The organism is Halorubrum coriense DSM 10284 (genome assembly GCF_000337035.1).
In the GTDB taxonomy this organism is placed as follows: Archaea; Halobacteriota; Halobacteria; order Halobacteriales; family Haloferacaceae; genus Halorubrum; species Halorubrum coriense.
In genome coordinates, this window is the sequence record NZ_AOJL01000060.1 from 291,977 (window position 1) to 402,563 (window position 110,587).

Genomic DNA, 110,587 nt, shown 5'->3' on the forward strand with positions numbered 1-110,587 from the left:
TCGCCTGTGTCGCTCATGTGCGTCCCGACGAGGGGCGCGCACTTAATCGATCACCGGCCCGACCCGGTTACTTAACCGATCACCGGGCGAACCCGAGGGCATGCGTGGAATCAAGATCGGGACCGCGTTCGGGATTCCGATCAGGCTCAACTGGACGTTCCTGATCGTCTTACCGCTCTTCGCGTATCTCATCGGGTCGCAGGTCGGGATGATCGCGGAGGTGATGAACGAGGTCGCCGGGCTCGGGATCGACGCCGGCGCGGTCGCCGCCGGCAACACGCCGTGGCTGCTCGGGCTGTCGGCCGCCGTCGGGCTGTTCGTCGGCGTGTTGCTCCACGAGTTCGGCCACTCGCTCGTCGCCATGCGCTACGGCTACGAGATCGAATCGATCACGCTGTGGCTGCTCGGCGGCCTCGCCAGCTTCGCCGAGTTCCCCGAGGACTGGAAACACGAGTTCTGGATCGCGATCGCGGGCCCGCTCGTCAGCGTCGCGGTCGGGGTCGCCTGCTACGGGGTCGTCCTCGTCGCCGCGGGCGGCTCCAACGCCGTCCTCTTCGTCTTCGGCTACCTCGCGCTCTTGAACGTCGTCCTCGCCGTCTTCAACATGCTCCCCGCGTTCCCGATGGACGGCGGGCGGGTCCTGCGGGCGCTCCTCGCGCGGAACCAGCCGCACGCGCAGGCGACCCAGCGGGCCGCCTCCGTGGGGAAGGTGTTCGCGTTCCTGATGGGCATCATCGGCCTGTTCAGCTTCCAGCTGCTGCTCATCGTGCTCGCCTTCTTCATCTACATCGCCGCCTCGGGCGAGGCCCAGCAGACGACCCTGAAGGCCACCTTCGAGGGCGTCACCGTCACCGACGTGATGACGCCCCGCGAGCAGCTCCACACGGTGACGGAGGACACCTCCGTCGCCGACCTGATGAGCCGGATGTTCGAGGAGCGCCACACGGGGTATCCAGTCCTCGACGGCGACGAGCTCGTCGGGATGGTCACCCTCGAAGACGCCAGGTCGGTCCGCGAGGTGGAGCGCGACGCCTACCGCGTCGACGAGGTGATGGCGACCGATCTCGTCGCCGTCGACCCGAGCGCCGACGCCCTGACCGCGCTTCAGACGATGCAGGAACACGGCGTCGGCCGGCTCCCCGTGGTCGGGGGGGAGGGCGAGCTCGTCGGCCTCATCTCCCGGTCTGACCTGATGACCGCGTTCAACATCATCCAGACGGGCGGGACGCCGGGAGTCATCAGCGGCCGGCGACAGCAGGCGGGCGACGAGCCCGGGATCTTCTGACCGCTCGCCCGTCCGGCGGCGATCCGCGGCTCCCTCGGCGTGGGGTATATACGGGGCAACGACCTACCTCGGTACGTGACAACCCGGACCATCCGCGCCCGCGACCGGCCGGTGTTCGGCGTCGACGTCCACAGCGGGGACGTCCGCGGCGACAGCCCCTCTTACGCGCTCGTCATTCTGGATCCCGTCGACGAGGACGACCCCGACGCTCCCGACGTCGACGGCCCGATGGCCCGGATCACCCGCGACGTCGTCTCCTTCCGGAAGCTCTGCCGGCTGATCGACGACCGCGAGCCCCTCTACGTCGCCACCGACAACGCCTACGAGCTGGCGGCGGACAAGGGCGAACTCGTCAACTTCCTCCGGTCGCTGCCCGACGGCACCCGGCTCGTCCAGGTGACCGGCGCGGAGCGCCCGGAGCCGCTCTCGCGGGTCGCCTCCCGGCACGGCATCCCCTACGGCAAGAAGCCGATGAAGGAGGCGGAGGCGTCGGCGCGGCTCGCCGCCGCGAACGTCGGCCACGAGGTGACCGCGTTCACCGACGAGACGACGGTGAAGGTGTCCCGCGGGCGTTCGACGGGGAAGGGCGGATGGAGTCAGGACCGGTACACGCGGCGGATCCACGGCAACGTCCGCAAGCGGACGCGGCAGGTCCAGTCGAAGCTGAACGAGGCGAACCTGTCGTTCGAGCGCGACGTGACCGAGAAGTACGGCGGCTACGCGAACGCGACGTTCGCCGTCGAGGCCCGCCCCGAGGACATCCCGGTCTCGAACTCGCGGGCCGGCGACGTGCGCGTCGAGGTCGAGCGCGAGCGCCGCGACGGGATCGAGTACGAGCCGCTGGTGAAGCGGCGCGACCGCGTGATCGTCGGGATCGACCCCGGGACGACCACCGCGGCCGCCGTCGTCGGCCTCGACGGCACCGTCCACGCGCTGTACTCCTCGCGGACGGGCGACACCGCCGAGGTGACCGAGTGGATCGTCGAGCAGGGGCGGCCGATCATCGTCGCCGCAGACGTCGAGCCGATGCCGGAGACGGTCGAGAAGTTCCGGCGCTCGTTCGACGCCGCCGGCTGGCGGCCCACGACCGACCTCCCGGTCGACGAGAAGCTCCACCGCACCCGCGAGGCGAGCTACGCGAACGACCACGAGCGCGACGCGCTCGCGGCCGCGCTGTACGCCTACGACGACCACGAGGACCAGTTCGAGCGGATCGCGGCGAAGACCCCGCCGCGGCTCGACCGCGGGGCGGTGATCGCCGGCGTCGTCGCGGGCGGCTCGTCGGTCGAGGCCGTCATCGACGACCTGAGCGAGGACGACGGCGGGGACGGAGGGGACGACGAGGAGGAGGATCCGGATCCCACCGAGCCCGATCGCACCGAGGAGGAGGAGACGATCCGGCGGCTCCGCGAGCGCGTCGACCGCCTGGAGTCGCACGCCGAGTCGCTCGAGGACGACCTCGACGAGCGCGACGGGCGGATCGCGGAGCTGGAAGGGGAGCTGGAGGAGGCGAAACGCGAGGAGCGCATCGAGGCGCGCACGCGGCGAGCGGTCTCCCGGCTCGAACGCGAGACGGACCGCTTGGAGCGCGAGCGCGACGAGGCCCGAGAGCGCGTCGCAGACCTCGAACGGAAGGTGGAGACGCTGAAGGAGCTGTGGCGGCTCGATCACTCGAACTTCGGCGACGTGGCCGAGGGGCGGGGGCTCGTGAGCGTGAAGGTCGTCGAGCAGTTCACGCTCGACGCGCTCGACGCCGCGGACGACGCGTACGGGCTCGTCGCCGGCGACGTGGTCTACCTCCGGGACGCGTCCGGGGCGGGCCGCCGGACCGCGGAGCGGCTCGCGGAGGCGGAGCCGCGGGCCGTGATCCGCGGCGAGGGGAACCTCTCGGGCGTCGCCGACGAGGTGCTGTTCGAGCGCGCGATTCCGGTGGTGCCCGCCGACGCCGTGCCGGTCCGCGAGGTGGACGAACTGGCGGTCGCGAGCGAGGAGGCCCTCGCCGACGCCGTCGAAGACTGGGAGGAGCGCGCCGAAGAGCGCCGGCGCGACGAGAAGGCCGAGCGGATCGACCGGATCATCTCCGAACACCGGGCAGGGCGGACGCTGCCCGAGACGGAGGAGTGACTCCGCCCGGCGGCGGCCGGAGGCCGAGCGAACGCGGCCGACGGCCGCGCTGGCGGCGATCCGCGTGAGTCGTCGGCACGCATCCAGAAGTCATATGTCCGGGAACGCACACTCGAAGGTATGGACGCTCACGAGCTGATCACCCGGAACGCGGCCGAGGTGGTCACCGAGTCGGAGATCGAGGCGCTGGCCGACGACCCCGAAGGGAAGCGGGCGTACGTCGGCTACGAGCCCTCGGGCGTGCTCCACATCGGTCACATGCTCACCGCGAACAAGCTCATCGACCTCCAGGAGGCGGGATTCGAGGTGACGGTCCTGCTGGCCGACGTCCACGCCTACCTCAACGACAAGGGGTCGTTCGAGGATATCCGCCACACCGCCGAGCGGATGCGCGACCAGTTCATCGCCTACGGGCTCGACGAGTCGAACACGCAGTTCGTGCTCGGCTCGGACTTCCAGCTCGACGACGACTACACCCTCGACCTCCACGCCCTTGAGCTCGAAACGACGCTCGCGCGCGCCGAGCGGGCGATGGCCGAGATCAGCTCCGGCGACTCGGTGAAGGTGTCGCAGGCCGTCTACCCCCTGATGCAGGCGCTCGACATCCCGTACCTCGGCGTCGACCTCGCGGTCGGCGGGATGGAACAGCGGAAGGTCCACATGCTCGCTCGCGACGTGTTACCGAGCATCGACCGCGAGCCGCCGACGAGCCTCCACACGCCGCTGATCGCCGACCTCGGGACCGGGCGCGGCAAGATGTCCTCCAGCGAGGGCGTCACCATCTCGATGGAGGACTCCCGGGAGGACATCGAGTCGAAGGTGAACGACGCCTACTGCCCGCCGACGGCCGACCCCGAGCCGACCGACGACGGCGCGGAGCGCGAGAACCCCGTCCTCCAGGTGTTCGAGTACCACGTGTTCCCCCGGTTCGACTCGGTCACCGTCGAGCGGCCGGAGGAGTACGGCGGCGACCTGGAGTACGACGCCTACGCCGACCTCGAAGCCGATCTGGAGTCCGGCGAGCTCCACCCCGCGGACGCGAAGGGCGCGCTCGCGGAGTACCTCGACCGCCTCATCGCGCCGGGTCGCCAGCAGCTCGCGGAGTAGGCCGAGCGGGCCGGGGAGCCGGAGTTAGCCGTCGCTCTCTCCCGTGAGATCCGTCTTTTCGCTCACCGTGTGACCGCCGACTTCGCAGGTCCCGTCCAGACAGCCCAGCCCGGCCGCCGTCTCGAAGACGGGGAGCCCGCAGTCGCACTCGTCGACGACGACCCCGGCGGGGAACGAGAAGGTGGTCTCGCAGTCGGGGTAGTCCTCGCAGCCGAGGTAGACGCGGCCGGGCGCGGAGCGGACGCGGAGGTCGTCCCCGCAGTCGGGGCACTCCCAGACGCCGTCGAACCGGTCGCTGACGGCCGCCTCCATCGGGTCGCACGCGGGGTCGAGACAGAGGTGGAACGGTTCGCCGCGCTCGACGCGGATCTTCGGGAGCCCGCAGTCGTCGCAGGTCGCGTCCGTGACGCTCGCGCCCGCCGGGAGCCCCCGGCGCGTCTCGCAGTCGAGGCAGACCACGTCGCCGCGCGACCGCACGAGCGGCCCGCCGTCGTCGGGGCAGGTCCCGACCGGCACGCCCGCCTCGGTGACGGGGAGGGCCCGGCTCGCCGTCGCCTCCTCGGCGACGACGCGGAGCCGCCGGGAGCCGTCGCGGGCGGTGATCGTGAACCCGTCGCCGTCGCCCTCGACGACGACGCTCTCGGGCCGGGTGAGCCACGCGACGGGCTGGTAGCCGTCGGCGTCGTGGACGAGCGTCGTGTCGTCGGGTTTGATCAGGACGACGACCCGCCCGCGGTACGTGCGGGTCCGGTCGCCGCGGTCGGTCACCTGGCAGTCGCCTGCGAGCACGCGGAGTCGTTCCGGCATACGGGGGGTTGCCCCGTTCTCCGTGTTAAGCGGTCGGCGGGGAGCCGCTCCGCGCGGCCGGGCGCTGGCGCTCTGTACGCCGGGTATTGTGTGGGTAACTTAGCAAGATCGCTCTGGGAGGGGAGGTATGAGAGAGGGCTCTGGTTCGGACCCGTCGGTGACGGCCGACGAGGCGTCCCCGGTCCGGGTTGGCGTGTTGAGTTTCCACAACAGCAAAGAGACCAAAGCGATCCTCAACGCCGTTCGGGCGTTGGGACACGAGCCGGTCTGGCTCCGCGAGGAGAACACCAGGTCGTGGATCGAAGACGAGAGCCTCCGGTTCGACCCCGACGTGGAGGTCGTCGTGAACCGGCTGCTGATGACGAAGTCTGCCGAGCCGTTGGACGACCTCGGGATCGCGACGGCCTACGCCGCGTCCCGCGCGGTGTTGAACCCGCCTGAGGTCGCCGTCCAATCGCTTCACAAGTACGGGGCCGCGGCGAGGCTCGCGACGGCGGGGATTCCGGTTCCGGACGCGTACATCGCGTTCAGCCGGCGGACGATCAACGAAGGGAACCGTCTCACGAGCGAGACGGCGGTTCACAAGTCCGCCGTCGGAACGAACGGGGATCGGATGGCGGTCGTCGGCGCAGACGACATCGTCGCTCCGCATATCGCCCGGCGTCGGGCGTTTTTACAGGAGTTCATCGACGCCGGCGTCGAGCGGCCGTTCGACGTCCGCGCGTACGTCGTCGGCGACCGCGTCGTCGGCGCCATGAAGCGGTACGCGCCGTCGGACGAGTGGCGAACGAACGTCGCCGTCGGCGGCGAGGTCGAAGGTTTCACCGCCGGCTTGCCCGAGGAGGCGGCGCGACTCTCACGGGAGGCGGCCGACGTGCTCGACCTCGACTACGCCGGCGTCGACCTGTTGTGTCGCGACGGCACCTGGTACGTGCTCGAGGTGAACGTGACGGCGGGATTCAAGGGGCTCTTCGAGGCGACGGGGGTCAGTCCGGCACCGCACATCGCCGCGCTCGCTATCGAGCGGGGCGGCGGCGTCGACCGCGATCGCGTCGCGTCCCTCGCGTCGGTGCTGGACGATTCGGTCCCCGACTGTAAGCCCCCGCTCGATCCGGATCCGGAGGAATCGACGACGGTCGGCTACACCGAGGCCGTGGCGGTGAGCGCGGGCCAGCGGGCGGTCGAGGTGGTCGCCAAGTCGGACACCGGCGCCGGGCGGACGAGCATCGACTTCGACGTCGCCGCCGAGATCGGCGCCGGGCCGATACTCAGGACGGTCCGCGTGAAGACAGGATCGCGCCGGAAGCGACAGCGGCGCCCGCTCGTCGAGATCGACGTGAAGATCGGGAACCGCTGGCAGACCGTGACCGCGAGCGTCGAGGATCGGAGTCACATGAACTATCCCGTGCTGCTCGGGCGGGACGTTCTCGACGGGTACCACGTGGACGTCGCGAAGCGGGAACGCGAGGAGTGACCTACTCGATCCGGACCGTCCGCGTGGCCGTGACGGGCAACAGCGGGAGGTCCGGGAAGGCGACCTCGACGGTGAACTCCAGTTCGTCGGCGTCGGGCGTGCCGAACACGCCGACCGGGAGCGTCGTCTCCCCGTCGAGGTACGTGGTCGTCGTGGTCATCTCCACGTTGTTGACGGTGACGCGGATGCCGGCGCGAGCGCTTCCCGAGGCCGCGGCGACGGCGACCTCGCACATCTCGTTCTCGCCGACCGCGATGCCGTCCGGAAACTCGCCCCAGTCGACGTCGATCCGGGGGCAGTCGCGCGCGGCGTCGACGACGCGCTCCGCGACGGAGCCGCTCATGCCGGCGTTTTCGAGCTCTGTCGCGCCGGCGTCGACGACGTCGGCGGGGGAGGTGAGCCCGACGTCCGCGAGGCGCTCCGCGCGGCCGGAGCCGACCCCCTCGATCGCCGTGAGCGCGACGGCCTCGCGGGAGACGCCGTGTTCGACGCGCGCCTCCACGCGGCAGGCGAGGTTGGCCGCGCGTGGGCCGGCGAACCGGTCGAGGAACTCCGCGAGCGCGGCGAGCAGCCGGAGCGCGTTCTGCCGGATCACCCACGCGTCGGAGCGGAGGTCAGAGGGGATCGAGTCGGCCATCCCGGCGAGGAGGATGGCGAACACCTTGCGGTGGCCGTCTTCGAGGTCGGTGTCGCGGCCGTCGAGGATGCGGTCGATCGCGTCGGACTCGGCCGAGCGCGCCGAGACGGAGTCGAACTCGCCCGCCGACGCGACGGTCTCCAACACCGAGTCGACGGTGAGCGTCTCCCGGTCCGCGAGCCGCCGGAACCGCCGCGCGGTGTCGAGCCGGAGGTAGTACTTCGAGGCGAGTCGCCCGAGCGCGGTGGGCTCGATCGCGAGGTCGTCGTCGGCCGCGACGAAGCCGTCGTCGACGAGCGATTCGAGGGTGTCGCGGACGCGGTCGCGGAGCGTCGGGAAGTCGTACGCGTCGGGCTCCGACTGCGCCCGGACGTAGTAGAAGGTCGTTTCGAGCCACGCCATCACGTCCTCCAGCCCGCGGATCGTCCCCATCGCGATCTCCGCGTTGAGGTGCGATTCGAGGTCGGCGGCGAGCCGCGACTCGATCTCTTTGCCCTCGCGCAGCAGTTTCCGGTACTTGTCCGCGTCGGCGCGGTCGCAGACCACCCAGCCGTACCCCACGTCGTCGTACTCCGGGCGGCCGGCGCGGCCGAGCATCTGGAGCACGTCGAGCGGCGAGATGTCGGTCTCCCCCTCCAGCGGGTCGTGGTACTTCGTGTCGCGGATGACGACGCAGCGGGCGGGGAGGTTCACTCCCCACGCGAGCGTCGACGTCGAGAAGAGGAGCTTGATCTTCCCCTGCTTGAACCACTCCTCGACGCGGTCGCGGTCGTCCTTCCCGAGGCCGGCGTGGTGGAAGCCGACGCCGTCGGTGACCGACTGCCGGAGCGTGTCGTTGGTGAGTTCCTTGGCCTCGTTGTGGAAGTCGTAGTCGCCCCGCGAGTCGATCGGGATGTCGCGTTCGGTGATCTCGTCGCGCGCCTTCTTCGCCGCCTGGACCGTGTCCTGCCGCGAGGAGACGAACACGAGCGCCTGACCGTCCTCGCGGACGTGCGGCTCGGCGAGGTCGAGCGCGCGGTAGAGCCGGCGGTACTTGTCGGCGAACGCGTTCGAGCCGTGCGAGTACGTCTTCACGCCGGTCTCGAGGTCGACGGGGCGGTACTCGTCGCCGAAGGCGTACGTCGTCTCCGCGGGCGCGTCGAGCCACTCCGCGACGTCGGCGATGTTCGGCATCGTCGCCGAGAGCGCGACGACGCGGGGGTCTTGGAGCCGGCGGAGCCGCGAGACGGTGACCTCGAGCACCGCGCCGCGCTTCTCGGAGTCGAGCAGGTGGACCTCGTCGATGACGACGCAGTCCACGTCGGTGATGAAGGAGTAGCGCGCGGAGTCGTGCTTCCGCGTCGCGCTGTCGGCCTTCTCCGGCGTCGTCACCAGCACGTCCGCACGCTCGGCGCGGCGGGGGTTCAGGTCGCGCTCGCCGGAGACGACGTAGACGGAGTAGCCGAGCTCCTCGAACCGCTCCCACTCGCTCTCCTTCTCGTTCGTGAGCGCGCGCAGCGGCGCGACGAAGAGGGCGGTCCCGCCCGCGGCGAGCGTCCGACAGATGGCGAGTTCGGCGAGCGCGGTCTTCCCGGAGGCGGTCGGCGCGGACGCGACGACGTTGTGATCGGTCTCCAAGATGCCCGGCAGCGCCTCCCGCTGCATCCGGTTGAACTCGTCGAACCCGAAGGCCTCCGCGAACTCCGGCACCGCGTCCGCGACCTTCACGGCACACCACACCCGTGCGCGAGTCGTCGGGAACCGCGGCTGTGTCGCATCGGATCGAGAGGGGGGCTTCGAGGGCAAAGGCGTTTCTCATGCGGGCGGGACGCGTCGGGCGGGCGGCGGCCCGCGCGCGGCGGAACGGGCGTTCCGGACCCACACCGTTTAGTCGGCCGCGGTCGACCGCAGGGGTATGATCCCGTCGTCGCCGCTCGTTATCGGTGCGGGCGTCGCGGTCGCGCTGCTCGCGCTGTTCGCGCTCGCTCGCCGACTCCGCGGCCCGTCCGCCGAGGCCCGCGAGTCGAAGCGCGCTCACGACGCCGCCCGAGAGCGCGAACCGCCGGTCGAGATCGGCGAGACCTACGAGTTCGGCGTCACCGAACTCACCGACCACCACTCCGGCGACGAGGTCGCCGTCGGCAAGGTCGAGGGGTTCGTCGTCTTCACCGAAGACGTTCCCGGCGGCCTCGAACCGGGCGACGTGATCCGCGCGAAGGTCCTCTCGTTCAACGAGGGGCGCACCTCAGCCGACGCGACCTTCGTCGGACGCGCGTAGGCGACGGTCCGATCCGACTCCCGACCCGCCCGCCGCGACCACGTCCGCCCCGAACCGGAGGTTCATACGTGATGCCGACGAAGAGGTGTCGCAATGGCTCAGGCCGGCACCCAGGACCTCACGGAGCGGTTCATTCAGTTCTATCGCAACTACTACCGTGAGGACATCGGGCAGCTCGCGCAGCGGTACCCCAACGAGCAGCGCTCGCTGTACGTCTCCTACGACGACCTCTTTCAGTTCGACCGCGACCTCGCCGAGGACTTCCTGAACAAGCCCGAACAGATGCGCGAATACGCCGAGGAGGCGCTGCGGCTCTACGACCTCCCCGCCGACGTCAGCCTCGGCCGCGCGCACGTCCGTATCGAGGACCTCCCCGAGAGCGTCGACATCCGCGGTATCCGCGTCCACGACGACCACATCGGGAAGCTCGTCTCGATTCAGGGGATCGTTCGCAAGGCGACCGACGTGCGCCCGAAGGTGACCGAGGCCGCCTTCGAGTGCCAGCGCTGCGGCACGATGACGTACATCCCGCAGAGCGACGGCGGCTTCCAGGAGCCCCACGAGTGTCAGGGCTGCGAGCGGCAGGGCCCCTTCCGCGTCAACTTCGACCAGTCCGAGTTCGTCGACTCCCAGAAGCTCCGCATCCAGGAATCGCCCGAGGGGCTCCGCGGCGGCGAGACGCCCCAGTCGCTCGACGTCGACATCGTCGACGACATCACCGGCAAGGTGAGCCCCGGCGACCACGTGACCTGCGTCGGGATCCTCCACATCGAGCAGGTCGAGCAGGGCAACGAGAAGTCCGCCATCTTCGACCTGTACATGGACGGCGTCTCCATCTCCATCGAGGACGAGGAGTTCGAGGACATGGACATCACGGAGGCGGACAAGCGCGACATCATCGAGCTCTCCGAGCGCGACGACATCTACGAGGCGATGGTGGGCTCCATCGCCCCGGCCATCTACGGCTACGAGGAGGAGAAGCTCGCGATGATCCTCCAGCTGTTCTCCGGCGTCACCAAACACCTCCCCGACGGCTCGCGGATCCGGGGAGACCTCCACATGCTCCTGATCGGCGACCCCGGAACGGGTAAATCTCAGATGATTTCGTACGTAGAAAACATCGCCCCTCGCTCCGTGTACACGTCCGGGAAGGGGTCGTCCGCGGCGGGGCTCACGGCCGCCGCCGTCCGCGACGACTTCGGTGACGGCCAGCAGTGGTCGCTCGAAGCAGGCGCGCTCGTGCTCGCCGACAAGGGAATTGCCGCGGTCGACGAGCTGGACAAGATGGACTGTGTCACGGGTGACACGCTGGTCTCGCTGGCGGACGGCCGCGTCGAGCGCATCGACGAACTGGCGCGGGAGGCAGCGGAAGACGGCGATATCGAGGAGCTCTCGAACGGTCGCCGCGTCCGCGACGTCGACCTCGACGTCTGGACGATGGACGGGGACGGGCGGCTGGTCGAACGGCCGGTCTCGGCGGTCCACGAGTACGACGCGCCCTCGGAGCTCACCCGGGTCACGATGGAGACCGGCGAATCCCTGACGGCGACGGCCGATCACCCGTTCTTCGTCCTCGACGACGGGGAGCGCGTCGAGCGTGAGGCGGCCGCGCTCGACGACGACGACTGGGTGTACGTCCCCCGAGAGATTCCGACCAAGGCCGCCGACGGCGCCGGGGCGGCGGCAACGGCAGGCGGCGACGGAAGCATCGAACCGCTCGGCGACGGATCCGTCGACGGCGACGGGACCGATGCCGCGATGGCGAGCGTTCTCGGGTACCTCTCCGGCGACGGGAACGTTTACTACGACCGCGACGAGGGCGTCTACGGCGTCCGGTTCACCAACACGGACGACGACCTCTTAAACGACTTCGAGAGAGCGGCACGGGCAGCGTTCGACGCGGAGCCGGTCCGTCCGCCGAGCGAGAAGCGCGACGACGGCGCCGAGACGGTTCGAGTCACCGGAAAGGAACACGCCGACGCCGTCCTCGACGCGGGAATGAACCTCGGCCGGTACGACGAGAAGTGCTTCCCGACGGACGTTTCGACCGGAAGCCGCGCAGCGAAGGCCGCGTTCGTCCGGGCACTGGCCGACAGCGAGGGCCACGTCGACGAATCCGCGGACAACGTTCGAATAGCGTCTGCGAGCCGGGACCTGCTCCGCGGCACGCGAAACCTCCTCTTACAGTTCGGTGTGTCGAGTCAGCTCCAGCACCGCGAGCGCGACAGAGGTCGCGATGTGTACTACCTCACGGTGACGGACGCCGACTCGCTCGCGGCGTTCCAACGCTACGTCGGGTTCACCGCCACGCGAAAAGCCGAGGCCCTCAACCGCGTCGTCGACGCCGCCGACGGCGACCGCACGATCCTCGACGTGGTCCCGGAGATCGGCGACGTACTTGCCGAATCTCGCGAGTCGCTCCGGCTTCACCAGAGCGAGTGCGGGATCAACGCGGTCACGTACCACGACTTCGAGAGCGAGGACGCGAACGTCTCGCTCCACCGCGCCCGGCAGGTACTCACGGCGTTCGAGGGGCGGCGGAGCCGTGCGGCCGAAGACGTGGACGCGCTCGAGGGAGTGCCGACGTGGGAAGCGCTATCAGAGCTGCGGCACCAATACCACGTCTCGCAGTCCAAACTCGCGGATGGAACCGCGTTGTCCCAACAGCAGATCTCCCGCGAGTGGGGCGAAGACGACGAAGTCCGTCGGACGGTGACCGAGCGACTCCGAGAGATCCTCACCGAGGTCGCGGAGACCGACCTCGGAGACCTCCGCGAATTCGTCCGCGGCGACGTGAAGTGGCGGCGGGTGGAGGCAGTCGAAACCGTTCCGCCGGAGTCGACAGAACACCGCGGCGAGGTACTCCGACAGCGTCTCGCAGACGTCATCGAGGGGCCGATAGAAACGGTCGAAGAGCGGGCCCACGAGTTGCTCGACCGCGGTCCGATCGGCGAAACGCCGGCAGAGCTGTCGGCAGCGCTCGACGCCTACGGTATCAGTCAGTCCGGCGTGGCGTCCCGGCTCGATGTGACGCAGGCGACCGTGTCGCGGTGGCTGTCCGGCGCCGTCGAAACGGACCGGCTCGGAGATCTGCGCGAGGCCGCCGCGGAGGAGGCGCGGGCGGTCGAGTCGGAGCTACGGTCGATACTGGCGCAGATCGAGGACGGGGAGCGACCGAGGGTGTACGACCTGACGGTCGAGGAGACGCACAACTTCGTCGCGAACGGGCTCGTCGTCCACAACTCCTCGGACCGCTCCGCGATGCACGAGGGGCTCGAACAGCAGAAGATCTCCGTCTCGAAGGCGGGGATCAACGCGACGCTGAAGGCGCGGTGTTCGCTGCTCGGGGCCGCGAACCCGAAGTACGGCCGGTTCGACCAGTACGAGCCGATCGGCGAGCAGATCGACCTAGAGCCGGCGCTCATCTCGCGGTTCGACCTCATATTCACCGTGACGGACAGCCCGGACGCGGAGCACGACTCCCGGCTGGCGAAACACATCATCAAGACGAACTACGCCGGCGAGCTCAACACGCAGCGGGAGGAGCTGGCCAGTTCGGAGTTCACCGCAGAGCAGGTGGCGGAGGTGACCGAGGAGGTCGCGCCGGAGATCGACGCGGAGCTGCTGCGCAAGTACATCGCCCACGCGAAGCGGTCCTGCTTCCCGACGATGACCGAGGAGGCGAAGGAGGTGATAGAGGAGTTCTACGTCGACCTGCGCTCGAAGGGGGCCGACGAGGACGCGCCCGTGCCGGTCACCGCCCGGAAGCTGGAGGCGATGGTGCGGCTCTCCGAGGCCAGCGCGCGGGTGCGGCTCTCGGACACCGTCGAGCGCGAGGACGCGGACCGCGCGACGAACATCGTCGAGTCCTGTCTCAAGGACATCGGCGTCGACCCGGAGACGGGGCAGTTCGACGCCGACGTGGTCGAGACGGGCACGTCGAAGAGCCAGCGCGACCGCATCAAGAACATCAAGGGGCTCATCGCCGACATCGAGGAGGAGTACCAGGAGGGCGCGCCCGTCGAGGAGGTGCTCGACCGCGCGGGCGAGATCGGGATGGACCCCGGGAAGGCGGAGGGGGAGATCGAGAAGCTCCGGACGAAGGGCGAAGTGTACGAGCCCAAGCAGGGACACCTCCGGACGACGTAGATGGACCGCATCTCCGCGATACGGAACGTCGAGGACGCGCTCCGCGAGTTCGAGGACGGCGAGGCCGACCTCGCGGCCACCGAGCGGCGCGTCGCGGCCGTGCTGCGGACGTACGCGACCGAGTTCGACGGCGACGGCGACGTGTTCCGCGCGGTCGGCGACGACCCCGTCGACGGAACCGTGGTCGTCGCGCCGTCGGAACCGGCCGCACGCGAGCGCGTCCTCGCGGCGAGCGGGGTCGACGACCACTCGGACGACGAGAACGGGCCCGCGTTCGACGTCGAGCGGTTCTGACCCGCCGACTCCGGCGTCTGGAAACCGCCTCTCGGGCCGCCGTCGCTGACGCCGACTGAAACGTTCCGGTCCGGAACGGATATATTTCGAAATCGACCACCGGCGGGCGTGTTGTTGGTCGTGACGTATTCGGCGGCCGCTCGAACCGGCCTCCGGAACCTGTGTCGTCGCCACGAGTCGGTCGTCGCCCGGCGGTTCGGGCGGGCGGCGCTGCTCGACGAGACGGAGTACGCCGCGTTCCTCGCGCTGCGGCTGCGGGAGTCGCACGGCGGGGACGTTCAGCTAGAGCGCACCGAGCCGTTCAACGAGTTCGTCGCCCTCGACTCGGCGGTCCGCGAGGCCGCGGCGGCATACGCGGACCGGGACGCGAAATCGACGCCGTACGCGGCGTTCGCGGCGGGGACGGAGCACCCGGACCCGGACGCCATGCGGGGGAGCGAACTGTGACCGAAGCGGCCTCGACCCCGTCGAGCGCCGACGGGGACGCCGAGGGAGACGCGTCGACCGACGTGGAGGAGACCCCGGGCCCCAATGCGGTACTCGGCCGGATCCCGACCGAGGCGGGCCTCCGGCGGCAGCTCGCGGCGGCCGCGCGCTCGCGGGGGCGAACGGCGTCCGTCGCGGGAGAGATCGCGGAGATCGAGGCGGAAATCGCCGCGATCGACGTCGAGGCGGTCGACCTGACGGCGGCGCGGCGACGGGTCGCCGAGGCGACCGGCGAGACCGAGCGCCTGAAAGAGCGGGTCGCTGCGCTCCGCGGCGACGCCCGGGCGCGCCGCGCGGTCGACGCGGATCCGGACGAGACGCTCGACGAACTGGAGGCGGCGGCCGCGGAGCTGTCGGCCGCGCAGACGGAGGCGATCGCCGCCGAGCAGGCGCTCGAACGCGCGCGGGCGGAGGCGGCTCGGGCCCGCGACGAGCGCCGCCGGCGGCTCCGGCTTCGCGACCGACTCCGGAACCGGCGACGGACGGCTCGCCGGGAACTCGCTGGGGCCGCGTACCCCGAGTTTCGGCGCGCCCTCGCGGCCGTGCCGGGCGGGCGTCCGAGCGCGGCGGGAGCGGACCCGGCGGCGTACGGCGGTGACCCGGTCGCGGCGTCGCTCGCGGCGGTCAGGATCGCCGCGCTCGACGGCGGCGTCGAACTGCGCGGCGACGCGGCCCGAGCGGTCGAGGCGTCGGAACGGAGCGCGCGCTCGCTGCTTCGGACGGCGGACGTCCGAGTCGAAGGCGCGTGCGACGAGGTCGACGCCGCCGACCCAAGCGACCGCGGCCTCGACGAGGGTCGGGACGAGCCCGGGGCCCGCCCCGACGGTTAAATACGATTCCGCGGGACCCGGCGTATGGAACTCGACTGGTCCGTCGACCGCGAAGGCGGCGCGTCGCTCGTCGGAGTCCGGGTGCGCAACGACGGGGCGGTCCCGCGGCGCGTTCGGATCGAGAGCCGGCTCGACGGCCCGCTGCTGCCGCCGCGGCGCGGCGGCGTCCCCGAGGCGGGATGGGACGCGACGGGCGTGACGAGGGTGATCGATCCCGGCGAACGCGCGGCGTTCGGGTTCGCCGCGCTCGCGGAGCCGACCGATCCCCCGGTCGAAATAGCGAGCGTCGAGCCGGTGTCGTCGGGCGGGGGCGACGCTCACGAGACGGCGGAAGGTGAGGTCGGCCTCGCGCGAGCGGCGGTCCGAGACCTCGGCTCCCACCGACCACCGCGCGCCACGGTGGACGGGGAGAGAGAGATCGACCCCGACGCGGCTGAGAACGGCGGCGCGGGGGCGTCCGGCTCGGATAGAGACGTGGCGGATCGTGCGCAGGACGGGACGGACGGCGAGGCGGAACGAGGCGAGTCGGCGGCCGGGTCGCCGGCGAAGAGTGCGGCCGACGACGGCGTCGACGCGTGGTTCGCGGCCGTCGAGTCGCGGATCGAGCGGGCGGAGCGGCTGACCGACGCCGACCTCGCGGCGGCGACGGCGGTCGTCGAGGAGCGCGGCGGTCTCGACGGGGTCGGGGAACTGGACGAGCGCGTCGCGGCCGACGCCGAGCGGCTGCGGGCGGTCCGCGACCGCGCCGCGGCGCTGGCCGAGCGCGCCGAGGAGAGCGAGGTCCCGGCCGAGGCGCTGGAGGCGCTGTCGTGATACTCGCGGTGGCCGGGGGGAAGGGCGGGGTCGGGAAGACGACGCTCGCGTACAACGTCGCCGCCGAACTCGACGCGGTCGTCGTCGACGCGGACCTCGGGATGGCGGACCTACCGGACGGCCGCGGGCCCGACCTCCACGACGTCCTCGCCGGTGCGGCGGACCCGACGGAGACGGTCCGTCCCGGTCCGGTCGACATCGTCCCGTGCGGGCGGACGCTGGCCGGCGCTCGGGCGGCCGACCTGACGCGGTTGGCGGAGGCGGTCGCCGCGGTCGAGCGCGAGTTCGGGACCGTCGTCCTCGACTGTCCCGCGGGGCGCCGCGCCGACGCCGGTGTCCCGCTAGCTGTCGCGGACGCCTGCCTCCTCGTCGTCTCGCCGCGGGCGTTCGCGCTGGCCGACGCGATCCGCACCAGGGAGCTCGCCCGCGAGCTCGACGCCGGCACGACCGGCTGCGCGGTCAACCGCGTGACCGACCCGCCGCCGGTCGAACCGATCGGCGACGCGCTCGGCGCGCCGGTCGAAGTGGTGCCGGCCGACCCCCGCGTCGGCCGGTCGGTGGCGGCGGAGCGACCGGTCGTGACCGCCGCGCCCGACAGCGAGGCCGCGGCCGCGGTCCGGGCGCTCACGCGGCGCGTCCCGGAGTGAGAGGCCGCGTCTCGACCGGGTCTTTTTACCCCGACCGTCCCGTCGGCGAGAGCGATGATCGGACTCGCGTTCGTCCTCGGCGTCGCCGTCATCGCCGCGCTCGCGGTCGCCGTCGGACCGCTATACGCGGCCGACCGCTTCCGCGACCTCCGGGAGCCGACGGCGGCGGAGCGCGCACAGATCGAGGCGCTCGCGGACCCCGGCGGGCTCGACGTCGACAGGGTCGCGCTCGAATCCGTCGACGAGGCAAGTGACGGGAGTACGAGCGGGAGCGGCGAGTCGGGGGGCACCGGTCCCGCGGACGTCTCGGTCCGCGGACCGCCCGGGCGGCGGGTGCTGTTCCTCACGGAGGACGTGTTGACCGACCTCGACGAGGACGTCGCGGTCGGGCTGCTCGCGGCGGAGGCGGGGCGGGTGGCGACGTACTACGACGAGTTCCGCGCCGTCGCGGTCGGGGCCGTGCTGGCGATGCTGGCGGCGGTCGTCGCGACGCTCGTCCCCTTCGAGTCCGGCTTCGCCGCGCTCGTCGCCGTGGGGCTCGTCTCCTTCTGGGCCGGTCGGCGGGTCCAATACGCGGCGGACGACCGCGCCGCGGACGCGGTCGGTGCCGACCGCGTCGCCGACGCGTTCGAGCGCGTCGCGGAGCGTCGCGGGGTCGAACCGGAGACCGGCGACTGGTCGACGTGGTTCGAGGTTCAGCCGCCGCTCGGGGACCGGATCGGGCGGCTCCGCGAGCGGGCCGCAGACGAGCGGTAGAGAAGGGGGGGATCGTCGGGTCGACGCCTCAGTCCCGGGACCGGCGAGCGACGGCGGAGTCGGAGCCCACGCGGACGTCGTAGTCCGCGACGGTGATCGAGACGTCCACGTCGGCGTCCGGGCGGCCGGCGACGAGCGCGTTCAGCGCGTCGGGGTCGACGTGATCGTACAGGACGACGCCCTTTTCGGGTAAGTCCGCGGGGTCGACGTCGGCGAGGTCGGCGATGGCCTCAACGACGGCGAGGCTGGGACTGGGACCGCCGTCGCCGTGGCGGACGCGAGCCGTCTCGACCGTCGACGGAAAGCCGACCGGTTCGGCCGGTACAGTACTCATACTGCGTTCCACGACGAAATATTATATAAAGGAGTCGTCCAGTTTATCAGAATTGATTTCTCGGCGGCGCTCCGGTCCCGGAACCGTTACCAACCAGCCGCACGCGTGTAGAGACAACTCGAATGCGACTCCCGGAACGACAGCTCGCGGTCCTCGAGGCCGCGAGCGCGACGGACGAACGGACGGTGGCGGAGATAGCCGCGGCGGCGGACCTGAAGCCGGAGACGGCCGCCGGTGCGGCCTTCGACCTCGCCGACGAGGGGCTCGTGGAGGTCGGGTCGGTGGCCGACGAGACCCTCGCGCTCACCGACGAGGGGCGGCGCTACGTCGACGAGGGGCTCCCCGAGACGCGGCTCTACCGCGCCGGCCGCGACGCGGGGGCCGACGCCGAACCGGTCTCGATGGGCGCGGTCATCGGCGAGGCCGAGTTGGACGGCCCGGAGGTCGACATCGCGCTCGCGAACTTCGCGCGGAAGGGGTTCGGACGCGTCGACGGCGGCGACCTCTCGGTCGACCCGGACGCCGACCCGGACGCCGACCCGGAGGCGACGGCGCTCGCCGCGCTCGCGGACGCCGACGAGGAGGGTCTCGGCGCGGACGCGCTCGACGCCGACGAGGCGGTGATCGATCGGCTCGACTCGCGGGGGCTGCTCGCGGTCGCGGAGTCGGTCACGCGCACGGTGACGCTCACCGACGAGGGCGTCGACGCGCTGATGACCGGCGTCGAGGCGACCGAGACGGTGGGCGCGCTCACGCCCGAACTCCTCGCCAGCGGCGAGTGGCGCGACGCCGAGTTCGCCGAGTACAACGTCGAGGCCGAGGCGGAGACGGCCCGCGGCGGCCGCAAGCACGTCCTCCGGCGGACCGCCGACCGCGTGAAGGACGTCCTCGTCGGCATGGGGTTCAAGGAGATGGAGGGCCCCCACGCCGACGCCGACTTCTGGATCAACGACTGCCTGTTCATGCCGCAGGACCACCCGGCGCGGACCCACTGGGACCGGTTCGCGCTCGACGTGGACCCGATGGAGTCGATCCCGGACGAACTGATGGCCCGCGTCGAGGCCGCCCACCGCGACGGCTGGGGGCTCGACGGCGACGGCTACCACTCGCCGTGGTCGCAGGACTTCGCCCGCGAGGTCGCGCTCCGCGGCCACACCACCTCGCTGTCGATGCGCTACCTCTCCGGCGTCGCGGGCGCGGAGCTGGAGCCCCCGCAGCGCTACTTCTCGGTCGAGAAGGTGTACCGCAACGACACCCTCGACCCGACGCACCTCCTCGAGTTCTTCCAGATCGAGGGGTGGGTGATGGCCGAGGACCTCTCGGTGCGCGACCTAATGGGCACCTTCGAGGAGTTCTACCGCCAGTTCGGCATCACGGACATCCGGTTCAAACCCCACTACAACCCGTACACCGAGCCCTCCTTCGAGCTGTTCGGCGAACACCCGGAGACGGGCGAGGAGATCGAGATCGGCAACTCCGGCGTCTTCCGCGAGGAGGTCACCGGGCCGCTCGGCGTCGACTGCGACGTGATGGCGTGGGGGCTCGCCTTGGAGCGGCTCGCGATGCTCACCACCGGCGCGGAGGACATCCGCGACCTCCACGGGACCCTGGCCGACATCGACTTCCTGCGGAACGCGGAGGTGAGCTACTGATGCCCGTCGTCGACGTCGATCCGGCGGAGCTCCGCGAGCTCACCGGACACGAGGAGAAAGGGGACGCGGAGCTGAAGGCGGACCTGTTCGGGCTCGGCTTGGAGTTCGAGGGCGAGACCGACGACGGGATGTACCAGTTCGAGTTCGCGCCCGACCGGCTCGACCGGCTCTCCGTCGAGGGGGTCGCCCGCTCGCTGCGCTACCACTACGGCGACGCGCGCGGCGTCTACGTGCCGAACACGAACGACCCCGAGTGGACCGTCGAGGTCGACGAGTCGGTGCCCGACGAGCGCCCGTACGTCACGGGGGCCGTGGTCCGCGGCCTCGACCTCGACGAGGCGGCGCTGGAGTCGCTGATCCAGCTCCAAGAGAAGCTCCACGCGACGATGGGGCGCGGCCGCGCGAAGGGTGCCATCGGCATCCACGACCTCGCGATGGTGAAGGGCGCGCCGCTCCAGGAGGGCGCGGAGCCGACGATCACGTACCGCGGCGTCGACCCCGAGGGCGACACGTTCGTGCCGCTGGACGCGAACGACGAGCTGAGCCCGGCCGAGGTCTTGGACGAGCACGCCACGGGCGAGACGTACGCCGACCTCGTCGCGGACCTCGACCGCTACCCCGCGATCTACGACGAGCTCGGCCTGTTCTCGTTCCCGCCGGTGATCAACGGGAAGCGCACCGAGGTGACCACCGGCTCCCGGGAGCTCCTCGTCGAGCTCACCGGCACCGACCAGTGGACCATCGACCGGATGTGTAACATCATCTGTTACGCCCTGTCGGCCCGCGGCGCGACGATCGAGGAGATCGAAGTGAACTACGCGGACGGCGCGACGCACCCGAGCGAGTACGGCGCGGAGCTCGTCCGGCCGAACCTCGACGTCGACGAGAAGGCGGTGTCGCACGACCGGATCGAGACGCTGCTCGGCGTCGACTTCGAGCCGGAGGAGGTCGTCGACTGCTTCGAGCGCGCGGGGCTCGACGCCTCCTACACCCTCGGCGAGGACGTGCGCTACGAGGTGGAGATCCCGCCGTATCGCGTCGACGTGCTCCACCCGCTCGACCTCGTCGACGACGTGGGGCGCGCGTACGGCTTCGACAACTTGGAGCCGCGCTACCCCGACGTCGGCACCGTCGGCGGGCGGCACGAGCGCTCGCGGCTGGAGGACGCGGTCCGCACGAGCCTCGTCGGACTCGGCTTCGAGGACCTCCTCAACTTCCACATGACGAGCGGGACCGAGAACTTCGACCGGATGCGCGTGGAGCCGGGGACCGGCGGCGCCGCGGTCGACGGGGCGGGCGTCTTCGGCGGCGGCGACCCGGTACGGATCACGGAGCCGTACAGCGAGGAGTACACCCAGCTTCGCACGTGGGCGCTCCCGTCGCTCGTGATGTTGCTGGAGCGGAACACGCACAACGCCTACCCGCAGGACGTCGCCGAGGTGGGCTTCGTCGCCGAGCGCGACGACGCGGCGGACACGAACGTCGCCGAGTCGCGGCGCGTCGCCGGCGCGGTCGCGCGGCGAGACGCCTCCTACGAGGCCGCGAAGGGGCGACTCCAAGCGCTCTGTGCCGACTTCGACGCCGAGTTAGAGACCCCGCGGACCGAACACCCGACGTTCATCGAGGGGCGCGCCGCCGACGTCGTGATCGACGGCGCGCGCGTCGGCGTGATCGGCGAACTCCACCCGGCGGTGCTCGTCGAGCACGACCTCGAGGTGCCGGTCGCCGCCTTCGAGTTCGACCTCGACGCGCTGCGGTGAGCGGCGGGCGGACGGCGGCGTCGGGTCTCGTCCGGCGGAATTTCCGTTTCGTCGGTTCCATAACGAATTATCACAGATACGAGCGAGAACAGAAGACATATAATCTCCTTGGGGTTCTGGGCTGGCATGAACTGCGAGAGATGCGGCATCGACGCCACGCTCACGCACCGGGACGTCGACGGGTTCGCGTACTACCTCTGTGAGGCCTGTCTCATCGGGTGGGACGCGGTGCGCTCCCCGTCGGTCGACGCGGGCGACGGGACGCGGTCGGCGGCGCAGTAGACGCGCGACGACGCGTCACCGATCCCCTCCCGCGTCGGCCGACGCGGCGTCGCGACCGACCGGTCGTCTCGCCGCCGAGCTCGCCGCGGTCACCCGTCGAACTCGGGCATTCGACCGCCGTCGACGGCAATGTTCTCGCCGCTGATGTAGTCGGCCGCGTCGCTCAGGAAGAACCGAAGCGGGGCGGCCACGTCCTCGAACGCCGCCGCACGCCCCCGCGGGAAGTCCTCGACGCCCGCCTCCGTGTTCGAGACGGCGAACGGGGAGACGGCGTTGACCGTGATCCCGTCGTCTCGGGTGTCCGCCGCGAGCATGCGCGTGAACATGAGCACGCCCGTCTTCGCGACGAAGTACGGGAAGTTCACCGGGTGGGCGTGCATCCGGTCGCTGTCGGCGAACCCGATGTTGACGATCCGCCCCCACCCCTGTTCGCGCATCGCCGGGACGGCGCGCCGGGAGCACAGCACGGTCCCGTAGAACGTCGTCTCCACCACGTTCCGCCACGACTCCCACTCTATCTCGCTCCAGTGACGGGCGTCGAAGTCGCCGACGTTGTTGACGAGGGCGTCCACCGGGCCGAGCTCCGACTCGACCGTTTCGAACAGCTCGTCGACGGACTCCGGGTCGGTGACGTCCCCTTGGGCGGTGATCGCGACGCCGCCGGCGTCGCGGACCTCCTCTGCCGTCGCGGTCGCCGCCGCCTCGCTCTCGTTGTAGTGGACGACGACGTCCGCACCGCAGTCGGCGATCGACAGGAGCAGCTCTCGTCCGACCCGCCTCGCGCTGCCCGTCACGAGGACCGTTCGTCCGCGCAGATCCGGGGATAGTTCCATGAAAAACGTGTGTGGCGGAAGCCACGTAAGCGTTCGTGGCGCGTACACCACGCCGACGGTCGCCGTCGATCGGTTCGAACGCGGGAGTACATCCGATCGCGCCGAGGCGGACGCCCGCCGGGCATCCCGGAGCCGGTCCGGGCTCCCACCGGGTTCGGAGTTCGTCGGTCGACCCAACATCCTTGCCAATAGGGCCCGTACCGACCGGTATGCGGATTCTCATCGTCGGGGCGACCGGGTTCGTCGGCACGCGGCTCACGGAGGCGCTACACGCGGCCGGCCACGACGTCGTCGCGTTCTCTCGGAGCGCGAGTCGGTCGACGTTCCCGGACGGCGTCGAAGTGTTCGAAGGCGACCTCGGCGACCCGATGTCGGTGGCGGGCCTCTGCGAGGACGTCGACGCCGCGTACTACCTGATCCACTCGCTGACGGCGAAGAACTTCGCCGAACTGGACCGGACGTACGCCCGTCGGTTCCGAAAGCTGGCGTCGGCGGCCGGCGTCGACAGGGTGGTGTATCTCAGCGGCATCAGCGGCGACGAGCGGAATCTCTCGCCCCACCTCGCGTCGCGCCGCGAGGTCGAGTCCGTGCTCGAAGCGGGCGACTTCGACCTGACCGTGCTCCGCGCGGCGATCATCATCGGTGCCGGGAGCGCGAGCTTCCGCATCGTCGACGACCTGACCGATCGGCTGCCGGTGATGACCGTTCCGAAGTGGGTCCGAACGCCGTGCCAGCCGATCGGCATCGCGGACGCGGTCGCCTACCTCGTCGGCGTGCTCGACGCCGACGAGACCCGCGGCGGCATCTACGACATCGGTGCGCCGACCGTGTGGTCGTACGAGTCGCTGCTGAAGCTGACCGCCGAGCGCAAGGGAAAGCGCGTCCTCATCGTGCCGGTTCCGGTGATGTCACCGGCGCTGTCCTCGCACTGGCTCCGGCTGACGACTGACGTCCAGTACGCCATCGCCCGACCGCTGGTCGAGAGCATGCGGAACCCCGTCACCGTCGACGCGGACCGAGACCTCCAGTCGGTCGTACCGATCGAGCAGACCTCTGTTGAGACGGCGGTCCGAGACGCGCTCGCGGACGGGTAGCTCGACCGGCTGCCCCCGCGGCGCACCGCCGCCTGAGACGCCGGGATCGGGGGCGAGACGCCGGCTCAGGGCTGCTCGTTGGGGAAGACCATCACCGGGACGTCCGCCTCGCGAATGAGCCGATTCCCGGGGTCGCCCGCCAGCGTCCGCTCCCACGCGTCGATGTCTCGCGGCGTGAAGGCGACGAGCGTCGCCTCGGTCATCTCGACCGCGTCGATCAGCGCCTCCGCGACCTCGCGCGCCGCGAGCGTCACCCACTCGAACTGGAGGTCGCGGCGATAGAGGATGTCCGAGAACGTCTCATATGTCGCACCGGCGAACTGGTCTCGACCGGTCTCGATCGTCGTCTCGGCGTCCGTCCCACGCGTGACGTGCGTCACGATGAGCGTGGTCCCCGCGTCGAGGTGCGGCCGAACCGCGCGCGCCGTCGCCTCCGCGTCTTCGGGGTCCGCTATCGGGACGAGGATGCGTTCGAAGAGCTCGTCGTTCACAACGGAACTGTCGGCCAGACAAGTATAAATCGTGCGGGCCGTTCCCAAGATACGGCAGTCCGCGCGCGGCGGCCGTCGACGGCTCGGGTCGAGCTCAGTTGACGTCGACGATCTCGACGTCGAACGTCAGCGTTTCGCCGGCGAGGCGGGGGTTGAAATCCACGCGGACGACGTCCTCGTCGACGTGCGTGACCTCTCCTTGACTCCCGTTCTGGGCCTCGAGATACGAGCCCTCCTCCGGCGTCTGGCCGCCGAGCATCTCCTCCAACTCCGCTGTTTCGAACTCCTGAACGTGCTCGTCGCTCGGTTCGCCGTAGGCCTTCTCGGGCGGGATCGTCAGCGTCTCGGTCTCCCCCGCTTCGAGGCCGATCAGTCCCTCTTCCATCCCCTCGATGACCTGCTCGGCGCCGATCTCGACCGTCAACGGCGCGTACTCTCTGTCGGGTTGCGCCTCGGCGAGGCCCGTCTCCTCGGCGACGGACTCCCGAGAGGTGTCGAAGACCGTGTCGTCGTCGAGTCGGCCCGTGTACTCCAGCGTCACAGCGTCGCCAGTAGCTATCGGCATACCGTCTCGAACGGTGCCGCACGGATAGTCTATGCCATTGCGAGACGGGAGTCGGCGGCGGCCGCGGCGCGTCGGCGTTCGCGCCGACGGTCAGCCGGACGGCGACGGCGGGAACTCCGCCGTCACTGCGACCCGAGCGAGTTCCGGAGCGCGCGCTGCGCCCGGTACAGCGTGTACGCGACGGAGAGGCCGACGAGGACCACCGCCGCACCGACGGCGGCGAGCACCGGACCGGACGCCGGCTCCATCAGTTCGTCGTCCGCGCCGCAGTTCCCGCAGCCGTCGTCGCCGCAGTTCCCGCAGCCCGGCGCGTCCGTCGATGTGTCGTCCGTCGGCTCGTCGTCAGTCGAGGCGACCGTCGAACCGTCTCGGTCGACCGCGGCGGCCTCGCTCTCGCCGGGTGCGTCGAGCGTCTCGTCCACTTCGGGAGAGGCACCGACCGAACCCGTCTCGCCCCGCGTTTCGTCCGCGGTGTCCGCAGTGTCCACGGTGTCCGCGGTGTCCGCAGTGGCGACCGGCCCGGCGGTCACCTCGACCGAGTCGGCGGCCTCGTCGACCGCGCCGTCGGACTCGTCGAACAGGTGCGGCGCGTGCGAGCGGAGCGCCTCCAGCCCCGCCTCGATCTCCTCGCGGTCCTCGTGGCCGACGGCGAACTCGGACAGCGCCGCGACCATCTCGCGCGCCCGTTCGGACCGGTCCGTCTCGACGTAGCTCCGGGCCGCGTCGAACATGGCTCGGCCGAGCCAGTGTGCGAAGACCGGGTTCTCGTACCGCCGTTCGAGTTCTTCGAGGCGTTCGAGCTTCGTCTCGCCCGCTTCGATGTCGCCGTCGAAGAACGAGGTCCGCGCGGAGAAGAACGTCGCCACCGCCGCCCACGTCGCGCTCGACGGCGTCGAGAGCCGCTCGTGGTGCGCGACCGTCTCGCCGGCCCAGTGTTCGACCCGACCGACGTCGGCCGCCTCGAAGCCGGCGCGCGCGGCGTTCGCCGTCGCGACCGGGAGCCAGCGGGTTATCGGCTCCTCTTGGGCCGGGTACCGGTCGGCGAGGGCTTCGATCCGACCGATCCGGTCCTCGATCGCTTCCACGTCGGTGCGCTTGGCGTCGGCGTTCGTCCGTCCGGCGAGGACGCCGGCGAGGCCCGCGGCGACGTCGCCGTCCGGGTGGGTGCGGAACAGCTCCTCCGCGCGAGCGACGCGGTCGTCGCCGGCCGAGGGTCCGGGAGAGCGGTCGCCGGTGTCGGTCGCGTCGTCACCTCCCAGCGGGACGTCGGCGGCCTCCTCGCCCTCGCCGCCGCGTTCCCCGCCGAGGTACAGTTCCGCGTGGGCGTACGCCCGCAACAGCGCGGCGGCGACGTCCGGCTCGGAGTGGGCGTCGTACACCGTTTCGAGGCGGTCCAAGAGGGGTTCGATCCGGCCGCGACGGTCCCCCTTCCCGTTCGCGTGGATCGTCTCGGCGGTCGCCCGGGCCAGCGGCGCCGCGATCGCCGGCTCGGGGCGGCGGTCGTACAGCGCTTCGATCCGGTCTCGGTACGCCTCGATGCGGCCGGGGTCGATCGCGGTCTCGTAGAGGTCGTCGCGGCCCCGCACGCTCGTCGCGTTCGCGAGGGCGTTGGCGAGGTGGACCGCGACGTCGTCGGCCTCGTCGCGGCGGCGGAGCCGGTCCAACCGCTCGATCGTCTCGGCCTCGGCGTCGAACGCGCCGCGCCCGCCGTAGGCGTCGGCGAGCGCGACCAAGGCGTCGATCAATCGCGCGTGGTCGTCCGCGCTCCGCTCGGCCGGGTCCGTCGCGTCGATCGCCTCGACGCATCGTTCGAGTTCGTCGACCGATCGAGTGTCGCTAGCTACCATGTGTGTTGGATCGTGGTTGGCGCGTCCCGACGTAAACGCTCGCTTTCGGGCGCGGCGTCAGGCGACGTTTCCTTCGTCGAGCGCCTCGCCGCGTTCGAACCGGGCCCGCGAAAGGGACGCGCCGATCAGGTCCGTCTCGCCGCCGCCGACGAGGTCGGCGACGACTTGCCCGGAAGCGGGGGCGTGTTGGAACCCGTGCCCGGAGAACCCGGCCGCGGTCACGAGGCCCGGGACGCTCTCCTCGACGATCGGGTGGTGGTCGGGCGTGACCGCGTACAGCCCGGCCCAGCCCCGTTTCACCCGCGTGTCGGGACCGAAGTACGCCGCGTACTCGGCGGCGCTTTCGACGGCGCGCGCCGCCCACTCGATGTCCATCGACTCGTCGTACGCGTCGGGGTCTCGGTCGGGGTCGGCCCCGTCGAAGTACCCGCCGACGAGCGCGACGCCGTCCCGCTCGGGGCGGAAGTACGACCCCGTCTCGAGGTCGACCGTCAGCGGGACCGACTCGGGGACCGGCCGCGCCGGGCTCGTGACGGCGACTTGCCGCCGCCGAGGGGCGATCGGGAGGTCGACCCCCGCCATCGCTCCGATCTGCGCCGCCCACGCGCCCGCCGCGTTGACGACGCAGTCCGCGTCGTGCCGTTCGGATCCCGTCGCATCCCTTCCTCGGAGACTCACACCGACGACGCGGTCGTCGTCGTGGTGGACCGCCGTGACGGTCGTCCGCGTCCGAATGTCGACGTCCAACTCGCGAGCGGCCTCCGCGTATCCCTGGACGGCGAGGTTCGGGTCGGCGAACCCGTCTTCGGGGTTGTACGTCGCCGCGACGAACGGCTCCGGGTCGAGCCCCGGACAGTAGTCGGTCGCCGCCGCGGGCGTGAGCAGTTCGCTCTCCGCGCCGAGGTCGCGCTGTACGTCGACGTTCTCGCGGAACCGCTCGGCGGTCGCTTCGCCGCGCGCGAGGAACAGGTAGCCGTTCTTTCGGAACCCGATGTCGACGCCGAACCGTTCCTCGAAGGTGTCCCAGACGCGCTTGCTGGCGAGCGAGAGTTCGACGTTCACCCGCGAGGAGAACTGCGACCGGATCCCGCCCGCCGAACGGCCCGTGCTCCCGCCTCCGAGCGAGCCCGCTTCGACGAGGGTCACGTCCGCGCCGCGGTCGGCCAGCGAGTGCGCGGCGGCGAGCCCGACGATCCCCCCGCCGATCACGAGTACGTCCATACCGCGCCCTCTCGCCCCGGCGGTAAAAGCCATGCCGCCGCTCAGCCTAAGTCGTCGGCGAGCGACGCCCCGCACATGGTTCTCGTACTCTCCGAAGCGGCGGTCGAGCGACACCTCGATCTGGCGGGGCTCGTCGACGTGGTGGCCGACGCGTTGGGCAAACAGGCCGCGGGCGAGGTCGAACGGCCACGCCGACCGCACTTCCCCGTCGGCGCGGGGCTCGACGGGGACGAGGCCCTCGGAACCGGCATCGCGATGCCCGCGTACGTTCACGGGGCGGACCACTACGCCACGAAGCTCGTCGGGGTCCACGAGGGAAACCCCGAACGGGACCTCCCGACGATCAACGCGCAGATCGTGCTGACAGCGGCTCGAACGGGCCTTCCGGTCGCGTTCATGGGCGGAACGACGGTCACCAACGCCCGGACCGGCTGTATCGGTGCGGTTTCGGTCCGCGAACTGGCACCGGACACGGGCGGGGACGGGCTCACGCTGGGGGTCATCGGTGCGGGGGCGCAGGCGCGGTGGCAGACGCGAGCGATCGGGACGGTCCGGAGCCTCTCGGACGTGCGGATATACTCGCCGAGCGACTCGCGGAAGGCGTGTGCGACGGCGTTGAGCGAGGAGGGGATCCCGGCGCGCGCGGTCGAAACGCCCGGGCTGGCCGTCGACGGTGCCGACGTGGTCGTGACCGCCACGACCGCGACCGAACCCGTCTTTCCGCCCGACGCGCTCGGTGACGGCTGTCTCGTCGTCGCCGTCGGGGCGTTCACCGCGGAGATACAGGAACTCGCCCCGTCCGTCCTCGAACGTGCGGAGCGCCTCTTCGCGGACGTGCCCGCGGAAGCCGCCGAAACCGGTGACGTCCTCGCGAGCGACGCCGACGAAGGCGACCTCACCGAACTGGGCGTCCCCCTGACGGCGGCGGACGCCCGGGCGGCTCCCGACGAGGTGGTGGTGGTCTTGAGCGTCGGCTCCGCCGCGTTGGACGCCGCCGCGGCCGAGACCGTCTACCGACGGGCCGTCGAGGCCGGTGCCGGCGTCGACGTCACGCTGTGATGCCCGTCCGTCGTGAGGTCGGAGCGGCGGCGCTCGTCGGCCGGTGGCGGTCGACGGCCGGTGGCGGTCGGCGGCCGGCTTCGGCCGCGGCGGACGATTAATGCCGCTCGCGGCCCTGATACACGTGTTCAGATGTCCGAAGAATATCCGATATCGGGACTCCCGGAACCGGACCCGGCGTACGACGCCGAGGAGGTGGTCGCGCTTCAGCTCGAGGCGCTCGCGGCCAACGACGACCCGTTCGAGGACGCCGGCATCGGGGTCGCGTACAACTTTGCGTCGCCGGCGAACAGGCGGGCGACCGGGCCGTTCGACCGCTTCCGGCGGATGGTGAACAACCCGCGGTACGCGCCAATGATCGACCACGTCGAAGCGGTGACGGGCCCGGTCGAGCGCGAAGCCGACAGCGCCGCGCAGCGCGTCACGCTGACCGGGTCCGACGGCCGCACCGTCACGTACGCGTTCGAGCTGTCGCGCCGACGACGCGGCGAACTCGACGGGTGCTGGCTGACCGACAGCGTCGTCCGCGAGTAGCGCGAACGCCCGGCCGTCGACCGGAGCCCTCCTCGGAGCGGACGCGTGCGAGGGGTCGAACAGTTATCCGTCTCACACGCTTACGGTATGCGTGGCCACTGAACACACGCACGTCGCGGTGCTCACGAGCGAAGAGGAGTACGACGGCGAGCAGACGTCGGAGCTCCCGGTCGTCGATTACGAGTTCGTCGGGAGCATGTACATGTTCGACCTCGCGGACGGGACGTCGAGGTCGTACGGGACCGGGGTCGTCGAGGAGGTCCGCCCGGTCGACGAGTGAGAGCGGGGCGGTCGGCACGGGAAGCCCGTCGAGCCGTGGGCGACGGACCGCGACCCGCTCACGCTCGACTATCCGGTCGTGGACGGGCCCAAGTTCGACGCGAGCGACGAGGACGGCCGCCCGTGGGACGTGAAGGGGTCGATGGTTGACCGACCTTCAATTTCTGGGAGGACCAGCACCGGGCGCTCGGGGACGCTGATGGCGGCTACGCGCTCGTGTGGTACCGAGCGGAAGGGAGAGGGATAACTGTCGTGTCGTCGCGGACGGTGAGGGCTCGGGATTTAGATATCACGAACTGGACGAATCCCGGCGAGACACACCACCGAAGCCACTCTCTGGAAGCACAACTTCCTGCGTCAACACTAAGACCGTAAGCGATACTGGGTGATTCATTTGATCTAACAGTCGGCCTACTGCTCTAGAATGTTCCGGACGGTGTAGGAAACTTACGGAGGTATCTCGAATCCGGGTTCATCACCGCCTGCTCGGACTGTCATATTACTTGCTATTTCCAAAGACTCAGCAAGCTCTCTAACATCATCCTTATCTAGAATCATTGTCCGGTATCCATGCATTGTCTTGTTTCTGTACTTTTCGACTAAATCAAATGCCTCCCTACATTTCGTTTTTGAGGAAAATCCGAGGTCGTCACGAAGGGACTTCACATCGGCAACTATTTCCTTGAGATCTGCTATAGACATGAATTCAACAGGGTGTAAATCAACATCCCCCACAGATGCCTTTTGCCAGTATTCTATAGCTGGACCGCCGCTGCGCACGTCAGAATAGAGATTTTGGATTTCATCGGCGTTGTACTCGGACTCAATCAATTCAGATATAGCACGGGCAGTTTCCGAATAGTACGAATATAGATATTCCTTAGCAGTCCGTGTGTTTAAGTCAGCTCGCGTTGCGATTTTCCAACTCGCTTTGTCCGGATGGACAACCATCGCAAATGGATATTCTGTTAGAATATTTATACAGTAGAGCATCACTTCCTTATATCTGACATATTGCTCCTCTGCGATAGGTAGTACTTCTTCCGACTGGACATCGTAGTAATTGCGTTCTCTATACGGTCTGATTGAGGCGTAATCGAACCCGTTTGCGCGAAGTTCTTCATTTATTTCTTCCATCACCTCGCCAGAGTTCAGGTCGGCTTTAGCTACAAAATGAATTGGTGAGCCCAACTCTGCTGCGCTACCCTCAATCGCAAAACGTATTAGTTCATCCAGATTTTCCTTATTCCAGTACATAGAGTTCTTTTGTAGCAACCAGATGTGGTATGTGTATTAACGTTAGCGTCGATCAGGTAAATACATCTACCACTATGTCCCATTTGTCGTACGAGTCAGAGATTGCTGACTAATTCGTGACTTGGTTAGTATTCGACTAACCGACAGAGATCCGCCAAGGATTGTTCAATACAGTTTTGTATTTATATAGTCATATTCTCCGTGAATGTCCGACTACTCTGAGGTTGATACTATCGCCCTCACACTCGTTCAAGCGACAGCACTGCTACTCCCGGTCGTCTTCCTTAGTTTCCGGTTTTATTTGGATGATGCCGAGGGAGAAGCGCCAGCTAAAGAGATAGAACAGTCGGCAAAGCGTCTTGTTCTAATGATTTTCTTACTTACTGCGACTGGATTTCTCTCAACAATAGCCATATTAGATTTCAGCCTGAAGCCGACAATAGCATTTTTTGCTGTCTTATCGCTCGCCGCATTTTTTCTCGTCTACGGCTGGTTCTTCTATAAGATCGTTACATGAGGTGGCGGTTGGTCAGCAGCTGGATGGACGGCGGCGGTGGGGTATCTTAGAATCTGTGGCCTTAGCCACACCTCTAACCGCCAACCGACCCCCCGGTGTCGGTTCGGCGGCGACGAGCAGCTCGTCGAGTCTGGATCCACGCTTGTGTTGCGGTCGAGATCGTCCCGAACCCGCCGGTCGAGAGAGTAGATAGTGGCGAGAACAGCCGCAAAAAGGGGTTCTGGATAGTGTTGCCACTCATGAGGGGCCGCGCTATCTGAGCGTCTGACCTTTCCCCCAAGCGCTCCGCACCGGACGGATCTTCGGTCCCGCTGCATCCCGGTAGTGCGACACCGCCTCTTTCAGCCGCTCCGGATCGCGACCCGCACCGACCCAGAACCGCTTGAGCCGCGTCACCAACTCCGACCAGGACTGATCCGCGAGGTTCCCCATCCGAACACGGAGGTGCGCCTCGCGCTCGTCGATGTGAATCCCGTTCGCTTGGCAGAACGCGATCAGTTCGTCCGTACGCTCGTCGAGGGACTCACGCTCGGCGTTTTGGACCGCATTCGCCGCGGCCCCCATTGCGTTCCGCACGCCCTCACGCGCCGCGTCGAGCGCTTCAACGACCTGCTCCGCGACGTAGTGCGACCGCAACGCCACCGACCCCTGCTCGCGAACGACCATATCCTCGATTCGTCGGAGTCCGCGGCGCACGCTGTCCGGGTGCCAGTCGTGGTCCTCCGCGATCTCCGCCGGCGACACGTCGCCGCCGTCCGCGACGAGCGTCTTCAGCGAGTCCCACTCGATCGGCGAGAGCCCGTCGGCAAGCTGGCGCACCACCACGTTCCGCTGGTCGCTCTCAACGCGTTCGAGGTTCAGCGGCAGGACTCGTGATCGGTCGACTGTCTCCGCCTCGAAGTACGCGTCTTCGACGAACGTCCGCCCGCTCCCCGGTCCGTCGTCGTCAAGCGGCTGCGTGGGGAGCCCCGCCTCGTTCAGCGTCGCGAGGATTGCCTCCTCGAGCTCGTCGGCAATCTCGTCGTGGTCGACCGGCCGGAGCGTCTCGTCCCACCGACTCGACTGATACGACGCCTCGATCTTCGGGTGCGCGAGTGGGTGTTCATCCGGAAGCGACTCGGCGTTTCGCGCGTAGTAGTGCTTGAACTCCTTCGGAATCCGGTGGTCGGGGAAACATTCGCGAACGCGTTTCGGCCCGAGCGTCACCGTGTGGTAGTACCCGGCCCGCTCGGTGTCGTCCTGAACGAGCTTCCGATACCCGGATCGGTCGCTTTCGAGAAGGTGGCCCATCCGCGCGAGCGGCCCTTCGCGGCCGTGGATCGGCCCCGACACGTCCCGGTCGACGCGGACGTACCGCGCCGCGTCGATCACGACGCTGTACTCGTCGTTGCGGTTCTCGAAGTACGTTGAGTCAAGCGTCACCGCACTCGCCGCGCGCCGGATCACCGACTCCACCGCGTCGAACTCGACGTTCGACGCGTTCACGCGAACGTTGACCGCGTCGCCGAGATCCCACATCGGCCGCGCGACCGAACCCCCCTCCTTCGATTGGAGACCGCGCCACCGCGGTTGAATGAGCGCCTTCACCTTCCGCTCGCCGACCTCGTCGTCGGCGACCGCGTTCAGCCGGAACTCCCGGAGCGTGTCGAAGTCGACGCGCGTCCCGTCCGGCGTCTCGCCGCCGTCCGGCGGGGCGAGCCCGGATTCCTGATACGAGAGAGTGACGCGCCACTTCTCACCGTCGAGCGTGAAGCTCCCGCGCCGGCTCCCGGTCGCGTCAACAAGCCGCGCGGCCCCGAACCACGCCCCGAGCCCAGAGTACACATAGTTCGCCATGTACTCATGCGGGGCCGTCTCAACGGTCTTCATCGCGTGCTCACCTCGCGACGGGGGACCACGATCGGACGCTTCGACCCGTCGACAAACACCGCACCGAGACGAACCCACGGAGCCCGGTCGGACTCGTCGGTCGGGTCGTCAACGTCAACAGTCGCGGCCTCGGGCGCAATCGCGAGGATGTACCGACACACCTCGCAGATATACCCGCGGGCGTTGACCGCGTCGCCGTCGACGCGAGTCGGATTCTGGTTCGCGAGCCGGAGCGTCGCGACCGCCGGCGATCCGAGCGTCTCGGTCACTTCCTTCTGACACCGCGGGCACGCAGCGTACTTCCGGCTTCCTTCCCAACGCGCCGCGGGTCGTCGGAGTCCGTAAGCGGCGGTACTCACGGCTCCACCTCGCTCGGGTGGAAGATCCGTGACCACGCAACCTGCGAACACTCGGGGCGATCGTTTCCGCCCGAGCGCCACGTCGTGATCGCGTCGTCGACGACGGTCGCGGGAACTAGCTTCATCGCGACCGGCTCGCGGCCGGGCCGCGGCTCGCACACCGCAAAGAGGTAGCTCCCGCCTGCGTCCCGGAGCAGCTCGTGCTGCTCGCGTCGGAGGTAGAACCGGCCTCGGCGACCGCTCGCGAGCCGCGGGATCGCGCTTTTGATTTCGACGAGTGAACCGACTTCGAGCAGGCAGATTCCGACGAACGGGAGCTCGCGTGACGGCACGACGAGCGTCTCGGCGCGAGCGTCGACGTGTTCGGTGTCGGTGTCGGGAACGTATGCCAGCCCGTCGACCGCTTCGAGGACCGCGGCTTCGGCGTTCTCACCCGCTCGCTTCGACGAGACGGGACCACGCGAGCGGCTCACGCGAACACCACCACCAAGTTCACCGCGGCGACCATTGCGCCGATCGCCGCGATCGAGAGCCCGACCCACTCGGGTGCCTCCAGGGCGTCGGCTGCGACCGGCCACGCACCGCAACACAAGCCGACCACCGAGAGCATCGCGACTGTCGCGGACAACTCGCCCATCGCGAGCAACTCGCGGATGATCGGATTCGCTTCGGCGCTCGGTCCGACTGCTCGGGCCGCGAGGATCGTCGTCGCCGCGTCGAGAACGCCGTGCGACGTGAAGATCGCGGCGACTTCTCCACTCCGATTGCGACTCACGCGGACCGCCCCCGTTCGGCGTCGCGCTCCCAGCGGAGTTGGGCAGCATCGCAGACATGCGGCCGCGGTCCTTGTGCGGGGTCGTACAGCCGGCTCGCGCGAACGAAGGGGCTCATCCGGACAGCCCTCCGTTCCACGGTTCGCCGGCGTTGCGGGCGGGGCTCGTCTGCGGGTCCGGCGTGTCGACGTCTTTCCCGGCCGCGCTCCCCTCGCAGATCCGCACCCACGAATCGCACTCGGGACAGCGGTGAGCGCGATCGTCGTCGTCACCGTGAACCCGACCGAACCGCGGCGGGAGGTGCGACCCGCACTCCAGACAGACCCCGGACTCGTCCGGCTCTACCCGGAGGTCCATCATGCGGAAAACACCCCGGCGTTGGTGGGATCGATCACCCGACGCGAAGGGGTCGCGATCGGTGACGTATTCAACCCGATTTTAGGACCGGGTTCGGAAGGAACCGATTCGTCCGATTCCGTAGGGTAGCAGGTTTCTACTGTAGAATTGGCATTAGTCGTGGAACGGTTCGTGAGTAAGCGGGCGCGACGGGATTTGAACCCGCGGCATCTTGGTCCGGAACCAAGTGCTCTGTCCGCTGAGCTACGCGCCCTCACGACCGGATATCCGCGGCGAGCGTTTAACGCTTCTGACTCGGATCGTCGGCCGGGGACCGCGGGTCGGTCTGCCGGTCGAAGGCGTCGACACTGGGGGCGTCCGGCACCTCGGATCCGCCGTCGGTTCGGGCGCGGTCGGTCGACTCGCCGTCTCCGCCGACGTCGATGGCGCCCGCGGCGGCGAGCAGGCGGCCGACGAACAGCAATTCGGGGCGGCGCTCGACGACGGCGACCCAGACGAAGAGCGCGGGGGGCAACACGATCAGCGACGCGAGGTACGCGAGCGTGATGCTGGCGGCGGTGAGCAGGTCGAACTGCCCCAGCACGGGCGTGATGGCCAAGACGAGGACGCCCGTCCCGAGCGCGGTCGTCGCCCACGTGCCGGTGAGCGCGCCGCCGGTCCCGCGGAGCGTGGTGACCACCGCGGCGTCCACGTCGCCGCCGCGCGAGTACTCGTCGTGGAAGCGGTGCGCGACGTGGACGGTGTAGTCCACCCCGAGCCCGATGGTGATCGCGAGGATCGTCGCGGTGATCGCGTTGAACGGGATCCCGCCGAGCCGCATCGTGGCGGTGAGCGTCGCGACGGTGACGGGGACGAGCGTGACGAGCCCCAGCGTCGGGCTGCGGAGCAGCAGCCAGAACAGCACGACGAGGAACACCGCCGAGAGCCCGAGCGCGGCCGCCAGCGAGACGATCGCCGACTCGAAGATGGTGTCGGCAACCGCCTGGAACACGACGATCTGCCCGGTCGCGATCGCGTCCCCGCGGTAGCGGTCGGCCACGCGCCGGGCGTCGGCGGCGATCTCGGCGTCGCTGGCGTCGGACTCGACGGCGTACACGATCCGCGTCGAGCGGTCGTCGTCCGCGAGGTACTCGCCGGTGAAGTCGTCGTACCCCGAGTCGCGAAGCTCGGCGTAGATCCGGTCGAGGTTCCGGTTCGGGCGGCCGTCGTCGAGCGCAGACGACTCGACGAGCGCCTCGAACTCGGGGCTCTCCCCGGCGTACGCGTCGATCGCGCTCTGGACGCTGTCGGTGCTGGCGCGGCCGTCGACCGCGACGAACGTGTCGGGCGGGTCGCGCTCGGCGCGCGCGAGGCTGCGCAGGGCGGCGTCGCTGATCATGCGCCGCTCGACGTAGATGGTGACGGTGTCGTCCTCGCTCGTGGCGAAGTTGTCGGAGAGGAAGTTGATCGTCCCCGTCGCGGTGTACTCGCCGGGTTGGAGCGGACCGGGGAGGTAATCGACGTACGCCGGCTCCTCGCTCGGCGGCAGGAAGTCGTCGTCCTCGAAGGTGGTGTCGACGCCGGCCCCGTACCCCGCGGCGCCGGCCGTGACGAGCAGGACGATCACGAGGAAGACCGCGAGGGCCCGGAACTCCTCGACCGGCTCCTCGCGGCGGTCCGGAGCGGCGTCGACGTCTCCGTCCTCATCTCGCCGAGCGTGTTCGACGACGCGCACGCCGCCGTCGACGAGGACCGCGCGACGCTGACGATCGCGCAGGGTCCCTTCGAGTTGCGCGTCACGGAGGACGCGTACGGGAACTTCTACCTCATCGACGGCGAGGAGGTGTGTCTGGAGGTCGCCGACCCGCTCTCGCCCGACCGGCTGTTCGGCATGCTCGACCTCCGCGACCGAGGGTTCGCGGCGCGCGTGAACGACGGCTTCGAGGCCGCGTGGGCCGAGGGGATGGTCGTCGACGAGGTGTGACGTCGGCGGAGACGTCCTCTCGCCGACGGAGCGCGGGTCGCGTGTCTCGCGTAGAAGAACGGATCGCGACCTGTTGGTCGCGCTCGTTATCAATCCCGATATTGAAGGGGCGCGCTTTTATCCGCCCGCGTGCGTACGACCGATAGAACAGATAGTGACCCTCCGTCCATCCGACACGTCGACGCCGGACCGCGGCGGCGACGAGGGCGACACCCCCGGGGTCGACGACCGGAGCACGGCCGACGCACCGACCGACGACGCCGAGCGATCGGCTCGGCCGACGGGACGCGTCGGGGGCGGAGCGGCGTCGGGCGGCCCCGAGACCGCCGACCACGCGTCAGAGGCGGTCGACCCGTCGCCCGGGGGCGGGCGCTCCTCCGGAGAGGGGCGGTCGCCCGAGGCGGACCGGTTCCTGCTCGCCGTCGCCGTGGACGGCGAGGTGCTGTTCGCCGGGCCGTCGGTCCCGGACGTCGTCGGCGTCGAGCGCGACGCGCTCGTCGGGAGCGACCTCCTCGACCGCGTCCACCCGAGCGACCGCGACCCGGTGGCCGACGCGCTGTCGGCGGTCGCGACGACCCGGACGGTCACCCACCGCGTCCGCCGCGCGAGCGGCGGGTACGCGTGGGTCGAGTCGGTCGTCGACGAGGAGCTCGCCCCGGAGTTCGGCGGGCGGATCGTCACGGTCCGCCGCGTGGACGTCGACCGGACCTTCCCGGAGCGCTACCGCGCCTTCCTCGAGTACGGCAGCGACCTCGTCACGGTCGTCGACGACGACGGCCTCATCGTCTACGAGAGCCCCTCCGTCGAGGAGGTGCTCGGCTACGAGCAGGGGTCGACCGTCGGGCGCTCCCCGCTCGGGTACGTCCACCCGGACGACCGCGAACGCGTGACGGAGCGGTTCTATCGCGCGCTCAACGAGCCCGACGCGGCGCCCACGCTGGAGTACCGCTACCGCGCCGCCGACGGCGACTGGGTCTGGCTGGAGTCGCGGACGCGCTCGCTGCCGGCCGACAGTCCGGTCGGCGAACTGCTCGTCAACTCCCGCGACGTCAGCGCGCGGAAGGCCCGCGAGCGGCGGCTCACCGACCGCAACGAGCGGCTCGACCGCTTCGCGAGCATCGTCTCGCACGACCTCCGGAACCCGCTGTCCGTGATCCGCGGGTCGATGGAGATGGCGCGGCTGCGCGGCGAGACCGACCCCCTCGAACGGGGGGAGCGCGCCGTCGACCGGATCGACCAGCTCGTCTCGGAGCTGCTCACCCTCGCCCGACAGGGGACCGGGATGGACGATCCCACCCAGTTCGCGCTCGCGAGCGTCGCCCGCGACGCCTGGGAGACCGCCGCCGAGGGCGACGCCGACGCGGAGCTGGTCGTCGCCCGCGACGCGCGGGTGTACGGCGACCGGGGGCGGATGCGACAGGCCCTCGAGAACCTGTTCCGCAACGCGACCGAGCACGCGCGGCCGCCCGACGCCGCGGGCGAGTCACCCGGCGACGACGCCGCGGACGGGACGCGGGACGACGCCGCGGCCGAGGCGTCGGACGACGACCCGCTCACGGTCCTCGTGACGGCCACGGACGGCGGGTTCCTCGTGGCCGACGACGGGACCGGCGTCGACCCCGACGACCGGGGGTCGGTGTTCGACTCGGGGTTCACCACCCGGGCGGACGGGACCGGGTACGGGCTCGACATCGTCCGCGAGGTCGTCGAGGCGCACGGGTGGACGATCGAACTCCGCCGCGACGCCGACGGCCACATCGGGCTCCCGGACGGGCGGCGGCTCCGGCCCCCGGAGGGCGCGTGTTTCGAGGTGTGTGCCCCCGGTCCGGCCGACGCCGACCCGGACGAGCCGTGGATCGACTGAGACCGGGAAGCCACCGCGTTTATTCCCCGCGGCCGCCAATTCGACGCGTGAGCGTCGCCGACGTCACGATCCGACGGGCCGACCGCGCCGACCTCCTCACGGTGGTCCGGATCGAGCGCGCCTGCTTCTCGGACCCGTGGCCCCACGACGCCTTCGAGCGGCTCCTCGACGAGCCGGCGTTCCTCGTGGCGGAGCGGTCGGGCGCGGTCGCCGGGTTCGTCGTCGCCGACCGGACGCCGAACCACGGCCGCGACATCGGCCACGTGAAGGACCTCGCCGTCCGCCCCGACGCCCGCGGCGAGGGGATCGGGCGGACCCTCCTGCGGTCGGCGCTGGCGCGGCTCCGCGCGACCGGCGTGGCCGTCGTCCGGCTGGAGGTGCGCGAGGGGAACGACACCGCCCGGTCGCTGTACGCCGACGAGGGGTTCGAACCGATCCGGCGGGTCGGCGGGTACTACCGCGACGGCGAGGACGCGCTCGTCCTCGTCGTCGACCTCGCGGAGTGGGCCGACGGGGAGGGCCCGGGCGGCGGCGCGCGGTCTGGCGGCGACGACGACACAAAGACGAGGTAACGCACCGCACGCCTATCGGCTCGTCGCGCGGGGTTTGCCAAGGCTTAGTGTCGGGGAGGCCGACCGAAACGGTATGAGTTCGGTTCCCGAGCGATCCGAGATCGACGCCGAGTACAAGTGGGACCTCGACGGCATCTACGCCGACGACGAGGCGTGGGAGGCCGCCTACGAGACCGTTTCCGGCCGTGTCGACGAGCTGCGCGACTACGAGGGGCGCGCCGTCGAGGACGCCGCGACCCTCCTCGAACTGCTCGAACTGCGCGAGGACATCTTCCGCGAGCTCCGGCAGGTGATGACGTACGCTCAGCTTCGCAGCGCCGAGGACACGCGGGACCAAGAGTATCAGGCGATGTCGGCGAAGGCGTCGTCGCTCGGCTCCGAGGCGTCGAGCGCGGTCTCCTACCTCGAGCCGGAGATCCAGTCGCTGACCGAGGGGGACGTCGAAGCGTTCCTCGACGACGAGCCCGCGCTCGCGACGTACGAGCACTACCTCGACGACGTGCTGCGGAAGAAGCCGCACACGCGGTCGAGCGAGGTCGAGGAGGTGCTCGCCGACCTCTCTGAGGTCACCGACGCGCCGAGCGAGATCTACTCGATGCTGACGAACGCCGACATGACCTACGGCGTCGTCGAGGACCCCGACGGCGAGGACGTCGAGATCACGCAGGCGAACTTCACGAAGCTCCAGACGAACCCGGACCGCGAGTTCCGCGAGCGCGTCCACGAGACGTTCTACGACGAGTGGGCCGACGTGCGCAACACGGTCGGCACGTCGCTGGAGAAGGCCGTCCGCGAGCACGTCACGAGCGCCGAGATCCGCGACTACGACTCCGCGCGCGCCGCCGCGCTCGACGGTTCGAACGTCCCCGTCGCGGTGTACGACACGCTCGTCGACACCGTCGACGACAACCTCGACGTGCTCCACCGCCACGCCGACCTGAAGGCCGGGGCGCTCGGCGTCGACCAACTAGAGAGCCACGACCTCTACATGTCGCTGACGGGCGATCAGGGCCCCGACGTGGAGTACGAACAGGCCCGCGAGTGGGTGATCGAGGCGGTCGCGCCGCTGGGCGACGAGTATCAAGAGCGGCTGGCCGAGGGGCTCGACTCGCGCTGGGTCGACGTGTACGAGAACCGCGGGAAGCGCTCGGGCGCGTTCTCCTCGGGCACGTACGACACCCAGCCGTACATCATGATGAACTATCAAGACGACATCGCCTCGATGTACACGCTGGCCCACGAGCTCGGCCACTCGATGCACTCGGAGCTGGCGGGCGACGAGCAGCCGTGGCACGACGCCAGCTACGAGATCTTCGTCGCCGAGATCGCGTCGACGGTCAACGAGACCCTGCTCACCCACCACCTGCTCGACACGGTCGAGGACGACGAACTCCGCACCCACGTCCTCGACGAGTACCTCGAGCGCTTCCGCTCCACCCTCTTCCGCCAGACGATGTTCGCGACGTTCGAACAGCGGATCCACGAGCGCGTGGAGGCCGGCGACGCGCTCACGCCCGACGCGTTCGACGAGATCTACGGCGACCTGAAGGGCGACTACTACGCGCCCGCCGAGCTCACGGGCGGCATCGAGCGCGAGTGGCAGCGCATTCCGCACTTCTACTACGACTTCTACGTCTACCAGTACGCGACCGGCATCTCCGCCGCGGCCGCCATCGTCGAGCGCGTCCTCGACGAGGGCGACGCGGCCGCCGCCGACTACCGTGAGATGCTGAAGGCGGGCGGCTCCGAGTACCCGCTCGACGTCGTCGAGCTCGCCGGCATCGACATGGCCTCGCCCGACCCGATCGAGTCCGCCGTCGGCGTCTACGACGAGTACCTCGACGAGATCGCGACGCTGCTCGACCTGGAGTAACGCCGTCGCCGGGGGGCGGCCGACCCCCTCGACGGACCGGCGCAGTGCGGGCCCCGAACGACCGAGCGGGCGACCCAAAGCCTATGATTCGCTCGACCGAACCCGCCCGCCGAGATGGACCGCAGGCTGCTCGCCCTCCCGGGTGCCCTCTTCCTCTTCTTGCTGCTCGCGGACCCGAGCGTCGTCGGCTGGGAGGCGACGCTCCGCGCGGGACCGGGGCTCGAACGACACCCGGCCGTGAACGCGACCGACCTCCCCGGGAGATGCGCCGAGACCGCCGTCGCGCTCGCCGACGGCCGCAACGTCTCGGTCCGTGGGTATCGAGTCGCCCCCGACTCCCTCGACCTCCTCGTCGAACGCACGTCGGTCTCCGGGGAGTGGGCGCTCGGCGACGCGAACTGCGCGGCCCGGCTCAGCGGCGTCGACGACCTGCGCGTCGACGGCGAATCGTATCGGGTACTCGGCGAGTACTCGCGCGAGCGGCTTGACCGAAGCCCGGCGTTCGGACTTGCGAGGCTCGGGAGCGGGCTCGCCGGCGTCGGACTGCTCGCGGTCGGTCTGCTTGCGACCGTTCACCGAGAATTCGAGTAACGGGTTTTTTGAATGCGGCGCGGCGGCGCGTGCCTGCGAGCGGCCGCCTCCGGCGGCCGCGAAGCCAGCACGCGCGAGGGAGTCAGTCGCCGGAGCGAAGCGACGGCGACTGACGAGGCTGGGGAGGCGTGAGGTGCCGTGCGGTCGCGGTCGGGTGGGACTCAAAGGGGCAGCCGTGAGGCGGGCGCAGGCGACGCGAGCACCGCAGGGAGCGAACGTAGTGAGCGACCGAGGAGCGCGGCGAGCGTGCGCCCGTCTCACGGCTGGGGCTTTGGAGGTGTCCGCCGAGACGATAGTAACCGCGTACCCCCGAACAACAACGACGACGTACGAGTATCGAGGCGACACGCCTTAGCCCGCGGACACAGTAAGACGTACATATGGCCTCCGAGGCGTGCGACGTCTGCGAGCGGTCCGTGCGGATCGCCGGCGGGATCGGCGACCTGTGGAACTTCGCGTTCGAGTCGACGCAGGGGCTGACCCTCGAACTCACCGACGGCTCGGAGTTCTTCCTCTGTTTCGACTGTATGGAGCGACTCCCCGACGACCACGAGCCGACCGCCGAGGACGTCGCCGACCTCCGCGAGCGCACCGACCCGGTCGAGGAGGACGGGAACCACTTCTGGCACTGGAAATAACGGAAGTTCGGGGAGTCCCTCACCGAATAGAAGAGCGAAACCGCCGCGTCAGTCCGCCTTCGATTCCTCGCCCGCGGGCTCGTCGATCTCCGGCGTCGAGGGGTTCGGTTCGACGCCCGTGTCCGCCGGCGTCTCCGTCGTGTCGGTGATGTCGTTCTTCCGCGCGCCCCCGCCGAACAGGCGGTCGAGGATGCCGCGGTCGCTGCGCTTCTCCGCGAGCAGCACGGAACACTCCACCTCGTTGAGCACGTCCAAGACGAGCGATCCGCTGACGAGCCGCGAGAGCAGTCCCTTCTCGGTCGCGCCGACGATGAGCATCGTGGCGTCGCGGGCGGCCCGCTCGATGCTCGTCTCGACGTCGCCCGTCTCGATCCGCAGCGAGGCGTCGGAGAGGTCGTGGGCGTCGGCCCACTCGGAGAGGAACGCGCGCCCCGCCGCCTCCTCGCCGGGCTCCGCGACGTGGAGCAGCGTGACCTCGCCGCCGAACTCGGTCTGGAGCATCTTCGCGACCGCGCCGGAGAGGTCGGAGGCCGGTCCGCCGGCGGTCGGGACGAGGATCCGCGAGGCGTCGAAGCCGCGGTCGCGGAACACGAGGAAGTCCGAGGGGAGCGAGTACGCCAGCTCGTCGACGGCGGACTCGGCGCGCCCCGGCGCGCCGTGAGAGTCCTCGCCCCAGCCCATCACGGCCATGTCCGCGCCGTAGGTGCGCGCGGCGTCGAACACTTCCTCGAACACGCGGTGGGAGAGGACGACGTGGGTCTCGACGTCGACGCCGAACGTCTCGGCGTCCTCGCGGGCCTGATCGAGGAGCCCGTGCGCCGCCTCGTGCGCGCCGCGGTCGCGCGCCGCCTCCAGCGACGTCTGGTCGGGGACGTTCGCGATGTTGACCGCGACGACGGTCCCGTCGCGCTGTTTGGCGATGGCGGACGCGAGCGTGATCAGGTGTTTCTCGGTCGCGGGGTTCGCGAGCGGCACCATCACACGGTAGTCGTCGCCGCTCGGCTGGACCGACGTCGCGGCCGACACGGCCGCCTTCGGCAGTTCGTCGGAGCGGTCGAGGATCCACGTCCCGAGCACGCCGCGCGACTCCACTTTCCCGCGGGCGTACAGCAGGTACCAGAGCAGCGCGAAGGCGACGAGGCCGCCGGAGATGGCGATGATCCGCGGCTCGATGTAGATTATCAGCGCGAACGACGACACCGCGCCGATTATCGGTACGATCGGGTACAGCGGGACCTCGAAGTCGGGGTCGTACCCCTCGACGCCCGACTCGCGCATCACGATGAGCGCGATGTTGAGCAGCCCGTAGACGACGAGGTGAAGCACGGAGCCCATCGTCGACAGCGACTCGACGCTCCCCGCGACGAGGAAGAGGAGGATGAGCGCGCCGGTGAGCGCGATCGACTTGTACGGCGTCCCGAACCGGTCGTGGATCTCGTTGAGCGAGGGCGTGACGATCTTCTCGCGGCCCATCGCGAAGTTGATCCGCGACGACGAGAGGATGGACGCGTTCGCCGAGGAGGCGGTCGCGAGCAGGCCGCCGATCAGGAGCATTCCCGCCCCGACCGCGCCGAGCGAGAAGCCGAATATCTCGTAGTTGCCGAAGAGGAGTCTGGCGGCGTCGACCACCGCGGTCTCGTTGTTCGCGACGAGTTCGTTCGGCACCGCCGCGAGTAGCACCAGCAGGAACAGCGCGTAGACGACCGTGACGATGACGACCGACCCGAGCACCGCGAGCGGGAGGTTGCGGCCGGGGTCTTTGATCTCCTCGGCGACCGAGGTGATCTGGACGAAGCCGAGGTACGAGACGAAGATGACCCCCGTCACCGGGAGGACCTGGCTCGTCGTGCCCGGCGGCGCGAGGGGTCGCAGCGACGACATCTCGGCGTTCAGCAGGCCGACGACCGTGAAGACGGCGAGGATCCCGAGCAGCGACATGACGATGACGATCTGGAGCCCGCCGGTCTCCTTCGCGCCGAAGTAGTTGACCGCGATGAAGAGCAGCGCGCCGGCGAGCCCGATCACCTGCGCCGCCTCCAGCGTCACGACGCCGAGCCCGATCGGTCCGAGCCCGACGAGCGCGTTGACGTACTCGCCGAAGCCGTACATGTAGAACGCGGAGGCGAACGCGAGCCCGAGCCAGTTCGCCCAGCCCGCGACGGAGCCGAACATCGGGCCGAGCGCGCGGTTGACGTAGAAGTACGCGCCGCCGGACTTCGGCATCGCCGTCCCCAGTTCGGAGGCCGACAGCGCGGTGAACAGGGCGATCACGCCGCCGAGGACGAACGTGAACGCCGCGAGCGGGCCGGCGCGGGCGACCGCGGTGCCGGGCAGCACGAAGATCCCGGCCCCGATCATCGTCCCGATCCCGATCGTAAGCGCCGCGAGCGGACCGAGGTCCTTCGCGAGTTCCTCGTCGCCGCTCACGGCGGGCCACCCCGGGCGGTTGGGACTCTCCGTGTCTGTATCATACCACAATTCTCTGCTCTGTGCGTATAAATACGGTTGATCCGGGCAACGCCGCCGTGGTCGCCTTTCGACCGCCCCGGCCGGGCTTCCGGACGACCCGGCCGTCCGCCGACGAGACCGTGCCGCCGCCGACGAGACCGTGCCTCCGCCGACCCGGCCGCCGTCGTCGCCTCCCCGAGCCGACCGTGCCGGTTTTTGAACGGAACACAAGGACCATACCCTCACGCGTCCCGGTACGATCCAACAGGTGGATCCCGTGACGAAGAAACGCGAATACCGCGACGACTACGACGAGAAGACGCTGTACATCCCCGGTCCGACGGAGGTCCGCGACGACGTCATCGAGGCGATGGCCGAGCCGATGTTCGGCCACCGGATGGACCGGATGACCGACCTCTACACCACCATCGTCGAGGACACGAAGGAGTTCCTCGGCACCGACCACGAGGTCGTGATCCTCACCGGGTCCGGCACGGAGTTCTGGGAGGCGACGACGCTCAACCTCGTCGACGAGCACGTCCTCGTCCCGACCTGCGGCGCGTTCAGCGAGCGCTACGCCAACGTCGCCGAGCGGCTCGGCAAGGACGTCGACCGGCTGGAGTACGAGTGGGGCGAGGCGGTCAAACCCGAGGACGTCCGCGAGGCGATCGAGTCCGCCGACGCGAAGTACGACATGGTCGCGGGCGTCCTGAACGAGTCGTCGACCGGCGTGCGGAACCCGGTCGAGGCGATCGGCGACGTGGTCGCGGAATACCCGGACACGTACTTCGCGGTCGACGCCGTCTCGTCGCTCGGCGGCGACTACGTCGACATCGACGAGCACGGCATCGACGTCATCTTCGCGTCGAGCCAGAAGGCGTTCGCGATGCCGCCGGGGCTCGCCGTCGCCGTCGTGAGCGACGACGCCTACGACCGCGAGGTCGAGAAGGGCGACTCCTCGTGGTACGGCGGCTTCCGCCGCACGATCGACTACTACGACCGGAAGGGACAGACGCACTCGACGCCCGCGATCCCGATCATGTTGGCGTACCGCAAGCAGATGAAACACATGCTGGAAGAGGGGCACCGGGCCCGCGACCGGCGTCACCGCGAGATGATGGAGTACGTCCACGACTGGGCCGGCGAACACTTCGCGATGTTCCCCGAGGCGGGCTACGAGTCGAAGACGGTCGCCTGCATCGAGAACACGCGGGGGATCGACGTGGCCGCGACCATCGAGGCGGTGAGCGAGGAGTACGACATGGCCTTCTCGAACGGGTACGGCGACATCGGCGAGGAGACGTTCCGGATCGGCCACATGGGCGAACACACCGTCGAGAGCGTGAAAGAGCTCACCGACGCCATCGAGGACGTCGCCGGCCTCTGACCGGGACCACGCCGCACAGAATCCGCTTTGCTAGGAGTCTCAGTCCCCGTCGCGGTCGGCGACGAGTTCGATCCGGTAGACCCGACCGCCGCCGTCGGTGCGCTCGGCGTCCACGACCACGAAGGCGCGGTCGCCCACGTCGACGATGTCGCCGGTGTCGAGCGGCTCCCTCGGCCCGTCGTCCGCGTCGGGTTCGCCGCCGTTCAGGGCCTCCGCGCCGACCCCGAGGGCGGCCTCTCCCCGGTCGATCGCGCGCCGCCAGAAGGCGTCGGAGGGCGGTCGCGGCCCCACCCGCGACGCCAGTTCGCTCCGCGTGAGTCGTCTCATCGGATTCGCCTCGTCGCGCGCGCCCTTAGCCGGTTCGGATCCCGGCGACGCTCGGGCGGCGTCGAACCGCTACAGCCAGAGCAGCTGCGCGTGGCGCGTCTCGTCGAACTCCAAGACCGCCTCCTCGTCGACGAGCCCCGCCTCGACCGCGACGCCGACCGCCTCGGTGCCGACGATGTTCGCGACCTGCGCGCGCTGGAGTCCCGCGACCACCTCGTCCGCGGTCGCCTCGACCGCGTCGTCGCCGCCGTAGAACTCCTCGCTCACCGTGATCGTCGCGCGGCCGTTGTCGTACGTCTCGCCGAGGCAGTCGGCGTCACAGACGGAGACGAGCCGTCCCTCGGCGGTCTCGCGCTCGCGGAGGAGCATTCAGAAGCCCTCGGGCCCCTCGCCCTGAAGCTCGCGCTCCGGGCCGTCGGACTCGCCGCCCCGCCCGCCGCGACCGCCAGCACCGGGCTCGCTGCCGCGACCGCCCTGGCGGCGCTGGCCGCCCGGCCCGGGTGCCTGCCCCGTCTGCTCTTCGACCATCTGCTCTTCGGCCTCGCGCCGGAGCTCCTCGGCGCGGTCGGCGACCTCCTCGGCCTGCTCGTGGTCGCCGGCCTCCTCGAGGGCGCGCGCCTTCTCCTCTAAGACGCCCGCGTCGCGGTAGCCGAGGCGGATGGCGTTGTCGAAGCACTTCACCGCGTCCTCGGCGAGCCCGCGCTCGACCAGCAGGAACCCGCGGTTGTACCACGCTTCGGCGAAGCGCGGGTCCGTCTCGACGGCGCGCTCGGCGTGTTCGAGCGCCTGTTCGCCCCGCCCGGACTCCCAGAGCGAGTACGCGAGGTTCGTCTCGGCGGTCGCGGCGTGTTCGGACTCCTCGTCGATGCGGAGCGCCTCCTGGTACGCGCCGATCGCTTGGTCGAACTCCTCCAGTTGGGCGTGGGCGGCCCCCTTGTTCACCCACGCCTCCTGCGCCTCCAGCGAGTCCTCCTCGGCGAAGTTGGCGGCGCGCTCGAACGTCTCCGTCGCCTCCTCGAAGCGGTTGATCCCCATGTACGAGAGGCCGACGTCGATCAGCTGCTCGACGTCGACGTCCTCGCTGCCGATGTTCCGGCGGTCCAGCTCGTCGGTCAGCACGCGGGAGTCGACGGGGTCGACGCGGCTCGGGTCCTCGCCGAGCTCGGGCGGGTCGAGCGTGAACGCGTCGTAGTCGGCGTCGACGCCCTGCCCCGAGGAGAACTCGTGGCCGTCGTCGTCGCGTTCGTCGGTCATATGGCCGGATTTGGCGGTCAGGACCGGTAAGGGTTGCGTCGCACCGGGCACATCGGGGACGGTTCGCACGGCGGTGCGTCGAGGGGTACGTCCCGTCGTCGGAATGGGGTGGAAATCAGGAAAATCGAGTCGTTGACGTGCCGAAAGCGGGCACGCGTCTCACACCGCGGGGCTGACGAACGCTTCGGGCCGTATCAGGCCGTGATGGTGCGGTCGTCGGCGTCGGTGGCGACGAAGTCGGCCACGAGCATCGCGTCGAGGCTGTCGTCACCGAGCATGCCGGTCGCGAACGCGGTGTAGGCGGTCGCGCCGTCGAAGTCGATGTCCGAGAGGCGCAGGACGCTGTCCTCCGAGCCGCTCGGACGGACGTCGATGTCGTAGGCGTCGGCGTCGACCGTCGCGAGCGAGGAACTGTCGCCGAAGGCGACGTTCTCGAAGAGGGGCGATCCGCCGGCCATGACGTCGACCGCGGGAGCGTCCGGGACCGTGTGGACGAACCGGATGCGGGCGTCGCCGGCGTCGACGGCGGAGCGGTCGTCGGTCAGGACGAGCGCCTCGATGTCGGCGAGGGCGTTGATCGCGAGGACGGTGTAGCTCGCGCCGTCGTCGATCTCGAGCGTGGCGGAGAGGACCGCGTCGTCGCCAGAGGCGGGGACGATATCGACGTCGTAGGAGCCGGCCTCAACGTCCATATAGTCGCCGAGCGTTCCGAAGGAGACGTTCTCGAGGAGAGATTCGCCGTCGATTCGGACGTCGACCGCGGGTGCGTCGGGGGAGAAGTGACCGATACGGAGTTGAGTGTTCATGGTGTACCGTATAGTAGGGTATCTGAGTATATAAACATAGTGAGATGTTAGATAGCATGATAAGATGGCGAGGAGAACGCCGTCGGACGCCGCATCGTTTGGGAAATAACAGCCGTCGAGAACCCGCACTACAAGCCACGAGACACCGGCCAGCCAGCGTTTACGATAAAATTCGTTCTCGCGTTGGACGCGTCCCGATCCCGTTTGATCCCTCATCCGAGTGCTCTGTCCTTGCCCAAAACTATTAGAAAACAGAAACTTCGACGGTCAACTACACACGGAGTGTCGGAATCGCGACTTTTCACACTTCTCAGGGGGTCGAAACGCCTGTTCGGTGCCATATATTTATCAGTTCAGGGCGTGGAGATCCCGGGGATGACAGGTCCTCGACTCTCCACGCGGCTCCGGTTCGGCGTCGCCGCCCTCCTCGTCGCCGCCGCCGGGGCCGCCAGCCTCGCGGTCGCACCGGACCTCCCCGAACAGATGGTGACGCGGTGGAACGCCGCCGGCGAGCCGACCGGGACGCTCTCCCGCACGGCCGGGATGTGGCTCGTGCCGGGCCTCGCGGCCGGCCTCGTCGGCCTGTTCGCGCTGCTCCCGCGGATCGACCCGCTCGGCGAGAACATCGCCGGGTTCCGGGTCCACTACGACCGGTTCGTCGTCGTGGTCACCGCGTTCCTCGCCGCCCTCCACCTCGCCGTCCTCGCCGTCAACCTCGGCTACGCGGTCGACGTGACGACGGTCGCGGTGGCCGGCGCGGCCGCGCTGTTCTACTACCTCGGAACGCTGCTGCCGCACGTCGAACCGAACTGGTTCGTCGGGATCCGGACGCCGTGGACGCTGAGCGACGACGCCGTCTGGGACCGCACCCACGCGCTCGGCGGCCGGCTGTTCAAGCTCTCCGCTGCGCTCGCGGTCGTCGGCCTCTTCGCCGGCGAGTACGCGATCTACTTCCTCGTCGGTCCGGCGGTCGCGACCGCCGCGATCACCGCTGGCTACTCGTACGTCCTGTACGCGAGGCGGCCGGACGAGGGAGACGACGGCGACGGGACGGCCCCGGCCGCGAAGTGAGGGGCGAACCGCGGAACGAGAAGCTGACCGCGAAGCGAGGACGCGACCGCGAGGAGGACAGAGCGCCCGAACCGGAGGTCGGTCGCCCGGGCGAATTCCGCCCCGGTGCCCGGCGTTTATATCCGCAGCCCCGAAGAGGTGTGTATGACCGAGGAGTCACGCGCGGACCGGCAGTCACCCATCGGCGAGCCGGTGGTCCGGTCGGACCCGGCGGTGACGGGCGACCGGGCCGCGGACGCGGTGGGGTTCGACCCGAACGACCCCGACAGCGTCGGCGAGGCCGCGGAGACGGTGGGCCGCTTCGCCGGCGGCGGCGTCGGGGACGACGACAACGTCCTGATGCTGCGCGGGGCCGCGGCCTGCGCGGCGCTCGTCCGCGGGGTCGGCTCGTACAAGGAGGCGGCCGAACGGGCCGGCGAGGGCGTCTCCGTCGCGTTCATCCGCAAGTGGGCGCGGGTCCACGACCTCCCGCAGGCGATCCGTCGGCAGGTCGCGAACGGCCGGATCGCGCCGAGCGCGGCGAAACACGTCGCGCGGCTCGGCGGGCGGGACCGCTACCTGCTCGCGTGGGCGACGATAGACGGCGGACTCACGGTCCGCGAAGTGCGCGCGATCGCGTCCGCGGTCAACGACGGGGCCGACATCGACGACGCCGTTCGCGACGCGGGCGTCGAACTCGGCCGCCTTCAGGTCCGCCTCCCGCCCGAGACGTACGTCGAACTGCGACGTCGCGCCTCGATGGGGACCGTCGAGCCGGGGACGCTCGTCGCCGACGCGGTCGACGAGTACCTCGCGGACGACCGGTAACCGCGCCCGGGGACGGACCCGAGCGCGACACGGAAGAATCCTCTCTCGACGATTACGCCGCGTAGTCCCGCGCGAACCGCTCCGCGGCCGCGGCGATGGCGGCCCGCGCGCGCTCGACCTGCTCCCACGCGATCGTCTCGTCGGGGTAGTGCGCCTCGTCGATGGTGCCCGGCCCGAACAGCACCGCCGGAACGCCGGCCGCGACGAAGTGCCGCGAGTCGGCACCGTACGTCGCCCCTCGGGGCTCGGCGTCCGGGAGGCCGGTCGCGGCGAGGCCGGCGCGGACCGCCTCGACCACCGGCTCGTCGGCGGCGACCTCGGCCGGCTCGAACTGGACGGAGAACCGCTCGAACCGCGGCGGGTGGTCGCGCAGCCACGGGTCGGCGGCGGCGACCTCGGCCAGCCGCTCGCGGAACGCCGCCTCCACCTCCGCGACGGTCTCGCCGGGCGCGACGCCGATCCGGAACTCCGCCTCGAGCGTCGCCGGGACCGTCGACGCCCACGAGCCCGCCTCGACCCGGCCGCAGACGACCGGCCACGGGATCGGGAACTCCTCGTACAGCGGGTGCGACACCGACTCGCCGCGCTCCGCCTCCAGGTCGGCGAACGCCTCGCGCACGGCCTCGAACCGCGGGAGCACGTCCTCGCCGCGCCAGCGGGTGGCCGCGTGGGCGCTCCGCCCGTCGATCTCCAGCCGGGCCATGAGCGACCCCTCGCAGGCGACGACCGGGCGCAGCTCGGTCGGCTCCGCAACGATGGCCGCGTCGCGCTCGAAGGGATACGGGTTCGCGAACGCGGCGGTCGCCGCGCCGTAGCCGCCGTCCTCCTCGCCGGCGACGGCCTCGACGACGAGCCGAAGCCCGGACGGGGGCAGGTCGACCGAGCCGTCGGCGACGCCCGCCCGGAGGTCCACGGCGGCGCCGACGCAGGCCGCCACCCCCGACTTCATGTCGGCCGCGCCGCGGGCGGTGAGCGTCTCGCCCAGTTCGTCGTTTCCGCCCTCCGTGGGCCGGTCCGTCGGGCGGGCCCCGGCGTCGCGCCAGACCGGCTCGAACGGGTCGTTCGACCACGCGCTCGGCTCGGCGGGGACGACGTCGAGGTGCCCGTTCAACGCGAGCGTCGGGACCGGGTCGGCGGCGGGTTCGGGAGCCGCGTCGCCGTCGGCGCTCGCGTCGACACGGTCGCCCGCGCCGCCCAGTTCGAGGACGCCGGCGACGCTGCGCCGCCCCTCCACGGTCGCCGCGTCGAGGTCGTCCGGGAAGGAGGGGTGGTCGGCGAGGACCGTCGGATCCGCGTCCCAGGCGTACGTCTCGAAGCCCAGATCGGCGAGGCGCTCCGCGACGAACGCGGCCGCGGCCGCCTCCTCGCCGGCGGTCGAGCGGTGTCGACAGAGGTCGGCGGCGAACGCTCGCATGTCGAACTCCATGCTCGGCGCGACGGCGGGGGGTCGGAAACCGTTTCGGGTGGCGACGGCGACGCCTCCCGCGGTTCTAAACGTTTATCCGTCGGCTACCCTTACTGCGATTCGTCTGGGCCGGTAGCTCAGTTAGGGAGAGCGTCCGGCTTTTAACCGGACGGTCGGGGGTTCGAATCCCTCCCGGCCCGCTGTACTGCCGCGAGCAATATCGCGAGCGGCGGTGCTGTGCTGAGGGAGGGATTCGAAGAGACCGGTCGCGCGCAGTGAGCGAAGCGAACGAGCACGTCCGGGCGTGGTTCGAATCCCGTCGCACCCGTCGGGTGCGACTGACCCACGCTCGCTTCGCTCGCGTGGATCCCTCCCGGCCCGCTGTACTGCCGCGAGCAATATCGCGAGCGACAGCACCGTCTCGCTCGTGGCTCACTCCGTGTCGTCGGCCCACTCCAGCGCCGCCCGTCGCCGGTCGAGGAGCGTGCCGTCCGTCTCCCGAACGAACGAGCGGACTGGCGAGAGCGGCGCGTTCTCGTCGGCCGTCCCGTGCCACGCGCGGAGCGGCAGGTCGGGCGTGTCCGGGCCGAACGAGGCGCTCGCGAACGTCCGGTTCTCGCGTTCGACCGCGCGAGCGCCCCGGTCGAGGGCCTCGTGGAAGTCGGCCGCCACCGCGTCGGCGACCGCGTCGGAGACCGACCGGTCCGTGTACTGCGAGACGACGGCGTCCGGCACGGAGACCGACGCGAACGCCTTCGAGAGTCGGAAGACGACGCGCAGGGCGAAGGGGACGGACGCGAGGGTCGCGAGGGAGTTCTCGGTCGGGGGAACGACGCTGCTCATCAGGCCGACTCGGGCCACTCGGTCGTCGCCGCCGGCGGCCAGCGCGAACGGCCCGCCGCCGGAGAATCCGAGGATGCCGGCTCGGTCGACCGACTCGGCGTCGAGGAGTTCGCCGAGGTCCGCCGCCCAGTCGCGCCACGACCACTCGGCCGCGGGCGGCGACGAGCGACCGTATCCGGGGCGGTCGGGGACGAGGACGCGGACCCCGACCTCGGCCGCGGGCGCGGCCACCAGCGCGCCGAACAGCCGCGACCCCGGGGTGCCGTGGTGGACGACGACGGGGCGGCCGTCCGGGTCGCCGCCGGTCGCGTACGAGAGGGTGCGACGGTCGGACAGCGTACACGCGTCCGTCGAGAACTCCGTCGAATGTGACGCCATCGTGGGACCTGCGCGACGGTTCTCGGAGGGGCCGAAAACTGATTGCGGTTTCGCGATCGGGGCTCGACCGCGGCGGTCGCGGCGCTCGCGGTCGTCGAAAGGGGAGAGAAACGATGTGCCGCGTCAGCGCGTGTCGCGGTACGGTGCGGCGTTCAGTAGCCGAGCTGCTCGCGCACGAGGACGACCGTCGTCCGGCCCTCCTCGGTCTCGCGCCGGTAGACGAGCTGCTTCGCGATCGCGGACTCGGCGCCGTACGCCTCCTGTGCGCGCTCGTTCTCCAGCGGGTACGCGACCGACTCCAGCCGGTCGAAGGCGTCCGAGAGCGTCGGGACGACCTTGTTGGCCCCCGTGACGATGACGACGTTGCCCGCGGCGAACGGGTACGCGCCGATGCGGCTGCCGGAGAGGTCGGCGGCGACCAGCTCGCCGGTCTGCGCGACCGCGTTGATCCCGCCGAGGAAGTAGTCGGCCGTCTGCGACTCGCGCCGCGCGGTCTGTCGCTCCGCGTCGTCGTCGATGCTCCAGATCTGGTCCGGCAGGCTCTCCCACTCGTGGTCGCCCTCGCTCAGGAACTCGTCGAACCCGATCTCTTCGAGCGTCGTCGAGTGTCCGTTCATCACCGAGACCCCGTCGGGAATCTGGGCGGTGACGGTCTCCAGCGCCTCGTCGGCGTCGTCGACGACGATCACGTCGAAGCCGCGCTCCTCCAGGTTCGCGACCGTCTCCTCGACGGTCTCGTCGTCCGGGAGCTCGTCTAGTTCCGCGTCGATCTCGGTGTCGTCGGCGTAGTCGGCTTTCTGCTGTGGCATGGTGAACGTGAGAACCTCGTCGATAAATTGGAGGGCCGGGACTCACTTAATCGCTCGCTGACACCGCTGTCCGGTGGTTACGCGGGTGTTACCGTCGTGTCGCGCGCGCCGAGTGTGCGGGTTGCTAGCGTGGAACGATAGAGCGAAACGAGGCGGTCGCGTCGCTGGGAGGTCGGCGTCGATAAAATTCGCGTGTCGTCGTGGCCCGAAGGGGCGCGCGACGGTCGGTCGGTGAAGTGGTCCGGCGAAACGGCTGCGGTCGGAGTGGGGGGTGAAGGCGTTAACCGAACTTCACACCTCGCGGGTCGCGTGCGCTCCCCGCTCGGTATCGAGGTTCTTTCAGAACCTCGCTTACATCGCGCCGCCCATGCCGCCCATGCCGCCCATGCCGCCGCCCATGCCGCCGGGCGCGCCGCCGGGGCCGCCCTCGTCGCCGCCGTCGTCGGTGCCGCCGCCCTTGAGGTCGCCGGCCGCGATGACGTCGTCGATGCGGAGGATCATGACGGCCGCCTCGGTGGCGGACTCGATGGCCTGGGTCTTGACGCGGAGCGGCTCCACGACGCCCTCGGCCTCCATGTCGATCACGTCGCCCGTGTAGGCGTCGAGACCGGCGCCGAACTCGCCGCCGTCGTGGCGGGAGCGGAGGTCGACCAGCGAGTCGATGGGGTCGAGACCCGCGTTCTCGGCGAGGGTGCGCGGGACGACTTCCAGCGCGTCGGCGAACGCCTCGACGGCGAGCTGCTCGCGGCCGCCGACGGAGTCGGCGAAGTCGCGGAGCTGCAGCGCGAGCTCGGCCTCGGGCGCGCCGCCGCCGGGCAGCACCTGCCCGTCGAGCAGCGTCGTGCGGACGACGCCGAGCGAGTCGTCGATTGCGCGCTCGACCTCGTCGACGACGTGCTCGGTGCCGCCGCGGAGGATAAGCGTGACGGACTTCGCCTCTTCGACGTCCTCGACGAAGATGCGCTCGTCGCCGCCGATGTCCTTCTGGGCGACGGAGCCGGCGAAGCCGAGGTCGTCCGACTCGATGTCGTCGAGGTTGGAGACGACGCGGCCGCCGGTCGCGCGGGCGAGCCGATTCAGGTCACCGGACTTCGCGCGGCGGACGGCGAGGATGCCCTCCTGCGCGAGGTAGTGCTGGGCCATGTCGTCGATGCCGTCGCCGACGAAGACGACGTCGGCGCCGATGTCGACGAGGTGGTCGACCATCTCGCGGAGCTGCTCCTCCTCCTGGTCGAGGAACTGCTGGAGCTGGTCGGGATCCGTGACGTTGACCTCAGCGTCGATCTCCGTCTCCTTCACTTCGATGGCGCCGTCGAACAGCGCGACGTCGGCGTCCTCGACCGCGAAGGGCATGTTCTCGTCGACGCGCTCCTTGTCGACGATGACGCCCTCGACGAGCTCGGACTCGTCGATGGAGCTGCCGACGACCTTCTCGACGGAGACGTTCTCCGTGTCGATGCCGTCGTCGTCCTGGACCGCGAGGACGGCATCGACGACGAGCTCGGCGAGGAGGTCCTTGGAGTTCTCCGCGCCCTTACCCGTCATCGCCGTCTCGGCGATCTCGACGAGCGTGTCGTAGTCGTCCGCGGAGACGTCGATGGCCTCCTCGTCGAGGATCTCCTTGGCCTTCTCGGCGGCCTGACGGTACCCCTGCGCGAGGGTCGTCGCGTGGATGTCCTGGTCGAGGAGCTCCTCGGCCTGATCGAGGAGCTCACCGGCGACCACGACCGCGGAGGTGGTGCCGTCGCCGACCTCCTCCTCCTGCGTCTCGCTGACCTCGACGATCATGTTGGCCGCCGGGTGGTCGATGTCCATCTCCTTCAGGATGGTGACGCCGTCGTTCGTGACGACGACGGACCCGCCGGAGTCGACGAGCATCTTGTCCATCCCTTTCGGGCCGAGCGTGGTGCGGACGGACTCCGCGACCGCCTTGCCGGCCGTGATGTTCATGTTCTGCGCGTCCTTTCCGGATGTTCGCTGCGACTCCTCGGAAAGTACGATCATGGGCTGATTGCCCATCCGCTGGCGCTGTGACATTACAACCATTGATTGTTTGTGATTCTATATAAACGTTTTGCTCGGTTCGTGCGGAACCGCAACACGGTGGGGGAGTATCTGGGCGCATGCGGTGCGTTCACACGTTCCTTTATATAGAACTCCAGATCGACTACTGGATACAGATTGTTTATATACGGACCGCGGTGGCGCGTGCCGACGAGCGCCCGGAAGGCGATGAGTCGCACGCGCGAGGTCGCCGGCGCTACGCGCCGGCTGCCAGAGGGACCTCCGGTCCCTCGCTGGAGTCGCTGGCGGTCGAAGCGAAGCGACGACCGCCGGCGACGAGGCTGGGGAGGGGTGAGGTGCGGTGGCGGTCGGGGTCGGGCGGGACTCGAAGGGGCAGTCGCGAGGCGGGCGCAGGTGACGTAAGGACCGCAGGGAGCGAGTGAGACGAGCGACTGAGGACCGCGGCGAGCGTGCGCCCGCCTCGCGACTGGGGCTTTGGCGGTGGTCTCCGTCGATCTGTACGGCCGAGCGACTGAGGCGTTGATAATGGGTGCCACGTCGCAGCAGCGGTCGCCTACAATCGGAGGAGGATCGCAACGGCGACGACAGGAGAATTCGCTTTCTTACTGCGGCGCGTTGAAGCTCACGTCGTCGTCGAGCTCGTTCGACATGCGCTCTAGGTACGAGTACACCGCGCCGTGCGGGGCCCCGTCGAGCAGCATCCCGACGGCGCGCCGGACCACTTCCAGCTCCTCCGGCTGGCCGACCGCGCCCACTGTCGACCCGTAAACGACGACGTTCGCGCCCGACAGCTCCTCGATGAGCTCGCGCGTCCGGCCGTTCTCGCCGATGATCCGGCCCTTCTTGCGCTGGAGGTCGTTGTCGTTGCGGGTGTGTTCCGACAGGTCGACGAGGTCGAGCGTCCGGAGGTCGTGGTCGAGGATCGACAGCGCGGTCTCCGGCTTGAAGCCACGCCCGATCGCCTTGATGACGTCCGGGGCCACCATCGCCGCCACGGGGTCGTCGCGCTCCTCGATGGCGACGCTGCCCGACTCCGAGTCGATGTCCAGCCGCACGTTCGCCCGCTCTTCGATCTCCCGCATCGTCTCGCCGCCGGCGCCGATGACGACGCCGATCCGGTCCTGCGGAACCGTCACGTGTTGCATACCACGGCGTACCCGGCGGAGCCTTTTAAGCGTGTTCCGCGGCGGCCGCCGCGTGACGGGGGTCTCGGACCGCTTGCGGAGGAAATAGACGCGACTTACTCGTCCGACTCCGGGCTCGACGGCGGTCCCGAATCCGTCTCCGGCTCCCTGCTCGGGTCGGCCTCGGGTTCCGTCACGTACGCGCGGAGGTCGTCGGGGTCGACGTCGATCCCCTGCCGCGTGAAGAAGGTCGCCACGTTCTCGCAGTCCCGATCGAGGAACTCGCCGGCGTTCGGGTGGTGGATCGTCACCGCCTGTCCCATGTCGATGATCACCAGTTCGCCGTCGTGGATGATCATGTTGTACTCCGAGAGGTCGCCGTGGATCAGGCCGGCCCCGTACAGCCGGCGCATGTACTCGCGGACGACCTCGTAGGCGGTCTCGGGGTTCTCGACGTCGACCTCGCTCAGCCGTCTGGCGCGCTCCTCGGCGTGGCCGACGAGCTCCATCACGAGGACGTTCCGCTGGACCGCGATCGGTTCCGGCACGCGCACGCCGGCCTTCCGCGCGCGTTCGAGGTTCGCGAACTCCTTGCGCGTCCACGCCAGCACGACCGCCTTCTTGTCGCTCGCGATGCCGTCGAAGCGCGGGTCGCCCTCCAGGTACTCGCGCATCTGCCGGAAGTTCGAGGAGTTGATCCGGTACACCTTCACCGCGACCTCGCGCTCGGGCGTGACGCCCTCGGGGCCGCCGCCGGCCGCCTTCGAGCCCGGCTCCGGCCGCTCGCCGGCCTGCCCGCCGAGCGCCTCGAAGACGCTCGCCTCCTTCCCGGTCGACACCGGCCCGCCGAAGGCGTCGACGTAGCCGTCTTGGACCAGCTTGTACACCGCCGCCAGCGTGGCGTCGTCGAACACCGACTCCTGGAGTTTGAACTGCTCGGTGTCTTTGATCCGCTTGCGGAACTCGTCGAACTCGCGGTCCTGCCGCCGGGCGATCCGGTCGGCCTCGGTGTCGGAGACGTCGAGTTTCTCCCACTCGTCGCCGGGCTGGTCCGCCGGTTCGAGCAGGCCGAAGTCCTCGCTCATTCGTTCCGGGATTCGACGCCGCGAGGGATAAGCGAGGGGGTCCGCGAGCGGCCGTCCCGCCGCAGCACGTCGAGCGCGGCCGTCCGGCTACAGCACGTCGAGCGCGTCCGCGACCGGCATGTGGCCGTCGCGGACGGCCTCCAGAATCGTCCGCCGCTCCTCGGTCTCGGGGTCGGTCGCGTCCGCGTCGTCGCCGCCGTCGCCGACCTCCGCGAGCGTCACCTTCTCCGTCTCGCCGACGAACTCGGGGAAGTCGGTCCCGTCGGCCAGCGCTTTCTCCTTCTTCACGCGGTACGACCCGGCGTCGGTGGTGTAGAGGTCGCCGGGGTGGAAGAAGTACCAGTCCTCGCGGTCGAACCGCACGGCGATCCGCGCCTTCGCGCCGAAGTTCCGCGCGAAGAACAGCAGCGCCTCCACCTCCTCGCCGGTGAGGTAGATGGGGTCGCCCGCGCTCGACTTCGCCTCGATGGCGTAGAACGTCTCGCCGTCGCCGGCGAGCACGTCGGGGAGCTCGCGCTCGGTCGCGGAGCCGCTGGCCGGCGCGCGCATCACGGCGAACCCCGCCTCGTCCAAGGCGTTCACCAGCTCGCGCTCGCGGCGGTCTCCCTTCCGGTTAGCGGACACGGTCGTCGTCACCCGGTTCGGTCATGGCCGTCGTAGACGCGAGCCGGGCAAAAGCCCGGCGGGTCGCGGGGCGCGTGCGCCGCTGCGTTCCGAGCGCCCGTCAGCCGCGAAGCCGCCACCACAGCGACCGGATCTTGTAGCCGAGCGACCCGCGCTCGTACCCGTTCCACCCGCTCATGCCGCCGGAGAGCGTCGACGCCTCGTAGCCCGCCTCGTCGAGCACGCGGGTCGCGCGCTTGGCGACGATCCCCATCTTACAGACCGTGACGACCTCGCTGTCGGCGGGGACCTCGTCGAGGCGTCGCCGCAGCGCTGCCTCGTCACCGCCGCGGAGGTCGTCGTACACGGGCACGTTCCGGCTCCCGTCGATCGCGCCGCCCCCGTAGTCCGACTCGGGACGGATGTCCAACAGGAACGGCTCGTCGTCGGTTCCGAGGCGCTCGTCGAGTTCGGCCGGCCGGATGCGGCTCATCGACGGAGGCGCTCCGCGTGTTCGAGGACGACGCGGCCCAGTCGCTCGGTGCGCTCGCGGAGGTCGTCGTCGGTGATCTGCGGTCCGCCGTCGGAGCCGGTCGCGCCCGCGGTCCCGCCGGTCTCGACGACCGACGAGGCCCCCCGGATGCCGACCTCGTGGGGGACCGTCCACGCGTGGACGTTCCGGAACGTCGAGCGCAGGTGTTCGAGCGTCCCGCCGTAGGAGCCGCCGCCGGCGGTCGCGAGCAGCCCGACGGCGGTGTCCGCGTACTCGTCGGAGCCGCAGAAGTCGTGGAAGTTCTTGAACGTCGACGAGTAGGAGCCGCGGTAGACCGGCGTGCCGGCGAGGACGCCGTCGGCCTCGCGGACGCGGCGCATCAAGGCCTCGCTGTCGCCCTGCGCGCCCTCGTCCGGATGGTACAGCGGGAGATCGACGGCCCCCAAGTCGATCAGGTCGGTCTCCGCGCCGGCGTCGCCCGCGGCGTCGAGCGCGACGCGGAGCGCGGCCCGCGTGGTGCTGTCCGCGCTCCGGCTGCCGGAGACGGCGACGATTCGGGTCATAGCTCGGGTTCGACCGCCGACCACTAAAACGCGGGCGGTCCGCGGTGAGCGCTCCCGGGCCCCGTCGCGCGCCCCCGCACTCCCCGCCGCCGACACGGGGCATTATTGTCCCCGCCGCCGACGTGGGTTCCATGGACCAGATAGCCTTCGGCACGGACGGGTGGCGCGCGACCCTCGATCAGTTCACCGACGAGCGCGTGCGGATCGTGGGGCAGGCGGTCGCCGACCACCTCGACGCGGCGGGCCGCGAGGGCCCGGTCGCGGTGGGGTACGACGCCCGCGAGACCTCGGAGGGGTTCGCCGAGAGCCTCGCGGAGGTGTTCGCGGGCAACGGCTTCGACGTGATCCTCCCCGAGCGCGACGCCCCGACGCCGGTGATCGCCCACGCCATCGTCGACCGCGACCTCGCGGGCGCGTGTATGGTCACCGCCTCGCACAACCCGCCCGAGTACAACGGCGTGAAGTTCATCCCCCACGACGGCGCGCCCGCGCTGCCCGACGTCACCGAGGACGTCGTCGACCGGCTCGCGGAGCCCGACCTGTTGCCGGCGGCCGAGCGCGGCGAGGTCTCCCGGGTCGACCTCGTGAGCGACCACGCCGACGCGGCCCGCCGGGTCGTCGGCGGGGTCGTCGGGGCTGGGGACGGCGGGCCGGACCTCTCCGGGCTCACCGTGGCGTACGACGCGATGCACGGGAGCGGGCGCGGCGTCACGGACGCGCTCCTCGAGTCGGCCGGCGCGGAGGTCGTCCGGCTGCGATGCGAGCGCGACGTGACCTTCGGCGGCGACTCCCCGGAGCCGTCGGCCGAACACCTCGGAGCGCTGGCCGACCGCGTCACCGACCCCGACAGCGGCGTCGACCTCGGGATCGCCAACGACGGCGACGCCGACCGGATCGCGGTCGTGACGCCCGAGCGCGGCGTCCTCGACGCGAACCTCTTCTACGCGGCCTGCTACGACCGGCTCTTGGAGACCGACTCGGGCCCGGCGGTCCGGACCGTCTCCACGACGTTCCTCGTCGACCGCATCGCGGAGGCGCACGGCGAGGAAGTGTACGAGACCCCGGTCGGGTTCAAGTGGGTCGCGGAGGCGATGGGCGAGCACGACGCGCTGTTCGGCGGCGAGGAGTCGGGCGGGTTCACGCTCCGCGGCCACGTCCGCGAGAAGGACGGCGTGTTGATGGCGCTGCTCGCGGCCGCGACCCACGCCGCCGAGCCGTTCGACGCGCGCGTCGACCGCCTGCTCGACGAGCACGGTCGCATCGCGGCCGGGAAGGTGTCGCTCGACTGCCCCGACGACCGGAAAGCGGGCGTCCTCGACGACCTGGAGGACCACATCCCGGAGTCGGTCGACGGCCGCGAGGTGGCGAAGGTCGTCACGCTCGACGGGTTCAAACTCCTCTTGGAGGACGGCTCGTGGCTGCTCGTCCGCCCCTCGGGCACCGAGCCGAAGCTGCGGGTGTACGCCGAGGCCGACTCCGAGGACGCCGTCGACGACCTGCTCGCGGCGGGACGCGACCTCGTCGAGCCGCTGGTCTGAGGGCGGTCGCCGAGCCCGACGGCCCGCGGGGCCGCACCTCGCCCGCGCGACTTTCAGTTCCGCCTTGCGTTCGGCTCGTCTATTTATGAATTAACCCCGTATCGTCGCGTACCGCCTGACGCGGCCGAGGTCACGCATGATCGACGAGCCACTGCCAACGCCCGAGCGCACCGACTCCGAACCGACACCGTCCGCGGAGCCGGCCGACGGCGACGGACCGGGTCCGACGGGGAGGCCGGAAGCGTCGGCTCCGACGGACGCGCCGAACCGAGCCGCCGAGCCGCCGCCCGACCCCGACGACGAGGAGGCCCGCGACCCCGACGACGGGGAGAGCAGTGACCGCGGGCGCGAGCCGACCGACGACGGCGCGGGCCCGGACGGGAGCGACCGGGACGCCGAGGGCCCGAACGCCCTCGAATACCGGCTCGAACGGCTCCGTCTGCTGCGAGCCGTCGTGACGCTCGCGGTCGTCGTCGCCCGCCTCATCCGGTCGCTTTGAGCGTTTCCGTGCCGACCCGATCGGGTGTCTTTTTAGGGGATACCGCCCTAGCCGAACGTATATGTTCAAGGCCATCGTGGGCGCGTCGACGTTTCAGGACGCGCTCGATTCGGTGAGCGTGTTGGTCGACGAGTGTAAGATCCGCCTGAACGAGGAGGAGCTCTCCATCCGCGCCGTCGACCCCGCCAACGTCGGCATGGTCGACCTCACGCTGGAGGCCGCCGCGTTCGAGTCCTACGAGGCCGACGGCGGCGTCATCGGCGTCAACCTCGCCCGACTCGAAGACATCGCCGGCATGGCCAACTCCGGCGACCTGATCCACCTCGAACTCGACGAGGAGACCCGCAAGCTCCACATCGAGATCGACGGCCTCTCCTACACGCTCGCGCTCATCGACCCCGACTCGATCCGGCAGGAGCCGGACATCCCGGACCTCGACCTCGCCTCCGAGATCGTCGTCGAGGGCGCGCAGCTCGACCGCGGGATCAAGGCGGCCGACATGGTCTCCGACCACATCCGCCTCCGCGTCGACGAGACCGACGAGGCGTTCTTCATCGAGGCCGAGGGCGACACCGACGACGTCAACCTCAAGCTCGACCGAGAGGACCTCATCGCGCTCACCGCCGGCCCCGCCGACTCGCTGTTCAGCCTCGACTACCTGAAGGATATGAACAAGGCGATCCCCTCCGACGCCGAGGTCACCGTCGAGCTCGGCGAGGAGTTCCCCGTCAAGCTCCACTACGGTTTCGCCGAGGGGCTGGGGAACGTTACTTTCATGCTTGCGCCGAGAATACAAAGTGACTGAGGGACTGAAGTAGCCGTTTTCGAGCCCGGACCGGACTCGTTTTCTCTCCGCGTCACTCCGCCGCGACGACCGGGATCGACACCGTCACCCGCGTCCCGCGAGGCTCCCGCTCGTCGTACGTCACGTCGGCTCCGACCGCGGCGGCTCCCCACGCGACGACCCACAGGCCCAGCCCCGAGCCGTGTTCGAGGGCAGTCTCTCGCCCCGACTCGACCGCCTCGACCTCGTGGTCGGGGATCCCGGGGCCGTCGTCCGCGACGGTGAGGACGAACCGCGCGTCGCGGTCGGAGTCGCCCTCGTCGCTCCCGCCGCCGCCGTTCCCCCTCTCCGCGCGGCGAAGCGCGAGCCGCACCCACGCGCCGCCGTCGCCGCGCTCGGTCCCCCCGCCGTCGTGGTGGTCGAGCGCGTTCTCCACGGTGTTCTCGACGACCGCGCGGAGCGCGTCCGCTCGGACTCGGGTGACCCACTCGTCGGCGTCGGCTCCGGCGTCACCGGTCGTCCGTTCGTCGGCGGCGGTCGCCGCCCCGCCGTCGGCGGTCGGCGTCTCGGCGCCGGCGGTCGGCGCCTCGCCGTCGATCGCGAGTTCGATCGCCGCGTCCTCGTCGCGCTCGCGGGCGTCCGCGACGACCGAATCGAGGAGTTCGCGGATGTCCGTCGGCGCCGGCTCGCGGTCGGCGAGGAGCCGCTCGACGGTCCCGGCCTTCTCGCCGAGCGCGGCCAGCGCGCCGGCGCGGCGCTCGACCGCGTCGGCCATCTGAACGAGCTCCGGGTCGGCGAGCCGGTCGCGGAGGATCTCGCCGTACCCGTGGACGACGCCGGCGTCGTTGCGCAGGTTGTGCCGCAGAATGCGGTTGAGCACCTCCAGTTGCTGCCGCCGTCGCTCGCGGTCGGTGACGTCGGAGAGGACGAGTGTGTACCCGACGTGGGTCCCGTTGGGGTCGGTCAGCCGGGAGACCGACACCGCGTACGTGCGGCGGCGGGCGGCGTCGGCGGCGTCTATCTCGACCGTCTCGCGGGAGCCGCCGTCCGCGCCGTCGTCGGCGCTCGCCCCGCGGTCGGCCGGATCGCCGCCGGCGTCGTCACCGATCCGGACCGGCAGATCAAGGAAGTCGGCGAGCGGTCGGTCGCGGGCGGTCTCGGCGTCGACGCCCAGCATCGCCTCGGCCGCGGGGTTGAGCCGGACGACCCGGCGGTCGAGCGCGAGCGCGAGGATGGGGTCGCGGAGGTCGTCGAGCGCGGTGCGCTCGGCGGCGCGGCTGGTGGTCGGGTTCCGGTCGAACATCTCCGCGCGGTCGAACGCGTACGCGTCGAGGAGCACGTGCGGAACGAACATGAGCGGCGCGAGCTGGAGCTGCGGGACGGGGCCGAGCCCCAGCGTCCACGCGACCAGGGCGAACCCGGGCGGCAGCGAGCTCAGCGCGACAGCCGCGCTCTCGCGGCGGTACAGCGGCCCGTAGCTGAGCAGCGTGTCGACGAGGAGGAAGACCGCGCTGGCGACGAGGACGGTCTCCGCGGCGACCGTCAGGTACGCCCACGGGCCGAACGCGTACGAGACGGTCTCGACGCCGAAGGCGGGGTCGCGCCCGAAGTCGGTCCAGAACGCGCCGTGGAGCGAGTTCGTGGCGACGAGCGCGGACGAGAGGACGCCGAACCCGACGACCGCCGCGAACAGGCGGCTGCGGACCACGTCGCTCCGGCCCGTGTACTCCAGCGCGAAGCCGAGGAAGGCGACCCCGGTCCAGATCACGCCGAACCACATCGTCGCCTCCAGCGTGGCTCGGAGCGTCGGCTCGGAGACGAGCAGCCCGACTCCGTAAGAGAGACACCACGTCGCCTGCGCGGCGAACACGCCGAGGAACCAGTCGACCCCGGGGCGACCGCGGTGTTCGCGGATCGCCCACGCGAGCGCGAGCGCCCCGACCCCGCCCGCGAACGAGCCGACGGCGGGCCACGCGGGGAGGAAGTCGAGGGCCATTCGTGGAGTACGACGGCGACGGAGGGCGTAAAAGTGTCGTGCGGCGACGGGGGCGACGCCGGTCGGTCACCGATCCCCGACCCGTCACCCGGCTCGGCGGCCGAACGCCGCGGCCACGGGCACGAGGAGGAGCGCGCCGACCAGGAACGGCGACGCGACGGCGACGGTGTAGAGGACGGCCATCAGCGGCGGCCCGACGGTCCGCCCGAGGCTCGACGCGCCCTGCGTCACGCCGAAGGCGGCCCCCTGTTCCGCGTCGTCGGCGGACGAGGAGACGAGCGTCGCCAGCGAGACGTTGACGAGGGCGTTCCCGAGCGAGAGCGCCGCCAGCGCGGCGAGCAGCGCGACCAGCGGAAGCGTGAGCCACTCCGGGCCGCCGAGGGCGACGTCGCCGGCGACGCGGTCGACGACGCCGGTCGCGGGGATCGCGGCGAGCGCCCCGGCGAGGACGACCGATCCGGCGGCGACGAGCGTCCGCGAGGGGACGACCCGCGAGAGCCGCCCGACGAGGACGCCCTGGTTCACCGCGCCGAGGACGCCGACGTACGTGAGCAGCAGCGCCGCTGCCGTCGCGTCGTAGCCGAACGCGTCCGCGACGTACGGGATGAACATCACTTGAACGCCCGCGAACGCGACGGCGACGACGAAGTACGCGACCGTCAGCGGCCGGAGCGCCGCGGAGGCGAGCGCGTCGCGGAACTGACCGATCGCCGTCGTCCGCCGGCCGCCGCGCTCCGCCGCCGGCCGCGTCCGCGTCGGCTCCTGGAGGAAGGCGAATCCGACCGCGACCGCGAGGAGGCTCATCCCCGCCGCCGCGAAGCTCGGCAGGGAGTACGCCGTCGTCGGGACGAACGCCGGGAGGAGCGCGTCGGCGCGGGCGACGACGGTGTCGGCCGCGAGGAGGCCGCCGATGGCCGGGCCGAAGACGAACCCGAGCCCGAACGCGGCCCCGATGAGGCCGAGCGCTCCCGCCCGGCGGTCCCTCGGGGTGATGTCCGCGACGTACGCCTGCGCGGCGGCGATGTTGCCGCCCATCGCGCCGGCCAGCGTCCGGGAGGCGAACAGCGTCGCCAGCGCCGCCGCGGGCCCGAAGCGCGCCCCCGCCGCCCCGGCGTAGCCGAACGCCACCCACGCGACGCCGGCGGCCGCGAGCGACGCGAGGAGAACGGGCCGACGGCCGATCCGGTCGGAGAGCCGCCCGAGCGTGGGTGCGGCGAGGAACTGCGCGAGCGAGTACGACGCCGCGAGGAGCCCGATGAAGGCGTCGCTGACGCCGAAGGACCTGACGTAGAAGGGGAGGATCGGGATGACGATCCCGAAGCCGACCAGGTCGATGAACACGACGCCGATCACCACCGCGAGCGCTCGGCGCGGGTTGTCGACCGCCGAGGGTCGCTCGGGGCCTGCGGGGGCCGTCGAGTCGGCGCCCACGTCCTCGTCGTCGCCGGCTGTGGCGTCGGCGTCCCCGGCCTCGTCGTCGCCGGGCGTCGACGCGGGTCCGGCCTCCGGGTGTGTCACGGTGGGGAGAGATCCCCCGGAAAGTTAAGTTGGCGCTCGGGCGCACCGCCGAGAGCGTGCGTCGGCGCTCCGAGGGGAAGGGTTCCGAGCGAGTCGAGCGTCCGAGCGAGCCGGCGCTACAGGTGTCGCTCGATGACGCGCTTGGCGGCCTGTCCCTTCTCTTTCCAGCCGTATCCCTCGTCGTACACGTGGCGCTTGGCGTCGACGAGCTCCCCGGGCGTCGACTCCTCGAAGCCGCCCCGGTCCCACGCGCCCGACTCGTGGAGCCACTCGATCACGTTCTCGCGCGTCTCGGGCCACGAGAGCCCGACCATCTCGTACCACGCCACCATCGCGAACACCGCGTTGTCGTGACAGCCCGGGACGGAGCCGTGTTCGTAGACGGTGCGCATCGGGTCGCGGGTGGGCTCGGAGACGCGCTCTTTGAACTCCGCCGCGGTGAGCAGGCGGAGCCGATCGCCGTCCTCGACGACGCGCTGGTCGCGGCGGAGCGCGCCGAGCGCCGACTTGTGGAGCCCGCCCCACTGCGCCGGGACCGCGTCCCGCAGCGCCGCCTCCGGAAGGCCGTCGGGCTCCGCGGACAGCACCGACAGGAGGTCGGTGTACGCCTTCTCGACGGTCGGCCAGCTCACGCCCTCGAAGTCGCAGTCGGCGTCGTGAAGGCTGTTCGTCGTCCGACAGCCGGGACACGGGTAGCGGAACGTCGGCACGAGGCGACGCTTCGACGCCGCGGGAGTTAGGGGTTTCGCGACGAGAGGGTCACGGACGTTGCTGCGGTTCCGAAACGTTTACTCGCCGCCCGGTCGCGCATCCACACGGTATGACAAAGGTCAGCGTTATCGGTGCGGCGGGGACCGTCGGAGCCGCGGCCGGCTACAACCTCGCGCTGCGCGACGTGGTCGACGAGCTCGTCTTCGTCGACATTCCGGACCAGCGCGAGACGACGATCGGACAGGCCGCGGACGCGAACCACGGCGTCGCGTACGACTCGAACACGACCGTCCGGCAGGGCGAGTACGAGGACACCGCCGGCTCGGACGTCGTCGTGATCACGGCCGGCATCCCGCGCAAGGAGGGACAGACCCGGATCGACCTCGCCGGCGACAACGCGCCGATCATGGAGGACATCGGCTCCTCCATCGCCGAGCACAACGACGACTTCGTCACCGTCACCACCTCGAACCCGGTCGACCTGCTCAACCGCCACCTCTACGAGGCGGGCGACCGCGACCGCCACAAGGTGGTCGGCTTCGGCGGGCGGCTCGACTCCGCGCGCTTCCGCTACGTCCTCTCGCAGCGCTTCGACGCGCCCGTCCGGAACGTCGAGGCGACGATCCTCGGCGAGCACGGCGACGCGCAGGCGCCCGTCTTCTCGAAGGTGCGCGTGGACGGTCGCGACCCAGCGTTCGACGCCGACGAGAAAGAGCAGATCCTCGCGGACCTCCAGGAGTCCGCGATGGACGTGATCAGCCGGAAGGGCGCGACGCAGTGGGGGCCGGCGACGGGCGTCGCCCACACCGTCGAGGCGATCCTCAACGACACCGGCGAGGTGCTCCCCTGCTCGGTCGTGCTCGACGGCGAGTACGGCTACGACGACACCGCGCTCGGCGTGCCCGCGAAGCTCGGCTCGAACGGCGTCAAGGAGGTCGTCGAGTGGGACCTCGACGAGTACGAGTCCGACCTGCTCGACGAGGCCGCCGAGAAGCTCTCCGAGCAGTACGAGAAGATCGCGTAAGAGCGCGGTCGCCGTCACCACCACCGTCTTTTTATCGCTGCCGCGCGCTCGTCGGGGCATGAACCGCGCCGAGGTCGACACCGACGACCTCCTGAAGGTCGTGTTGCTGCTCGTCGTCGCGTGGCTTCTTCTGGAGATCGTCGAGACCGTCCTCGACATCGCCTCGTGGCTCTTCGACGCGCTCCCGGCGCTGATCGGGGTCGCGCTCGTCGTCGTGATCGCCTTACGGCTCACCGACCGGATCTGAGGCGGTGGGTCCAGTGTTCAGTCTCAACGTGCCGTTACCGACCTCCGTCGACCGTCTCGCGAGCGATCTCCACCCGAAACTCACGGGGTTCGACCGGGTCCGCGACCGCCGCACACTCGTCTGTAAGCGCTTCGGCGTCGACGACGTTCGAAGCGAGGAGCGCGGGAGAGGTGGCGAGCGCCGCGGAGACGGCGAACGCGGAGCGTCTCGGGGGGCCCCGCCCCGGCAGCGGGCGCTCGACCGCGTACGCGAGCGTCTCCGTCGGCCGCTCGCGGCCGCCGATCCCTTCGAAGTCGCCGTGACCGGCGTCGACGTCTTCGACGCGCCGCGGTCGGGGTCGCGGCCGGTATTGTACCTCGCGGTCGAGAGCGACGGACTCGTTCGGCTCCACCGGCGGCTCTGCGCGGCGTTCGGCGTGGTCGAGGGTATCGAGGGCGACGACTACGTGCCGCACGTGACGCTGGCGCGGGGCGGCGACCCCGGACCGGGCGCGGTCGCCGACCTCGTCGCCGCCGAGTTCGACCCGATCCGATGGCGCGTCCACGCGCTCGACGTGTGGGACCCGGAGTACCGGGAGCCGGCCGCGACGATCGACCTGTAGGGCGGCCGGTGGACCCCGCCCGGACCGTGCCCGACGACGGGCGCGATCAGGCCTCCGAGCGGCGGACGCCGCGCAGACAGAGGAACACCGGTTCCCGGGCGGTCCGTTCGTACTCCTCCGGGGCGGCCTCGCGGAACGCCTCGGTCGGCCGCGGCTCCCGGAGGGCGTCGAGGCGGAACCCGGCGTCGAGCAGGGGGCCGACCATCTCGTCGAGCGGCCGCCTGTACAGCGCGGGGCCGACGTCGAACTCCGCCTCCCGGGGCTCGACGTCGAAGTAGTTCGACGCGGCCTCGCGGTTGACTTCCGAGGCGGGGTGACCGACGGAGACCACGAGGAAGCCGCCCGGGCGGAGCACGCGGGCGAACTCCTCGAAGGGGGCGCGCCAGTCTTCGACGTAATCGAGCACGCCCGAGCAGACGACGCCGTCGAAGGCGTCTGCGTCGGCGAACGTCAGGGGTTCAGCGACGTCCGCGCGGTGGACCGACGCGTCGTCGCCGAGGCGGGCGCGCGCCCGCTCGACCATCGCCTCGCTGACGTCGCAGCCGACGACCTCGGCGCCCCGCTCGCCGAGCCACTCGGCGTACCGGCCCGCGCCGCAGCCGGCGTCCAGGACCCGGCGGCCGTCGACCTCGGGGATCAGCGCGGTCGTCGCCGGGAACTCGTGGTGCGCGTTGTGCGGCTGCGCCTCCGCGACGGACTCGTACTCGTCGGCTATCGCGTCGTACGCGTCGGCTATCGCGTCGCGCGAGGGCATCGATCGGTGTTCTCGGCGGCGGGGGTAAAATGGGTTCGAGCCGAACGGTCGGCGAGGGCGCGTCGCGTCGCCCGGCGCTCGACCGGAGGGAGCGACTACGGCTCGTCGACCGCGTCCGGTTCCGCGACCGCGTGGTGCGGTCCCACCGGCCCGTGCGTCGGACAGACGCCGGCGATGGGGGTCGCGTTGAGACAGCAGGCGCGCCGTCCGCTCGCGACGAGACCGCTGGAGAGCGGATCGCCGCACCGGGCGCAGTACACGTCGGCGTCGCCCCCGTCGCTCGCGTCGGTGGGGGTCGCCTCGTCTGCGCTCGCCATCCCTCAGCGCTCGCGGATCCGCATCGGGACCGGGTGGTTCGGATGCATCGTGAGCGAGCCGCGCAGCGAGAGGTCCGGCCCCTCGTAGTCGAGCTCGTACCGCGAGCAGATCTCCGCGAGGATGATCTTCGCCTCCAACAGCGAGAACGCCTTCCCGATACAGTGGCGCGGGCCGCCGCCGAAGGGGAAGAAGGCGAACCGGGGGCGCTCGCTCCGCCGCTGGGGGGCCCAGCGGTCCGGGTCGAACGCGTCGGGGTCGTCGTACCACCGCTCGGACCGGTGGACGACCCACTGCGACACCATCAGCGCGGAGCCCTCGGGGATCCGGTACCCCCCCAGTTTCACGTCGAGCTTCGGCTCGCGGAACAGCGTGTAGACGGGCGGGTAGAGGCGCATCGACTCGTTGAGCACGCGCTCGGTGTACGCCATGTCGCGGACGTCGGCCGCGGTGGGGGAACTGCGACCGCTCCCGGTCGCGTCGTCCGCTGCGCGACCGCTCCCGGTCGCCGCCTCGGCCTCGCGCTCGACCTCGCGGCGGGCCTCGGGGTGGTTCGAGAGCAGGTAGAACGTGTACGTCAGCGCGAGCGCGGTCGTGTCGTGGCCGGCGAGCAGCATCGTCACCAGCTCGTCGCGGAGGTTCTCGTCGGTCTGCTCGCCGCGGTCGCGGGCGCGCAGGAGGACGGAAAGCAGGTCCATCGGCAGGTCCCCGTCGCCGTCTCCGGCGGGGCCGGGCACCGCGACGCCCTCCGAGCCGGCGGGGTCGACGCTCGGGTCGCGCTCCGTGCCCCGGCGGCGGTCGACGATCCCGTCGATCACCGATTCGAGGGTGTCGATCGCGGCGTCGAACTCGCGGTTCTCGCGGGTCGGCACCCAGTTCGGGATCAGGAACCGCCGCGGGTCGGGCTCGAAGCGCGCGCCGAGCGGCTCCAGGTTCTCTTGAACGGTCTTCACCTCCTCGTCGGTGATGTCGGCCCCGAACATCGCCGAGACGATGATCTTCACGGTGAGTCGGGCGACCTCCAGCTGGATGTCGACGACGTCGCCGTCGTTCCAGTCCGCGAGCTGCGACTCGGTGTGCTCGACCATCGTCCCGTCGAGCGCGCCGATCCGGCGGTTGTGGAACGAGGGGTTCGCGAGCTTGCGCTGGCGCTGCCACGTGTCGCCGTCGCTCATGAGGAGGCCGTCGCCGAGCAGCGTGTCCATCGCGTCGTCGCCGAACTGGGGTTTCCGGTAGCGTTCGGCGTCGGCGACGAGCACGCGCTCGATGTCGGCGGGGTTCGTGAGCAGGTACGTCTCGCGGGGACCGAGGTCGAGCCGCACCACGTCGCCGTAGCTGTCGGCGCAGGCGCGCAGGAAGTCGAAGGGGTCGTCGGCGAACTGGCGACCGTTCCCGAAGAGCGGGTCGCCGAGCGGCCCGGGCGGCGTGACGGACATACTATTTCTGGGGGTCGAGCGAGGTTAAACGTTCGGCGGGACCGGGAGGACGGGCGAGCGGAAACCGACGGTGCGGGGCCGGAAGGAGGGGCCGGAGAGAGAGTTACCGGGCGTCCAACTGCTCGACGCGGGCGATCAGCTCGTCGACGGCGGCTTCCTGATCGTCGGTGGCGTCGACGATGCGCTCGGTCGCGTCTTCGGTGCGGTCGGAGCGCTCGCGGACCGCCTCCAGCGACGAGGTGAGCTCCTCGACGGTCGCGGCCTGGTCGTCGGTGGTGCGCGCGACCTCCGCGACGCCCGCGGCCGCCTCGTCGACGGCGTCGGCGATCTCTTCGAGCGAGTCGAGGACCGTCTCGATCTCGGTCCCGGCGTCCTCGATCCGGTCGTGGGAGCGCTCGACGGCGGTCGTGGTCTCTGCGGACTGCGCCTGGAGCTTGTCGAGGCTCTCCGTGATCTCCTCGGTGTAGCCGCGGGTCTCGTCGGCGAGCTTCTTCACCTCCTCGGCGACGACCGCGAAGCCGTCACCACCCTCGCCGGCGCGGGCGGCCTCGATGTTCGCGTTCAGGGCGAGCAGGTTCGTCTGCTCGGCCACGTCGGAGATGACCTCGATGACCTCCTCGATGTCGTCCATGCGCTCGGAGAGCGCGCCGACGCTCTCGACGAGTTCGTCGCCGATCTCGACGACGTCGTCGGTCGCCTCGCGGGCGTCCTCGCTCGCGTCTAACCCCTCGTCGGCGGCGTCGGCGGCCGCGACCGCGGCGGTGTCGACCTCGTCGGCCGTCGCCGCGACCTCCTCCATCCCCGCGGAGAACGACTGCATCTCCGAGACGCTCTCTTCGAGGAGCTCGTTCTGCTCGTCGACGTTCTCGGCGATGTCGGCGGCCGCGGCGCTCGCCTCCTCGACCGTCTCGTCGAGGTCGCGCGCCTTCGCGTGGACGCCCGAAGAGAGCTGGTCGAGGTTGTCGGCCATCCCGTTGACGACGTCGATCACGCGGACCAGCTCGTTGTCGAGGTGTTCGAAGGCGTCGCGCCGGGCGGCCCGGGCGTCGAGGTTCCCCTCGCCGATCGCCTCCGCGGTCTCCCGCACCTCGGACACCAGCTCGCTCGTCGCGTCCCGCTCGTTCACGGTCTCCGTGCGGTCGACGACGACCTCCGTCACGCCGACCAGTTCGCCGTCGTCGCCGTACAGCGCGGTCGCCGTGAACTCGATGTGACGCCTGTCGCCGTGGCGGTCGACCATCGTGCTGGCGTCGCGGTAGCGGTCCCGCGCGGAGTCGCACGGCTCGACGTCGTACGCCTCGTCGGCGTTCTCGGGCGCGTCGAGCACCTTGTCCGCGAGCGTGTCGGCCCGCCGGCCGTCGGGGTAGAACAGCTCGGAGACGTGGCCGTGGCCGACCGCCTCGTCGCGCTCGACGCCGGTGAGCGACACGATCGACTCGTTCCACTCGGCGACGTTGCCGTCGGTGTCGAGGATGAACGTCGGGATGCTCGTGGCGTCGAACACCTGCTCGAAGCCGGCACCCGCGAGGGTTCCCGCGCGGTCGACGCCCGCCTCCTCGGTCACCGTGTGCGCTTCGACGCTCTCGTCGCCCGGAGTCCCGCCGGTCGGTCCGGCGGAATCGGCCCCGTCCTCGACGACGACCCCTCCGTCGGGAACCGAGCGGGAGTCGCCCCCGCGTCCGAGTACCCGCCACAGACGCTCGCGAAGTCCCGTCATAACTACGTCACGCTTTCCCAACCGGCGACATAAACCGCACGTCCCGGGATTCACGTCTGATAATTCGAGTGACCGACGGCGCGGTCGCGGGCCCGCAGCGTTCAATGGCGTCGGGCGGCTACGGCGATCCGAGACGATGGACGCCGACGCGGTGCGCGAGCGGGCCGGAGACCTCCCGACGGAGCCGGGGGTCTACCAGTTCCGGGCGGCCGAGACGACGCTGTACGTCGGGAAGGCGCTCGACCTCCGCGACCGGGTGCGGTCGTACGCGGACCCGCGCTCGGGCCGGATCCGCGGGATGGTCGAGCGCGCGGACCGGATCGAGTTCGCGGTCACTGACACGGAGACGCAGGCGCTGCTCTTGGAGGCGAACCTCATCAAGCGGCTCCGGCCGCGGTACAACGTCCGGCTGAAAGACGACAAGTCGTACCCGCTCGTCGCCTTCTCCGACCACGAGGTGCCGCGGATCGAGGTGACCCGCGACCCCGAGGCGGGCGCGGTCGCGTACGGACCCTTCACCGACGTGGGGCGCGTCGAGACCGTCGTGAAGGCCGTCCGCGACGAGTACCGGCTGCGCGGCTGTTCGGACCACAAGTACGACGGCCGCGAGCGCCCCTGCCTCGACTACGAGATGGGCATCTGCTCGGCCCCGTGTACCGGCGAGATATCCCCGGCGGCGTACGCCGAGGACGTGGCCGCCGCGCGCCGCTTCTTCGAGGGCGAGACGGGCGTCCTCGCGGACCCCCTTCGACGCCGGATGGAGGCCGCGGCCGAGGCGAACGAGTTCGAGCGCGCCGCGAACCTCCGGGACCGCCTCGAGGCGGTCGAGGCGTTCCACGGCGAGGGCGGCGAGGCGGTCAGCGACCGGAGCGACGACCGCACCGTCGACGTGCTGGCGGCCGCGGTGGAGGGCGACACCGCCCGGGTGGCCCGACTCCACAGCGAGCGCGGGCAGCTGGTCGACCGGAGCCGGCACCAGTTGGACGCGGCGGCGGTGGCGGACGCGGCCGGAGCGGAGGACCCCGACGGCGACGCGACCCCCGCCGAGCCCGACGCCAACACCCCGGCGGCCGTCCTCGCGGCGTTCCTCGCGCAGTACTACGCCGAGCGGGAGTTCCCGGACGCGGTCCTCCTCGCCGAGCGGCCCGCCGACCCGGACGTGGTCGACTGGCTGGAGCGCGAGGGCGTCGCGGTCCGGGTCCCGGGCGCGGGCCGCGAGGCGAAGCTCGTCGAGCTCGCGCTGAAGAACGCCCGGAAGCGCGGCGGCCGCGACGACCCCGTGGGCGCGCTCGGCGACCGGCTCGGGGTCCCCCGCCCCGAGCGCGTCGAGGGGTTCGACGTGAGCCACGCGCAGGGGACCGCCGTGGTCGGCTCCGACGTGTGCTTCGTCGACGGCAGCGCGGAGACCGCCGACTACCGGCGGAAGAAGCTCACCGAGCGCAACGACGACTACGCGAACATGCGCGAGCTGATCCGGTGGCGCGCCGAGCGCGCGCTCGCCGGCGAGGACGACCGCCCCGACCCGGACCTCCTCCTCATCGACGGCGGCGACGGGCAACTGGGGGCCGCCCGCGACGCGCTCGCGGAGACCGGGTGGGACGTGCCCGCCGTCGCGCTCGCGAAGGCGGAGGAGCTGGTCGTCACCCCGACCGGGACCCGGCGCTGGGACGACGACGCGCCCGAGCTCCACCTGCTCCAGCGCGTGCGCGACGAGGCGCACCGCTTCGCCGTCTCCTACCACCAGACCGTCCGCGACGAGGTCAAGACGGTCCTCGACGACGTGCCGGGGGTCGGTCCCGAGACGCGCCGCCGGCTCCTCCGGCGGTTCGGCTCGGTCGAGAACGTCCGCGACGCCTCCCGCGGCGACCTCACCGACGTCGACGGCGTCGGCGACGCGACCGCCGACACGCTCCGCGAACGGTTATAAATGGACGAGGCGGTGCGGTGGCGCGTGCCTGCGAGGCCGCCTCGCGGCCGAGCAGCACGCGCGAGGGACGCCGCGAACGCCCGCAGGGCGTGAGCGGCGAGGCTGGGGAGGAGTGAGGCGCGGTTGCGGTGCTGTGCCAGGCGGGACACAAAGGGGCAGCCGGGAGGCGGGCGCAGGCGTTCACGAGAGCGAAGCCCTCGTGAGCCAATCAGAACGCAAAGCGTTCTGATGACGACGTAAGCACTAGAAGGAGCGAGCGAAGCGAGCGACTGAAGCGCGTGGTTCGAGAGAGCTCCGCTCTCTCGTCATCACGAGACGCCGAAGGCGTCTCGAACGACAGCGAGCGTGCGNGACTGAAGCGCGTGGTTCGAGAGAGCTCCGCTCTCTCGTCATCACGAGACGCCGAAGGCGTCTCGAACGACAGCGAGCGTGCGCCCGCCTCCCGGCTGGGGCTTTGGAGGTAGTCTCCGTCGATCCTCGGTTACTTGCTTCGGCTCGGTGAGATCCTGTTAGTTGGACGCGTTCTCGCCTGAGACAGCTAATCACCGACTGGTAGAGACGGGACAGTTCGGGGACCGACACGCACCCTCCGCGAGTGGGTTTTTATTCACTCGAAAACGGACAGAGACGATGCCCTCCACTCGCCGCGGGTTCGCGTGCGTTGCCGCCGCCCTCGCCGTCGGGATGGGCGGTTGTAGCGGTCGGCTGGATACCGAACGACTACGGACGGTACACCTCGATCTGTCGAATCAGACGGAGACGTCTCTCACGTTTCACTTCGTGTTGGAGTCGGAGGGAGGCCTCGGTCGATGGCGGAAGTTCGCCCTCGACGCCGGCGATCGCCGTCAGGTCAGCTTCCAGCCGGAGAGCGACAGAAGGTGGTCCGGGTACCACGCCGTAGCGGGCGACAGACAGGTGTCCGGATCGCTTCTCGGTCAGGGTGACGAGCGGTCGTGTCTTCAGCACGACTACGAGATATGCGACGACGAGGTCGCGGCGATGCTGTCGACGGAGCAGCCGTTGTGCCAAGACGAATAGGAACCCCGGTACCGAGCCGTCAGAGGCGGGGGACAGCAATCGCCTCGGAGTTCGAACCGAGTCACGAATTTATAAACGAACGCGATCGATCCGTATCCGACCATGCGAGCGTTCTTCGCCGTCGACCTCCCGGACTCGCTCGCGCCGGCTGTCGCGGACGCGCAGGCCCCCTTCGCGGACGCGCCCGGCGTCAACCCGGTCGATCCCGAACAGGCGCACGTGACGCTGAAGTTCCTCGTCGATATCGGCGAAGGGGACGAGGACGACCCCGGAGACGCCCCCACCGTCGACGACGCCATCGCCGCCGGCGAGCGCGCCGTCGACCGCGCCGCCGTCGGCCCGTTTACCTGTACCGTCGCCGGCCGCGGCGTCTTCCCGGACCGCGAGTACGTCTCGGTCGTCTGGGCCGGCGTCGACCGCGGCGGCGACGACCTCGCGGCGCTCCGCGAGGCGCTCGAAGCGGAGACGACCGCGCTCGGCGTCGATCCAGCCGACCACGCCTTCACGCCGCACGTGACGCTGGCGCGGGTGGAGAACGCGACCGGGGCCGACGCGGTCCGAGACGCGCTCGACGGCGAGGGGCCCGAAGTCGGGTCGTTCTCAGTCGACGAGATTCGGCTCGTCGAGTCGACGCTCACCGCGTCCGGGCCGGAGTACGACGTAGTTCGGGAGTTCGGACTGAAGTAATGCGACGCCGGCCGTGCGTCGTGTCCGTTTCTCACTAGTGATATCCGAAGGCGTACGTTTAACCTACCGGATCGGTGAGAAGTGTACAGATGGGCGACAGGTCGCGACCGGGCAGAGCCGAGGGATCGGCGGAGAGCGGCAGCGCCGGGCGCGACGGGCGGCCGGCCGACGGCGATCCCCCGGCGTTGGCGCGGCTCGACCGGCGGTTCGAGGCGTCGACGCGGCGCGAGGCGGCCGAGGCGCTCGGCAACCCGTCCAGTTCGATGAGCGCCGCCGCGGGCAGGATCGTGGAGGGGCTGTTCGAGGCGGCGCTCGGCGACCCCGATGAGGCCGTCCGGGCGGCGGCGATCGAGTCGCTGTACTTCCACGGCGACGACCACGTCGACCGACTGGCGCGGCGGATCGCCGAGCGGCGGGGCGGCGACGACGCCGGGGACGGGGCCAGGGAGGCGGGCCGCGGCGCCGCGGAGACGTTCTCGCGGTGGCTGGAGCACGACCGGGCCGCGTATCGGATGCTGGGGGCGACCGGGCTGTCGGCCGTCGGCGACGAGGACGCCGCGCCTCGGCTCCGCGAGGCGTTCGACGACGGCGACGCGCGGGTCCGCGCTCGGGCCGTCAGGGGGTACGCGCGGGTCGGCGGGGAGGCGGTCGAGGCGGTCCGGCCCCTCGTGAACGCGCGGAACGACCTCGTGCGCGGCGCGGCGGTCGACGCGCTCGTCGCGATGGACAGCGACGACGCGGTCGAACTGCTCGCGCGCGCGGCGCGGCGCGGCAACGAGCGACTCAGGCTCACCGTCGTGCGTCGGCTCGGGGCGCTCGACCGACGGGACGCGACGGGCGTGTTGCTCGGCTCGCTGCGGGACCCCTCGGAGTCGGTTCGCCGAGCGGCCGCGCGGTCCGTCGCCGGAGTGATCGCCGGGGCGGACGCCGTCCCGGCGGGCGACGTCCGCGACCGGCTCCTCGCCGAGCGACCCTTCGAGGCCGACGGGCTGCTCGCGGTTTTCCGGGCGGTCGCCGCGGAGCGAGCCGAGGGGGACCGGACGGGAGCGTCCGCCGGCGCGGCGGCGGGCTCGCGAGGACGCGTCGACGCCGAGACCGAGCGGTACGCGGCGTGGCTGTACTGCGAACTCCTCGAAGCCGCGGACCCGACCGCGGCCGACCGGTCGACCGCGGTCGAGTGGCTGATCGACGCGCTCGACCACCGTGACCGACTGGTGGCGGACCTCGCCGCGGCGTACCTGCCGCGGATCGCCTCGGCGGACGCGGCGGCGGATCGAGGCGACGGGGGCGAGCCCCCGCTCGGCGTCGACGTCGAGCGGAACCTCCGCGCGCTCGCGAGCGACGAGACCGCCTCGGAGGCCGCGCGGGAGCGCGCCAGAGCGGTGTTGCGCCGGTTCAAACGGGCGGTCGTCGAGGCGGCCGCGGACCGGGACGTGGAGTACGTCTACGTCCGCTGGCCGGCGGACTACACGGAGAGCTACAACGAGTGAGACGCGGCTACGACGAGTGACTGGGCGCGACGGAACCGAGGGGGCGTGCCCGCGGTCACGGCCGGCGAACGAATCGCCCGTCGTCGACCGCGACCGTCAGATCGATCGTGTCGTCGAGGAGGTTCAGCACGGTGGCGACGTTGCGGTCCGCGTCGGCGTCGACGTACAGCTGTAAGACGCCCCCGGCGTCGTCGAGGCGCGCGGCGAGCATGCGGACGAACGCCACCGCCCGTTCGACGTCGAAAGAGGCGACGATCTGGTGGAAGACGCTCACCTCCAGCGAGACGCGCTCGCCGGGCTCGCGGTTGTCGTCGAGGATCCGCGAGACGGTCTCGCCGACCTCGGCCGGGGAGAGCCGCGGGTCGAGCTCGACCATCTCGACGTTGCGGCCCTCGAAGTCGACGTCGGCCGTCGCCTCGAAGTCGTACTCGCCGGTGCTGACGATCACCGCCCGTCGGGGCCACGCGTCGAGGGCCTCGTCGAGCGCGCGCACCAGTCGCTCCGGCGTGGGAGTCACGGCCACCACGAGCCCCGCGGCGTCGTGGAAGTGCGTCCGGAGCGCGTCGGCCTCGTCGCCGGCCGCCGACGCGTCGACGCGGACCACCCCGTCCCAGTCGACTCGCTCGGCCACGTGCGCCCCGTCGGCGATCCGGTCGGTCACGTGTCCGTGGAGGTGACGCTTGAACTCGGCGACGACACCGTCGCCGTCGTAGGCGGTCTTGGCCGCGGCGCAGTACGGGCAGTCCCAGCTCACGCGGAAGTCGGACGTCGAGAGCGCGTCGGAGTGGTGCGCGAGCAGGTGCGAGCCGGTCACGTCGGCCATCTCCGAGCGGTCCCGCGTCCACGCGACGAACCCGCACCGGTCACACGTCCAGCGGCTCACCATTATCGAGAACGTTTCCCAAGATCCGTCGGAGGTACATGTATGTTGTGTTATGTGTAGTCCGCCGCCGCGCGCGCGTCGACGCGCCGGCGCGGATCACGCCGCGTCGACCCCCTCGCGGTCGGTCGTCTCGGCCGCGGCGAACCCGTCCTCGTCGGCGTGTTCGACCCGCACGCGGGTGACCCGGGTCGCGGTCGCGCCGGTGACGGCGAGCGTGACGGCGCCGACCGCGACGCGGTCGCCCTCCCTCGGGAGTCGGCCGAGCTGACGGGTGACGAGCCCCGCGACCGTCTCGGCGCCCGCGTCCGCGGGCAGCGAGAGCCCGAGCGTCTCGTTGAGGTGGGCGACCGTCGTCCACCCCCGGACGACGGCGGCGTCGGACGCGACGACGTCGACCGCGTCCGTCTCCCACCGCCCGACCAGCTCGCCGACGACCTCCTCGAAGAGGTCCTCCAAGGTCGCGATGCCGACGACCGCGCCGTGTTCGTCGACGACGACGACCAGCCGCGCCTCGGTCGCGCGCATCTCCGCGAACAGCTCGTCGAGCGGCTTCGTCTCGGGGACGAACGCCGGCTCGCTGAGCGCGCTCGCGAGGTCCGCACCCGACTCGTCCGCGCGGATCGCGTCGCGGACGTCGAGGATGCCGACCACGTCGTCGCGGTTCTCACCGTAGACGGGCATCCGAGTGACGCCCTCGCTCGCGGCGCGCGAGAGCGCGTCCGCCGGCGTCGCCGTGCTCGGGAGCGCGACCACGTCGGTCCGGGGGACCATCACCGCGGCGACGGTGGTGGTCTCCAGATCGAGGACGCCGCGGATCATCGCGCCCTCGTCCGGGTCGAGCGCGCCCGCCGCCTCGCCGGAGCGCACGAGCGTCGCGATCTCCTCGCGCGTGAGGTACGACTCGATGTCCGACTCGCCGCCGGTGAATCGGTTGACGACGCCCGAGAGCGCCTCGAACACGTACAGGACGGGCCGGAGGACGCGCTGGATCGCGACGACGGGCCGGGAGACGCGGAGCGCGTGCGCCTCGGCGTTGGCGACCGCGTACGACTTCGGCGCGATCTCGCCGAACACGATGACGAACACCGAGGTGACGAGCGTCGACCCCGTGGCCGCCTGCCCGCCGGAGAAGCCGAACCGGACGAACACCGCGGTCGCGACCGACGCGGCGGCGATGTTGGCGACGTTGTTGCTCACCAGCGCCGTGACGAGGAAGCGGTGCGAGTCGTCGCGCAGCGCGGACAGCGCCCGAGCGCCCGGGGCGTCGGTCGCGACGAGCGAATCGATCCGGTGGGCCGGCACGGAGAACACCGCGAGCTCCGAACTGGAGAAGAAGGCGCTCACCCCGGTCAACGCGACGATTGCGCCGACGCCGACGAACGCGATCGTGAAGTCCATGCGCGGAACGTACGGCCCCATATAAAAGGGAGTACCGACGGCAAGGATACCCACGAACGCGCATTCTCCAGTCGAAACGAGGGGGATCGATATCCACGAGCGCGGATCCGATCGGGTGGCAAAACGGCGCGGTGAGGAAAGCGTTAACCCCGCGCCGCGGGTGCCTTTCCACATGAAGGTACTCGTGACCGACCCCATCGCGGACGCGGGGTTGGACCGACTCCGAGACGCCGGCCACGACGTCGTCATCGACTACGAGGCCGAGGGGGAGGCGCTGCTCGACGCGGTCTCCGACGCCAACGCGCTGATCGTTCGGTCGGGGACCGACGTGAACGAGGCCGTCTTCGACGCCGCCGCCGACCTCGTCATCGTCGGCCGCGCGGGCATCGGCGTCGACAACATCGACATCGAGGCCGCGACCGACCACGGCGTCATCGTCGCGAACGCGCCCGAGGGGAACGTCCGCGCCGCCGCCGAGCACACCGTCGCGATGACGTTCGCCGTCGCGCGCTCGATCCCGCAGGCGCACGGCCGCCTGATCGGCGGGGAGTGGGCCAAAGGCGAGTTCCTCGGCACCGAAGTGAACAACAAGACGCTCACCATCGTCGGCCTCGGCCGCGTCGGGCAGGAGGTCGCCAAGCGGCTCGACTCGCTCGGGATGGACCTCGTCGTCTACGACCCGTACATCTCCGAGGAGCGCGCGGACCGGATGGGCGCGGAGCTCGTCGAGGACCTCCACGACGCGCTCGCGGCGGGCGACTTCGCGACGATCCACACCCCCCTCCTCCCCGAGACGGAGGGGATGATCGGCGAGGACGAACTGGCCCAGCTCGAGGGCGGCTACCTCGTCAACTGCGCCCGCGGCGGCATCGTCGACGAGGACGCGCTCGCCGAGGCGGTCGAGGACGGCGTCCTCGCGGGCGCGGCGCTCGACTCCTTCGCCGAGGAGCCGCTTCCGAAGGACTCGCCGCTGCTCGACGTCGAGGAGATCGTCTTGACCCCGCACCTCGGCGCGTCGACGGAGGCCGCCCAAGAGAACGTCGCGGTCGACACCGCCGAGGCCGTCCTCGCGGCGTTCGAGGACGAGCCGGTCCTGACCGCGCTCAACGCGCCCTCGGTCGACGAGAGCGCCTTCCCGCGGATCGAGCCGTACATCGACGTGGCGGAGACCGCCGGCAAGGTGGCCGCGCAGCTGCTCGACGGCCGGATCACCGAGGTCGAGGCGACCTACGAGGGCGACATCGCCGCGGAGGACGTCGACCTCGTCACCGCGAGCGCGCTGAAGGGCGTCTTCGAGCCGCTGGAGTGGCAGGTGAACGCGGTGAACGCGCCGCGGCTCGCCGAGGAGCGCGGCATCGAGGTGACCGAGTCGAAGACCCGGCAGACCGACGACTTCCAGAGCCTCGTCCGCGTCACCGTCCGCAACGGCGACGGCGAGATCTCGGTCGAGGGGACGCTGTTCGCCGGCGAGGACGCCCGCATCGTCCGGATCGACGGGTTCCGCGTCGACGCAGTCCCGTACGGCCACATGCTCGTCGCGCGCAACACCGACGAGCCGGGCGTCATCGGGCTCATCGGGACCGTCCTCGGCGACCACGACGTGAACATCGCCGGGATGTTCAACGGCCGCGAGACGCAGGGCGGGGAGGCCCTCACCGTCTACAACCTCGACTCGGCCGTCCCCGACGCCGCAATCGAGGAGCTGCTCGCGGACGACCGCGTCGTCGAGATCACCGAGATCACCCTGGACGGCGCCGACGGGCGCGCCGACGAGTAACGCGGGGACGAACCGGTGGGGCGGACCGTCGCCGAGCGGGCTACGACTCCGGCGCGGGCGGTTCCGAGACCGTGACGAGCGCGTCGGCGTCGGCGATCACGGGCGACGCGACGGCCTCGGCCGGCCGATCGCCGAAGGCGACGACGAACGCCGCGCCGTCGCCGACCGCCGTGGCCGAAGCACGGGCTTCTCCTTCTGCGGTCCCGCGGCCCGGGCCGACGCCGACGGTCCACCCGTGCGACGCGGCGAGCGTCGCGACGGACGCGAGACCGATCCCGGTCCCCGCGTCCGCGGTCGTGTAGCCGCGGTCGAACACCCGGTCGCGCTCCGCCGGCGGGACTCCGGGCCCGTCGTCGACGACCGCGAACCCCCCGTCGAGCGCGACGGCCGCGACGGCCGGGTCGGTCCCGGCGTGGACCGCCGCGTTTCGGAAGAGGTTCTCCAAGACGCTCCGAACCGCGGTCTCGTCCGCGACGAACGACTCGTCTCCCGCGACCGTCAGCGTCGCGTCCGGCTGTCGGCGGTCCGCCACGCGTCCTCGGCCGCCGTCGCGAACGAGAACGACTCGGCGTCGGCGTGGGGGTCCGGGTGGTCGACGGCCGCGAGCGTCTCGTCGACGATCTCGAATATCCGGTCGTGAGCGCTCTCGACCCGCTCGATAGCCGCCTCGTCGCCGGCGCTCGCGAGCTCCGTGAACCCGTCCGCGACCGTCAGCGGGTTCTTGATGTCGTGTGCCAGCGCGTGCGTCAGCGTCTGGAGCCGGTCGTTCGCCACTTCGAGGTCCCGGCGGTTCCGCTCCGACTCCGTGACGTCCCGCAGGAGCAGCACCGTCCCCTGCGAGCGGTTGCCGAGCGACGGGAGCGAGACGGCCGAGAGCGAGACGAAGCGGGGCGCGCCGGCGACGTCGACGCGGAGGGGTTCGTCGGGGGCCTCCCCGCGCCGGTACGCGGCGCGGACCTCCGGGGCGTCCGCGAGCGCGTCCGCGACCGGGACGCCGACCGCGACGCCCTCGCCGAGCCACGCGCGGGCCGCCGGGTTCGCGTCCGCGATCCGACCGCTCCGGTCGACGACGACGATCGGGTCGGGGACCGCCTCCAGGGTCACTCGGCGGGCGACCGGCGTCACGCTCAGCGTCCGCCCCCGCCGGACCGCGACCGTGAAGGCGACGCCCGTGAGCACGAACAGGAGCTCCGGGCGGAACGCCGGGCCGCCCCCGAGGACGACGAACTGCGCGATCCACGGCGCGCCGGAGCCGACGAGCAGCAGTCCCGCGGACGCGCGGAACGCGGGCGCCGAGTCGTACACGCCGTACGCGAGCGTCGCGAACGTCGCGACGAGCAGGACCTGCGAGTAGAGCCAGCCGGCCCACCACGCCGGCCCGAGCTCCCGGACGAGCACCGTCCCCGAGCCGAACGCGACGAGGTCGGTCCCGGTCCGGACCAGCCCGTGGAGGTCGTTCGTCCAGCTCAGCAGGGTCAACGCGGCGAGCGGGGCGATCAGCGCGAGCAGTCGCCGCCGCGAGATCCACGCGTCGTAGCCGAGGTACGCCGCGACGAACGCGAAGGCGGCGACCGGGACGACGGCGGTCGCGGGGTACTGGACGTTGAGCCAGAACAGCTTCCCGGCCGCCGTCGTCGCGACGGCCTCGCCGAACAGCCCCGCGGACCACCAAGCGATCGCGCTCAAGAACGCGACCGCGGCGGGGCCGCCCGGCTCGTCGCGGGACTCGAACGCGACGGCGGTCGCACCGACCGCCACGACCGCGGCGAGCGCGGCGAGCGGTGCGGTCATCGAGACGTCTATCAACTCGTTTCTTCCTCAACAGTTCACTATTTAATACAAACTGTCGGGGCGACAGGTACGGCTATCGGTGACCGCGTGCGCTGAGGTCGCTGAGAGCGACAACGACGGGACGCACGACCGCCGCTCAGTACGTGTCGACCGAGACGAACGGCTCGAAGTCGTCCGCGTTTCGGGTGACGACGGTCATCCCCTCGGCGTCGGCGACCCCGGCGATCAGCAGGTCCGCGGTGGCGGCGTCGACGGCCCGTCTCGTGTGGTCGTCCGAGCGGTACAGCGAGGCCTCGAAAGCGCTCGCGGCGAGGGCGTGGTCGGCCGCGATCGGCACGACGTCGAGCCACTCGAACGCGGCCGCGAGACGCGCCGGGTTGAACTCGTCGTCGAGGCGGAGACCGACCGCGACCTCCTTGTAGTTCATCGCGGTCGTCGCGAACTCGGCTTCCTCGTGTGACTCGAGGAACCGGCGAACGCCGTCGTCACCGGCGAGGTAATCGATCAGAAACGTGGTGTCGAGCAGGTACCGAGTCACGCCGACTCCCCGGTGTCGCCGTCGCCGTCGTCGGTGTCAGTGCCGTCGTCCGACCGACCGCAGTCGTCCGGGTCAGCCAACCGATCGATCGCCGCAGTCTGCCGGTCGCCCGCCGACTCGTCGAAGCGCTCTCGCGAGGCGGCCGCGCCCTCCCGAAGCGAGTCGGCCGCCTCGGGCGACAGCGAGCCGAACCCCTCGCGCCAGCCGCCCTCGCTCTCGTCGATCAGCCGGTCGATGAGGTCGGTAAAGCTCTCGTCGTCGCGCTTCCGAGCGCGGAGGCGCTCGTACACCTCCTCGCGCACGCCGATCGTCTTGGTTGGCATCTCGTTTGTGTATGTGTTTGTGCGTGTAAAAATGGTCGAGAACGGTGCGGATCGAGTGGCGTCCGCGGCCGCACCGATCGGCCGCGTCGACCGATCAGTCGTGGAGGTGGTCGACGACTGCGTCGGCGTCGTTCGGGACCGGTTCGGGGTCGCCGCCGGCCTCGTAGGCGGCGTCGGGGTCCTTGAGGAGGTGGCCGGTCGTCAGGCAGACCACCCGCTCGTCGTCGTCGACGACGCCCTCGCGGCGGAGCTTCTTGAGGCCCGCGAGGCTCGCGGCGGAGGCGGGCTCGACGCCGACGCCCTCGCTTGCGAGGTGGCGCTGCGCGGCGGTGATCTCCGGGTCGCTCACGGCGACGGCGGTCCCGCCGGTGTTGCGGATGCCGGGGAGCGCCTTCGGCGCGTTGACGGGGTTGCCGATGCGGATCGCGGTCGCGCGCGTCTCGACGTCCTCCCAGCGTCGGATCTCGTCGTTCCCCTCCTCGACCGCCTCGACCATCGGCGCGGCGCCCTCCGCCTGGACGCCGGTGAGCTTGGGGACCTCGTCGGGATCGAGTGCGCCCGACTGGACGAGCTCGCGGAACCCCTTATAAAGCGCCGAGGTGTTCCCGGCGTTGCCGACGGGGAGGACGATGCGGTCCGGGAAGACGCCGTAGTCGGCGTAGAACTCCTCTAAGATCTCGAAGCCGATCGTCTTCTGGCCCTCCAGCCGGAACGGGTTCAGCGAGTTGAGCAGGTACGCCTCGCCGCGGGCGGCCAGCTCCTGAACGATGTCGAGGCACGCGTCGAAGTTGCCGTCGACCTCTAAGATGCGCGCGCCGTGGAGGCTCGCCTGCGCGATCTTCCCGGCGGCGACCTTCCCCTCCGGGAGGAGGACGAGCGTCTGCATCCCGCCGCGGCCGCCGTAGGCCGCGAGCGCGGCCGAGGTGTTCCCGGTGGAGGCGCACGCGAGCGCGCCGACGCCCAGCTCTTTCGCGACCCGGACGCCGACGGTCATCCCACGGTCTTTGAACGAGCCGGTGGGGTTCATCCCCTCGTGTTTGAACCGGAGCGCGTCGACGCCGACCGCCTCCTCGATGCGTGGGACGCGGTGGAGCGGGGTGTCGCCCTCGGGCAGCGTGACGCCGAGGTCGAAGGGGAGCCCCTCGCGGTAGCGCCAGACGCCGCGGTCGGGGCCGTCCGTGGACGCGCCCGACCCGAACTCGTCGAACGTCGGCGGGTCGGCGTACCGGACTTCGAGGAGACCGTCGCACTCGTCGCAGGTGTACCGGACCGCCTCGAACGGGGCGAACGTCTCGTCGCACGCGATACACGCGAGCCACGTCCCGTCGTCGGCGCAGTCGGGCACCGCCGGGGCCGCGGCGTCGATGGCAAAATCCATTACGTCGGCGTCGGTACCGACGGGGCTTAAGACGGGCGGTCGGAACGGACGTTGCCGCCCGAAGCGAACGCGTTCGGCCTCAGTCGACGATGATCTCGGAGCTCTCGTCGCCCCCGTCGTCGCCGGAGCCGAGGCGGTCCTGATAGCGCTGGATCCAGTCGGCGAAGCAGTCGGGGCAGAGCCGCTGGGTGTCGATGTTCGCCCGGTCGACGCTCAGCCGGACGGTGCGCGCGAGCGCGTCCGTGGTGGGGTCGCCGCAGGCGTCGCAGGGCTCGGTCGTCGGCGCGTCGCTCATGTCCTACCGGTCGCGGCGGCAGCTCTTAAAAGTACGTCGGCGGACCGGGGAACGGCGGCGGGGGCGACGGGACGGCGTCAGACCGTCCGGAACGCTCGGTCGCCGGCGTCGCCGAGGCCGGGGACGATGAACCCGTCGTCGTCGAGGCGGTCGTCGATGGCGACCGTCAGCAGGTCCGCCTCGGGGACAGCCTCGCTCACGCGGACGAGGCCGGCGGGCGCGGAGACCGCGGAGAGGACGAACAGGTCCTCGAAGTCGTCGGCCTCGTCGAGGACGTGGTCGAGGACGGCGGCCATCGTCGACCCGGTCGCGAGCATCGGGTCCGCGACGATGACGGTGTCGTCCGGCCGGATCTCGGGGAGCTTCACGTAGTCGATAGTGATCGGGAACTCGCCGTCCTCGGTCATCCCGGCCGCCTCGTCGCGGCCGGCGGAGATGACGCCCTGCTTCGCGCGGGGGAACGCCTTCAGGAGCCCCTCGACGAAGGGCGTGGCTGCGCGGAGGACGTTGATGATCACCACGTCGTCGAGGCCCTTCACGCGCTCGCCGGTGGTCTCCGCGAGCGGGGTCTCGACCGGGACGTACTCGGTCTCCATCGCGCCGTCGATGATCTCGTAGCCGCAGATGCGGCCGAGCTTCACCAGTCCCTTGCGGAACGCGACCTGCTCGGTGTCGACGTCGCGCAGCCGCGAGAGGGTGTCCGTCGCCAGCGCGTGCGTGATGAGGTACGCGTCGTCTCGGTCTTCGATCGTCATCGTTCGGAACCGCGCCCGGAACGGTCTTAAAACGTGGCAAATCGGGCGCTCGCCGGGTCGCGTCCGGGGGGCGACCGCCCCCGCGAGGGGCCTAGCGGAGCGCGACGACGTACGTCACCGCGAAGAGGATCACGGCGAGCGTCGCGACGTTCCGGAGCGACAGCGTCGCCGTCCCAACGAAGTCGAGCCCCCAGACGATCATCCAGGCGAACCACGCCGAGAGCACGGCGTTCATGACGAGCAGCACCTTGGGGTCGCCCGAGGAGCGCTCGACGCCCTCGCGGATCCCGCCCTCGTCGCCCGCGTCACCGTCGGCGCTCATACGCCGACTCGCGGCTGTGCGCCACTTAGCTCTTGTCCGTCCGGGTCGTACGGCGCCCATGGTCGACCCGGTCCGCCTCCGCAACCGACGCGGGGAGTCCGTCGACGCGGTCCCCTTCCTCGTGACGACGGGGCTCGCGTTCGCGCTGGTCTTCTCGTTCGGGCCGCTGTACGGGCTCGCCTACGGGCTGTCGCTGTCTGTCGCGCTGGTCCTCTCGGCGGCCGCGTTCGGCGTCGCGGCGTGGGTGGCGTACCGGCAGCTCGTCCGGTGCGCGCCGCCGGTCGACGCCGGACCGCTCCCCTCCGGCCCGCGGTTCGAGCGACTGCTGTACGCGGGGATCGGGCTGGGGCTCGCCTTCCTCGCGCTCACGCTGCCGCTGCTGTGACGAGGCGTCGGGGGCGCGGACCGGCGACCTCCGCGGGTCACCTGTGCGAACGGCTCGCACGACACCGGGGAACTAACAGGAACGATGCGAATAGTTATTATATGGGCATCTTCGAGACGGTGACCGACGCGCTGGCGGGGTCGACGGGGACGGCACCGGGGGCCGCCGGCGACGACGGCTCCGAGGGGGCGTACTGGTGCGACGACTGCGGCGTCCGCGTCCGCGACGTCGACGTCGACGACGAGGGGCTCGACCGCGACGCGGAGGGGACGCCGACGTGTCCCGACTGCGGCGACGCGATGCGGTTCGAGCGCGCGACCGGCGGCGGCTGCGCCTGCTGACCCGGCCGGCGGGAGACGGCTGCGCCCGCCGAACCGGCCGATCCCGGTCGGGCCGACGGACTACGGCTCTCGGAGCGCGACCTCGTCGCCCTGCTCGGTCGGAAACGGGGCGGGGTCGGCGTCGGCGGGGTCGTCGCCGATCCCCGGGTCGCCGAGCTCCGCGACTTCGGCGTCGGTGACGAGCGCGTCGTCGAGCCGCGAGGCGAGGGCGTCCTCGTCGACGCGGGTGCCGATGACGACGTACTCGGTCAGCCGGTCGCCGCGCTCGGCGTCCCAGTCGAGGTTCGGGCGATTGGAGCGAAGCATGTCGCGCTCGACCGACGGGAGCCCGGCGATCCACGGGCCGAGCGCGGTGACGCGGACCGACCGCGCCGCCTGCCCGACCTGCTGGCGCTGGTCGGTGCCCGCGACCCACAGCGTCCCCTTCGACCGGACCACGTCCGGGGGGAGGTCGCGGAGGACGGCCGCGATCCGGTCGGGGTGGAACGGCCGCCGCCGGCGGTAGGTGAAGGAGTCGACGCCGTACTCGGCCTCCGGATGGCGGTGGCCGTGGTCGTCACCGTCGTGGTCGTCCCGTTCGTCGTCGTCGCTGTGGCCGTGACCACGGTCTTCGTCGAGCGCGCGCTTCCAGCCGGGGAGGTCGCCGAGTTCGCCCGCGTCGAACAGGCCGACGCCGAGGAGGCGGTCGGGGTCGACCGCGGAGAACTCCGTGACGACCGTCTCCGCGTCGGGCTGGAGCGCGCCGACGAGCGCGGTCGCCTCGTCGACCTCGGCGTCGGTACAGAGGTCCGCCTTGTTACAGACGACGAGGTTCGACACCTCGATCTGCTCGACGAGGAGGTCCGAGAGCGGCCGGTCCGCGTCGCCGGGCGCACCGCGTCGCTCGGGTGTCGACTCCCCGCCGAAGGCGTCGAGGAACTGCCGGGTGTCGACGACGGTCACGAGGGCGTCGACCCGGTACCGCGCCGCCGCGCGCGACTCGGTCGTGAACAGCCGGGCGACCGGGGCGGGCTCGGATATCCCCGACGACTCGACGACCAGCGCGTCGAACGAGCGCTCGTTCGCGAGCCGCACCACGGCGCTCTCGAGGTCGTCCTGAAGCTCGCAGCAGATACAGCCGTTCGACAGCTCCGTGACGCCCTCGACGTCGACCGCCGACTCCTCGGCGATCAGGTCCGCGTCGACGTTCACGTCCCCCATGTCGTTGACGAGCACGGCGATATCGCGGTCGCCGGCGTTCCGGAGGAGGTGGTTCAGGAGCGTCGTCTTGCCGGCTCCGAGGCTCCCCGAGAGCACGGTGACCGGGATCCGGTCGTCCATGGGCGTGGGTGTTCGGGGAGCGACTTCAACGCCCCGGCGCTCGCGGCGACGCCGACGCGGGCCGGGGACGAACGACCCGGACGCCCGTCGTCCCGAGCCGATACGTTGATACGCCGGGGTCGTCGAACTCGCGCCATGGTTCTGTCCGCCTCCGCCGTGTCGCTGGTCAGCGTCACGGTGACCGTGCTGATGATCGCCGCGATGCTGTACCTCGTCTGGGGATCGCTCGACAGCGACATCCACTCGCCGAGCCCCGGCGACGAGGACCGTCCCGAAATCGACGACGCCGAGGACGCCGACGCCGACGACGCCGCGGGCGAACTCTCCGACGGACGCTCCGCCTGAGGCCCCGCGAACCGAGAGGGAGGCCGCGCCGCGGACAGCGGCGACCGGACCGCGACAAGTTTTAACACGGGAGGAGTGTCATGAGAGATGATGACAGTAGCCGACCGGATCGAGAGGTTTCGGGCGGTCCTCGAGGAGTGGGTCCGGGGCCTGTACCACGGGATGGTCACGCACCCGGCCTACGAGAAGATCGAGAAGGAAGCGGAGGACACCGAAGACGAGTTCCTGCTCGCGTGCTTCCCCGACGCGTTCGGTATCCCCTCGCCGGTCTCGTACTACACCGCCGAGCTGCTCCCCTACCTCGAAGACGAGTTCGAAGCGTGGGAGCGGCGGCTGTGGGACCGCGAGAGCCTCATCGAGCGGAAGGGCCAGCAGTACCACTTCTGATGACGGACCGCACCTCACGCCCCGAGTGATGGAGCGGTTCGTCTTCTTCGGCGGCAAGGGCGGGGTCGGGAAGACCACCGTCTCGTGCGCGTACGCCCACCGCTGCGCGCGCGACGGTCTCCGAACGCTCGTCGTCTCGACCGACCCGGCCCACTCGGTGTCGGACGTGTTCGACCAGCGGTTCGGGGACGAGCCCGAGTCGGTCGCGGGCGTCGATGGGCTCGACGCGCTGGAGATCGACCCCGAAGACGAGATGCAGCGCCACCTCGACGAGATCCGCGAGTCGCTCTCTGAGCAGGTGTCGGCGGCGATGGTGTCGGAGATCAACCGCCAGCTGGAGATGTCCCACGGGACGCCCGGCGCGTACGAGTCCGCGCTCTTCGACGCGTTCGTCGACGTGATGCGGTCGGAGAGCGAGCCGTACGACCGGGTCGTGTTCGACACCGCGCCCACGGGGTCGACGCTGCGGCTGCTCGGGCTGCCGGAGTTCCTCGGCGACTGGATCGACCGGCTGCTGTACAAGCGGAAGCAGTCGATCGACCTGTTCGAGAAGGCCGCGATCGGCGACATGGAGCCGCGACGCCTGCTGGAGGGCGACCCCGTGATCGAGCGGCTCCAGGAGCGCAAGGAGTTCTTCGAGTACGCCGGGGAGACGATGCGGTCCGACGCCGCCTTCTTCCTCGTGTTCAACCCCGACCAGCTGTCGGTCAACGAGACGGCGCGCGCCATCGAGGGGTTCACCGAGCGCGACCTGCGCGTCCGCGGGCTCGTGGCGAACAAGCTCACGCCGCTCCCCGACGACGACGAGGCCGGGAAGGGGGCTCGCTACCTCCGCGAGAAGGTCGCGACCGAGCGCGACCGGCTCGCGCAGGTCCGCGACGAGTTCGACCCGCCGCTCGTCGCCGAGATCGAGTCCCGAACCACGGAGGTCCGCGGCGACGTGCTCGCCGACGTGGCCGCGTCGCTCGACGTGGAGCCGTAGGTTCCTCGGAGCCGAGCGCGCGGCTGCGGGCCGCGGGCCGGAACCGCGCACAGCGACGACCGGAACCGCGGGTGGTGGGGATGTGCGACCGCGTCCGGGTGCGCGCGAGGCGGGTCGGCGGCCGTTTGGCGCGAATTTTACCGGTCCATCAGAAAAATTAAGTTCGTTTCGACGGTGAGTACGGTCTCTCTATCGAGCGAAATCGGAGATCATCATGAACGAAGATAACGTTTAAGTTGAACATAGTGAATCGATACCACGAGGCAGGGACCCTATGACAAGTGTAATCTGGATCGTCGTCGCCGTGCTCAGTACGTTCACCGTGGGCTACGTGGGGTACTCGCGGTACCTCTCTCGGTTCGTCGACCTCGACGACGAACGGGAGACGCCGGCACACAAGTACGAGGACGGCCAAGAGTACGTACCGGCGAAGAAGCCGGTGCTGTTGGGGCATCACTTCTCGAGTATCGCGGGCGGCGCGCCGATCGTCGGACCGATCACCGCGGGGGCCATCTGGGGCTGGGTGCCGGCGCTGCTGTGGGTCGCCATCGGCAACCCGCTGATGGGCGCGGTCCACGACTTCATCTCGCTGTCGGGGTCGATGCGACACGAGGGGAAGTCGATCGGCTACATCATCGGCGAGTACGTCGGCGAGCGCGGCAAGGACATGCTGCTGTGGTTCGCGTTCCTCACCATCATCCTCGTGGTGGCGGTGTTCGCGCTCGTCGTCGGTATCGTGTTGAACGCGTTCCCCTCGGCCGCGACGGCGAGCCTCGTGTACATCGCGCTGGCGTTCGGGTTCGGCGTCTACCTGTACCAGCTCGACGGCCCGTTCCTCCCGGGGACGGTAGTGTTCGTCGCGGGCGTGTTCGCGGGCGTCTGGCTCGGTATCCAGTACCCAATGGCGCTGTTCCCGGCCGTGGAGACCGGCGCGTACCCCGCGGGGACCATCGTCCTCTTGGAGTTCCTCGGGAACGGCGCGTGGCTGCCCGGCGCGGTGGTGAGCGCGGACGCCATCCTCCAGCCGAACGTCGCGGCGTGGGTGCCGGTCATCCTCGTCTACGCGTCGCTGGCGAGCGCGCTCCCGGTGTGGGTGCTGCTCCAGCCCCGCGACTACCTGTCGTCGTTCCTCCTCTACTCGGGGGTCGGCGGCGCGCTGCTCGCGATCATCGTCGGGACGCTCCTCGGCACCTCGGCCCAGCCGCTGACCGTCGATCCCTCGATCGGCGCGTACATGGGCTTCTTCGGCAGCGACCTGGCGATCGGGGAGCGCGGGATCACGCCGCTGTTCCCGCTGCTGTTCGTCACCATCGCCTGCGGGACGATCAGCGGGTTCCACTCGCTGGTGTCGTCGGGGACGACGGCGAAACAGCTGAACAAGGAGAGCGACGCCCGCCTCATCGGCTACGGCGGCATGCTCGGCGAGGGGCTGCTCGCGTCCGTCGCCATCTCGACGCTCGCCGTGGCCGGGGCGACCACCGCGGCCGCGGGCGGCGGCATCGGGGGTGCGCTGCCGAACTTCGCGACCGGCGGCGGGATCATCCTCACCAGCCTCGGGATCCCGCAGAGCTTCGGCGCGCCGTTCATGGCGCTCGTCCTGGTGAGCTTCCTGCTCACCTCGACCGACACCGCGGCGCGGCTCGGGCGGTACATGATGGAGGAGATCGTCGGGACGACCGGGAGCGGAACGACGACAGGCTTCTCCGCCGACCTCGGCAGCGTCGCCAAGGGCCGGTACACGAACCCGGCCGTCCAGTCGCTCGTCGCGTACCTGCTCGTCATCTCCGGCGAGTGGGTGACGCTGTGGGCGCTGTTCGGCGGTGCGAACCAGCTCCTCGCGGCGTTGGCGCTGCTCGCCGGCACCGTCTGGCTCGCGAACTGGGACGAGTCCAAACAGCTCGCCTCCACCGGCGTCCCGATGACGATCATGGTGACGATAACCGTCCTCGGGCTGTCGTGGGTGGCGCTGTGGGACAACCTCTACCAGAAGCTCATCCTCGGGAACGTGGCCGGGCTCAGCGGACAGATATCGGCGGTGGTCCAGATGGGGCTCGCGTTCGTCCTCATCTACCTGGCGCTGTCGCTGGTGCGGATCGGCTACGACAACATCACGACCGTGCGGGGCGGCAGCGGCGCGACGGCCGAACCGAGCGACGACTGACCCCGGTTCGACGCGGCTTTTTCGAAACGACCGGTGACGCTCAGCGCCAGAAGCGCTTCGCGAACCGCGAGAAGAACCCCTCGTCCGGCTGGTCGACCCGCTCCCACAGCCGGAACGCGGCGGCGGCGTCGGCGTTCTCGCTGGCGACGAGCGCCTCGCGGTCGGGGGCGACCGCGACGAGGTTCACCTCGTAGTGGCCGTAGTAGCCGAACTTCAGCAGCGTGCGGTCGCGGAACCCGGCGACGAAGTCGGCGACGTCGTCCGGGATGCGGTCGGCGACGACCGCGACGGTGACGTCCGTCCCGTAGTGTTCCTCGTGTCCGTCGACGCGGTCGTCGGCGACGCCGTGCGCGAACTCGACGAGGCGCTCCAGCTCTCCGACGCTCGGGGTCGACACCCGACGGACGTACACGAACTCCCGCATGTCGTGGTCCGCGTAGCTCAGGGCCGGGTGGAGGAACTGCTTCTGGTTCCGCACCCGCATCTCCGCGGTCATCTCGAACCGCTCGCCGTCGACGGCGACGTCGCGGTCGAGGTCGTAGCTGTACATCAGCCGGTCGGAGACGCGGTCGAGGTACTCGTCGTCGTAGTCGGGGACGGCCTCGCGGATCTCCGCCGGTAGCTCCTCCGGGTTCCGGCGCTCCCCCTCGCCCGGCGTCGCGTTCTCACTCATCGTCGGGGTCGTACGGGACGGCGTCGCCGGAGACCGGCGGCGCGCCGATCGCCAGCACCGTCACCGGCTCGTCGGCGTCCGCCGGGTTGTACGCCCGCTGCGGGCTGCCGGGGTCGACGACGAACAGGTCGTCGGCCGGGACCTCGTAGGTGCGGTCGGGGGTCTCGACCGCGAGCGTCCCGTCGAGGACGTAGAACGCCTCCTCCTGCGTCTCGTGGGCGTGGTAGGCGAGTGGGAGCTGCTCGCCCGGCGCGGCCCTGAACCGGTTGATCGCCGCGGCGTCGAGCCCGCCGGGGTCGGACAGCTTCCGACACTCGCAGGGCCGGTCCGGCTCCGGGTCGACCGAGTCGACGTCGACGACACGATATCCCATGGGAACACATTCCACGGAGCGGCTAAAAAGGGCGTCGGGAGCGGACGGTCCCCGAGCGTCGAACCCCACGCGGGGCGACGACGGAGCGAGCCCGACAGTCCGGCACGGGCGCGAGCATGCTTGAGGCGGCCCTTTTGCGACGGTGTTCAGATAAGGTTTGAAAGGTGAGGCGGTGCGTTTTCAAAGTGATTCATGCCCGAAAACGACCGCCTCAGCGGCTGTTTAGACGATATCAACTTAGAGTTTGTGGAGCGAGAGGCAACACCGAAGTTGTTGATGAAGCTCAGTATTCAGCTCCACCTTGCTGGATTATCGCTTTCGAATACTGTTTCATTTCTTGAGGTGTTTGGTGTTGATCGGGTTCGATCCACTGTTCACAACTGGGTTCACAAGGCCGAGCTACAGCCGGAATCTGGTCGCAGCCCGAATCACATTGCGGTCGATGAAACTGTGATTCAGCTTGACGATGAACAGTATTGGCTGTACGCCGCCGTCGATCCTGACTCAAACAATTTGCTCCACACGAAGCTTGAACCGACAAGAACGAACGTGATCGCGGATCAGTTTTTCGCGGAACTCCGCGACAAACACGACGTGGACGACGCGATCTTTCTCGTTGATGGTGCGGTTCCACTTCACCGAGCATGTGAAAAACACGGCCTCGATTTTAGATGCGAACGACATGGAAATCGGAACAGCGTCGAACGTATATTTCGTGAACTAAAACGCAGAACTACCAGTTTCTCAAACTGTTTCAGCAACGCCAAAGCAGAAACTGCTGACGAGTGGCTGAGATCGTTCGCTTTCGCATGGAATCAGCTTATCTGAACACGAGGCCTTTTGCGAGGCGGAGTTTTAACCGGAAGGACCACGTTGTATGTCGTGAGGAACCATGACAGACGAGGGAGACGAAGCGGACGGCGCGGTCGAGGCCGAGGCCTGCGGTCGCTGCTCGATGTCGACGGTGGTGGGAGCGGTGGCGGAAGACCAGTCCCCCGAGGAGCACGCCGAGCGCGACCCGTTCCGGGGCGAGCGGATCGAGGTCGACGAGTCCGCCGTCCGCCGCGCGTCGCCGGCCGGCTACCTCGGTGACCTCAAAGAGCGGCTCGACGCGGTCGCGCGCCGGATCGCGTACGGCGAGTAGGCGTCGGCCGGGGTCTCCGGGCCGGGTCGCGCTCGGCGAACCGATGGCGGTGTCGAGCCCGGCAGACGGGGTCGGCGACTCACGTCAGTTCGGGGAGACTTATACGCCTCCGTGCCGTAGCGGGAGCAACCGATGGAAGAGAGCATCTCCGGTTTCAAGGTGCGCGGCGACTGGGGCGACGTCGTCGAACACGGAGAGCGAATCTCGCTGGCGCTCCGCGAGGTCGGCGTCGACGAGGACGCCTACTACGAGTTCGACGAGTGGCGTCCCAAGACCCACGAGCGCATCGACGAGGACGTCTCGGAGAAGACCGCGGCGCAGGCGTCCGTCGACGAGGGCGAGGGCGAGCGCGCGGGGCAGTCGCCGGGCGACGACCTCCAGACGGCCGGCGAGAAGCTCACGGAGTCCTACGAGCAGGTCGAGGAGAACGACACCGAGAGCGCCCGCGAGAGCTGGGGCGAGTCGATCGAGCACGTCGCCCGCGCGGCCGACTCGGCGAGCCGGAAGGCGCTCCGGCGGGTGGAGGACGCCGTCTACCGGAACGTCATGACCCAGATGGCCCCGTACTACTTCGACAACGAGCTCGTCAGCGCCAACGTCCAAGAGGTCGCTCGCGCCGAGGACGGCGAGACGTTCGTCTTCGAGGTGAACGTCAACGACGACGAGCTGAAGGCGGAGGTCTCCGGGGTCCTCGACGAGTACGAGTCGGAGATCGACCGCTGGCACGTCGAGACGGAGAAGCGGACCGACGACGTCGCGGCCGCCGAGGGCGTCGAGCCGCCGGTCGAGGAGGGCGGCCCGGACTCGACGACGACGTGAGCCGACCCGACGACCGCGCCGACGCGTCGGCCGGCCTCCGTCGAGACACATCGGTCGCTTTTAATTCGCCGACCGCCGAATCACGCCCATGAGCGAGGTACTTCGGGTCGAGGCGGGAGAGCTGTCCGTCGACGAACTCATCGACGCGCTCAACGACGGACAGCGGATCCTCCTCGACGTCGAGGTCGCCGGCGCGAGCCACGAGGTCGCCCTCCGGTACGACGGGGAGACGTACCACTGCGACACGCCGACGAACCTCCACCGGCACGCCGACGAGTCGGGCATGCGGGGCTGTATCGACCAGATGGGCTACGCGTCTCGGGAGTGACGCCCTCGCGTCGGGGAAACCGACATTTAACGTCGCCGCGCGCGAATCGAGTCGTATGAGCGACCCCGAGATCGAGGACCTCGTCGGCGACCGCTCGCCGTCGTTCGAGCACGTCCTCTCCTGCGTCTTCGGCGTGCGAGACCACGAGAGCCGGGCGTACCTCGCGCTGTTAGAGTACCCGGGCAGCACCGTCGCCGAACTCGCCGACGCGCTGGACCGGGACCGGTCGAACGTGAACCGCTCGCTGTCGACGCTACGGGAGAAGGGACTCGTCGAGCGGCGGCGTCGCCTCCTCGACTCCGGGGGGTACGTCTACCAGTACACCGCGACGCCCGTGCCGGAGGCCAAGCGCCGCCTCCACGACGCGCTCGACGAGTGGGTCGCCGACGTCCACGACGCCATCGACGGGTTCGACCCGGACGAGCGCTGACCCCGTCGCCCGCGGCGGCGACTACGCTTCCGATTCCTTCGACTCCTCCGACTCCTCCCCGGCGCTCAGCCCGTCGTCCTCGGGGCGGTCGAGCGCGCGCTCGGCGTCGTGGTACTCGGAGTAGCCGTCGAACCAGCGGGCGATCCGCTCGATGCGGTCGACGACGTGCGCGGGCTCGCCGGACCGCGAGAGCTCGTGGCCCTCGCGGGGGTACCTGACGAACCGCGTGTCGACGCCGTTCTTCCGTAAGAGTCGGTGGTACAGCTCCGCCGTACAGATCGGCGTGCGCGTGTCGTCCTCGGAGTGGATCAGCAGCGTCGGCGTGTCGACCGCGTCGGCGTGGCCCGTCGGCGACTGCTCCCAGAGCCACTCCGGCTCCGCCGAGGGCACCGTATCGAAGTCGCCCTCGACGAGCTTGTAGGCCGCGTCGGTCGAGCCGTAGAAGCCGGTGAGGTCGTAGACGCCGCGCTGGGAGACGGCCGCGCGGAAGTAGTCCGTCTGGCCGACCGCCCACGCGGTCATGAAGCCGCCGAAGGAGCCGCCGGTGACGAACGCGTTCGAGTCGTCGATCTCCGGGCGGTCGGCGACCGTCTCGACGCCGGCCATCACGTCGCGGAGCGTGACCGCGCCCCAGTCGCGCTCGATCGCCTTGGTGAACTCCTCGCCGTAGCCGGTGGAGCCGCGCGGGTTCGACCAGAAGACGGCGTAGCCGCGGGCCGCGAGCGTCTGGAACTCGTGCCACATCGTCCCGGCCGTCGACCACATCGCGTGCGGGCCGCCGTGGATCTCGACCGCGAGCGGGTACTGCCCGTCCGCGTCGGCGGACTCGCCGTCCGCGTCGCCGACGTCCGCCGGCGGCGTCAACAGCCAGCCCTGAATCTCGACGCCGTCGGACTCGAAGCGGATCTCCTCGGGCTCGGCGACCGCGCGCTCGTCGAGGTAGTCGGCGTTCAACTCGGTCAGGCGGGTCGTCTCGTCGGTCGCGGCGTCGTAGGCGAACGCGTCGCCCGGGTGGTCCCACTCGCTGGCGGCGTACGCGACGGTGATCGACTCGGGCCCCGCGTCGGCGTCGCCCCCGACGGTCGCGCCCGAGACGGTGCCCGGACGGAGCAGGCGCTCGGGGTCCGCGCTCCCGTCGGCGGGGACGCGCCACAGCGCCGTCTTCCCCTCGTCGGGCGTCGCGAAGTACAGCGTCTCGTCGGCGGGCCCCCACTGCGGGGTCGTCCCCCGGCCGAGACCGCGGTCGATACCGCCGGTGAGGTCGGTGACCGCGCCCGACTCGGCGTCGAGGACGCGGAGGTCCGTCGGCTGCATCGACACCTGCTCCGGCTCGGCGTGCGTGAACGCGACGCGGCCGTCCGCGGTCGCCGCGAGGTCGGCACCCCAGCCCGTCGTGGTGTGGACGCGCTCGGCCTCGCCCGCGTCGAGGTCGCGGGCGTGGATCGCGATCTCGACGGAGTCGTCGGGGTCGTCACCGACCGCCTCGGTGTAGTACAGCGTGTTGGCGTCGCCCCACGAGGGCGCGGCGAAGTCGGCGTCGCGGTCGGTCACCCGGCCGACCGCGCCCGACTCGGCCGGGTCGGGGTCGGTGACGCCCCCGACGGTCGCGTCCGCGTCGACGACGTACACGCCGGGGCGGCGGCCGTCGAAGTGACGCTCGGCGGCCCGGTAGACCGTCCGGTCGATGACGCGGGGGTCCGGGTGCTCCTCGGGCTCGTAGTCGTCCGGCACCGCGAGGTCGCGGTCGGCCTCGCGGTCGTCGGCGGTCACGGACTGGACGAACGCGATCCGCTCGCCGTCGGGCGACCACGCGATCGACGAGACGCCGCCGACCACGTCGGTGACGCGGCGGGCCTCGCCGCCGTCGAGCGGGAGGACCCACAGCTGCTGGCGGTCGTCGGCCGCGCCGCGGGTGGAGGTGAACGCGATGCGGTCGCCGGAGGGGCTCCAGCGCGGCTCGGCGTCGGAGCCCTCGGCGAGCGTGAGCCGACGGGGGTCGGCCTCGCCCGCGGTATCGACGACGTACACCGTCGTCTCGTAGCTGTCGTCGTCGTCCGGCTGTCGGCGCACGAAGGCGACGCGCTCGCCGTCCGGCGATATCCGGGGGTCGGACGGGACCGCGATGTCGTGGTAGTCTGCGGCGGTGATCGGCTCCATGCGTGTGGGTCGGACGGGGGAGGCAAAAGGCGTCGGGAGGCGGAAAGGCGGTCGGCCGCGCGGGCGACGCGGCCGCCGGGCCGGAGCCGCGGCCCGCGCGCGGTCTTCCGCCGCTCAGTCGTCGCCGTTGTCGAACGCGAGCGAGACGCCGTCGTCGTCGACGGTCGCGCCCGCGGCGCAGACCGGGTGTTCGAGGTCGGCGTCGAGCAGTTCGGTCGCGACGGACGCCGCGTCGGTCGCCGTGAGGTCGTACGGCTCGGGAGAGTCGGTCTCGTAGGTCGCGACCACGGTGGGCTCCTCGACGGCCTCGACGAGCAGCGCGTCGCGCCGGACCGCGCCGATCGTCGCCGACTCCGCGCCGACGACGCCGGCGACGCGGGGGGTGTCGTAGTCGTCCTTCTCGTAATCGAGCGCGAGCAGGGCCGACGCGAGCGCGTCGCGGGCGGGGTAGCCGCGCTCCAGCTTCTCGGCGATCGGGTCGACGTGCGAGCCGTTTCCGAGGACTGCCAGCGGCTCGTCCGCGGGAGTCTCGACCGCCCGCGCGCAGTTGTACGAGACGTAGGGGTTGTCCGTCTCAGGCGCGTTCGCGGTCGGGCCGACGGTGAGCGTTCCGTCGCGGTCGCGGACGCGGCGGTTCGGGAACGAGCGCGAGGAGACGCGGTAGCCGCCGATGCCGGGCGCGACGACGACGAATCGTCCGACGTACATACAGCTTCGTGCGGATTGTGCCGGTTAAAACGCGTCGATGTGCGCACGAACGCGATCTGAGCGAGATCCGAACGCGACTCGTACCGGGGCGGCGCTCGTCGCGGTCGCGGCGGCCGTGACGGCGACGGACGCCGACGCTGGGCGATCTCGTCAAGCGATCGCACGGCGACCGTAACGCGCAACGCTTACAAACACGTACTGGCTATCGGTAAATGCGCAGTCCATTGGGGTAGTGGCCAATCCTGTTGCCTTCTGGGGGCAACGACCCTGGTTCGAATCCAGGATGGACTATTTCTCCGCGTCTCGTTTCGACTGGAACCGAGAGGTATCCCCGTCCCGGGGTTTCCAGTCGAAACGAAGGGGTTGACAGCGGCGTTCGGACGCGCGCTCACTTCTCGACGTCCAGCAGCGCGACCCGCTCGCGGACGGCGTCGGCGAGGTCGCCGTTCGTCGCGGCGAGCTCGCGGTCGGTGACCCCGTAGAACTCGCGGACGCGCTCCTCGTCGGCCCCGGCCGAGAGGTCTTCTCCGTCGGGGATCTCGGTCGAGTCGGTCGCGAGCGACCGGAGAGAGTCGACGGCCCCGTCGAGGTCGGCGGCGGAGCGCTCGACGCCGGGGACCGCGCCGAAGTCCGCGGCGAGGACGACGGCGCGCCGCTCGCCCTCGGAGATCCCGAGTTCGAGCGCGCGGTCGATCTGCCTGCGGCCGGCCGCGTACAGCAGGACCTCGACGCCGGGGTCGCGCGCGACCGCCTCGCCGCGGGCGATCGCCCGCGCCGCGAGCCGCGCCGCCTCGCTGAGCTGCGTCGCGGAGACGACGAGGCCGGCGTCGAACGCCTGGACGACCGCGCCGGTCTCGGCGGCGGTCGCGTCGAGGTCCGCGAGGAACGCGTCGAGGTCACCGATCGCGAAGGTGCCGGCGACGAGGCGGACCGCGGGGTCGGGCGCCGGTTCCCCGTCGCCGCCGGCCGCGGAGTCGGTCATCCGAAATCACCCAGACTGGCCTGTCCGTCGCCGTCGCCGTCGGCGTCCGCGCCCGCGGTCGCCGCCGCGGAGGCCGAGCTGTCGGGGTCGACGCCGTCGAGCGAGGGATCCTCGCGGCCGGCGTTCTCCAAGATGCGCTCGGCGGTGCGCTCGCGGCCGCGGAGCGCGCCGAGGACGACCGCCTTGTCCGCCTCGCGGAGGTCGGCGCGGCTCTCGATGCCGGCCTCGTAGAGGCGGCGGGCGCGCTTCCGGCCGACGTTGCGGACGCCCGCGAGGTCGAGCAGCTCCTCGCGGACCCCGTACTCCAGCCGCTTGCGGGCCTCGCGCACTTGGACGACGGTGTCGCCGTCGATCCCCTCGACGTCGCGCGCGAGCGTCTCCGCGGCCCGAAGCAGCCACTCGGCGGTGTCGACCTTCCCGCGGATGTCACCGGGGCCCACGCCGTACCGCTCCGCGATCCGGTCTTCGTCCACCTCGTTCGCCCAGTCCTCCAGCAGGCGGGCCGTCTTCAGCGCGGCGAGCCAGTCCTCGAATCGCACGTCCTCGTACTCGGAGGGGACGTCGCCGAGCAGCTCCGCCTCGCGCTCGTAGCAGACCTCGGTGTACTGCTCGCGGTCGCCCGACTTGAGGTACAGCTCGTAGGTGTCGGGAGTCCGGCTAACGAGGTGGTAGAGGCCGAGCGGCGTGACCGCGGGTGCGGGGTCGTCGTCGGCCGCCGACTCGGAGGCGGTGGCGTCCGCCGCGTTGTCCTCGCCGGCGCGGGTGTACGTCGTGAAACCGGCGTCGTCGGCGTCGGGGGCCGGCTCGTCGGCCGCGACGAACTCGTCGCCCTCCCCCGTCGCCCCGTCGTCCGCGACGGTCCGGAGCCCGTCGAGGATCTCGGCCGCGCTCATCGGGTCGAGGTAGAGCCGCGAGACGGTGTGGCCGATCCCGGTCGCGGCGAGGCCCTCGCTCCCGCCGTCGCGGTCGCGCTCGACGAACCCGTTGACTTCGAGGTAGTCGAGGACGGTGTCGGTGACCGCGGCGAGCCGTCCCTCGTCGTCGGTCTGCGTGGCGTAGAGGGTGTTGTCGAGGAAGGAGAGCAGGCCGTCGCGGGTGGCGGCGAAGCCCGAGGCGACCGTCGCGAGGACGTGGGTGCGGAGGGCGGGCTCGGCCGCGAGCTTCGAGCGGACCGGCTCGGCCTCGGCCCAGACGTACCGCTCGAAGAGCTCTTCTTGCGTGTCGGCGTCGTTCGCGAGCAGCACCGCCTCGCCGTAGGGGTCGAGCCCGGGGCGACCCGCGCGGCCGCACATCTGGTGGACTTCGAGCACGTCGAGCGGTTTCATCCCGCCGAACTCCCCGTCGTAGCGCCGCCAGTCGCGGACGATCACGCGGCGCGCGGGGGTGTTGACGCCGGCCGCGAGCGTCGGGGTCGCGGAGACGCACTTGATCAGGCGGTCGCGGAAGGCGTCCTCGACGAGGCCCCGGTGTTCGCTCGCGAGGCCGGCGTGGTGGAACGCCGACCCCTCCTCGACCGCGTCGGCGAGGTCCTCGGAGGTGTCGGTGTCGGAGACGCCGCGGATCTCCTCGGCCAGCTCGCGGAGGCGGTCGCGCTCGTCCCCGGTGAGCCGCGGGCCGGTCACGTCGGTGAGCTTTCGAGCCGACGACTCGGCGTTGCGCCGGGAGTTGACGAAGACGAGCGAGGAGCCGCCCTGTCCGTCCTCCTCGGTGTCTAAGGCGTCGCCGACGAGCTTCGCGGTCTGGTCCTCGCCGCGCTCGACGGGGACCTCGCGCTGGCGCCCGTCGTCGAAGTTGATCGCGCTGCCGAAGTGGACGCCGGTGTGGAGCTCGATGGGTCGCCAGTCGGATTCGACGAGTTCGGCGTCGAGCCAGTCCGCGATGACATCCGCGTTACCGACGGTCGCCGAGAGCGCGACCGTCTGGAGGCCGGGGTTCACCTTGCGGAGCTTCGCGAGGGTCACTTCGAGGGTCGGACCGCGGTGCGAGTCGTCGACGAGGTGGACCTCGTCGCTGACGACGCAGGTGAGGTCGTCGATCCACGGCGCGCCGTTGCGGATGAGGGAGTCGACCTTCTCCGAGGTGGCGACGATGATATCGCGGCTGGCGAGCCACTCGCCGTCGGAGTCGTAGTTGCCCGTGGAGACCCCCACGGTGACGTCGAACTCCTCCCAGCGCTCGAACTCGGCCTTCTTCTCGCTGGCGAGCGCGCGCAGCGGGACGATATATAGGGCCTTGCCGCCGCGCTCGACGGACGACAGCATCGCTAACTCGGCGATCAGCGTCTTGCCGGACGCGGTCGGCACGGCCGCGACGAGGCTCTCGCCGTCGACGACGCCGGCGTCGACCGACGCTTCTTGGGGCGGGTACAGCTCCGCGACGCCCTCCGCTTCGAGCGCCTCGCCGACGCCCGCGGGGAGCCCGGAGAGCGAACTCGGTTCCATTACCGGAGTCTGGGCCCCGGCTCGATTTAAACCGTCGGAAGGCGCTTCTGCGCGTTTTTAAGCGAGAGACGTAGACGACACAGATGTCAGCGGTCGGCGCGCGCCTGCGAGCGGCCGCCCCTGGCGGCCGCGAGTCAGCGCCGTGCGAGGGAGTCAGTCGCCCGAAGCAGCGCGAAGGGCGACTGACGAGGCTGGGGAGGCGCGAGGTGCTGTGCGGTGCTGGGCGGGGCGGGACTCGAAGGGGCGGCCGCGAGGCGGGCGGAGACGACGCAAGCACCGCAGGGAGCGAGCAATGCGAGCGACCGAGGAGCGTGGTTCGAGACGCCTCCGGCGTCGCGTCATCACGAAAGGCGCGAAGCGCCTTTCGAACGACAGCGAGTGTCCGCCCGCCTCGCGGCCGGGGCTTCGGAGGTGTTCGCCGCCGACCCGTAGACAGCCACCTATAATCATTCATTCAAAAATACGGAGACTGCTACCGAACCGCAGTTGGGCGATTATAATTCCGAGTCAGGGGGCGACGCCGACCGTCAGCAGCGTCCCCCACGTCCGGTACCGGTCGATCATCGCCTCGCGGGTCTCGTAGCCGTCGACCGGGAACTCCGACGCCGCCGGAATCTCGACCTCGCGGTCCGGGATCGCGTCCTGCTCGGCGACGTACAGGCCGGCCTCGCGGAACGCCGTGCGGTACTCGTCGCGCGACCAGAGCGTCATCTCGACCGAGATGTTCTCCTGCCACGCGTGGGTCGTCTCGCTCTCAGCGAAGTAGTTGACCGCGCAGTAGAAGGTGCCGCCCGGCTTCAGCACGCGGCGGACCTCTTCGAGCGTGTGGACCGGGTCGGCCGCGTAGTAAAAAGCCTCCATCGAGAAGACGTGGTCGAACGAGTCGTCGGCGAAGGGGAGGTCGTCGAAGTCGCCGACGAGGTAGCCCACCGCGTCGTCGTCGGTGTACTCGCTTGCGTTGCGAGCCATCTCCGGCGCGCCGTCGAGGCCGTACCCCCTACCGATGCCGCGCTCGCGGAGCGCGCGGAGCGCGTAGCCGGATCCGGTGCCCAGATCGAGGACCGCGTCGCCCGCCTCGGCCGGCAGCCGCGCTAAGACGTGTTTCGCGGTGTGCCAGTGTCTGTCCTCCATCCCGCGGTCCTTGCCCGTCGCCGCCCACTCGTCGAACTCCTCGCGAACGCTCATACCGGTCCGACGGGGAGGGCGGTGAAAAACGGCGGTGTTTTACCGGCTCCGCTCCGGGACGTGGGTATGAAACGACCGCGAGCGCTCCGCCGACCGCGATTCCGGGTGGCCGACATCGCCCAGCAGTCAGTCGGCGGCTTCCTGCTCGCGGGGCCGTTCGTCGTCACCGCGGAGGTGTGGGAGCTCGCGGCGGGGATGAACTGGATTCAGGCCGCTCTGACCGCGGGGCTCGTCGGACTGATCGGGTACGCCGCGCTGTACCGGGCGGACACCGGGCGCGACGTCGACGAGGAGCCGGAGCTGGCCGGGATCCCGACCCGCTTCGTCTCGCTGATGACGGTGGCGTTCGGGTCCGTGCTCCTGCTCGCGCTGATCTTCGACGCGCCCCACACCTTCCTCGTCGAGGGCGGGATCGGCGACGGCGCGGTGGTGGCGACGACCGGGAAGGCCGTCGCCGTCGGCGCGGTGTTCAGCGTCGTCGGCGCGGCGACCGCCGACAGCGTGTTCTGAGGCGGCGGAGTCGCGCGGCTGCGGCCCCGGGCACCACCACGGTATCAGACCGCCCTCACACCACGACCGAGACGACGGCGAAGAGGATCAACACGCCGGCGATGTCACAGAGATTCGTCACCACGGGGATCGTCGTGTCGTCGGGGTTGAGCCCGACGCGGTAGGACACCTCGACGGCGGCGACGCTGGCGACCACGACGAGGACCGCGAGACACAGGCCGGAGACGAGCGAGATCAACAGCACCCGGCCGAGCGCGAGCGACCCGCCGAGCGCGAGCCCGATCCCCCACGCGGCGATCCCGACGGCGCCGAAGACGGTCGCCGCGAGGCCGAACACCGCCCCCGCGTTCGCCCGGAGGGCCGGGTTCGACGGGCTGAGCTCGTAGGTCCCCAGGTACAGCTGCGTCGTGAGCCGCGAGCAGGTGATCGACGCGAGGTTGCCGGCCGTCCCGATCTGGACGGGCACCAGGACGAGCAGCGCCGGGTATCGGAGGAGGACCGCCTCGTACGTCTCCAGTACGGTCCCCGAGACGAGTTGGAGCACCGACAGCGCGGCGAGGAGGGGGACCATCGTCCGGACGATCCGCCGGACCGACCACTCGTCGACCGGGGTCGGCGCGGGGTCGGTCACGACACCGCCCCCACGGCGGCGACGCCGACGAGGAGGAAGAACACGCCGAACACGTCGCCGAGCGTCGTGACCACCGGCCCGATGACGTTGTCGGGGTCGAGCCCGCGGCGGTAGCCGAGGAAGATGACCGCGATGAGCACCGTGATCATCAGCACGGCCGAGAGGAAGCCGGCGACGACCATCACGCCGACCAGCTGGAAGAGGCTCCCGCCGTCGCCGAACAGGACGAGCGTCGCGTAGGTGACGACCGCGATGAACACGGAGACGGTCATGCCGTTCAGGAAGGAGGCGACGACCGCGTTCGTGAGGCGGCGGTCGAGCCGGAACCGCGGTTCGATGATCCCTTGGTGGAGACCGGTCGAGAGCCGGGCGCCGAGCGATCCGTACACCCCGCCGCGGGTGGCGAGGAACGCCGGGAGCAGCAGGAGGAGGCCAGGGACCTCCGCGATGTTCGCGCGCATGGTCTCGGAGGCGAGTATCGTCCCCGCGAACAGCCCGGCGATGAGGCTGACCGATATCACCGGGAGGGCCTGCCGGTAGATGTCGCGCGCCGAGTCGTGACCGGGCATCGAACGCACCGACGGCGGGCGGGGCAAAAAAACCGACCGGCGGCCGGGCGGCCGTCGCGATCTCCACTTGAAACGAAGGGGGCAGAGGAGTGCCGGGCGGGAAGCGATGGACGGCGAGCGGCGGCGGGAACGCGGGGGAGCGACCCGGTCGGGTCCGACGGTCTCGGACTGCGCCGGCCCGCACCGTTAAGTCGGTCCGGCGAGTGCCGATCGCATGGACTACTCCCTCGCCGTCGAGAACGGGCCGGAAACGATACCGGGCGGGACGGGGCTTCTGCTCGTCCACCCGAGCATCGGCGAGACGGACCGGATCGACACCGACTTCCTGAAGACCGACACGGACGCGTTCCTCGTCGTCTCCACGCGGACCACCGCGCGCGAGGTCGAACAGAAGCTGGAGTACTACGACGTCGACGAGACGAAGGCGACCATCCTCGACACCCTCTCCGTGGAGCGCGGGTACTCGCGGCGCACCGCCGACGACGTGTACTACGTCTCCGCGCCGGACGACCTCGACGGCGTGGTCGACCGCGTCGAGCGGTTCCTCACCGAGAACGAGGGGAAGCGCCGCGTCTCCGTCGACTCGCTCACCGAGATGGCCTACTACGCCGACGACGACGCGGTGTACGGGGCCGCCGCCGAGATCCTCGACCTCCTCGACGAGCACGACGCGGTCGGCATCTTCCACCTCTCCGAGGAGGTCCACGAGGTCGCGACGCTCGATCGGTTCCGGGAGCTGTTCGACGGCGTCATCGACCTCGACGGCGAGGGCACCGTCACCGTCGACCTCTGAGCGAGAGCGGGCCGCGGTCGCCGGTTCACTGTCGTCGGCTCACTGTCGCCGGCTCGCTCGTCGCCGACTCACTCCTCGTCGACGAGCGCCGCGAACGTCTTCTCCGCCCACGCGACCGCGTAGGGCGCGCCCCGGTCCCTGTAGGCGGTCGTGTCGAGCGCCCCGTACGGGGCCGGGAGGTCGAGGTCGTGTTTGACCGCCGAGCAGGCGTACTCGATCGCGCTCGGGAACTCGGTGTCGCCGCGCGCGACCTCGGCGGAGAGGTCGTCGAGCCGGCCGGCGAGCCGGTCGCCGGCGTCGTCCCACGCGTCGTACAGCCGGGGGTACTCCGACTCCCACGACGCGAACGCGTCGCGGGTGTGGAGGCCGACCCATGCGTCGAACAGCGCGTTCGCTACCTGGAAGACGTCGGTCGGACCGAAGCCCGTCGTGGACGCGCCCGTCTCCGGGTCGGGACGGCGGATCGCCGCGTCGAGGTCGCGGTAGCGCTCGCCGAAGAAGGGGAGGAACGTCTCCGGGAGACCGTCGGAATCGCCGCCGCTCACCGCGCCCGGAGCCGGTTCGCAGTCGATCTGGACCAAGCGCTCGGCGACGAGGAAGGCGAGGAAGTCGTCCGGCGTCCCCTCCGCGCGCCGCTTGACGAGGGCGGCGGGCGGGTCGGTCTGCGCGGTTCTGACGACCGTCCCGTCACCGGGGAGGCCGACGGTGAACGCCGGCCCCGCGTGCTTTCCGAGCAAGTCCGGAACGGCGTCCGGGAGCCACCCGGTCGGGTACGACGCGGGGTCGAGCCCGTCGACGAAGAGGCCGAGGTCCTCGGCGACGGCGGGCGGGAGCGTCTCGAAGTCGGACTCGACGTCGAGCACGGGCGATCCCGGCGCGTAGCGGTCGCGGACCGCGGCGAGGTCGTCGTCGAGCGGCCGGGGCGAGAACATCAGCCGAGGACGTACGAGAGGATGATGAGCACCGAGAGGACGGCCGAGATGCCGACCGTTCCAACCACGATCTGGGTCGATTTGGTCATGCGGGACACTGCGTCCGCCGGTCGTTAAAATCATCCGGTCGGCGCCAACTGTGCGGCGATTTTATGCCGTCGGACGAGAGTACGCACGTATGCGAGTTCGTGACGCGGTCGAGGCCGACGCCGCGGCCATCGGGTCGATGACGGACCGGCCCCGCGGCGTCGTCCGGAACATGATCCACGACCGGTCGGTTCGCGTCGCCGTGACGGACGACGGCGCGACGGGAGCCGAGGGAGCGGCCTCGCCGTCGAACCGGAACGGCGACGGAGACGGCGGCGACGATCACGACGGCGACAGAGACGGCGGCATCGACCCGGACGACGGCGATGGTGATGGCGGCGGCGACACCCCGGTCGACGCGGTCGCCGGGTTCGTCGCGTTCGACGTGCGCGACGGGACGGTCCACGTGACGAACTTCGAGGGCACCGCGACCGCGGTCGAGCGGCTGTTCGAGGAGCCGGTCGGCTTCGCGAAACGAGAGGGGATGCCGGTCGAGGCCATCGTCCCGACTGACGGGGTCGGCCCGGACGTGGCCGAGGCGTTCGGGTTCGAGGCGGCGGGCTCGGGGCCGCGGATCGAGGGCTCGCCGACGACGCGATACCGGTTCGATCCGGAGGGAGACGACTGAGCCCGCGGGACCGAGGTCGACGGGCCCAGAGACGCTCAGTCGAAGCGGTCTTGGACGATTTCGAGCGCCTCTTCGCGGTCGTCCCAGTCGACGAACACCGCGACGGAGGTGGCGCTCGTTATGAGGTCGATGATGTTGATTCCGGCGTCCGCGATGGGCGCGATGATGTCCTGGATGACCCCCGACTGGTTGGGGAGTTCGCCGCCCGTGACGCGGATCACAGCGATGGGGTCGGCGACGGTGACGGAGGAGAGCGCCTCGTCGGTGACGACCGCCTCGTGGAGCAGCGCCTCCGCGGTCTCGGCGACGTCGACGTCGACGTAGAAGGTGACAGAGTCCATCCCGGAGGCGACCGCGTCGATGTTGATCTCCTCGGCGCGGAGCGCGCTCGCCAGTTCCGAGAGGATCCCGGGGCGGTTGCGGATCGCCCGCCCGGCGATGGTGAGACACGCCAGCGGCTCCTCGCGCATGTCGATCAGGCTCTCGAACTCGCCTTCGATCCGGGTCCCGCCGCGGAGGAGGTCGCCGTGCTGGTAGTGGACGACCCGAACCGCGAGTCCCTCGTCCTTGTACGAGAGCGCGGACGGCGCGACTACTTCGGCGCCGCGGAACGAGAGGTTCCGCAGCTCGTCGACGGTGATCTCGCCCACGTTGCGCGCCCCCTCGACGACCCGGGGATCGCCGGTCATCACGCCCTCCACGTCGGTGACGATCACGACCTCGTCCGCGTCCATGTAGTTGCCGAGCATGACGGCGGTCGTGTCCGACCCGCCGCGTCCGAGCGTGGTGACGTTGCCCTCGTGGTCCTCGGCGAGGAACCCCGTGACGATGGGGACGAGCCCGTCCATGTCGGCCGCGATCTCCCGCGCCCGCCGCTTCGTCTCCGCCACGTCGACCTCGCCGAGCTCGTTGGTGACGACCGGCCAGTCCGGGTGCCCCGGTTCGAGGAAGACGGCGTCGACGTCGCGGACGGAGAGCGCGGCCTTCAGCATGCGGACGCTGGTTCGCTCGCCCATCGAGACGATCTCCGCGCGGTCGGCGTCGTCGGTCTCGAAGGTGATGTCCTCGAGGAGGTCGTCCGTCGTCGACCCCATCGCGCTCGCGACGACCGCGATCTCGTGGCCGGCCGCGACGGCGCTCGCGACGGAGTCGGCCGCGCGCTCGATCCGGTCGCCGCTGCCGAGGCTCGTCCCCCCGAACTTCGCGACTACGCGCATCCGGCTACCCCGTGGCGGGTCCGAGACGGTCGGTCTCCGACGGGCGGTCGACGCCGGACGATCGGGGCGGCACGGCCCGGAGCGGGACCGGAATTCCGGCCCGGTCGGCGGGAGCGATCGGTAAACATGCGACTCCGTAGCGGAGGAAGCCGGATAACAGTATCTTCTTCGACAAGGGTCGCCCGAATCGCCGAATCGCCCGAAGGGACGGACTATATGGAGCGGAAACGGGACGATCGATCACCGGAATCGGCGACCATGAGTACAGCGGACAAAAGCGTGACGGCGCTCGCCTCGCGTGGCGGGGTTCATCTGGTGTGGCGGCGCTACTCGTCTTGGATGCCCCAGGCGTCGGGCATCTCGATGACGTATCGGCCGTCCTCCTGAAGGGAGATGATGTACTCCTGTCTGTCGTACAGCTCCATCAGGTTGAGTTCGTACTGTCCGGGGCTGACGATCCGGATGCTCTCGAACTGGTCGTTGAGCTCGTCGCGGAGGGCGTCGATGCCCGGCTGCGACTCCGACTCGGCCGGCGGCGTCTCGGCGGCGTCGACGTCGCGGCTCGCGCGGTCGAGTTCGTCCGGCGACACCACCTCGGAGCGCGCGCTCGCCTGAGCGGTGTCCTCGTCGCTCCGGTCC

Annotated in this window: 113 protein-coding genes, 2 tRNA genes and 2 pseudogenes (2 of these 117 cut by a window edge); 55 read left to right on the forward strand and 62 right to left on the reverse strand. The window is 70.5% G+C overall.

Going from position 1 to position 110,587, the window contains the following annotated elements:
• Positions 1-17: the start of a cupin domain-containing protein gene (locus tag C464_RS14945; RefSeq protein ID WP_006114591.1), read on the reverse strand. It extends 364 nt beyond the left edge of the window; the window shows 17 of its 381 coding nt (coding positions 1-17); it begins with the start codon at positions 15-17; its stop codon lies beyond the left edge, outside the window.
• A gap of 83 nt (positions 18-100) precedes the next feature.
• Here C464_RS14945 and C464_RS14950 point away from each other — a divergent pair, with 83 nt between their 5' ends.
• The 3 genes from C464_RS14950 (at position 101) to C464_RS14960 (ending at position 4,516) form a co-directional block, all read left to right on the forward strand.
• Positions 101-1,285 (forward strand): CBS domain-containing protein, encoded by a 1,185-nt coding sequence (locus C464_RS14950; protein WP_006114592.1) that lies wholly within the window; start codon positions 101-103, stop codon positions 1,283-1,285.
• A gap of 75 nt (positions 1,286-1,360) precedes the next feature.
• Positions 1,361-3,409: a DUF460 domain-containing protein gene (locus C464_RS14955; RefSeq protein WP_006114593.1), complete on the forward strand. Its 2,049-nt coding sequence runs from the start codon at positions 1,361-1,363 to the stop codon at positions 3,407-3,409.
• A gap of 120 nt (positions 3,410-3,529) precedes the next feature.
• The gene (locus C464_RS14960; protein ID WP_006114594.1) at positions 3,530-4,516 is read left to right on the forward strand and encodes a tyrosine--tRNA ligase; all 987 of its coding nucleotides are present in this window, start codon (positions 3,530-3,532) and stop codon (positions 4,514-4,516) included.
• Positions 4,517-4,540: 24 nt separating this feature from the next.
• Here C464_RS14960 and C464_RS14965 read toward each other — a convergent pair whose 3' ends face one another.
• Positions 4,541-5,323: a topoisomerase DNA-binding C4 zinc finger domain-containing protein gene (locus C464_RS14965; protein WP_006114595.1), complete on the reverse strand. Its 783-nt coding sequence runs from the start codon at positions 5,321-5,323 to the stop codon at positions 4,541-4,543.
• 127 nt (positions 5,324-5,450) lie between these two features.
• On the opposite strand from C464_RS14965, the gene C464_RS14970 reads away from it, so the two are divergent.
• The gene (locus C464_RS14970; protein WP_006114596.1) at positions 5,451-6,797 is read left to right on the forward strand and encodes a putative ATP-dependent zinc protease; all 1,347 of its coding nucleotides are present in this window, start codon (positions 5,451-5,453) and stop codon (positions 6,795-6,797) included.
• A gap of 1 nt (position 6,798) precedes the next feature.
• Here the strand turns inward: C464_RS14970 and C464_RS14975 are convergent, their stop codons facing one another.
• Positions 6,799-9,141 carry a DEAD/DEAH box helicase gene (locus C464_RS14975; RefSeq protein ID WP_006114597.1) on the reverse strand — a complete coding sequence of 781 codons (2,343 nt, stop codon included), beginning with the start codon at positions 9,139-9,141 and terminating at the stop codon, positions 6,799-6,801.
• 187 nt (positions 9,142-9,328) lie between these two features.
• On the opposite strand from C464_RS14975, the gene C464_RS14980 reads away from it, so the two are divergent.
• The 8 genes from C464_RS14980 (at position 9,329) to C464_RS15015 (ending at position 17,666) form a co-directional block, all read left to right on the forward strand.
• A complete protein-coding gene (locus C464_RS14980) occupies positions 9,329-9,691 on the forward strand; it encodes a TRAM domain-containing protein (protein ID WP_006114598.1) in 363 nt (120 codons plus the stop codon).
• Positions 9,692-9,784: 93 nt separating this feature from the next.
• On the forward strand, positions 9,785-13,840 hold the full coding sequence (locus C464_RS14985) for an LAGLIDADG family homing endonuclease (RefSeq protein ID WP_006114599.1): 4,056 nt from the start codon (positions 9,785-9,787) through the stop codon (positions 13,838-13,840).
• Positions 13,841-14,134 carry a DUF7854 family protein gene (locus tag C464_RS14990; protein WP_006114600.1) on the forward strand — a complete coding sequence of 98 codons (294 nt, stop codon included), beginning with the start codon at positions 13,841-13,843 and terminating at the stop codon, positions 14,132-14,134.
• 108 nt (positions 14,135-14,242) lie between these two features.
• The gene (locus C464_RS14995) at positions 14,243-14,581 is read left to right on the forward strand and encodes a DUF7855 family protein (protein WP_006114601.1); all 339 of its coding nucleotides are present in this window, start codon (positions 14,243-14,245) and stop codon (positions 14,579-14,581) included.
• Positions 14,578-15,450 (forward strand): DUF7856 family protein, encoded by an 873-nt coding sequence (locus C464_RS15000; protein ID WP_006114602.1) that lies wholly within the window; start codon positions 14,578-14,580, stop codon positions 15,448-15,450. Before C464_RS14995 ends, C464_RS15000 begins: the two co-directional genes overlap by 4 nt.
• A 24-nt stretch (positions 15,451-15,474) precedes the next feature.
• On the forward strand, positions 15,475-16,263 hold the full coding sequence (locus tag C464_RS15005; protein WP_006114603.1) for a DUF7857 domain-containing protein: 789 nt from the start codon (positions 15,475-15,477) through the stop codon (positions 16,261-16,263).
• Positions 16,260-16,910 carry a nucleotide-binding protein gene (locus tag C464_RS15010; protein ID WP_006114604.1) on the forward strand — a complete coding sequence of 217 codons (651 nt, stop codon included), beginning with the start codon at positions 16,260-16,262 and terminating at the stop codon, positions 16,908-16,910. Before C464_RS15005 ends, C464_RS15010 begins: the two co-directional genes overlap by 4 nt.
• Before the next feature lie 54 nt (positions 16,911-16,964).
• Positions 16,965-17,666, forward strand: a complete 702-nt coding sequence (locus C464_RS15015; protein WP_006114605.1) for a hypothetical protein — start codon at positions 16,965-16,967, stop codon at positions 17,664-17,666.
• Positions 17,667-17,694: 28 nt separating this feature from the next.
• Here C464_RS15015 and C464_RS15020 read toward each other — a convergent pair whose 3' ends face one another.
• Entirely contained in the window at positions 17,695-18,000 is a 306-nt protein-coding gene (locus tag C464_RS15020) for a HalOD1 output domain-containing protein (RefSeq protein ID WP_006114606.1), read from the reverse strand.
• Positions 18,001-18,122: 122 nt separating this feature from the next.
• Between C464_RS15020 and pheS the strand changes: the two genes are divergently transcribed.
• From pheS to C464_RS19315, 3 genes are all read left to right on the forward strand, one after another.
• Positions 18,123-19,652, forward strand: a complete 1,530-nt coding sequence (gene pheS / locus C464_RS15025; protein ID WP_006114607.1) for a phenylalanine--tRNA ligase subunit alpha — start codon at positions 18,123-18,125, stop codon at positions 19,650-19,652.
• On the forward strand, positions 19,652-21,412 hold the full coding sequence (pheT, locus tag C464_RS15030; RefSeq protein WP_006114608.1) for a phenylalanine--tRNA ligase subunit beta: 1,761 nt from the start codon (positions 19,652-19,654) through the stop codon (positions 21,410-21,412). Before pheS ends, pheT begins: the two co-directional genes overlap by 1 nt.
• Positions 21,413-21,538: 126 nt before the next feature.
• Positions 21,539-21,694, forward strand: coding sequence for a hypothetical protein (locus tag C464_RS19315; protein ID WP_167539342.1), 156 nt, complete (start codon positions 21,539-21,541; stop codon positions 21,692-21,694).
• An 89-nt stretch (positions 21,695-21,783) separates the two neighbouring features.
• Here the strand turns inward: C464_RS19315 and C464_RS15035 are convergent, their stop codons facing one another.
• Positions 21,784-22,527: an SDR family NAD(P)-dependent oxidoreductase gene (locus tag C464_RS15035; RefSeq protein WP_049911225.1), complete on the reverse strand. Its 744-nt coding sequence runs from the start codon at positions 22,525-22,527 to the stop codon at positions 21,784-21,786.
• 209 nt (positions 22,528-22,736) lie between these two features.
• On the opposite strand from C464_RS15035, the gene C464_RS15040 reads away from it, so the two are divergent.
• Positions 22,737-23,621 (forward strand): NAD(P)H-binding protein, encoded by an 885-nt coding sequence (locus tag C464_RS15040; RefSeq protein ID WP_006114610.1) that lies wholly within the window; start codon positions 22,737-22,739, stop codon positions 23,619-23,621.
• A 65-nt stretch (positions 23,622-23,686) separates the two neighbouring features.
• Here the strand turns inward: C464_RS15040 and C464_RS15045 are convergent, their stop codons facing one another.
• From C464_RS15045 to C464_RS15060, 4 genes are all read right to left on the reverse strand, one after another.
• Positions 23,687-24,112, reverse strand: a complete 426-nt coding sequence (locus C464_RS15045; RefSeq protein ID WP_006114611.1) for a universal stress protein — start codon at positions 24,110-24,112, stop codon at positions 23,687-23,689.
• Between the two features lie 94 nt (positions 24,113-24,206).
• A complete protein-coding gene (locus tag C464_RS15050; RefSeq protein WP_275039723.1) occupies positions 24,207-24,677 on the reverse strand; it encodes an FKBP-type peptidyl-prolyl cis-trans isomerase in 471 nt (156 codons plus the stop codon).
• 122 nt (positions 24,678-24,799) lie between these two features.
• Positions 24,800-26,524 (reverse strand): hypothetical protein, encoded by a 1,725-nt coding sequence (locus C464_RS15055; RefSeq protein WP_006114613.1) that lies wholly within the window; start codon positions 26,522-26,524, stop codon positions 24,800-24,802.
• Positions 26,525-26,581: 57 nt separating this feature from the next.
• Positions 26,582-27,745 carry an NAD(P)/FAD-dependent oxidoreductase gene (locus C464_RS15060; protein ID WP_006114614.1) on the reverse strand — a complete coding sequence of 388 codons (1,164 nt, stop codon included), beginning with the start codon at positions 27,743-27,745 and terminating at the stop codon, positions 26,582-26,584.
• A 75-nt stretch (positions 27,746-27,820) separates the two neighbouring features.
• Between C464_RS15060 and C464_RS15065 the strand changes: the two genes are divergently transcribed.
• From C464_RS15065 to C464_RS19320, 3 genes are all read left to right on the forward strand, one after another.
• Positions 27,821-28,804 carry an ornithine cyclodeaminase family protein gene (locus C464_RS15065; protein ID WP_006114615.1) on the forward strand — a complete coding sequence of 328 codons (984 nt, stop codon included), beginning with the start codon at positions 27,821-27,823 and terminating at the stop codon, positions 28,802-28,804.
• Between the two features lie 132 nt (positions 28,805-28,936).
• Positions 28,937-29,338 (forward strand): DUF4864 domain-containing protein, encoded by a 402-nt coding sequence (locus C464_RS15070; protein ID WP_006114616.1) that lies wholly within the window; start codon positions 28,937-28,939, stop codon positions 29,336-29,338.
• Positions 29,339-29,429: 91 nt separating this feature from the next.
• The gene (locus C464_RS19320; RefSeq protein WP_006114617.1) at positions 29,430-29,618 is read left to right on the forward strand and encodes a hypothetical protein; all 189 of its coding nucleotides are present in this window, start codon (positions 29,430-29,432) and stop codon (positions 29,616-29,618) included.
• Positions 29,619-30,064: 446 nt separating this feature from the next.
• Here the strand turns inward: C464_RS19320 and C464_RS18620 are convergent, their stop codons facing one another.
• Positions 30,065-30,874, reverse strand: coding sequence for a hypothetical protein (locus tag C464_RS18620; RefSeq protein WP_152420964.1), 810 nt, complete (start codon positions 30,872-30,874; stop codon positions 30,065-30,067).
• 205 nt (positions 30,875-31,079) lie between these two features.
• On the opposite strand from C464_RS18620, the gene C464_RS15080 reads away from it, so the two are divergent.
• Positions 31,080-31,391: a hypothetical protein gene (locus C464_RS15080; protein ID WP_006114618.1), complete on the forward strand. Its 312-nt coding sequence runs from the start codon at positions 31,080-31,082 to the stop codon at positions 31,389-31,391.
• 252 nt (positions 31,392-31,643) lie between these two features.
• Here C464_RS15080 and C464_RS15085 read toward each other — a convergent pair whose 3' ends face one another.
• From C464_RS15085 to C464_RS15115, 7 genes and pseudogenes are all read right to left on the reverse strand, one after another.
• A complete protein-coding gene (locus tag C464_RS15085; protein ID WP_006114619.1) occupies positions 31,644-33,260 on the reverse strand; it encodes a DUF7845 domain-containing protein in 1,617 nt (538 codons plus the stop codon).
• Positions 33,257-33,619 carry a hypothetical protein gene (locus C464_RS15090; protein ID WP_049911226.1) on the reverse strand — a complete coding sequence of 121 codons (363 nt, stop codon included), beginning with the start codon at positions 33,617-33,619 and terminating at the stop codon, positions 33,257-33,259. The genes C464_RS15085 and C464_RS15090 overlap by 4 nt, the downstream gene beginning before the upstream one ends.
• A complete protein-coding gene (locus tag C464_RS15095; RefSeq protein ID WP_006114622.1) occupies positions 33,616-34,092 on the reverse strand; it encodes a hypothetical protein in 477 nt (158 codons plus the stop codon). Before C464_RS15095 ends, C464_RS15090 begins: the two co-directional genes overlap by 4 nt.
• The gene (locus C464_RS15100) at positions 34,089-34,394 is read right to left on the reverse strand and encodes a hypothetical protein (RefSeq protein WP_006114623.1); all 306 of its coding nucleotides are present in this window, start codon (positions 34,392-34,394) and stop codon (positions 34,089-34,091) included. Before C464_RS15100 ends, C464_RS15095 begins: the two co-directional genes overlap by 4 nt.
• Positions 34,395-34,506: 112 nt before the next feature.
• Positions 34,507-34,749 (reverse strand): DUF7563 family protein, encoded by a 243-nt coding sequence (locus C464_RS15105; RefSeq protein WP_006114624.1) that lies wholly within the window; start codon positions 34,747-34,749, stop codon positions 34,507-34,509.
• Between the two features lie 180 nt (positions 34,750-34,929).
• Positions 34,930-35,002 (reverse strand) — tRNA-Arg (locus C464_RS15110).
• Positions 35,003-35,029: 27 nt separating this feature from the next.
• Positions 35,030-36,373: pseudogene (locus C464_RS15115) on the reverse strand (MMPL family transporter); the annotation flags it as partial.
• Here C464_RS15115 and C464_RS18625 point away from each other — a divergent pair.
• The 6 genes and pseudogenes from C464_RS18625 to C464_RS15145 all read left to right on the forward strand — a co-directional run.
• Positions 36,359-36,712 (forward strand): annotated as a pseudogene (locus C464_RS18625) (DUF7436 family protein); the annotation flags it as partial. The pseudogenes C464_RS15115 and C464_RS18625 sit on opposite strands and share 15 nt — an antisense overlap.
• Positions 36,713-36,866: 154 nt before the next feature.
• Positions 36,867-38,576, forward strand: coding sequence for a PAS domain-containing protein (locus C464_RS15125; RefSeq protein WP_006114628.1), 1,710 nt, complete (start codon positions 36,867-36,869; stop codon positions 38,574-38,576).
• 47 nt (positions 38,577-38,623) lie between these two features.
• Positions 38,624-39,148: a ribosomal protein S18-alanine N-acetyltransferase gene (gene rimI, locus C464_RS15130; RefSeq protein ID WP_006114629.1), complete on the forward strand. Its 525-nt coding sequence runs from the start codon at positions 38,624-38,626 to the stop codon at positions 39,146-39,148.
• A 73-nt stretch (positions 39,149-39,221) separates the two neighbouring features.
• Positions 39,222-41,021: an oligoendopeptidase F gene (gene pepF / locus C464_RS15135; protein ID WP_006114631.1), complete on the forward strand. Its 1,800-nt coding sequence runs from the start codon at positions 39,222-39,224 to the stop codon at positions 41,019-41,021.
• 114 nt (positions 41,022-41,135) lie between these two features.
• Complete coding sequence (locus C464_RS15140; RefSeq protein WP_006114632.1) at positions 41,136-41,612, forward strand: hypothetical protein; 477 nt, start codon at positions 41,136-41,138, stop codon at positions 41,610-41,612.
• Positions 41,613-41,992: 380 nt separating this feature from the next.
• Positions 41,993-42,250 (forward strand): DUF7561 family protein, encoded by a 258-nt coding sequence (locus C464_RS15145; protein ID WP_006114634.1) that lies wholly within the window; start codon positions 41,993-41,995, stop codon positions 42,248-42,250.
• Between the two features lie 48 nt (positions 42,251-42,298).
• Here C464_RS15145 and C464_RS15150 read toward each other — a convergent pair whose 3' ends face one another.
• Entirely contained in the window at positions 42,299-44,677 is a 2,379-nt protein-coding gene (locus C464_RS15150; RefSeq protein WP_006114635.1) for an amino acid permease, read from the reverse strand.
• A gap of 298 nt (positions 44,678-44,975) precedes the next feature.
• On the opposite strand from C464_RS15150, the gene C464_RS15155 reads away from it, so the two are divergent.
• Positions 44,976-46,085, forward strand: a complete 1,110-nt coding sequence (locus C464_RS15155; RefSeq protein WP_006114636.1) for a pyridoxal-phosphate-dependent aminotransferase family protein — start codon at positions 44,976-44,978, stop codon at positions 46,083-46,085.
• A 39-nt stretch (positions 46,086-46,124) separates the two neighbouring features.
• Here C464_RS15155 and C464_RS15160 read toward each other — a convergent pair whose 3' ends face one another.
• The 4 genes from C464_RS15160 to C464_RS15175 form a co-directional block, all read right to left on the reverse strand.
• The gene (locus C464_RS15160; protein WP_006114637.1) at positions 46,125-46,412 is read right to left on the reverse strand and encodes a hypothetical protein; all 288 of its coding nucleotides are present in this window, start codon (positions 46,410-46,412) and stop codon (positions 46,125-46,127) included.
• Positions 46,413-46,481: 69 nt separating this feature from the next.
• Positions 46,482-46,781, reverse strand: a complete 300-nt coding sequence (locus C464_RS15165) for a DUF424 domain-containing protein (protein ID WP_006114638.1) — start codon at positions 46,779-46,781, stop codon at positions 46,482-46,484.
• Positions 46,782-47,666: a tetratricopeptide repeat protein gene (locus C464_RS15170; RefSeq protein WP_006114639.1), complete on the reverse strand. Its 885-nt coding sequence runs from the start codon at positions 47,664-47,666 to the stop codon at positions 46,782-46,784. It abuts the gene before it with no gap.
• A gap of 194 nt (positions 47,667-47,860) precedes the next feature.
• Positions 47,861-48,472 carry a DUF4397 domain-containing protein gene (locus C464_RS15175; protein ID WP_006114641.1) on the reverse strand — a complete coding sequence of 204 codons (612 nt, stop codon included), beginning with the start codon at positions 48,470-48,472 and terminating at the stop codon, positions 47,861-47,863.
• 375 nt (positions 48,473-48,847) lie between these two features.
• Here C464_RS15175 and C464_RS15180 point away from each other — a divergent pair, with 375 nt between their 5' ends.
• A complete protein-coding gene (locus C464_RS15180) occupies positions 48,848-49,543 on the forward strand; it encodes an SdpI family protein (RefSeq protein WP_006114642.1) in 696 nt (231 codons plus the stop codon).
• A gap of 144 nt (positions 49,544-49,687) precedes the next feature.
• Positions 49,688-50,350, forward strand: a complete 663-nt coding sequence (locus C464_RS15185) for a DUF7119 family protein (RefSeq protein WP_006114643.1) — start codon at positions 49,688-49,690, stop codon at positions 50,348-50,350.
• A 52-nt stretch (positions 50,351-50,402) separates the two neighbouring features.
• On the opposite strand, the gene C464_RS15190 is transcribed toward C464_RS15185, so the two are convergent.
• Positions 50,403-51,776 carry a M20/M25/M40 family metallo-hydrolase gene (locus C464_RS15190; protein ID WP_006114644.1) on the reverse strand — a complete coding sequence of 458 codons (1,374 nt, stop codon included), beginning with the start codon at positions 51,774-51,776 and terminating at the stop codon, positions 50,403-50,405.
• Between the two features lie 105 nt (positions 51,777-51,881).
• Here C464_RS15190 and C464_RS15195 point away from each other — a divergent pair.
• Positions 51,882-51,955: transfer RNA gene (locus tag C464_RS15195), tRNA-Lys, on the forward strand.
• A 232-nt stretch (positions 51,956-52,187) separates the two neighbouring features.
• Here the strand turns inward: C464_RS15195 and C464_RS15200 are convergent.
• From C464_RS15200 to C464_RS15235, 8 genes are all read right to left on the reverse strand, one after another.
• The gene (locus C464_RS15200) at positions 52,188-52,976 is read right to left on the reverse strand and encodes an alpha/beta fold hydrolase (RefSeq protein WP_006114646.1); all 789 of its coding nucleotides are present in this window, start codon (positions 52,974-52,976) and stop codon (positions 52,188-52,190) included.
• Between the two features lie 152 nt (positions 52,977-53,128).
• A complete protein-coding gene (locus tag C464_RS15205; protein ID WP_006114647.1) occupies positions 53,129-53,785 on the reverse strand; it encodes a lactate utilization protein in 657 nt (218 codons plus the stop codon).
• 351 nt (positions 53,786-54,136) lie between these two features.
• Entirely contained in the window at positions 54,137-55,789 is a 1,653-nt protein-coding gene (thsA, locus tag C464_RS15210; protein ID WP_080510466.1) for a thermosome subunit alpha, read from the reverse strand.
• 623 nt (positions 55,790-56,412) lie between these two features.
• Entirely contained in the window at positions 56,413-56,955 is a 543-nt protein-coding gene (locus C464_RS15215) for a KH domain-containing protein (protein ID WP_006114650.1), read from the reverse strand.
• A gap of 95 nt (positions 56,956-57,050) precedes the next feature.
• Positions 57,051-58,019 carry a serine/threonine-protein kinase Rio1 gene (gene rio1 / locus C464_RS15220; RefSeq protein ID WP_006114651.1) on the reverse strand — a complete coding sequence of 323 codons (969 nt, stop codon included), beginning with the start codon at positions 58,017-58,019 and terminating at the stop codon, positions 57,051-57,053.
• A gap of 87 nt (positions 58,020-58,106) precedes the next feature.
• Positions 58,107-58,655: a Holliday junction resolvase Hjc gene (gene hjc, locus C464_RS15225; protein WP_006114653.1), complete on the reverse strand. Its 549-nt coding sequence runs from the start codon at positions 58,653-58,655 to the stop codon at positions 58,107-58,109.
• Between the two features lie 88 nt (positions 58,656-58,743).
• Positions 58,744-59,115 (reverse strand): rhodanese-like domain-containing protein, encoded by a 372-nt coding sequence (locus C464_RS15230; protein ID WP_006114654.1) that lies wholly within the window; start codon positions 59,113-59,115, stop codon positions 58,744-58,746.
• A complete protein-coding gene (locus C464_RS15235; RefSeq protein WP_006114655.1) occupies positions 59,112-59,678 on the reverse strand; it encodes an NADPH-dependent FMN reductase in 567 nt (188 codons plus the stop codon). The genes C464_RS15230 and C464_RS15235 overlap by 4 nt, the downstream gene beginning before the upstream one ends.
• A 131-nt stretch (positions 59,679-59,809) precedes the next feature.
• Here C464_RS15235 and C464_RS15240 point away from each other — a divergent pair, with 131 nt between their 5' ends.
• The 3 genes from C464_RS15240 (at position 59,810) to C464_RS15250 (ending at position 62,520) form a co-directional block, all read left to right on the forward strand.
• A complete protein-coding gene (locus C464_RS15240; RefSeq protein ID WP_006114656.1) occupies positions 59,810-61,216 on the forward strand; it encodes a phosphohexomutase domain-containing protein in 1,407 nt (468 codons plus the stop codon).
• Between the two features lie 136 nt (positions 61,217-61,352).
• Positions 61,353-61,715: a hypothetical protein gene (locus tag C464_RS15245; RefSeq protein WP_006114657.1), complete on the forward strand. Its 363-nt coding sequence runs from the start codon at positions 61,353-61,355 to the stop codon at positions 61,713-61,715.
• Between the two features lie 61 nt (positions 61,716-61,776).
• Positions 61,777-62,520 carry a DNA polymerase sliding clamp gene (locus C464_RS15250; protein ID WP_006114658.1) on the forward strand — a complete coding sequence of 248 codons (744 nt, stop codon included), beginning with the start codon at positions 61,777-61,779 and terminating at the stop codon, positions 62,518-62,520.
• Between the two features lie 52 nt (positions 62,521-62,572).
• Here the strand turns inward: C464_RS15250 and C464_RS15255 are convergent, their stop codons facing one another.
• The 3 genes from C464_RS15255 to C464_RS15265 all read right to left on the reverse strand — a co-directional run bounded on the left by C464_RS15255 (position 62,573) and on the right by C464_RS15265 (position 66,723).
• Positions 62,573-64,495 carry a histidine kinase N-terminal 7TM domain-containing protein gene (locus C464_RS15255; RefSeq protein ID WP_006114659.1) on the reverse strand — a complete coding sequence of 641 codons (1,923 nt, stop codon included), beginning with the start codon at positions 64,493-64,495 and terminating at the stop codon, positions 62,573-62,575.
• A gap of 84 nt (positions 64,496-64,579) precedes the next feature.
• Positions 64,580-66,013 (reverse strand): MFS transporter, encoded by a 1,434-nt coding sequence (locus C464_RS15260; RefSeq protein WP_006114660.1) that lies wholly within the window; start codon positions 66,011-66,013, stop codon positions 64,580-64,582.
• Positions 66,014-66,129: 116 nt separating this feature from the next.
• Complete coding sequence (locus tag C464_RS15265; protein ID WP_006114661.1) at positions 66,130-66,723, reverse strand: DUF7474 family protein; 594 nt, start codon at positions 66,721-66,723, stop codon at positions 66,130-66,132.
• A 110-nt stretch (positions 66,724-66,833) separates the two neighbouring features.
• Between C464_RS15265 and mdh the strand changes: the two genes are divergently transcribed.
• The 3 genes from mdh to C464_RS15280 are packed head-to-tail and all read left to right on the forward strand — an operon-like array spanning position 66,834 to position 68,596.
• Positions 66,834-67,748 carry a malate dehydrogenase gene (gene mdh / locus C464_RS15270; protein WP_006114662.1) on the forward strand — a complete coding sequence of 305 codons (915 nt, stop codon included), beginning with the start codon at positions 66,834-66,836 and terminating at the stop codon, positions 67,746-67,748.
• Positions 67,749-67,806: 58 nt separating this feature from the next.
• Entirely contained in the window at positions 67,807-67,995 is a 189-nt protein-coding gene (locus C464_RS15275; protein WP_006114663.1) for a DUF7554 family protein, read from the forward strand.
• Positions 67,996-68,008: 13 nt separating this feature from the next.
• A complete protein-coding gene (locus C464_RS15280) occupies positions 68,009-68,596 on the forward strand; it encodes a 2'-5' RNA ligase family protein (RefSeq protein ID WP_049911232.1) in 588 nt (195 codons plus the stop codon).
• Positions 68,597-68,642: 46 nt separating this feature from the next.
• On the opposite strand, the gene C464_RS15285 is transcribed toward C464_RS15280, so the two are convergent.
• From C464_RS15285 to C464_RS15300, 4 genes are all read right to left on the reverse strand, one after another.
• Positions 68,643-69,350, reverse strand: coding sequence for a class I SAM-dependent methyltransferase (locus C464_RS15285; protein ID WP_006114666.1), 708 nt, complete (start codon positions 69,348-69,350; stop codon positions 68,643-68,645).
• A gap of 95 nt (positions 69,351-69,445) precedes the next feature.
• A complete protein-coding gene (locus C464_RS15290) occupies positions 69,446-69,667 on the reverse strand; it encodes a hypothetical protein (protein WP_006114667.1) in 222 nt (73 codons plus the stop codon).
• A 3-nt stretch (positions 69,668-69,670) separates the two neighbouring features.
• On the reverse strand, positions 69,671-71,101 hold the full coding sequence (locus C464_RS15295) for a cytochrome P450 (protein WP_006114668.1): 1,431 nt from the start codon (positions 71,099-71,101) through the stop codon (positions 69,671-69,673).
• A 103-nt stretch (positions 71,102-71,204) separates the two neighbouring features.
• Entirely contained in the window at positions 71,205-72,818 is a 1,614-nt protein-coding gene (locus C464_RS15300) for a methyl-accepting chemotaxis protein (protein ID WP_006114669.1), read from the reverse strand.
• A 136-nt stretch (positions 72,819-72,954) separates the two neighbouring features.
• On the opposite strand from C464_RS15300, the gene C464_RS15305 reads away from it, so the two are divergent.
• The 4 genes from C464_RS15305 to C464_RS15320 all read left to right on the forward strand — a co-directional run bounded on the left by C464_RS15305 (position 72,955) and on the right by C464_RS15320 (position 77,960).
• Entirely contained in the window at positions 72,955-74,745 is a 1,791-nt protein-coding gene (locus C464_RS15305; RefSeq protein WP_006114670.1) for an excinuclease ABC subunit C, read from the forward strand.
• 630 nt (positions 74,746-75,375) lie between these two features.
• Entirely contained in the window at positions 75,376-75,783 is a 408-nt protein-coding gene (locus tag C464_RS15310; protein WP_006114671.1) for a hypothetical protein, read from the forward strand.
• 102 nt (positions 75,784-75,885) lie between these two features.
• Complete coding sequence (gene thpR, locus C464_RS15315) at positions 75,886-76,470, forward strand: RNA 2',3'-cyclic phosphodiesterase (protein ID WP_006114672.1); 585 nt, start codon at positions 75,886-75,888, stop codon at positions 76,468-76,470.
• Positions 76,471-76,559: 89 nt separating this feature from the next.
• Positions 76,560-77,960 (forward strand): HEAT repeat domain-containing protein, encoded by a 1,401-nt coding sequence (locus C464_RS15320; RefSeq protein ID WP_006114673.1) that lies wholly within the window; start codon positions 76,560-76,562, stop codon positions 77,958-77,960.
• A 55-nt stretch (positions 77,961-78,015) separates the two neighbouring features.
• Here C464_RS15320 and C464_RS15325 read toward each other — a convergent pair whose 3' ends face one another.
• Complete coding sequence (locus C464_RS15325; RefSeq protein WP_006114674.1) at positions 78,016-78,846, reverse strand: DUF7504 family protein; 831 nt, start codon at positions 78,844-78,846, stop codon at positions 78,016-78,018.
• A gap of 93 nt (positions 78,847-78,939) precedes the next feature.
• The gene (locus C464_RS15330) at positions 78,940-80,241 is read right to left on the reverse strand and encodes a hemolysin family protein (protein ID WP_006114675.1); all 1,302 of its coding nucleotides are present in this window, start codon (positions 80,239-80,241) and stop codon (positions 78,940-78,942) included.
• A gap of 172 nt (positions 80,242-80,413) precedes the next feature.
• Here C464_RS15330 and serA point away from each other — a divergent pair, with 172 nt between their 5' ends.
• Positions 80,414-82,018 (forward strand): phosphoglycerate dehydrogenase, encoded by a 1,605-nt coding sequence (gene serA, locus C464_RS15335; protein WP_006114676.1) that lies wholly within the window; start codon positions 80,414-80,416, stop codon positions 82,016-82,018.
• A 40-nt stretch (positions 82,019-82,058) separates the two neighbouring features.
• Here the strand turns inward: serA and C464_RS19690 are convergent, their stop codons facing one another.
• From C464_RS19690 to C464_RS15370, 8 genes are all read right to left on the reverse strand, one after another.
• Positions 82,059-82,550 carry a sensor histidine kinase gene (locus C464_RS19690; RefSeq protein ID WP_006114677.1) on the reverse strand — a complete coding sequence of 164 codons (492 nt, stop codon included), beginning with the start codon at positions 82,548-82,550 and terminating at the stop codon, positions 82,059-82,061.
• Positions 82,517-83,809: a histidine kinase N-terminal 7TM domain-containing protein gene (locus C464_RS19885; RefSeq protein WP_006114678.1), complete on the reverse strand. Its 1,293-nt coding sequence runs from the start codon at positions 83,807-83,809 to the stop codon at positions 82,517-82,519. The genes C464_RS19690 and C464_RS19885 overlap by 34 nt, the downstream gene beginning before the upstream one ends.
• 136 nt (positions 83,810-83,945) lie before the next feature.
• Positions 83,946-84,347 (reverse strand): type II toxin-antitoxin system VapC family toxin, encoded by a 402-nt coding sequence (locus C464_RS15345; RefSeq protein ID WP_006114679.1) that lies wholly within the window; start codon positions 84,345-84,347, stop codon positions 83,946-83,948.
• Entirely contained in the window at positions 84,344-84,670 is a 327-nt protein-coding gene (locus tag C464_RS15350) for an antitoxin VapB family protein (RefSeq protein ID WP_006114680.1), read from the reverse strand. Before C464_RS15350 ends, C464_RS15345 begins: the two co-directional genes overlap by 4 nt.
• A gap of 94 nt (positions 84,671-84,764) precedes the next feature.
• Positions 84,765-86,048, reverse strand: a complete 1,284-nt coding sequence (gene thrC, locus C464_RS15355) for a threonine synthase (RefSeq protein ID WP_006114681.1) — start codon at positions 86,046-86,048, stop codon at positions 84,765-84,767.
• Between the two features lie 79 nt (positions 86,049-86,127).
• Complete coding sequence (locus C464_RS15360; protein ID WP_006114682.1) at positions 86,128-86,343, reverse strand: DUF7569 family protein; 216 nt, start codon at positions 86,341-86,343, stop codon at positions 86,128-86,130.
• Positions 86,344-86,420: 77 nt separating this feature from the next.
• Positions 86,421-87,098, reverse strand: coding sequence for a uracil phosphoribosyltransferase (upp, locus tag C464_RS15365; RefSeq protein ID WP_006114683.1), 678 nt, complete (start codon positions 87,096-87,098; stop codon positions 86,421-86,423).
• A gap of 91 nt (positions 87,099-87,189) precedes the next feature.
• Entirely contained in the window at positions 87,190-87,420 is a 231-nt protein-coding gene (locus C464_RS15370; RefSeq protein WP_006114684.1) for a hypothetical protein, read from the reverse strand.
• Between the two features lie 58 nt (positions 87,421-87,478).
• Between C464_RS15370 and C464_RS15375 the strand changes: the two genes are divergently transcribed.
• Both C464_RS15375 and C464_RS15380 read left to right on the forward strand, forming a co-directional pair.
• Positions 87,479-87,805: a CopD family protein gene (locus tag C464_RS15375; RefSeq protein ID WP_006114685.1), complete on the forward strand. Its 327-nt coding sequence runs from the start codon at positions 87,479-87,481 to the stop codon at positions 87,803-87,805.
• Between the two features lie 101 nt (positions 87,806-87,906).
• Positions 87,907-88,146 (forward strand): hypothetical protein, encoded by a 240-nt coding sequence (locus C464_RS15380; RefSeq protein ID WP_006114686.1) that lies wholly within the window; start codon positions 87,907-87,909, stop codon positions 88,144-88,146.
• 60 nt (positions 88,147-88,206) lie between these two features.
• Here C464_RS15380 and C464_RS15385 read toward each other — a convergent pair whose 3' ends face one another.
• Positions 88,207-89,466: a CobW family GTP-binding protein gene (locus tag C464_RS15385; protein WP_006114687.1), complete on the reverse strand. Its 1,260-nt coding sequence runs from the start codon at positions 89,464-89,466 to the stop codon at positions 88,207-88,209.
• Between the two features lie 135 nt (positions 89,467-89,601).
• Here C464_RS15385 and C464_RS15390 point away from each other — a divergent pair, with 135 nt between their 5' ends.
• The 4 genes from C464_RS15390 to C464_RS15405 all read left to right on the forward strand — a co-directional run bounded on the left by C464_RS15390 (position 89,602) and on the right by C464_RS15405 (position 93,341).
• Positions 89,602-89,811: a hypothetical protein gene (locus C464_RS15390; RefSeq protein WP_006114688.1), complete on the forward strand. Its 210-nt coding sequence runs from the start codon at positions 89,602-89,604 to the stop codon at positions 89,809-89,811.
• A gap of 90 nt (positions 89,812-89,901) precedes the next feature.
• Entirely contained in the window at positions 89,902-90,198 is a 297-nt protein-coding gene (locus C464_RS15395) for a hypothetical protein (protein ID WP_006114689.1), read from the forward strand.
• A 28-nt stretch (positions 90,199-90,226) separates the two neighbouring features.
• Entirely contained in the window at positions 90,227-91,180 is a 954-nt protein-coding gene (locus C464_RS15400; protein ID WP_006114690.1) for an ArsA family ATPase, read from the forward strand.
• Positions 91,181-91,454: 274 nt separating this feature from the next.
• Positions 91,455-93,341, forward strand: a complete 1,887-nt coding sequence (locus C464_RS15405) for a carbon starvation CstA family protein (RefSeq protein WP_006114691.1) — start codon at positions 91,455-91,457, stop codon at positions 93,339-93,341.
• 40 nt (positions 93,342-93,381) lie between these two features.
• On the opposite strand, the gene C464_RS15410 is transcribed toward C464_RS15405, so the two are convergent.
• Entirely contained in the window at positions 93,382-94,014 is a 633-nt protein-coding gene (locus C464_RS15410) for a hypothetical protein (RefSeq protein WP_006114692.1), read from the reverse strand.
• Complete coding sequence (locus C464_RS15415; RefSeq protein WP_006114693.1) at positions 94,007-94,387, reverse strand: cupin domain-containing protein; 381 nt, start codon at positions 94,385-94,387, stop codon at positions 94,007-94,009. Before C464_RS15415 ends, C464_RS15410 begins: the two co-directional genes overlap by 8 nt.
• 192 nt (positions 94,388-94,579) lie before the next feature.
• On the opposite strand from C464_RS15415, the gene C464_RS17675 reads away from it, so the two are divergent.
• The 5 genes from C464_RS17675 to C464_RS15440 all read left to right on the forward strand — a co-directional run bounded on the left by C464_RS17675 (position 94,580) and on the right by C464_RS15440 (position 97,108).
• A complete protein-coding gene (locus C464_RS17675) occupies positions 94,580-95,215 on the forward strand; it encodes an IS6 family transposase (protein WP_006114694.1) in 636 nt (211 codons plus the stop codon).
• Between the two features lie 64 nt (positions 95,216-95,279).
• Positions 95,280-95,531 (forward strand): hypothetical protein, encoded by a 252-nt coding sequence (locus C464_RS15425; RefSeq protein WP_006114695.1) that lies wholly within the window; start codon positions 95,280-95,282, stop codon positions 95,529-95,531.
• A 132-nt stretch (positions 95,532-95,663) separates the two neighbouring features.
• Positions 95,664-96,350 carry a DUF5828 family protein gene (locus C464_RS15430; RefSeq protein ID WP_006114696.1) on the forward strand — a complete coding sequence of 229 codons (687 nt, stop codon included), beginning with the start codon at positions 95,664-95,666 and terminating at the stop codon, positions 96,348-96,350.
• Positions 96,351-96,438: 88 nt separating this feature from the next.
• The gene (locus C464_RS15435; RefSeq protein WP_006114697.1) at positions 96,439-96,678 is read left to right on the forward strand and encodes a hypothetical protein; all 240 of its coding nucleotides are present in this window, start codon (positions 96,439-96,441) and stop codon (positions 96,676-96,678) included.
• Positions 96,679-96,733: 55 nt separating this feature from the next.
• On the forward strand, positions 96,734-97,108 hold the full coding sequence (locus C464_RS15440; protein ID WP_006114698.1) for a helix-turn-helix domain-containing protein: 375 nt from the start codon (positions 96,734-96,736) through the stop codon (positions 97,106-97,108).
• A 21-nt stretch (positions 97,109-97,129) separates the two neighbouring features.
• On the opposite strand, the gene C464_RS15445 is transcribed toward C464_RS15440, so the two are convergent.
• The 5 genes from C464_RS15445 to C464_RS15470 form a co-directional block, all read right to left on the reverse strand.
• Positions 97,130-99,265 (reverse strand): S9 family peptidase, encoded by a 2,136-nt coding sequence (locus C464_RS15445; protein WP_006114699.1) that lies wholly within the window; start codon positions 99,263-99,265, stop codon positions 97,130-97,132.
• A 114-nt stretch (positions 99,266-99,379) separates the two neighbouring features.
• A complete protein-coding gene (locus C464_RS15450; protein WP_006114700.1) occupies positions 99,380-99,973 on the reverse strand; it encodes an IMP cyclohydrolase in 594 nt (197 codons plus the stop codon).
• A gap of 388 nt (positions 99,974-100,361) precedes the next feature.
• Positions 100,362-100,955 carry a KEOPS complex subunit Cgi121 gene (gene cgi121 / locus C464_RS15460; protein ID WP_006114701.1) on the reverse strand — a complete coding sequence of 198 codons (594 nt, stop codon included), beginning with the start codon at positions 100,953-100,955 and terminating at the stop codon, positions 100,362-100,364.
• Positions 100,952-103,396, reverse strand: coding sequence for an ATP-dependent DNA helicase (locus C464_RS15465; protein ID WP_006114702.1), 2,445 nt, complete (start codon positions 103,394-103,396; stop codon positions 100,952-100,954). Before C464_RS15465 ends, cgi121 begins: the two co-directional genes overlap by 4 nt.
• Positions 103,397-103,903: 507 nt before the next feature.
• A complete protein-coding gene (locus C464_RS15470) occupies positions 103,904-104,581 on the reverse strand; it encodes a class I SAM-dependent methyltransferase (RefSeq protein ID WP_006114703.1) in 678 nt (225 codons plus the stop codon).
• A gap of 66 nt (positions 104,582-104,647) precedes the next feature.
• Between C464_RS15470 and C464_RS15475 the strand changes: the two genes are divergently transcribed.
• On the forward strand, positions 104,648-105,091 hold the full coding sequence (locus C464_RS15475; RefSeq protein WP_049911237.1) for a hypothetical protein: 444 nt from the start codon (positions 104,648-104,650) through the stop codon (positions 105,089-105,091).
• A 55-nt stretch (positions 105,092-105,146) separates the two neighbouring features.
• Here the strand turns inward: C464_RS15475 and C464_RS15480 are convergent, their stop codons facing one another.
• Both C464_RS15480 and C464_RS15485 read right to left on the reverse strand, forming a co-directional pair.
• A complete protein-coding gene (locus C464_RS15480; RefSeq protein WP_006114705.1) occupies positions 105,147-105,722 on the reverse strand; it encodes a magnesium transporter in 576 nt (191 codons plus the stop codon).
• Positions 105,719-106,291: a magnesium transporter gene (locus C464_RS15485; RefSeq protein WP_006114706.1), complete on the reverse strand. Its 573-nt coding sequence runs from the start codon at positions 106,289-106,291 to the stop codon at positions 105,719-105,721. The genes C464_RS15480 and C464_RS15485 overlap by 4 nt, the downstream gene beginning before the upstream one ends.
• 214 nt (positions 106,292-106,505) lie before the next feature.
• Here C464_RS15485 and C464_RS15490 point away from each other — a divergent pair, with 214 nt between their 5' ends.
• Entirely contained in the window at positions 106,506-107,084 is a 579-nt protein-coding gene (locus C464_RS15490) for a DUF7090 family protein (RefSeq protein ID WP_006114707.1), read from the forward strand.
• Between the two features lie 68 nt (positions 107,085-107,152).
• Here C464_RS15490 and C464_RS15495 read toward each other — a convergent pair whose 3' ends face one another.
• Positions 107,153-108,016 carry a DUF7089 family protein gene (locus tag C464_RS15495; protein ID WP_006114708.1) on the reverse strand — a complete coding sequence of 288 codons (864 nt, stop codon included), beginning with the start codon at positions 108,014-108,016 and terminating at the stop codon, positions 107,153-107,155.
• Positions 108,016-108,105, reverse strand: coding sequence for a hypothetical protein (locus tag C464_RS20080; RefSeq protein WP_449404383.1), 90 nt, complete (start codon positions 108,103-108,105; stop codon positions 108,016-108,018). The genes C464_RS15495 and C464_RS20080 overlap by 1 nt, the downstream gene beginning before the upstream one ends.
• Positions 108,106-108,194: 89 nt before the next feature.
• On the opposite strand from C464_RS20080, the gene C464_RS15500 reads away from it, so the two are divergent.
• Complete coding sequence (locus tag C464_RS15500) at positions 108,195-108,731, forward strand: hypothetical protein (protein ID WP_006114709.1); 537 nt, start codon at positions 108,195-108,197, stop codon at positions 108,729-108,731.
• 35 nt (positions 108,732-108,766) lie between these two features.
• Here C464_RS15500 and C464_RS15505 read toward each other — a convergent pair whose 3' ends face one another.
• Together C464_RS15505 and C464_RS15510 are read right to left on the reverse strand one after the other, a co-directional pair.
• Entirely contained in the window at positions 108,767-109,948 is a 1,182-nt protein-coding gene (locus C464_RS15505; protein ID WP_006114710.1) for an aspartate kinase, read from the reverse strand.
• Between the two features lie 326 nt (positions 109,949-110,274).
• On the reverse strand, positions 110,275-110,587 hold the 3' end of the coding sequence (locus C464_RS15510; protein WP_006114711.1) for an OapC/ArvC family zinc-ribbon domain-containing protein. 380 nt of this gene lie beyond the right edge of the window; the window shows 313 of its 693 coding nt (coding positions 381-693); its start codon lies off the right edge, out of view; it ends in the stop codon at positions 110,275-110,277.

What these genes read in the sequence shown, in the direction of transcription:
- C464_RS14950 (WP_006114592.1), top strand. Translation starts at nt 101, where the DNA reads ATGCGTGGAATCAAGATCGGGACCGCGTTCGGGATTCCGATCAGGCTC.
- C464_RS14960 (WP_006114594.1), top strand. Translation starts at nt 3,530, where the DNA reads ATGGACGCTCACGAGCTGATCACCCGGAACGCGGCCGAGGTGGTCACC.
- C464_RS14965 (WP_006114595.1), bottom strand. Translation starts at nt 5,323, where the DNA reads ATGCCGGAACGACTCCGCGTGCTCGCAGGCGACTGCCAGGTGACCGAC.
- C464_RS14970 (WP_006114596.1), top strand. Translation starts at nt 5,451, where the DNA reads ATGAGAGAGGGCTCTGGTTCGGACCCGTCGGTGACGGCCGACGAGGCG.
- C464_RS14980 (WP_006114598.1), top strand. Translation starts at nt 9,329, where the DNA reads ATGATCCCGTCGTCGCCGCTCGTTATCGGTGCGGGCGTCGCGGTCGCG.
- C464_RS14985 (WP_006114599.1), top strand. Translation starts at nt 9,785, where the DNA reads ATGGCTCAGGCCGGCACCCAGGACCTCACGGAGCGGTTCATTCAGTTC.
- C464_RS14990 (WP_006114600.1), top strand. Translation starts at nt 13,841, where the DNA reads ATGGACCGCATCTCCGCGATACGGAACGTCGAGGACGCGCTCCGCGAG.
- C464_RS15005 (WP_006114603.1), top strand. Translation starts at nt 15,475, where the DNA reads ATGGAACTCGACTGGTCCGTCGACCGCGAAGGCGGCGCGTCGCTCGTC.
- C464_RS15015 (WP_006114605.1), top strand. Translation starts at nt 16,965, where the DNA reads ATGATCGGACTCGCGTTCGTCCTCGGCGTCGCCGTCATCGCCGCGCTC.
- C464_RS15020 (WP_006114606.1), bottom strand. Translation starts at nt 18,000, where the DNA reads ATGAGTACTGTACCGGCCGAACCGGTCGGCTTTCCGTCGACGGTCGAG.
- pheS (WP_006114607.1), top strand. Translation starts at nt 18,123, where the DNA reads ATGCGACTCCCGGAACGACAGCTCGCGGTCCTCGAGGCCGCGAGCGCG.
- pheT (WP_006114608.1), top strand. Translation starts at nt 19,652, where the DNA reads ATGCCCGTCGTCGACGTCGATCCGGCGGAGCTCCGCGAGCTCACCGGA.
- C464_RS19315 (WP_167539342.1), top strand. Translation starts at nt 21,539, where the DNA reads ATGAACTGCGAGAGATGCGGCATCGACGCCACGCTCACGCACCGGGAC.
- C464_RS15035 (WP_049911225.1), bottom strand. Translation starts at nt 22,527, where the DNA reads ATGGAACTATCCCCGGATCTGCGCGGACGAACGGTCCTCGTGACGGGC.
- C464_RS15040 (WP_006114610.1), top strand. Translation starts at nt 22,737, where the DNA reads ATGCGGATTCTCATCGTCGGGGCGACCGGGTTCGTCGGCACGCGGCTC.
- C464_RS15050 (WP_275039723.1), bottom strand. Translation starts at nt 24,677, where the DNA reads ATGCCGATAGCTACTGGCGACGCTGTGACGCTGGAGTACACGGGCCGA.
- C464_RS15055 (WP_006114613.1), bottom strand. Translation starts at nt 26,524, where the DNA reads ATGGTAGCTAGCGACACTCGATCGGTCGACGAACTCGAACGATGCGTC.
- C464_RS15060 (WP_006114614.1), bottom strand. Translation starts at nt 27,745, where the DNA reads ATGGACGTACTCGTGATCGGCGGGGGGATCGTCGGGCTCGCCGCCGCG.
- C464_RS15065 (WP_006114615.1), top strand. Translation starts at nt 27,821, where the DNA reads ATGGTTCTCGTACTCTCCGAAGCGGCGGTCGAGCGACACCTCGATCTG.
- C464_RS15070 (WP_006114616.1), top strand. Translation starts at nt 28,937, where the DNA reads ATGTCCGAAGAATATCCGATATCGGGACTCCCGGAACCGGACCCGGCG.
- C464_RS18620 (WP_152420964.1), bottom strand. Translation starts at nt 30,874, where the DNA reads ATGTACTGGAATAAGGAAAATCTGGATGAACTAATACGTTTTGCGATT.
- C464_RS15080 (WP_006114618.1), top strand. Translation starts at nt 31,080, where the DNA reads ATGTCCGACTACTCTGAGGTTGATACTATCGCCCTCACACTCGTTCAA.
- C464_RS15085 (WP_006114619.1), bottom strand. Translation starts at nt 33,260, where the DNA reads ATGAAGACCGTTGAGACGGCCCCGCATGAGTACATGGCGAACTATGTG.
- C464_RS15105 (WP_006114624.1), bottom strand. Translation starts at nt 34,749, where the DNA reads ATGGACCTCCGGGTAGAGCCGGACGAGTCCGGGGTCTGTCTGGAGTGC.
- pepF (WP_006114631.1), top strand. Translation starts at nt 39,222, where the DNA reads ATGAGTTCGGTTCCCGAGCGATCCGAGATCGACGCCGAGTACAAGTGG.
- C464_RS15140 (WP_006114632.1), top strand. Translation starts at nt 41,136, where the DNA reads ATGGACCGCAGGCTGCTCGCCCTCCCGGGTGCCCTCTTCCTCTTCTTG.
- C464_RS15145 (WP_006114634.1), top strand. Translation starts at nt 41,993, where the DNA reads ATGGCCTCCGAGGCGTGCGACGTCTGCGAGCGGTCCGTGCGGATCGCC.
- C464_RS15160 (WP_006114637.1), bottom strand. Translation starts at nt 46,412, where the DNA reads ATGAGACGACTCACGCGGAGCGAACTGGCGTCGCGGGTGGGGCCGCGA.
- C464_RS15165 (WP_006114638.1), bottom strand. Translation starts at nt 46,781, where the DNA reads ATGCTCCTCCGCGAGCGCGAGACCGCCGAGGGACGGCTCGTCTCCGTC.
- C464_RS15170 (WP_006114639.1), bottom strand. Translation starts at nt 47,666, where the DNA reads ATGACCGACGAACGCGACGACGACGGCCACGAGTTCTCCTCGGGGCAG.
- C464_RS15175 (WP_006114641.1), bottom strand. Translation starts at nt 48,472, where the DNA reads ATGAACACTCAACTCCGTATCGGTCACTTCTCCCCCGACGCACCCGCG.
- C464_RS15180 (WP_006114642.1), top strand. Translation starts at nt 48,848, where the DNA reads ATGACAGGTCCTCGACTCTCCACGCGGCTCCGGTTCGGCGTCGCCGCC.
- C464_RS15185 (WP_006114643.1), top strand. Translation starts at nt 49,688, where the DNA reads ATGACCGAGGAGTCACGCGCGGACCGGCAGTCACCCATCGGCGAGCCG.
- C464_RS15190 (WP_006114644.1), bottom strand. Translation starts at nt 51,776, where the DNA reads ATGGAGTTCGACATGCGAGCGTTCGCCGCCGACCTCTGTCGACACCGC.
- C464_RS15200 (WP_006114646.1), bottom strand. Translation starts at nt 52,976, where the DNA reads ATGGCGTCACATTCGACGGAGTTCTCGACGGACGCGTGTACGCTGTCC.
- C464_RS15205 (WP_006114647.1), bottom strand. Translation starts at nt 53,785, where the DNA reads ATGCCACAGCAGAAAGCCGACTACGCCGACGACACCGAGATCGACGCG.
- thsA (WP_080510466.1), bottom strand. Translation starts at nt 55,789, where the DNA reads ATGATCGTACTTTCCGAGGAGTCGCAGCGAACATCCGGAAAGGACGCG.
- C464_RS15215 (WP_006114650.1), bottom strand. Translation starts at nt 56,955, where the DNA reads ATGCAACACGTGACGGTTCCGCAGGACCGGATCGGCGTCGTCATCGGC.
- rio1 (WP_006114651.1), bottom strand. Translation starts at nt 58,019, where the DNA reads ATGAGCGAGGACTTCGGCCTGCTCGAACCGGCGGACCAGCCCGGCGAC.
- C464_RS15230 (WP_006114654.1), bottom strand. Translation starts at nt 59,115, where the DNA reads ATGAGCCGCATCCGGCCGGCCGAACTCGACGAGCGCCTCGGAACCGAC.
- C464_RS15235 (WP_006114655.1), bottom strand. Translation starts at nt 59,678, where the DNA reads ATGACCCGAATCGTCGCCGTCTCCGGCAGCCGGAGCGCGGACAGCACC.
- C464_RS15240 (WP_006114656.1), top strand. Translation starts at nt 59,810, where the DNA reads ATGGACCAGATAGCCTTCGGCACGGACGGGTGGCGCGCGACCCTCGAT.
- C464_RS15245 (WP_006114657.1), top strand. Translation starts at nt 61,353, where the DNA reads ATGATCGACGAGCCACTGCCAACGCCCGAGCGCACCGACTCCGAACCG.
- C464_RS15250 (WP_006114658.1), top strand. Translation starts at nt 61,777, where the DNA reads ATGTTCAAGGCCATCGTGGGCGCGTCGACGTTTCAGGACGCGCTCGAT.
- C464_RS15255 (WP_006114659.1), bottom strand. Translation starts at nt 64,495, where the DNA reads ATGGCCCTCGACTTCCTCCCCGCGTGGCCCGCCGTCGGCTCGTTCGCG.
- mdh (WP_006114662.1), top strand. Translation starts at nt 66,834, where the DNA reads ATGACAAAGGTCAGCGTTATCGGTGCGGCGGGGACCGTCGGAGCCGCG.
- C464_RS15275 (WP_006114663.1), top strand. Translation starts at nt 67,807, where the DNA reads ATGAACCGCGCCGAGGTCGACACCGACGACCTCCTGAAGGTCGTGTTG.
- C464_RS15285 (WP_006114666.1), bottom strand. Translation starts at nt 69,350, where the DNA reads ATGCCCTCGCGCGACGCGATAGCCGACGCGTACGACGCGATAGCCGAC.
- C464_RS15290 (WP_006114667.1), bottom strand. Translation starts at nt 69,667, where the DNA reads ATGGCGAGCGCAGACGAGGCGACCCCCACCGACGCGAGCGACGGGGGC.
- C464_RS15295 (WP_006114668.1), bottom strand. Translation starts at nt 71,101, where the DNA reads ATGTCCGTCACGCCGCCCGGGCCGCTCGGCGACCCGCTCTTCGGGAAC.
- C464_RS15300 (WP_006114669.1), bottom strand. Translation starts at nt 72,818, where the DNA reads ATGACGGGACTTCGCGAGCGTCTGTGGCGGGTACTCGGACGCGGGGGC.
- C464_RS15305 (WP_006114670.1), top strand. Translation starts at nt 72,955, where the DNA reads ATGGACGCCGACGCGGTGCGCGAGCGGGCCGGAGACCTCCCGACGGAG.
- C464_RS15310 (WP_006114671.1), top strand. Translation starts at nt 75,376, where the DNA reads ATGCCCTCCACTCGCCGCGGGTTCGCGTGCGTTGCCGCCGCCCTCGCC.
- thpR (WP_006114672.1), top strand. Translation starts at nt 75,886, where the DNA reads ATGCGAGCGTTCTTCGCCGTCGACCTCCCGGACTCGCTCGCGCCGGCT.
- C464_RS15320 (WP_006114673.1), top strand. Translation starts at nt 76,560, where the DNA reads ATGGGCGACAGGTCGCGACCGGGCAGAGCCGAGGGATCGGCGGAGAGC.
- C464_RS15325 (WP_006114674.1), bottom strand. Translation starts at nt 78,846, where the DNA reads ATGGTGAGCCGCTGGACGTGTGACCGGTGCGGGTTCGTCGCGTGGACG.
- C464_RS15330 (WP_006114675.1), bottom strand. Translation starts at nt 80,241, where the DNA reads ATGGACTTCACGATCGCGTTCGTCGGCGTCGGCGCAATCGTCGCGTTG.
- serA (WP_006114676.1), top strand. Translation starts at nt 80,414, where the DNA reads ATGAAGGTACTCGTGACCGACCCCATCGCGGACGCGGGGTTGGACCGA.
- C464_RS19885 (WP_006114678.1), bottom strand. Translation starts at nt 83,809, where the DNA reads ATGACCGCACCGCTCGCCGCGCTCGCCGCGGTCGTGGCGGTCGGTGCG.
- C464_RS15350 (WP_006114680.1), bottom strand. Translation starts at nt 84,670, where the DNA reads ATGCCAACCAAGACGATCGGCGTGCGCGAGGAGGTGTACGAGCGCCTC.
- thrC (WP_006114681.1), bottom strand. Translation starts at nt 86,048, where the DNA reads ATGGATTTTGCCATCGACGCCGCGGCCCCGGCGGTGCCCGACTGCGCC.
- C464_RS15360 (WP_006114682.1), bottom strand. Translation starts at nt 86,343, where the DNA reads ATGAGCGACGCGCCGACGACCGAGCCCTGCGACGCCTGCGGCGACCCC.
- upp (WP_006114683.1), bottom strand. Translation starts at nt 87,098, where the DNA reads ATGACGATCGAAGACCGAGACGACGCGTACCTCATCACGCACGCGCTG.
- C464_RS15370 (WP_006114684.1), bottom strand. Translation starts at nt 87,420, where the DNA reads ATGAGCGCCGACGGTGACGCGGGCGACGAGGGCGGGATCCGCGAGGGC.
- C464_RS15375 (WP_006114685.1), top strand. Translation starts at nt 87,479, where the DNA reads ATGGTCGACCCGGTCCGCCTCCGCAACCGACGCGGGGAGTCCGTCGAC.
- C464_RS15380 (WP_006114686.1), top strand. Translation starts at nt 87,907, where the DNA reads ATGGGCATCTTCGAGACGGTGACCGACGCGCTGGCGGGGTCGACGGGG.
- C464_RS15385 (WP_006114687.1), bottom strand. Translation starts at nt 89,466, where the DNA reads ATGGACGACCGGATCCCGGTCACCGTGCTCTCGGGGAGCCTCGGAGCC.
- C464_RS15390 (WP_006114688.1), top strand. Translation starts at nt 89,602, where the DNA reads ATGGTTCTGTCCGCCTCCGCCGTGTCGCTGGTCAGCGTCACGGTGACC.
- C464_RS15395 (WP_006114689.1), top strand. Translation starts at nt 89,902, where the DNA reads ATGACAGTAGCCGACCGGATCGAGAGGTTTCGGGCGGTCCTCGAGGAG.
- C464_RS15400 (WP_006114690.1), top strand. Translation starts at nt 90,227, where the DNA reads ATGGAGCGGTTCGTCTTCTTCGGCGGCAAGGGCGGGGTCGGGAAGACC.
- C464_RS15405 (WP_006114691.1), top strand. Translation starts at nt 91,455, where the DNA reads ATGACAAGTGTAATCTGGATCGTCGTCGCCGTGCTCAGTACGTTCACC.
- C464_RS15410 (WP_006114692.1), bottom strand. Translation starts at nt 94,014, where the DNA reads ATGAGTGAGAACGCGACGCCGGGCGAGGGGGAGCGCCGGAACCCGGAG.
- C464_RS15415 (WP_006114693.1), bottom strand. Translation starts at nt 94,387, where the DNA reads ATGGGATATCGTGTCGTCGACGTCGACTCGGTCGACCCGGAGCCGGAC.
- C464_RS17675 (WP_006114694.1), top strand. Translation starts at nt 94,580, where the DNA reads ATGCCCGAAAACGACCGCCTCAGCGGCTGTTTAGACGATATCAACTTA.
- C464_RS15425 (WP_006114695.1), top strand. Translation starts at nt 95,280, where the DNA reads ATGACAGACGAGGGAGACGAAGCGGACGGCGCGGTCGAGGCCGAGGCC.
- C464_RS15430 (WP_006114696.1), top strand. Translation starts at nt 95,664, where the DNA reads ATGGAAGAGAGCATCTCCGGTTTCAAGGTGCGCGGCGACTGGGGCGAC.
- C464_RS15435 (WP_006114697.1), top strand. Translation starts at nt 96,439, where the DNA reads ATGAGCGAGGTACTTCGGGTCGAGGCGGGAGAGCTGTCCGTCGACGAA.
- C464_RS15440 (WP_006114698.1), top strand. Translation starts at nt 96,734, where the DNA reads ATGAGCGACCCCGAGATCGAGGACCTCGTCGGCGACCGCTCGCCGTCG.
- C464_RS15445 (WP_006114699.1), bottom strand. Translation starts at nt 99,265, where the DNA reads ATGGAGCCGATCACCGCCGCAGACTACCACGACATCGCGGTCCCGTCC.
- C464_RS15450 (WP_006114700.1), bottom strand. Translation starts at nt 99,973, where the DNA reads ATGTACGTCGGACGATTCGTCGTCGTCGCGCCCGGCATCGGCGGCTAC.
- cgi121 (WP_006114701.1), bottom strand. Translation starts at nt 100,955, where the DNA reads ATGACCGACTCCGCGGCCGGCGGCGACGGGGAACCGGCGCCCGACCCC.
- C464_RS15465 (WP_006114702.1), bottom strand. Translation starts at nt 103,396, where the DNA reads ATGGAACCGAGTTCGCTCTCCGGGCTCCCCGCGGGCGTCGGCGAGGCG.
- C464_RS15470 (WP_006114703.1), bottom strand. Translation starts at nt 104,581, where the DNA reads ATGAGCGTTCGCGAGGAGTTCGACGAGTGGGCGGCGACGGGCAAGGAC.
- C464_RS15475 (WP_049911237.1), top strand. Translation starts at nt 104,648, where the DNA reads ATGAAACGACCGCGAGCGCTCCGCCGACCGCGATTCCGGGTGGCCGAC.
- C464_RS15485 (WP_006114706.1), bottom strand. Translation starts at nt 106,291, where the DNA reads ATGCCCGGTCACGACTCGGCGCGCGACATCTACCGGCAGGCCCTCCCG.
- C464_RS15490 (WP_006114707.1), top strand. Translation starts at nt 106,506, where the DNA reads ATGGACTACTCCCTCGCCGTCGAGAACGGGCCGGAAACGATACCGGGC.
- C464_RS15495 (WP_006114708.1), bottom strand. Translation starts at nt 108,016, where the DNA reads ATGTTCTCGCCCCGGCCGCTCGACGACGACCTCGCCGCGGTCCGCGAC.
- C464_RS20080 (WP_449404383.1), bottom strand. Translation starts at nt 108,105, where the DNA reads ATGACCAAATCGACCCAGATCGTGGTTGGAACGGTCGGCATCTCGGCC.
- C464_RS15500 (WP_006114709.1), top strand. Translation starts at nt 108,195, where the DNA reads ATGCGAGTTCGTGACGCGGTCGAGGCCGACGCCGCGGCCATCGGGTCG.
- C464_RS15505 (WP_006114710.1), bottom strand. Translation starts at nt 109,948, where the DNA reads ATGCGCGTAGTCGCGAAGTTCGGGGGGACGAGCCTCGGCAGCGGCGAC.